General features: G+C 38.4%; 92 protein-coding genes and 1 pseudogene. 50 read left to right on the top strand and 43 right to left on the bottom strand.

Going from position 1 to position 105,509, the window contains the following annotated elements:
- The 4 genes from J582_RS27245 to J582_RS09845 all read left to right on the top strand — a co-directional run.
- Nucleotides 1-65 (top strand): hypothetical protein (locus tag J582_RS27245; protein WP_228131707.1); only part of this gene is annotated, 65 nt, incomplete at its 5' end.
- Nucleotides 66-94: 29 nt separating this feature from the next.
- The gene (locus tag J582_RS09855; protein WP_031983266.1) at nucleotides 95-874 is read left to right on the top strand and encodes a DUF1295 domain-containing protein; all 780 of its coding nucleotides are present in this window, start codon (nucleotides 95-97) and stop codon (nucleotides 872-874) included.
- 8 nt (nucleotides 875-882) lie between these two features.
- Nucleotides 883-1,932: an SAM-dependent methyltransferase gene (locus J582_RS09850; protein WP_022575459.1), complete on the top strand. Its 1,050-nt coding sequence runs from the start codon at nucleotides 883-885 to the stop codon at nucleotides 1,930-1,932.
- Between the two features lie 28 nt (nucleotides 1,933-1,960).
- Complete coding sequence (locus tag J582_RS09845; protein ID WP_031983265.1) at nucleotides 1,961-3,286, top strand: sensor histidine kinase; 1,326 nt, start codon at nucleotides 1,961-1,963, stop codon at nucleotides 3,284-3,286.
- Here J582_RS09845 and J582_RS09840 read toward each other — a convergent pair.
- From J582_RS09840 to yddG, 5 genes are all read right to left on the bottom strand, one after another.
- The gene (locus tag J582_RS09840; RefSeq protein WP_004708019.1) at nucleotides 3,283-3,978 is read right to left on the bottom strand and encodes a response regulator transcription factor; all 696 of its coding nucleotides are present in this window, start codon (nucleotides 3,976-3,978) and stop codon (nucleotides 3,283-3,285) included. The genes J582_RS09845 and J582_RS09840 overlap by 4 nt on opposite strands.
- A gap of 17 nt (nucleotides 3,979-3,995) precedes the next feature.
- Complete coding sequence (locus J582_RS09835) at nucleotides 3,996-4,490, bottom strand: chalcone isomerase family protein (protein ID WP_004708021.1); 495 nt, start codon at nucleotides 4,488-4,490, stop codon at nucleotides 3,996-3,998.
- The gene (locus J582_RS09830) at nucleotides 4,457-5,029 is read right to left on the bottom strand and encodes a nuclear transport factor 2 family protein (protein WP_031983263.1); all 573 of its coding nucleotides are present in this window, start codon (nucleotides 5,027-5,029) and stop codon (nucleotides 4,457-4,459) included. Before J582_RS09830 ends, J582_RS09835 begins: the two co-directional genes overlap by 34 nt.
- A 152-nt stretch (nucleotides 5,030-5,181) precedes the next feature.
- Nucleotides 5,182-5,688: a GNAT family N-acetyltransferase gene (locus J582_RS09825; RefSeq protein WP_031983261.1), complete on the bottom strand. Its 507-nt coding sequence runs from the start codon at nucleotides 5,686-5,688 to the stop codon at nucleotides 5,182-5,184.
- A gap of 153 nt (nucleotides 5,689-5,841) precedes the next feature.
- Nucleotides 5,842-6,753, bottom strand: coding sequence for an aromatic amino acid DMT transporter YddG (gene yddG, locus J582_RS09820; protein WP_031983260.1), 912 nt, complete (start codon nucleotides 6,751-6,753; stop codon nucleotides 5,842-5,844).
- A gap of 334 nt (nucleotides 6,754-7,087) precedes the next feature.
- Between yddG and J582_RS09815 the strand changes: the two genes are divergently transcribed.
- The 7 genes from J582_RS09815 to J582_RS09785 all read left to right on the top strand — a co-directional run bounded on the left by J582_RS09815 (nucleotide 7,088) and on the right by J582_RS09785 (nucleotide 13,493).
- The gene (locus J582_RS09815) at nucleotides 7,088-8,074 is read left to right on the top strand and encodes a quinone oxidoreductase family protein (RefSeq protein WP_022575463.1); all 987 of its coding nucleotides are present in this window, start codon (nucleotides 7,088-7,090) and stop codon (nucleotides 8,072-8,074) included.
- A gap of 11 nt (nucleotides 8,075-8,085) precedes the next feature.
- The gene (locus J582_RS09810; RefSeq protein WP_017385476.1) at nucleotides 8,086-8,934 is read left to right on the top strand and encodes a TauD/TfdA dioxygenase family protein; all 849 of its coding nucleotides are present in this window, start codon (nucleotides 8,086-8,088) and stop codon (nucleotides 8,932-8,934) included.
- Between the two features lie 60 nt (nucleotides 8,935-8,994).
- Nucleotides 8,995-10,047 (top strand): 3-keto-5-aminohexanoate cleavage protein, encoded by a 1,053-nt coding sequence (locus J582_RS09805; RefSeq protein ID WP_032047815.1) that lies wholly within the window; start codon nucleotides 8,995-8,997, stop codon nucleotides 10,045-10,047.
- A gap of 117 nt (nucleotides 10,048-10,164) precedes the next feature.
- The gene (locus tag J582_RS09800) at nucleotides 10,165-11,514 is read left to right on the top strand and encodes an MFS transporter (RefSeq protein ID WP_032047813.1); all 1,350 of its coding nucleotides are present in this window, start codon (nucleotides 10,165-10,167) and stop codon (nucleotides 11,512-11,514) included.
- Complete coding sequence (locus J582_RS09795) at nucleotides 11,511-12,167, top strand: DsbA family oxidoreductase (protein ID WP_031983257.1); 657 nt, start codon at nucleotides 11,511-11,513, stop codon at nucleotides 12,165-12,167. The genes J582_RS09800 and J582_RS09795 overlap by 4 nt, the downstream gene beginning before the upstream one ends.
- Nucleotides 12,168-12,181: 14 nt before the next feature.
- Complete coding sequence (locus J582_RS09790; RefSeq protein ID WP_081404944.1) at nucleotides 12,182-12,490, top strand: Rieske (2Fe-2S) protein; 309 nt, start codon at nucleotides 12,182-12,184, stop codon at nucleotides 12,488-12,490.
- A complete protein-coding gene (locus J582_RS09785; RefSeq protein WP_031983253.1) occupies nucleotides 12,483-13,493 on the top strand; it encodes a YeiH family protein in 1,011 nt (336 codons plus the stop codon). Before J582_RS09790 ends, J582_RS09785 begins: the two co-directional genes overlap by 8 nt.
- Nucleotides 13,494-13,585: 92 nt before the next feature.
- Here J582_RS09785 and J582_RS09780 read toward each other — a convergent pair whose 3' ends face one another.
- Nucleotides 13,586-14,596, bottom strand: coding sequence for an AraC family transcriptional regulator (locus J582_RS09780; RefSeq protein ID WP_031983251.1), 1,011 nt, complete (start codon nucleotides 14,594-14,596; stop codon nucleotides 13,586-13,588).
- A gap of 290 nt (nucleotides 14,597-14,886) precedes the next feature.
- Between J582_RS09780 and J582_RS09775 the strand changes: the two genes are divergently transcribed.
- From J582_RS09775 to J582_RS09755, 5 genes are all read left to right on the top strand, one after another.
- Nucleotides 14,887-15,492, top strand: a complete 606-nt coding sequence (locus J582_RS09775; RefSeq protein WP_080746790.1) for an RBBP9/YdeN family alpha/beta hydrolase — start codon at nucleotides 14,887-14,889, stop codon at nucleotides 15,490-15,492.
- A 101-nt stretch (nucleotides 15,493-15,593) separates the two neighbouring features.
- Complete coding sequence (locus J582_RS09770; protein WP_081404943.1) at nucleotides 15,594-17,423, top strand: DUF1302 domain-containing protein; 1,830 nt, start codon at nucleotides 15,594-15,596, stop codon at nucleotides 17,421-17,423.
- Between the two features lie 66 nt (nucleotides 17,424-17,489).
- On the top strand, nucleotides 17,490-17,909 hold the full coding sequence (locus J582_RS09765; RefSeq protein WP_022575472.1) for a PH domain-containing protein: 420 nt from the start codon (nucleotides 17,490-17,492) through the stop codon (nucleotides 17,907-17,909).
- A 172-nt stretch (nucleotides 17,910-18,081) separates the two neighbouring features.
- Complete coding sequence (locus J582_RS09760) at nucleotides 18,082-19,428, top strand: PQQ-dependent sugar dehydrogenase (RefSeq protein ID WP_032047812.1); 1,347 nt, start codon at nucleotides 18,082-18,084, stop codon at nucleotides 19,426-19,428.
- A gap of 194 nt (nucleotides 19,429-19,622) precedes the next feature.
- A complete protein-coding gene (locus tag J582_RS09755) occupies nucleotides 19,623-20,774 on the top strand; it encodes a sterol desaturase family protein (protein WP_031983686.1) in 1,152 nt (383 codons plus the stop codon).
- Between the two features lie 40 nt (nucleotides 20,775-20,814).
- Here the strand turns inward: J582_RS09755 and J582_RS09750 are convergent, their stop codons facing one another.
- The gene (locus J582_RS09750) at nucleotides 20,815-22,017 is read right to left on the bottom strand and encodes an MFS transporter (protein ID WP_031983687.1); all 1,203 of its coding nucleotides are present in this window, start codon (nucleotides 22,015-22,017) and stop codon (nucleotides 20,815-20,817) included.
- Between the two features lie 137 nt (nucleotides 22,018-22,154).
- Between J582_RS09750 and J582_RS09745 the strand changes: the two genes are divergently transcribed.
- A complete protein-coding gene (locus J582_RS09745) occupies nucleotides 22,155-22,712 on the top strand; it encodes a TetR/AcrR family transcriptional regulator (RefSeq protein WP_002049198.1) in 558 nt (185 codons plus the stop codon).
- A 480-nt stretch (nucleotides 22,713-23,192) separates the two neighbouring features.
- Complete coding sequence (locus tag J582_RS09740) at nucleotides 23,193-24,491, top strand: dicarboxylate/amino acid:cation symporter (RefSeq protein ID WP_032047811.1); 1,299 nt, start codon at nucleotides 23,193-23,195, stop codon at nucleotides 24,489-24,491.
- A 242-nt stretch (nucleotides 24,492-24,733) separates the two neighbouring features.
- Here the strand turns inward: J582_RS09740 and J582_RS09735 are convergent, their stop codons facing one another.
- The 11 genes from J582_RS09735 to J582_RS09685 all read right to left on the bottom strand — a co-directional run bounded on the left by J582_RS09735 (nucleotide 24,734) and on the right by J582_RS09685 (nucleotide 35,250).
- Nucleotides 24,734-24,937 (bottom strand): hypothetical protein, encoded by a 204-nt coding sequence (locus J582_RS09735; RefSeq protein ID WP_000758190.1) that lies wholly within the window; start codon nucleotides 24,935-24,937, stop codon nucleotides 24,734-24,736.
- A 355-nt stretch (nucleotides 24,938-25,292) separates the two neighbouring features.
- A complete protein-coding gene (gene gloB, locus J582_RS09730) occupies nucleotides 25,293-26,024 on the bottom strand; it encodes a hydroxyacylglutathione hydrolase (RefSeq protein ID WP_031983689.1) in 732 nt (243 codons plus the stop codon).
- A gap of 146 nt (nucleotides 26,025-26,170) precedes the next feature.
- The gene (locus J582_RS09725) at nucleotides 26,171-26,866 is read right to left on the bottom strand and encodes a methionine ABC transporter permease (RefSeq protein ID WP_022575478.1); all 696 of its coding nucleotides are present in this window, start codon (nucleotides 26,864-26,866) and stop codon (nucleotides 26,171-26,173) included.
- The gene (locus tag J582_RS09720) at nucleotides 26,863-27,888 is read right to left on the bottom strand and encodes a methionine ABC transporter ATP-binding protein (protein ID WP_004708029.1); all 1,026 of its coding nucleotides are present in this window, start codon (nucleotides 27,886-27,888) and stop codon (nucleotides 26,863-26,865) included. The genes J582_RS09725 and J582_RS09720 overlap by 4 nt, the downstream gene beginning before the upstream one ends.
- Nucleotides 27,889-27,963: 75 nt before the next feature.
- Nucleotides 27,964-28,836: a MetQ/NlpA family ABC transporter substrate-binding protein gene (locus J582_RS09715; RefSeq protein ID WP_004708030.1), complete on the bottom strand. Its 873-nt coding sequence runs from the start codon at nucleotides 28,834-28,836 to the stop codon at nucleotides 27,964-27,966.
- 473 nt (nucleotides 28,837-29,309) lie between these two features.
- Nucleotides 29,310-30,596, bottom strand: a complete 1,287-nt coding sequence (gene purD / locus J582_RS09710; protein ID WP_031983310.1) for a phosphoribosylamine--glycine ligase — start codon at nucleotides 30,594-30,596, stop codon at nucleotides 29,310-29,312.
- 125 nt (nucleotides 30,597-30,721) lie between these two features.
- Nucleotides 30,722-32,296, bottom strand: coding sequence for a bifunctional phosphoribosylaminoimidazolecarboxamide formyltransferase/IMP cyclohydrolase (gene purH / locus J582_RS09705; protein WP_031983312.1), 1,575 nt, complete (start codon nucleotides 32,294-32,296; stop codon nucleotides 30,722-30,724).
- A gap of 88 nt (nucleotides 32,297-32,384) precedes the next feature.
- Nucleotides 32,385-32,654 (bottom strand): DNA-binding transcriptional regulator Fis, encoded by a 270-nt coding sequence (fis, locus tag J582_RS09700; protein WP_001086304.1) that lies wholly within the window; start codon nucleotides 32,652-32,654, stop codon nucleotides 32,385-32,387.
- A gap of 376 nt (nucleotides 32,655-33,030) precedes the next feature.
- Nucleotides 33,031-33,873, bottom strand: coding sequence for a zinc-ribbon and DUF3426 domain-containing protein (locus tag J582_RS09695; protein ID WP_031983314.1), 843 nt, complete (start codon nucleotides 33,871-33,873; stop codon nucleotides 33,031-33,033).
- Between the two features lie 13 nt (nucleotides 33,874-33,886).
- The gene (gene prmA, locus J582_RS09690) at nucleotides 33,887-34,792 is read right to left on the bottom strand and encodes a 50S ribosomal protein L11 methyltransferase (RefSeq protein ID WP_031983316.1); all 906 of its coding nucleotides are present in this window, start codon (nucleotides 34,790-34,792) and stop codon (nucleotides 33,887-33,889) included.
- 155 nt (nucleotides 34,793-34,947) lie between these two features.
- Nucleotides 34,948-35,250, bottom strand: coding sequence for a hypothetical protein (locus tag J582_RS09685; RefSeq protein WP_032047810.1), 303 nt, complete (start codon nucleotides 35,248-35,250; stop codon nucleotides 34,948-34,950).
- 232 nt (nucleotides 35,251-35,482) lie between these two features.
- On the opposite strand from J582_RS09685, the gene mnmG reads away from it, so the two are divergent.
- Both mnmG and J582_RS26955 read left to right on the top strand, forming a co-directional pair.
- Complete coding sequence (gene mnmG, locus J582_RS09680; RefSeq protein ID WP_002049310.1) at nucleotides 35,483-37,363, top strand: tRNA uridine-5-carboxymethylaminomethyl(34) synthesis enzyme MnmG; 1,881 nt, start codon at nucleotides 35,483-35,485, stop codon at nucleotides 37,361-37,363.
- Between the two features lie 198 nt (nucleotides 37,364-37,561).
- Nucleotides 37,562-37,711, top strand: coding sequence for a hypothetical protein (locus J582_RS26955; protein ID WP_002049353.1), 150 nt, complete (start codon nucleotides 37,562-37,564; stop codon nucleotides 37,709-37,711).
- A 33-nt stretch (nucleotides 37,712-37,744) separates the two neighbouring features.
- Here J582_RS26955 and J582_RS27070 read toward each other — a convergent pair whose 3' ends face one another.
- Nucleotides 37,745-38,752: a helix-turn-helix transcriptional regulator gene (locus J582_RS27070; RefSeq protein ID WP_002049181.1), complete on the bottom strand. Its 1,008-nt coding sequence runs from the start codon at nucleotides 38,750-38,752 to the stop codon at nucleotides 37,745-37,747.
- A gap of 225 nt (nucleotides 38,753-38,977) precedes the next feature.
- Between J582_RS27070 and J582_RS09670 the strand changes: the two genes are divergently transcribed.
- Genes J582_RS09670 through J582_RS09655 form a run of 4 tightly spaced genes read left to right on the top strand, consistent with a single transcriptional unit; the run spans nucleotide 38,978 to nucleotide 42,680 of the window.
- Nucleotides 38,978-40,528: a circularly permuted type 2 ATP-grasp protein gene (locus tag J582_RS09670; RefSeq protein WP_032047809.1), complete on the top strand. Its 1,551-nt coding sequence runs from the start codon at nucleotides 38,978-38,980 to the stop codon at nucleotides 40,526-40,528.
- A gap of 22 nt (nucleotides 40,529-40,550) precedes the next feature.
- Complete coding sequence (locus J582_RS09665; RefSeq protein ID WP_002049176.1) at nucleotides 40,551-41,147, top strand: alpha-E domain-containing protein; 597 nt, start codon at nucleotides 40,551-40,553, stop codon at nucleotides 41,145-41,147.
- Between the two features lie 2 nt (nucleotides 41,148-41,149).
- Complete coding sequence (locus J582_RS09660) at nucleotides 41,150-41,929, top strand: transglutaminase family protein (protein ID WP_031983320.1); 780 nt, start codon at nucleotides 41,150-41,152, stop codon at nucleotides 41,927-41,929.
- A gap of 16 nt (nucleotides 41,930-41,945) precedes the next feature.
- Nucleotides 41,946-42,680 (top strand): proteasome-type protease, encoded by a 735-nt coding sequence (locus tag J582_RS09655; RefSeq protein WP_002049189.1) that lies wholly within the window; start codon nucleotides 41,946-41,948, stop codon nucleotides 42,678-42,680.
- Between the two features lie 57 nt (nucleotides 42,681-42,737).
- Here J582_RS09655 and alr read toward each other — a convergent pair whose 3' ends face one another.
- The 12 genes from alr to ppsA all read right to left on the bottom strand — a co-directional run bounded on the left by alr (nucleotide 42,738) and on the right by ppsA (nucleotide 55,163).
- Complete coding sequence (gene alr / locus J582_RS09650) at nucleotides 42,738-43,808, bottom strand: alanine racemase (RefSeq protein WP_031983322.1); 1,071 nt, start codon at nucleotides 43,806-43,808, stop codon at nucleotides 42,738-42,740.
- A gap of 32 nt (nucleotides 43,809-43,840) precedes the next feature.
- Nucleotides 43,841-45,286, bottom strand: a complete 1,446-nt coding sequence (gene dnaB, locus J582_RS09645; RefSeq protein WP_031983324.1) for a replicative DNA helicase — start codon at nucleotides 45,284-45,286, stop codon at nucleotides 43,841-43,843.
- Nucleotides 45,287-45,487: 201 nt separating this feature from the next.
- The gene (gene rplI / locus J582_RS09640) at nucleotides 45,488-45,934 is read right to left on the bottom strand and encodes a 50S ribosomal protein L9 (RefSeq protein ID WP_000382591.1); all 447 of its coding nucleotides are present in this window, start codon (nucleotides 45,932-45,934) and stop codon (nucleotides 45,488-45,490) included.
- A gap of 8 nt (nucleotides 45,935-45,942) precedes the next feature.
- The gene (gene rpsR, locus J582_RS09635; protein WP_000090661.1) at nucleotides 45,943-46,170 is read right to left on the bottom strand and encodes a 30S ribosomal protein S18; all 228 of its coding nucleotides are present in this window, start codon (nucleotides 46,168-46,170) and stop codon (nucleotides 45,943-45,945) included.
- 11 nt (nucleotides 46,171-46,181) lie between these two features.
- A complete protein-coding gene (gene rpsF / locus J582_RS09630; RefSeq protein ID WP_002049107.1) occupies nucleotides 46,182-46,565 on the bottom strand; it encodes a 30S ribosomal protein S6 in 384 nt (127 codons plus the stop codon).
- Between the two features lie 181 nt (nucleotides 46,566-46,746).
- Nucleotides 46,747-47,628, bottom strand: a complete 882-nt coding sequence (gene cyoE, locus J582_RS09625; protein ID WP_032047808.1) for a heme o synthase — start codon at nucleotides 47,626-47,628, stop codon at nucleotides 46,747-46,749.
- Between the two features lie 10 nt (nucleotides 47,629-47,638).
- Nucleotides 47,639-47,968, bottom strand: a complete 330-nt coding sequence (locus J582_RS09620) for a cytochrome o ubiquinol oxidase subunit IV (protein ID WP_000094534.1) — start codon at nucleotides 47,966-47,968, stop codon at nucleotides 47,639-47,641.
- A complete protein-coding gene (gene cyoC, locus J582_RS09615) occupies nucleotides 47,968-48,588 on the bottom strand; it encodes a cytochrome o ubiquinol oxidase subunit III (RefSeq protein ID WP_002049203.1) in 621 nt (206 codons plus the stop codon). Before cyoC ends, J582_RS09620 begins: the two co-directional genes overlap by 1 nt.
- A gap of 4 nt (nucleotides 48,589-48,592) precedes the next feature.
- Nucleotides 48,593-50,584 carry a cytochrome o ubiquinol oxidase subunit I gene (gene cyoB / locus J582_RS09610; protein ID WP_002049358.1) on the bottom strand — a complete coding sequence of 664 codons (1,992 nt, stop codon included), beginning with the start codon at nucleotides 50,582-50,584 and terminating at the stop codon, nucleotides 48,593-48,595.
- Between the two features lie 3 nt (nucleotides 50,585-50,587).
- Nucleotides 50,588-51,640: a ubiquinol oxidase subunit II gene (cyoA, locus tag J582_RS09605; RefSeq protein WP_002049341.1), complete on the bottom strand. Its 1,053-nt coding sequence runs from the start codon at nucleotides 51,638-51,640 to the stop codon at nucleotides 50,588-50,590.
- Between the two features lie 315 nt (nucleotides 51,641-51,955).
- Nucleotides 51,956-52,711: an RDD family protein gene (locus J582_RS09600; protein WP_031983327.1), complete on the bottom strand. Its 756-nt coding sequence runs from the start codon at nucleotides 52,709-52,711 to the stop codon at nucleotides 51,956-51,958.
- 64 nt (nucleotides 52,712-52,775) lie between these two features.
- Nucleotides 52,776-55,163 (bottom strand): phosphoenolpyruvate synthase, encoded by a 2,388-nt coding sequence (gene ppsA / locus J582_RS09595; protein ID WP_170318176.1) that lies wholly within the window; start codon nucleotides 55,161-55,163, stop codon nucleotides 52,776-52,778.
- A 147-nt stretch (nucleotides 55,164-55,310) separates the two neighbouring features.
- On the opposite strand from ppsA, the gene J582_RS09590 reads away from it, so the two are divergent.
- From J582_RS09590 to pgaD, 5 genes are all read left to right on the top strand, one after another.
- The gene (locus J582_RS09590; RefSeq protein WP_000004354.1) at nucleotides 55,311-56,147 is read left to right on the top strand and encodes a pyruvate, water dikinase regulatory protein; all 837 of its coding nucleotides are present in this window, start codon (nucleotides 55,311-55,313) and stop codon (nucleotides 56,145-56,147) included.
- A gap of 387 nt (nucleotides 56,148-56,534) precedes the next feature.
- Entirely contained in the window at nucleotides 56,535-58,973 is a 2,439-nt protein-coding gene (gene pgaA / locus J582_RS09585) for a poly-beta-1,6 N-acetyl-D-glucosamine export porin PgaA (protein ID WP_032047807.1), read from the top strand.
- Complete coding sequence (pgaB, locus tag J582_RS09580) at nucleotides 58,973-60,802, top strand: poly-beta-1,6-N-acetyl-D-glucosamine N-deacetylase PgaB (RefSeq protein ID WP_032047806.1); 1,830 nt, start codon at nucleotides 58,973-58,975, stop codon at nucleotides 60,800-60,802. Before pgaA ends, pgaB begins: the two co-directional genes overlap by 1 nt.
- Entirely contained in the window at nucleotides 60,802-62,049 is a 1,248-nt protein-coding gene (gene pgaC / locus J582_RS09575) for a poly-beta-1,6-N-acetyl-D-glucosamine synthase (protein ID WP_022575485.1), read from the top strand. Before pgaB ends, pgaC begins: the two co-directional genes overlap by 1 nt.
- Nucleotides 62,046-62,510, top strand: coding sequence for a poly-beta-1,6-N-acetyl-D-glucosamine biosynthesis protein PgaD (gene pgaD, locus J582_RS09570; RefSeq protein WP_031983407.1), 465 nt, complete (start codon nucleotides 62,046-62,048; stop codon nucleotides 62,508-62,510). Before pgaC ends, pgaD begins: the two co-directional genes overlap by 4 nt.
- 42 nt (nucleotides 62,511-62,552) lie before the next feature.
- On the opposite strand, the gene J582_RS09565 is transcribed toward pgaD, so the two are convergent.
- The 5 genes from J582_RS09565 to J582_RS09545 form a co-directional block, all read right to left on the bottom strand.
- Nucleotides 62,553-63,116, bottom strand: coding sequence for a hypothetical protein (locus J582_RS09565; RefSeq protein WP_004886460.1), 564 nt, complete (start codon nucleotides 63,114-63,116; stop codon nucleotides 62,553-62,555).
- A 149-nt stretch (nucleotides 63,117-63,265) separates the two neighbouring features.
- Nucleotides 63,266-64,270 (bottom strand): LLM class flavin-dependent oxidoreductase, encoded by a 1,005-nt coding sequence (locus J582_RS09560; protein ID WP_031983409.1) that lies wholly within the window; start codon nucleotides 64,268-64,270, stop codon nucleotides 63,266-63,268.
- A gap of 134 nt (nucleotides 64,271-64,404) precedes the next feature.
- Nucleotides 64,405-64,890 carry a hypothetical protein gene (locus tag J582_RS09555; RefSeq protein WP_031983410.1) on the bottom strand — a complete coding sequence of 162 codons (486 nt, stop codon included), beginning with the start codon at nucleotides 64,888-64,890 and terminating at the stop codon, nucleotides 64,405-64,407.
- Nucleotides 64,891-65,125: 235 nt separating this feature from the next.
- The gene (locus J582_RS09550) at nucleotides 65,126-65,545 is read right to left on the bottom strand and encodes a hypothetical protein (protein WP_004708063.1); all 420 of its coding nucleotides are present in this window, start codon (nucleotides 65,543-65,545) and stop codon (nucleotides 65,126-65,128) included.
- A gap of 187 nt (nucleotides 65,546-65,732) precedes the next feature.
- On the bottom strand, nucleotides 65,733-66,644 hold the full coding sequence (locus J582_RS09545) for a LysR family transcriptional regulator (protein ID WP_031983411.1): 912 nt from the start codon (nucleotides 66,642-66,644) through the stop codon (nucleotides 65,733-65,735).
- A gap of 119 nt (nucleotides 66,645-66,763) precedes the next feature.
- On the opposite strand from J582_RS09545, the gene J582_RS09540 reads away from it, so the two are divergent.
- The 3 genes from J582_RS09540 to prmC all read left to right on the top strand — a co-directional run bounded on the left by J582_RS09540 (nucleotide 66,764) and on the right by prmC (nucleotide 69,792).
- Nucleotides 66,764-67,603 carry a type 1 glutamine amidotransferase domain-containing protein gene (locus J582_RS09540; RefSeq protein WP_031983412.1) on the top strand — a complete coding sequence of 280 codons (840 nt, stop codon included), beginning with the start codon at nucleotides 66,764-66,766 and terminating at the stop codon, nucleotides 67,601-67,603.
- A 285-nt stretch (nucleotides 67,604-67,888) separates the two neighbouring features.
- Nucleotides 67,889-68,977, top strand: coding sequence for a peptide chain release factor 1 (gene prfA / locus J582_RS09535; protein WP_002049300.1), 1,089 nt, complete (start codon nucleotides 67,889-67,891; stop codon nucleotides 68,975-68,977).
- Nucleotides 68,977-69,792, top strand: coding sequence for a peptide chain release factor N(5)-glutamine methyltransferase (gene prmC / locus J582_RS09530; protein ID WP_031983418.1), 816 nt, complete (start codon nucleotides 68,977-68,979; stop codon nucleotides 69,790-69,792). Before prfA ends, prmC begins: the two co-directional genes overlap by 1 nt.
- A gap of 2 nt (nucleotides 69,793-69,794) precedes the next feature.
- On the opposite strand, the gene J582_RS09525 is transcribed toward prmC, so the two are convergent.
- The 3 genes from J582_RS09525 to J582_RS09515 all read right to left on the bottom strand — a co-directional run bounded on the left by J582_RS09525 (nucleotide 69,795) and on the right by J582_RS09515 (nucleotide 72,881).
- Nucleotides 69,795-70,634 carry an ABC transporter permease gene (locus J582_RS09525; RefSeq protein ID WP_031983421.1) on the bottom strand — a complete coding sequence of 280 codons (840 nt, stop codon included), beginning with the start codon at nucleotides 70,632-70,634 and terminating at the stop codon, nucleotides 69,795-69,797.
- A gap of 3 nt (nucleotides 70,635-70,637) precedes the next feature.
- On the bottom strand, nucleotides 70,638-71,612 hold the full coding sequence (locus J582_RS09520) for an aliphatic sulfonate ABC transporter substrate-binding protein (RefSeq protein WP_031983422.1): 975 nt from the start codon (nucleotides 71,610-71,612) through the stop codon (nucleotides 70,638-70,640).
- 240 nt (nucleotides 71,613-71,852) lie between these two features.
- Entirely contained in the window at nucleotides 71,853-72,881 is a 1,029-nt protein-coding gene (locus tag J582_RS09515) for an AraC family transcriptional regulator (RefSeq protein WP_031983423.1), read from the bottom strand.
- A gap of 165 nt (nucleotides 72,882-73,046) precedes the next feature.
- Between J582_RS09515 and J582_RS09510 the strand changes: the two genes are divergently transcribed.
- The 3 genes from J582_RS09510 (at nucleotide 73,047) to J582_RS09500 (ending at nucleotide 76,837) form a co-directional block, all read left to right on the top strand.
- Nucleotides 73,047-73,817: a 3-hydroxyacyl-CoA dehydrogenase gene (locus tag J582_RS09510; protein WP_031983424.1), complete on the top strand. Its 771-nt coding sequence runs from the start codon at nucleotides 73,047-73,049 to the stop codon at nucleotides 73,815-73,817.
- Nucleotides 73,818-73,836: 19 nt separating this feature from the next.
- Nucleotides 73,837-74,973: an acyl-CoA dehydrogenase family protein gene (locus tag J582_RS09505; RefSeq protein ID WP_031983427.1), complete on the top strand. Its 1,137-nt coding sequence runs from the start codon at nucleotides 73,837-73,839 to the stop codon at nucleotides 74,971-74,973.
- 220 nt (nucleotides 74,974-75,193) lie between these two features.
- Entirely contained in the window at nucleotides 75,194-76,837 is a 1,644-nt protein-coding gene (locus J582_RS09500) for an AMP-binding protein (RefSeq protein ID WP_031983429.1), read from the top strand.
- A gap of 45 nt (nucleotides 76,838-76,882) precedes the next feature.
- Here the strand turns inward: J582_RS09500 and J582_RS09495 are convergent, their stop codons facing one another.
- Nucleotides 76,883-77,461 (bottom strand): flavin reductase family protein, encoded by a 579-nt coding sequence (locus J582_RS09495; protein ID WP_031983430.1) that lies wholly within the window; start codon nucleotides 77,459-77,461, stop codon nucleotides 76,883-76,885.
- Between the two features lie 169 nt (nucleotides 77,462-77,630).
- Here J582_RS09495 and J582_RS09490 point away from each other — a divergent pair, with 169 nt between their 5' ends.
- The 9 genes from J582_RS09490 to J582_RS09450 all read left to right on the top strand — a co-directional run bounded on the left by J582_RS09490 (nucleotide 77,631) and on the right by J582_RS09450 (nucleotide 88,610).
- Nucleotides 77,631-78,407 carry a HesA/MoeB/ThiF family protein gene (locus J582_RS09490; protein ID WP_031983431.1) on the top strand — a complete coding sequence of 259 codons (777 nt, stop codon included), beginning with the start codon at nucleotides 77,631-77,633 and terminating at the stop codon, nucleotides 78,405-78,407.
- Nucleotides 78,408-78,465: 58 nt separating this feature from the next.
- Nucleotides 78,466-79,764 (top strand): ABC1 kinase family protein, encoded by a 1,299-nt coding sequence (locus J582_RS09485; protein WP_031983432.1) that lies wholly within the window; start codon nucleotides 78,466-78,468, stop codon nucleotides 79,762-79,764.
- Nucleotides 79,765-79,779: 15 nt separating this feature from the next.
- On the top strand, nucleotides 79,780-80,160 hold the full coding sequence (gene folB / locus J582_RS09480; RefSeq protein WP_004700874.1) for a dihydroneopterin aldolase: 381 nt from the start codon (nucleotides 79,780-79,782) through the stop codon (nucleotides 80,158-80,160).
- Nucleotides 80,117-80,554 carry a 2-amino-4-hydroxy-6-hydroxymethyldihydropteridine diphosphokinase gene (locus J582_RS09475; protein ID WP_019458328.1) on the top strand — a complete coding sequence of 146 codons (438 nt, stop codon included), beginning with the start codon at nucleotides 80,117-80,119 and terminating at the stop codon, nucleotides 80,552-80,554. Before folB ends, J582_RS09475 begins: the two co-directional genes overlap by 44 nt.
- Before the next feature lie 258 nt (nucleotides 80,555-80,812).
- Nucleotides 80,813-82,522 carry a potassium-transporting ATPase subunit KdpA gene (kdpA, locus tag J582_RS09470; protein WP_031983434.1) on the top strand — a complete coding sequence of 570 codons (1,710 nt, stop codon included), beginning with the start codon at nucleotides 80,813-80,815 and terminating at the stop codon, nucleotides 82,520-82,522.
- A gap of 8 nt (nucleotides 82,523-82,530) precedes the next feature.
- On the top strand, nucleotides 82,531-84,570 hold the full coding sequence (gene kdpB / locus J582_RS09465) for a potassium-transporting ATPase subunit KdpB (RefSeq protein ID WP_086223645.1): 2,040 nt from the start codon (nucleotides 82,531-82,533) through the stop codon (nucleotides 84,568-84,570).
- Nucleotides 84,571-84,583: 13 nt separating this feature from the next.
- Nucleotides 84,584-85,189, top strand: a complete 606-nt coding sequence (gene kdpC, locus J582_RS09460) for a potassium-transporting ATPase subunit KdpC (RefSeq protein ID WP_031982576.1) — start codon at nucleotides 84,584-84,586, stop codon at nucleotides 85,187-85,189.
- Nucleotides 85,190-85,227: 38 nt separating this feature from the next.
- Complete coding sequence (locus J582_RS09455; RefSeq protein ID WP_031982577.1) at nucleotides 85,228-87,882, top strand: sensor histidine kinase; 2,655 nt, start codon at nucleotides 85,228-85,230, stop codon at nucleotides 87,880-87,882.
- An 11-nt stretch (nucleotides 87,883-87,893) separates the two neighbouring features.
- Nucleotides 87,894-88,610 carry a response regulator gene (locus J582_RS09450; RefSeq protein WP_000625750.1) on the top strand — a complete coding sequence of 239 codons (717 nt, stop codon included), beginning with the start codon at nucleotides 87,894-87,896 and terminating at the stop codon, nucleotides 88,608-88,610.
- A 76-nt stretch (nucleotides 88,611-88,686) separates the two neighbouring features.
- Here the strand turns inward: J582_RS09450 and J582_RS09445 are convergent, their stop codons facing one another.
- A complete protein-coding gene (locus tag J582_RS09445; protein ID WP_031982578.1) occupies nucleotides 88,687-90,111 on the bottom strand; it encodes a glutamine synthetase family protein in 1,425 nt (474 codons plus the stop codon).
- 398 nt (nucleotides 90,112-90,509) lie between these two features.
- On the opposite strand from J582_RS09445, the gene J582_RS09440 reads away from it, so the two are divergent.
- Complete coding sequence (locus J582_RS09440) at nucleotides 90,510-91,058, top strand: DUF2799 domain-containing protein (protein ID WP_031982580.1); 549 nt, start codon at nucleotides 90,510-90,512, stop codon at nucleotides 91,056-91,058.
- Between the two features lie 46 nt (nucleotides 91,059-91,104).
- Here J582_RS09440 and coq7 read toward each other — a convergent pair whose 3' ends face one another.
- Both coq7 and J582_RS09430 read right to left on the bottom strand, forming a co-directional pair.
- On the bottom strand, nucleotides 91,105-91,740 hold the full coding sequence (coq7, locus tag J582_RS09435; protein WP_002049350.1) for a 2-polyprenyl-3-methyl-6-methoxy-1,4-benzoquinone monooxygenase: 636 nt from the start codon (nucleotides 91,738-91,740) through the stop codon (nucleotides 91,105-91,107).
- A 3-nt stretch (nucleotides 91,741-91,743) separates the two neighbouring features.
- The gene (locus J582_RS09430) at nucleotides 91,744-93,066 is read right to left on the bottom strand and encodes an MFS transporter (protein WP_081404896.1); all 1,323 of its coding nucleotides are present in this window, start codon (nucleotides 93,064-93,066) and stop codon (nucleotides 91,744-91,746) included.
- Between the two features lie 432 nt (nucleotides 93,067-93,498).
- Here J582_RS09430 and J582_RS09425 point away from each other — a divergent pair.
- The 5 genes and pseudogenes from J582_RS09425 to J582_RS09405 form a co-directional block, all read left to right on the top strand.
- Nucleotides 93,499-95,958: pseudogene (locus tag J582_RS09425) on the top strand (autotransporter assembly complex protein TamA); the annotation flags it as partial.
- Between the two features lie 26 nt (nucleotides 95,959-95,984).
- On the top strand, nucleotides 95,985-100,490 hold the full coding sequence (locus J582_RS09420) for a translocation/assembly module TamB domain-containing protein (protein ID WP_031982585.1): 4,506 nt from the start codon (nucleotides 95,985-95,987) through the stop codon (nucleotides 100,488-100,490).
- Between the two features lie 256 nt (nucleotides 100,491-100,746).
- Complete coding sequence (locus J582_RS09415; RefSeq protein WP_002049019.1) at nucleotides 100,747-101,982, top strand: lactonase family protein; 1,236 nt, start codon at nucleotides 100,747-100,749, stop codon at nucleotides 101,980-101,982.
- Nucleotides 101,983-102,115: 133 nt separating this feature from the next.
- A complete protein-coding gene (locus J582_RS09410; protein ID WP_031982586.1) occupies nucleotides 102,116-102,478 on the top strand; it encodes a hypothetical protein in 363 nt (120 codons plus the stop codon).
- A 257-nt stretch (nucleotides 102,479-102,735) separates the two neighbouring features.
- The gene (locus J582_RS09405; RefSeq protein WP_032047803.1) at nucleotides 102,736-105,375 is read left to right on the top strand and encodes a bifunctional aconitate hydratase 2/2-methylisocitrate dehydratase; all 2,640 of its coding nucleotides are present in this window, start codon (nucleotides 102,736-102,738) and stop codon (nucleotides 105,373-105,375) included.
- The last annotated feature ends 134 nt before the right edge of the window (nucleotides 105,376-105,509 follow it).

Raw genomic sequence — 105,509 nt, 5'->3', positions numbered from 1 at the left:
AAGGCGGTTTTAAAGAAGGCGTGATAAGCAATGTTCACTTGTTGTTTGAAAGTACCAGTTACTAGCTCAAACAGCTCAAGTAAGGAGACTGCTGATGTTTTTGAATTTACTGATTCTAGATTTAATGATCATGTTGCTGAGCTGGCTACTTGCCACTCTAAATGGCCGAGCTGGAATTGTAGATGCTGCATGGAGTTTCTGTCTGGCAGTGAACATTATTGTTTCTTCTTTACTCATTTCAGTTGCCCCAGTTGAAGTGCGCCTTTTTATTGGTATTTTTAGCGGCTTATGGTTTTTAAGATTATTTTGGCACCTGTTAAGACGTTATCAATCTGAACAAAAAGAAGATGGCCGTTACGCGAGCATGCGTAAAGCGATGGGTAAGTTTCAGCATATTGGCTTTTTATTCTTTTTTATCTTTCAAACACTTTTAGTGCTTTTGTTCTTTTTGCCGATGTGGATGCTCCTCAATGTAGAGGCAACTGAATGGAGTAGTGGATATAAAGTCGCTTTAGTAATTGCTGCTGTCATCATGGCAATTGCTTTCATTGGAGAGCAGCTCGCTGATCAGCAGTTATACCGATTTAAATTAAATCCAGATCATCATGGCAAAACGATGGATCAGGGTTTATGGCGTTATTCACGTCACCCCAATTATTTTTTTGAATGGTTACACTGGTTTGCCTATCCAATTATTGGTTTAGCGGCAGGCCAATACGTATTGTGGATTTATCCGTTACTCATGTGGCTATTTTTATATTACGTCACGGGTATTCCATTTAGTGAAAAACAGGCAATTAAAAGTCGCGGTCAAAATTATCTTGATTATCAACAAAAAACGTCAATGTTTATACCGCGGAAACCAAAAAAATAGGTGCGCATATGGATTTTATCGTTCATCAGTCTTTGAAAATTGTTGAAAGTGGTGTGATTCCAGACCATGCAATTCGGGCTGCAATTCGAGCTTTAAGCAAAAAGCGTTTAATTCAGGAAGGCCGTTATGACCCTGAACAAGGGGCACAGCGCTATATGGATGTGCTTAATATGCTGAAAAAGAGCGAAATCGCCGTTGAAACTGATAAGGCAAACGAGCAGCACTATGAGTTACCAACCGAGTTTTTTCAGGCGGTGCTTGGAAAAAGACTGAAATATAGTGCATGTTACTTTCCCACCAAAACAACAACTTTAGATCAGGCAGAAGAGCTTGCACTTCAGCTTTATTGTGAAAGAGCACAACTTAAAAATGGTCAACAGATTTTAGAGTTAGGTTGCGGTTGGGGTTCTTTAACTTTGTGGATGGCAGAAAACTATCCACGATCACAGATTACGGCTGTTTCAAATTCTGCAACCCAGAAAAAGCATATTCTCGGGCAAGCAAAGTTAAGAGGTTTAAGCAATATTGAAGTACTGACCTGTGATGTGAATGTTCTCGAATTAGACCAAGCCCGATTTGATCGTGTTGTATCGGTCGAAATGTTTGAACACGTTCGAAACTATCAGCGACTTTTTGAAAAAATTCAGAAGTGGTTAAAGCCGGAAGGATTACTCTGGTGTCATATTTTCTGTCATCGCTTTTTGCATTATCCTTTTGAAGTAAAATCAGACTATGATTGGATGTCCAAGTATTTCTTTACTGGCGGTTTAATGCCTTCGACTTCAACTTTTTTGCATTTTCAAGAGCATTTAGAGTTGGCTCAACATTGGCAATGGTCGGGTGAGCACTATATGAGAACGGCAAACGCTTGGCTTAATAATATGGATAATCAAGAGGAAGAGCTCAAGCCACTGTTTAAAAAGATCTATGGCAAAGATGCCAATATTTGGTGGCAACGCTGGCGTATTTTCTTCATGGCTTGTGCTGAACTTTTTGGTTTTGAACAAGGACAAGAGTGGGTCATTGGTCACTTTTTATTTAAAAAGAGATCATTGTAATTTCGATAGCCTATCTCGGCGATAAAATATGATAAGAACTCGAAACGATGGCAAAGCTCATCCATTAGCCCAAATGTTCAATCGATATTATTGGTTGCAGATTGGTCTAATTGCCTTATCAATTGTGGTCGGGTTGGCTTGTAGTGCTTGGGTGATTAAAGGCTCTTTACTTAAAACCGCTTTAGAACAAGAAATGGAACATTACTGGTTGCGTATAGAACGTAACCCAAATGCAGACCTGCCAGATACTAAAAATTTATATGGATATCGGTGGAATACTCAAGTAGCCCCACAACCTTTTAAAGATATGCATCTAGAAAGTGGGGTACATCGGATATTTGTTGATGGCAAAGAACGTATGACGGTATATGGTGAACGTAATGGTCAGCATGTACTGTTGGTATTTGGCGAAAGTAATGTCAATAAGCTGGTTTGGCTTTTTGGTCTCGCACCACTTATGTTTAGTTTATCTGTTTTATATAGCTTTTTGTGGTGGTCAAATCGAAGAGCAAGACGCTATTTTTCCCCTATTACCCGTTTGGCAAATGCATTAGAAAATATTGATTGGGCACACCAAGATACACAAGCATCACCTTTTAAAGATATCAATACCAATGGCAATATGGAGGCGGAATATCTCAAACAAGCCTTGGAAAAATATCATCAGGTTTTAAGTGAATTTATTCGACGTGAACGAGAATTTACCGGCGATGTCAGCCATGAGTTACGTACGCCGCTCACGATTTTAAAAGGTAATGTACAACTTTGTCAGACTAAATATGGAGAAGATAAATCTTTAACTCGTCTTCACAATACAATTGAAGACATGCAATTGCTCGTCGACACCTTGCTCGCAATTGCCCGTAATACGGTAAAAAATTTACCGTCTGAAAAGAATTTATTATCTGAAATTGTGAGGGATTTAGTCGAAAGTTTAGAAGGGGTAAGTGTGAGTAAAGGTATAAATATTCATATTCACCCAGACTCAGCCGAACAACCACGCTGGTTATATCCCTCTATGACTAAAATGGTTCTAGGCAATATTTTGCGTAATGCTCTGAATTATTCCCAAGGTTCACAAATTGATATTATTCAACAAAAAAACAGCTTAATTATTGCCGATAATGGTATCGGAATTTCTTTACCTAATGATATGAAAGTTCAGGAACTCAGCGACTCGCAACTTTCTTTAAAAGCCAAAGGACACGGCATCGGGTTGCAATTGGTCCAAAAGCTTTGCAAACAATTAGGTTGGCGAGTTGAGTTGTTTGATCGGCAATATTACTTAACGACTCATCCTGAGCTGGATTTAGAGATGACCACAGGTTTAATAGTAGTCGTCTATTTAAATTAATCGGCAGTATCGTCTAAAGCAATTTTTAAACCGACGCCTGCTACTGTATGTAATAGTTTAGGGTCAAAAGGTTTATCTATCATTTTCCGTAGGTTATAAATGTGGCTGCGCAAAGCATCACTTTCAGGTTCTTCATCACCCCATAGCTCCATCATAAGTTCCTGCTTAGTTACTACTTTAGGAGACTGACGCATCAAAATTTTTAATAATTTAAATTGAATAGGGGGTAATTCGATATTGTTTCCGGCACGAATAACAGTTTGAGTTGCGCTGTCGAGAATTAAATCATGAATTTGAATTTTGTGATTTGCGACTTCCCCTGCCGCTCTCTTGATCAGTGCTCGAATACGCATGACCAACTCATTAAAATCAAATGGTTTAACTAAATAATCATCCGTGCCAGCAGTAAATCCTTTAAGTTTATCATCTAAAGTATCTCTAGCAGTGAGCATAAGAATTGGCATATCAATGCCTTGTTCGGTCCGTAACCAGTTACACAAATCATAACCTGAGCCATCGGGTAAGTTGATGTCGAGCAACAAAAGATGATAATGCTGTGACTTAAGAAAAGAACGTGCCGCATCTAAATTACGCGCATGATCGATGACGTAACCATGTACTTCAAGAAATTCACACACGGTCGCCGCCAGCTCAAAATGGTCCTCAACCATGAGGATAAAATGATTACCCATGAGATTTTATTAAGCCATTAATTTAATAGTTGTTGTTTTAATTTAGCATTAAATGGTTCAGTACCAAACCAGATTTTAAAATATTGATTTGCATTCGGATTAATTATAGAACCGAGTAGATTCTGGTTTAATTTTAGCTCTAGTTTTTGATTTTCATGGTGATAAGAAAGACTATATAAATCTCCGCTCTTGATTGGTCTATAAAGCTCATTAATATGATTAAGCGGGGATTTAGCATCAAATCCACTAATATTCTTCTTTAAATAGTGAGTTGCTGCTCGCTTAAATGCCCACTCAGGAATATCTCGGTTATAACTAAAGTCCATTTTTATGCTTTGGTTCTGCCAACTTTTTAGGCAATCTTCGGCAAAGTAGCTAACATTTCCGACTTTTTGACTCGTTACCATTAAAGGAGCTGAACTGCATTTTTTCAGTTCAGCAGCATTTGCATGAGACGCAATTAAAATACCCAGTAGTATTAAGATTCGACTTTTTTGAATGGCAATATCCATTTATAAACTCCTCCAAATACAGGTAAAGAACGGTAGAGACCATTCGCAGGGTCCCAGAAGTCTTGTTGGAAAATAATTTGTTGTTGTTCATTAATTTTGATTTGACTAATGCCATAAGAAGCCATGGTTTTTGTACGGCCTAGCATTTTAAAGTCATAAGCCATATACCAATGAATATAGGCTGTATCTTGATGGTGAGTTGCGCTAATCAGTTTTACAGTGACGTTACTTACTCGTGCGTTCATACCCTCAAAGTGTTTAATTAGATCTTTTTTTTGCGAGAACTGGGAAAGTGTATCGTTGATATAGAGCTGATCCGCATAAAGTTGACTCGCATTACTTACAAAAGATGGAGTACCAAGAGTATTAAATGCAGCAACAAAACGGTGACCAATCTCTTGTGCTTGCTCATCATTTAATGTGACGCCAGTAATTTGTCGTTCGGCTTTACCATAATCACCTGAATAACTAGGCACGCTTTTGCACGCTGTTAGACCTACTAAGGTAATCAGCCCTAGGGCAGTGGTTATAATTTTCATATTTAAATCCTAGCCAACTTTATAAAATTAACTTAAAGAGGCTGTCGTGAAATTTGCGTGAATTCTGAATTTTTTGATTTGAGTTTAATAGTGTTTTCTTTGAAGCAATTAGATCTTCACTAGCTTAAATTTTTTATAGGAATACATTATTTTTATGAAGAAAATAATAGGTCTTTTTTGAAAAAGATAACATCCATATTCATATAACTAGATGAGGTGGTTTTTTCAAAACCAAGCTTATTTAATAGATTGTGAGCAGGTAAATTCTCTTTTTCTGAAAAAGCGATCACATGCTTAAAGTTCCGATTTTTCATGTCTTCTAGTAACTTAAGTGAAGCTTCAAGAACATAGCCTTTATTTCGTTCAGTTTTAATAAGTCTAAAACCTAGTTCGGCTTCGGTTTGGCCATCAACTTCACATATTTCAAAACCGCAATAACCAATAATTTGATGGGTATCTTTTAAGATCACAGCCATTTTGCCAAAATTATAATTTTTATAATGCTCTAATATTTCAAAAAAACGACTCGTTGCAGCTTCAGTTGTTAAGCCACTATAAGGTGAAAAAGCCATAAAATCTTTATCTTGTAACATTTCAATGACTGTAGATAAATTTTCTTGAACAAATGGTTTTAAGATTAAGCGATCTGTTTCTAACATAAAGTTTTTATTAATTGGTTTTAAAAAATATATTTTATAAAACAGTTTATAAATTTAATAAAGAGAGCAATTTCCTTCTAGTCATGCAAAAGAAGCTGTAAATTTTGCTTTAGGGCAAAAAACTAATACTAGTTCTGTTACTCATCACTGCTTTTAATTCTTTTTGAAATAAGAGCGGATTACTGTCCAATTTGTTGAAAGCCAGCAGATGAGTGAACCGGCTGTAACCATAGCGGTTCCTTGCCAAAAGCTGATTGATAACTCGGTTTGTAAAACCAGCATGGCCAGTAAAGATGAAATGATTGGAGTGAAGTAAGAAGCCACCACTAGCATCGTGGTGTTGCCATGAATAATGCCAATATTCCATGCTGCATAACCTAGCCCAATTGCTGTAGAGGCAAAGACGAGAGATAAAGTCGTATTTAAATCGAGTGTAGGTAAAACAGCTTGACCACTAAAGAATAGCTTTAACCACAATGTTAGAGCGACGCCAATAAAGAAAATAGAAATAGGGTTTTGTCCTTTACCTATTTTCTTGGTTAATACACAGTACAAAGCCCAAATAATTGCACCTATAAAAGCCAAAATATAACTTAGAGGATTACTATAAAAATTGTCTATAACTCGACTTAGACTAAAATCGCCATTTCCGGTCTGAATAAAAGTAATGCCGAAAATCGAAATAATTAAACCTAAAATAATAAAGATATTAAATTTTAACTCTCTAAAAATGACAAAAGCTAAAACGGTCAAGCTTGGCCAAAGGTAGTTCACAATGCTTACTTCAATTGCTTGTTGTGCTGTTTTTGAATAGGCAAGTGCAAACGAAAAGCAGAGTTCATAAGCAATAAATAAAATTGCCCCTAAAATTAAATATTTTTTAGAAATTAACTTAAAATTTGGCAGCCTAAAAATAATAAGCAGTAGCAAAGCGCTTAAGGAATAGATCAGTGTAATGCCAACATCTGGTCCAATCACGGTCGTAATATGTTTTACAAAGCCCACCATAGAGGCCCACATCAGGATTGCGCTTAAACCGATCAATGTTGCTAAATTTTTTGACATAAGATAGATGAACTTAATTAAACGCCTGAGCTATCGTAAAAGTTAATAATTAAAGTAAGTCAGGTTAAATGAATTTTAAATTAAAAAATAGTGCATTTAAAAAGCTAACTTAAAAAAACAAATCGTAAAGATTTAAAATTATTTTAATTTTTCATAGGTATGAACATAATCCTTATTTCGTTAGATAAATATAAAACCAACTTTAATAAAGTTCGGCTGTCATTAAACGTTAAGCTTGTGTCGTCAAATGTAAAGTGGCCCATATCCTAACTGTTGTAATTTTGGTTATTGCTTTTATAGGCACTCAATAAAAAACCAAAATATGGAATAGGACATGACGTTGACGAAAGCTATACGTTTCTATGGAACAGGAACGCCAGAAGTAATGCGCTATGAAGATGTAGAAGTAGGAGATCCAAAAGCTGGAGAAGTACGCCTACGTCATGTGGCAGTCGGCCTAAATTATGCCGATACATATTTTCGTAATGGAACCTATCAAATTCCAATGCCTAATGGCATGGGCGTTGAAGCTTCAGGTGTCGTTGAAGCTTTAGGCGAAGGAGTTAATCAGCTTAAAGTAGGTGATCGAGTTACTTATACAGGTTTTTTAAATACCTTAGGTGCATATAGTACCCACCGTCTAATTCCAGCAAATGCTTTAATTAAATTACCCGAAGAAATTTCTTGTGAAACAGCGGCAGCGATGACCATGAGAGGGTTGACCGCTGCTTATCTGATGCGCCGCATTTATGACTTTAAAGCGGGCGATTCAATTTTATTACATGCAGCTGCTGGTGGTGTTGGGCTGATCGTTTCTCAATGGGCTAAATTACTGGGCTTGACTGTTATCGGGACCACATCTTCAGAAGAAAAGGCTGCCGTAGCGCGAGCTCACGGTTGTGATCATGTCATTAACTACAGTCATGAAAATGTTGCTGAGCGCGTACGTGAGTTAACAGGCGGCGTGGGTGTAAATGTCGTTTTCGATAGTGTTGGCCAAGCCACTTTTATGAGTTCATTAGACTCTCTCAAACGCCGTGGTTTGTTGGTCTGCGTAGGGACAGCGTCTGGTCCAATCCCTGCTTTTGATCCGGTATTACTCGCCGTGAAAGGTTCATTGTTTGTCACACGTCCAGCTTTGGCAGATTACATTGCAGATCCTGCCGAGAAGAAAGAACTGGCAAATGAATTATTTGATCATGTTCGACATGGACGAATCAAAATTGAAATTAATCAGCGCTATGAGTTAAAGGATGCCGTACAAGCTCATCGTGATTTGGAAGCACGTAAAACAATAGGTTCATCAATCTTTGTAATTTGAAGGGATTTCTTATGCAAATTGAACAGTTAACTTGCAATATTGGTGCAGAGCTCAGTGGAGTCAAACTCGCTGATGCGATTTATGATGATGGATTATTTGCTGAAATTCGCACACAACTACTTAAACATCGTGTGTTGTTCTTGCGAGATCAGCACTTAACCCGTCAGGATCATGTCGCATTTGCGGAAAAATTTGGACAGTTAGAAGACCATCCTGCGGTAGGCAGCCATCCTGATCATCCGGGTTTGGTGCAGATTTATAAACACCCTGAAAGTCCTGTCGATCGTTATGAAAATGCTTGGCACAGTGATGCAAGCTGGCGCAAGGTTCCGCCGATGGGATGCGTGTTGCATTGTGTTGAATGCCCACCTGTAGGTGGCGATACCATGTGGACCAATATGGTGATGGCCTATGAGTCTTTACCCAACGATATTAAGGATAAGATTGCAGACTTACGTGCTTATCACAGCATAGAAGCGAGTTTTGGTGCGGCTATGCCGCTTGAAAAACGCTTGGACTTAAAAGCAAAGTTTCCCGATGCTGAGCACCCAGTGGTACGTACTCATCCTGAAACGGGCGAGAAAATTTTATACGTCAACGCTTTCACAACTCACTTCAGTAACTATCACACCAAAGAACGCGTCAGATTTGGACAAGATGCCAATCCGGGCGCAGCTGAACTACTACGTTACTTAATTTCTCAAGCCTATATTCCAGAGTTTCAAGTGCGTTGGCGTTGGAAGCCTAACAGCATTGCCATCTGGGATAACCGCAGCACACAACATTATGCAGTCATGGATTACCCACCTTGCCACCGAAAAATGGAACGGGCCGGCATTATTGGTGACGCAACCTATTAAGGTTATTGGCTAAATAATTTTATCTAATTGAAAATTCTAAAAATATATGAGGAGATGCACATGCAATTCTTTGACGACTCATTGTACCCGGAAAATATGGAAAAAGTGGTAATCACGGTTGCGCCGTATGGCCCCGAATGGATGCCGGAAGACTTTCCCGAAGATATTCCAGTGACCATGGATGAGCAAATACAAAAAGCGGTTGAGTGCTATGAAGCGGGCGCGACGGTGCTGCATTTACATGTCCGCGAGCTTGATGGCAAAGGCTCTAAACGCTTGTCAAAGTTTAATGAACTCATTGCAGGGGTTCGTGAAGCTGTGCCTGACATGATTATTCAGGTAGGTGGTTCGATTTCATTTGCACCAGAGAGTGAAGGTGAGGCTGCATTATGGCTAAGTGATGACACCCGACATATGTTGGCTGAACTTACACCAAAGCCCGATCAGGTTACGGTAGCAATTAACACTACCCAAATGAATATTATGGAATTGCTCTATCCTGAATATTTAGAAGGGACTTCATTGGCACATCCAGCGACTCAGGCAGCATATGCAGAGATGACCGTGCCAGCTGGGCCTGCATGGGTAACTGAACACATCAAACGCTTATGCAAAAACAATATTCAACCGCACTTTCAATTAACCGGTATGCATGGGCTTGAGACGCTAGAACGTATGGTGCGTAAAGGGTTGTACATGGGGCCGTTAAACTTAACTTGGATTGGAATCGGTGGCGGTTTCGATGGCCCAAATCCATTTAATTTCTTTAATTTTATTCATCGCGTACCCGATGGATGTACTTTGACATCAGAATCTCTTCTCAAAAATGTATTGCCTTTTAATACCATGTCGATGGCAATGGGTTTACATGCCCGTGTGGGGAACGAAGACACGATCATTGATCATCACGGACGCCGTTTTTCATCTGTAGAGCAAATTAAGCAAACTGTTCGGATTGCCCATGAATTAGGCCGTGAAATTGCCTCAGGAAAAGAAGCCCGTGAAATTTATCGTATTGGGGTGCAATACAACAGTATTGAAGAAACCCTAATCGCAAATGGTATGGCACCTAATCGTAAAACAGGGCAAAAGGGTGTGCCGCAGCGTAACTAATATGACAAGGTCTAACGGAATGTAGACCTCAAATGTAGTGCAGCTTATTCGCTTTGTTTTTAAAAGTGCGCTGCTGCACTAGCAAAATAGAAATTATAAAAAATACAAGGAGGTCGTATGAATGCACATCAGTATTCAGATCAGATGAGCGATGTTGATACGTCAATCAGTATACCTCGTCGTTATGCATGGCTTGTTTTTGCTTTGACATTTGGTTTGCTCATTTCAGATTACATGTCACGACAAGTCTTAAACGCAGTTTTTCCTTTACTTAAAAATGAGTGGTTGCTCAGCGACAGTCAGTTAGGTTTGCTCAGTGGCATTGTCGCTTTAATGGTGGGTTTATTGACTCTGCCGTTGTCTTTAATGGCAGACCGTTTTGGGCGAGTGAAAAGCTTGGCCATTATGGCGACGTTATGGAGTTTGGCGACTTTAGGATGTGCACTGGCTGAAAATTATGAGCAAATGTTTATTGCTCGTTTTATGGTTGGTGTGGGTGAAGCTGCTTATGGCAGCGTTGGAATCGCGGTAGTGGTAGCTGTTTTTCCACGAGAAATGCGTGCAACACTCGCCAGTGCTTTTATGGCGGGCGGCGTATTTGGCTCGTTTTTGGGTGTGGCTTTAGGTGGTGTACTCGCACAGCATTTCGGTTGGCGTTGGGCTTTTGGTGGTATTGCTTTATTTGGTCTCATTTTGGCCTTTCTATATCCAATTTTAGTGAAAGAAAACAGAATAAACACAGCACCTCAAAATAAAATTCGTAGTAAAACCCAGCACATTAAAAGCCCTTTAAAAACTTTATATTCAAGTCGTTCAGTTATTGCCACTTACATTGGTAGTGGTCTGCAATTATTTGTTGGTGGCACAGTGATTGTCTGGATGCCGAGTTATCTCAATCGCTATTACGGCATGAGTACCGACAAGGCAGGTGTAATGGCAGCGGTCATTTTGCTATGTAGTGCAGTAGGCACAATTCTATGCGGCATGTTGTGTGATTATTTGGGCCGTAACTGTCCAGATCGTAAGGTCAGTTTAGCGATTACATACTGCTTGCTCGGTTGTGTTCTTTTATTAATTGCTTTTGCTGTGCCTGCGGGACGTAACCAGTTACTTCTCATCTGCCTCGGAATGTTTATTGCCCTAGGAACCAATGGGCCATCTAGTGCCATGGTGGCCAATCTTACACATAACTCAGTTCATGGCTCTGCATTTGCAACACTCACTTTAGCTAACAATTTTCTTGGTTTAGCGCTTGGTCCTTTAGTCGTTGGCAAAGTATCTGATGTGATTGGTTTACATAGCGCATTTCAACTTATGCCATTGGTCAGTATTGCAGCCGCAGCCGTATTTTTTTATGCCAAACGCCATTATCACAAAGATATCGCACGCTTTGAGCAACAAGGAATAACTGAGCTTAAAAATCATTCAGGTAACCAAATACAAAAATGCGGGATGAATAACAAATGATGATTCGGCAATTACACATTGATGTATTTTTTGACTTTATTTGTCCTTGGTGTTTGATCGGAAAACGTCAATTACTGATCGCTATAAATAGATTTTATCAGCTTCACCCCCAAGTCAAAGTTATCGTGCACTGGCGAGGTGTTCAGCTCATACCCGATTTAGCTGTTGAAGGGGTACCGTTTCAAACATTTTATTTGAAACGGTTAGGTAGCTTAACAGCAGTTCGTATGAGACAAGAGCAGGTCAATAAAGCCGCTAATAAAGTGGGGCTTAAGATCGATTTTGAACAAATTAAACGGATGCCAAATACGGCCAAAGCTCATCGCTTATTTGATAAAGCTTTAAAGATAGGTACTACTGAGCAGTGCAATGCGTTGTTAGAACAACTCTTTGCTGCATATTTTTATGATGGGTTAGACATCGGAAATACCACTACTTTATACAAAATTGCGAAACGCTGTGGTTTTCCGCATGAACTGTTCAAAGATTTACTTATTCATGATCATCAAGATTTTATCTCTGCAAGTACAGGAGGTAATGGCGTGCCTTATTTTATTTTTGATCGGGCTTCAGCCTTGGTGGGCGCGCAATCAGCAGATGTACTTTATCAAGCGATGCAAGAAGCACTTTTGGGGCAAGGAGAGTTGATATGACTAATCGATTTGAAGTGCCTTTTGAAAAAATTCCCAATTCAGGTGAGCGGGCTTTTTTAAAAGTTGGAGATAAAACTCTCGCACTATTTAACGTTGCGACTCAATTTTATGCAATCGATGACAGCTGTCCTCATCAGGGCGCATCGCTATTTAGTGGACGTCTAGAAGGACGAGTGATTCAGTGCTGTGCCCATGGTCTCCGCTTTGATTTAACAAATGGCTGTTTAGTTAATTCTGCTCATCTCAAAGTTGCAACCTATCCCGTAGAAGTGATCGAGGACAAGGTATTTATTGTGATGGGCTGTGGGGAAAATCATGAATAGTTTAGTTTTGAAAAATTTTTCCCAGCGTACAAGAGAATTAGCACCAGGCTTTGTAGTCAGTTCGGTCGTTGCTGCGGCTGCCTGTTTTTTATCAGAGCACTATGGTGCGCCAGTCATGCTATTTGCACTACTGCTCGGCATGAGCGTGAATTTTTTAGCGGCTGAAAGTAAATGTAAGGTAGGTATCGAGTTCACCGCACGTAGTGTGCTGAGGATGGGCATCGCGTTACTCGGCATGCGTATAACTTTAGGACAAATTACCGCACTAGGTTGGCAGCCTGTTGCGTTAGTCGTTACTCTGGTTATTGTCACAATTGCCGTTTCTGTTATTGCCGCTAAAATCTTAGGCTTCCAAAAACTATTTGGCATGCTCACTGGTGGTTCCACGGCAATCTGCGGTGCTTCAGCCGCATTGGCACTATCGGCTGCTTTTCCAAATCATCCGCAAAAAGAAAAAGCGACCTTGTTTACCGTGATTGGTGTGTCAGCACTTTCAACCTTTGCAATGATTGTCTATCCGATGATTGCGAAGTGGCTAGAGTTATCACCACAAGCGGCTGGTGTGTTTCTTGGTGCTACGATTCACGATGTGGCGCAAGTGGTCGGCGCTGGTTATAGCATGTCTACTCAAACAGGTGATACGGCGACTGTAGTTAAACTTATGCGTGTAGCAATGCTGCTTCCAGTAATTGTTTGTGCGGCTATGATTACCCGTATGCAAGGAGCAGATTCAACCGGAGAGCGACCACCATTACTGCCTTGGTTTGCTGTTGGCTTTCTACTACTCGCTTGTATTAACAGTACAGGATGGGTACCAGCGATGGTTCAAAATGGAATTAATGACTTATCACGCTGGTTTTTAGTCATCGCAATTAGTGCTTTAGGGATGAAAACTCAGTTAAAAGAATTAGCATCTGTCGGCATTAAACCAATCCTTTTAATGATCGGCGAAAGCATCTTTTTAGTGGTATTGGTTCTTGGACTTATGCGCTTGTGGTTTTAATTTTAAAAATTAGATTTTTAAGGAAGTTCTGGAGTGGTTCTCCAGCTTCCTTACATTTTAAATGACTTCATTTGGTATCAAACACAAAAGAATTAATTAAGCAGGGCTTTATTGTGATTACGCCACGTATTCGGTGACATACCAAACTGGCTAATGAACCAACGTGTAAAAGAACTCGGCATTGAGTAACCTAAAATATCAGACACTTGAGCAAGTGAATAATTTAGATTTTTTAAATAACGAAATACGAGATCTTTGCGTACTTCATTCATTAAATCACTAAAACTCGTCTGAGCTTCTTCTAATCGACGCTGTAAAGTCCGTACATGAATACCATGTGTTTGAGCGACTTGATCAATCGTAGCGCGTCCCATTGGCAAGAGAAGATAAATACTTTTACGAATATCAAAAATCATGGTCGATTCATTGCTATTTTGCAAAATATCTAAATAACGTTGTGCATGGTTAGCCATAGCCAAATTTGCTTGAGGGTTTGTTGTATCAAGTTCGGCTGCCGTACAAACAATACCATTAAAGTCACTACCAAACTCTAGCGCACAGCCAAAAATCCGTCGATGCAGAGTTAAATCATTGGGTGGGTTATGAGTGAAGTGGACACTTAACGGCCGCCATTTTTGCATCATGAGTGCTGCACAAAAACGATGGGTAATTCCTAAAGCAAGTTCCGTCGCTTGGCGACTATACCCGCAAGTTGTGGTTATAACCTCTTCTCGAATAACAACTGTATCGTCAATTTCTTCTATATATATTTCAAGTGAGTTATTGAGTAAATTCCTATAACGAACAATCGTTTGTAGCGCTTCTCTCAAAGTATATTGGTAACTTAATAATAAGCTTAGTTCACCAAAATCCGCGATTTCACGTTGTTCAGCCATGTGTAAACCGAAAACATCACAATTACTCATCTGGGCTGATTCTTCAAGCAAGGTAATGGCTTTATCTACAGGAATACGTTGTTTAAGATCATTCAATTGAGTTTGGCTAAGCCCAACACGTGATAATAAATGGTAGGGATTTAGATCTAATTGCTGAGCAACTGCCAAATAATTTTTTAAAGAGGCGGTATGCGCAAGAGGCACCATTTTATTATCTCCTGTTCTTAATCAGCCATATTCCTTACAGCTCATATCTAGTTATAACTAAAATATCCACATTACAAAAGCTTTTATTTAAGCGCCTAATCGTGATGTCTACTTAATTTTAAAGCTATTCTTTTGGCTCATTTGTAATTACAAAAACTATTTTAATTAATTTACGAAATTTTAAAAAGATGTGTCGTCAAATGAAAAGTCCGTGACGCCTTATGTACACCATTAACTGAAATGAGCCTTTATTGTGAATGGAGTTTTATAAAAATTCTTAAGCCTCCTAGATGGCAAAATTCACAGGCGTCGAAATGGAAAAAATACAAACCAAAGCAACAATTTTAATTATTCCGGGGTTACGCGATCATGTTCCCGAGCATTGGCAAACGATCTTAGAAACAAAGCTAGCAAAGGTTCGCTCTGTACCACCTGTAGAAACTAATAAACTCAATTGTGAAAATAGAGTTACTGCTATTCAGGCACAACTCGAACAAATACAAGGGCCTGTCATTTTAGTTGCACACAGCGCAGGTGTGCTGATGACAATACACTGGGCTGCAAAATATCAAAGACCAATTCAAGGTGCTTTGCTTGTGGCTCCACCTGACTTAAACGAAAGCTGGCCAGAAAATTATCCAAGCCCAACCGTACTTCATCAAGAAGGATGGAGTCCTTTACCTAATCAAACACTACCTTTCCCCAGCATTTTGGTTGCAAGCACCAATGACCATTTAGCTCGTTATGAAGCTGTAAGTGAAATGGCAGGAAAGTGGGGTAGTCAACTCGTAAATCTGGGGGAAGTGGGACATTTAAACCCTGCATCTGGCTTTGGCTATTGGCCTTTAGCTGAACAATTTATTCAACAGTTAGATCAGGTCGAACAACCAGCCTAGTGCAAAAAATACCTGTTTAGGTAAACCATTTAAAAGCCAATGGATGGCTTTGAGTAATAAGCAATAAATAAGAAAAATCATATTGATAGGGAGATAATATGATGGGTCATTACATCTATTTAAATCAAAGAAATAATCACGTTTTATATATTCAAAAAATAGGTGTTTCATTAAGCCTAATTTTATTTATGTCTAAAGCAAATGCAGCCAGTTTTGATATTGATAAAGACTGGAAGGTCGATACAAAAACGATATTAAGCTTAGGAGCCAGTTGGAGTACCCAAGATCCATCCGTTTCATTACTTTATCGGCCTGATGCAAACAAAATAGGCAAACAAGGCGCTAGCATTGATGTGAATGGTGATGATGGGCGTATGAATTTTAGTAAATATGATGCCATTTCACAGATCATCAGAGGTATAACTGAAGTTAAGCTAAATGGAAAACAGCAGGGTGCGGTCATTAGCACTAAATACTGGTATGACCATGCCTATGAGACAGGGCACGGAGACTTTAAACCCTTTAATGATTCAGCGTGGCCAAGGCTTGCAAAATTCAAAGGTATCGATTTATGGAATGCCTATATATGGAAAGATTTTGAACTGGGCGGTGGAAAAAGCATCAATTTAAAATTAGGCAAACAGACTTTAAATTGGGGGAAATCTCAGTTTTTTCAAAACGGTTTAAATTCAGTGAGTGCATTCGATTTTGCTGCAATTAACCGACCGGGTGGTGATGTAAAAGAAAGAATTATTCCAACCGAAATGTTTTCATTCGACACAAGCATTAATAAAAATTTGAAAATAGAAGGGTTCTATCAATTTAAATTTAGACCTTCAGTTGTTGATGGTAACGGAACTTTCTTTGAGATTTCAGATTTTGTGCCCAAAAATGCAGGTCCAGTTCTGATTGCTGGAGGTGGAGATAAATTATCGGATACCGCAATTCGTTTACGTACCTATATTCCACGTGCAGAAAGTAGAAAAGCAAAGGATAATGGCCAATATGGCATTGCTTTAAAACAGACATTACCCAGTTTAAATAATGCTGAGTTAGGTATTTACTATGCGAACTACCATAGCCGTAATGCAAACTTTGATGGAACGGCTGTAACGGCAGCAGGACCCGAACATTTTAATACCGCAAATTATTTTTCTATCTATCCTGAAAATATCAAAATGTTTGGATTAAGTCTGACTGGTAAAGTTGGCACAACAACCGTTTTTAGTGAATTAACCCACAAACCTAATCAACCTTTACAACTAAACGGCACAGACATTGTCTATGCTCAAGTACTATCGGAAGGAACGCCATTTGCGCCGCCGGGAAAAACTGTTGAATTGGGTCAATATATTCAAGGATATGTACGCTTACCCGTAACACAATTTTCGGTTGGAGCAACTGATAGCATATTCAATATTTGGGGCGCAAATTCGATGACATGGTCTACAGAGTTTGCCTTAAACCATATTGCAGATATTGGTAATCATCGGTTTGGCCGGACAGGCGCATTTGGCCGTAGTGAGCTGTCAACAGAGGCTTATAATCCTGAAACAGGCGATTTTAAATGTACGCCGTATGGTACAGCTCATCTTACTAATACAGAAATAGATAACTTGAATGAACGCTTTTGTAATAAAAATGGTTTTTTTAATGAATGGTCATTTGGCTACCGATTACGTGGCGCATTAAATTATCAAGATATTTTACCCTCTACAGTGATTACGCCAAGTCTTAGTTTTAGACATGATGTTTATGGATATAGCCAAAACTTTCAAGAAGGGCAAATGAGTGTAAGTGCGGCGTTATCTATGACTTATCAGCAAAAATATACAACAGAGATTGCCTATAATAACTTTTTTGGTTCTAATGAGTTTAGCACGGTAGATGATCGAGATTTTGTATCATTAACATTTAAAGCTAATTTTTAGTTCAATTATTTTATAAAAATATAGAAAGACTCGTTATAAATGAGATTTAGATGTAGAGGATAACTTTTGAAATTTAGATCAAAAATTGATTGGTGGCTTTTATTAATATTTGTTGTGATCACTGCCAATATTATTTTTAAAATTTATCAAGAAGTTCATCATTCTTCTATAGGCACCAATTTTTCGCATCTCATGATTTATAGTTTAGTCATTTTGGTTATTTGGCTTCCGGTCTTTAACACGTATTACGTAGTAGAAAACAACACATTAATCATTAAGAGCTTGGTATTTCGATGGAAAATTAATATCAATGATATTACTCAAATAGAACCTACCCATAATCCACTTTCTTCTCCAGCACTATCATTAGATCGGCTCAAAATTAGTTATATGAAAAATGGAAGAATAGCGAAGGTGATGATTTCTCCAAAAGATAAAGAGGGCTTTTTAAATACTTTACGTAAAAATCCTAATGCTAAGTTTTAATTTGTAGTTATGATGAAGGGGATTTAAGTGCTTAGAAAACACTCGGTTATGTATTAAAATTTTTAAAATATAGACTGTACTGCTCAGCACAGTTAAATAAATAAACTATAAGTCTCTCTTCTAAAGCATTACCCTGTGCATATTACGAAAAAATAAGAAATGGAGATAAAAGATGCTCACACGTTTTTTAATGCCGATTTTATGCACGACCGTTGTATTTCTAGTTACAGGGTGTGCTTCATCCTCTCAATATCCAATTACCGAGAGTTACGGTCCAGAACCAAAGTTACCTGAACCAAAAACAAGCTTAATTCCAACCGTAAATATAGCACCAGCGAAGGGCTGGCCTAGTGGTGTTGCACCAACTCCGGCAGAAGGCTTAAAGGTAAAAGCATTTGCTAAAGGACTTGAACATCCACGTTGGCTCTATGTATTACCGAATGGTGATGTACTGGTCGCTGAAACAGATGCTCCGCCTAAACCGGAAGACAGCAAAGGCATTAAAGGTAAAATTATGACTTTTGTGATGAGACGAGCAGGATCATCTCATCCGAGTGCTAACCGTATTACTTTACTTCGTGATACCAATGGAGATGGAATAGCTGACCAGAAAACCGTATTTCTTCAAAATCTAAACTCACCATTTGGTATGGCACTGGTGGGGAACTATTTGTATGTTGCCAATACAGATTCACTTATGCGTTTCCCTTACCAAGAAGGCGCAACCAAAATTACTGCCAGTGGTACTAAAGTACTAGATTTACCGGGTGGTCCTTTAAATCATCATTGGACCAAAAACGTCATTGCCAATCGTGAAGGGACAAAGCTCTACATTACCGTCGGCTCCAATAGTAATGTAGCCGAAAATGGTTTAGATCAAGAAAAAGGCCGTGCACAAATTATGGAGTTTGACATCGCAAGTGGGCAGTCACGTCCATTTGCAACTGGACTGCGTAATCCAAATGGTATGGCTTGGCAACCTCAAAGCGGTAAACTCTGGACGGTGGTTAATGAGCGCGATGAAATTGGTAGTGACCTAGTACCTGACTATATGACCTCAGTTCAAGATGGCGCTTTTTACGGCTGGCCTTATAGCTACTATGGTCAACATGTAGATGTACGTGTAAAACCACAAAATCCTGAAATGGTGGCTCGGGCAATTAAACCTGACTATGCATTAGGTAACCATACTGCTTCTTTAGGTCTCGCATTTTATGCAGCCGAATTGATGCCGCAATTTAGAGGGGGGGCGATCATCGGTCAGCATGGTTCATGGAACCGTAAGCCGCACAGTGGTTATAAAGTCATTTTTGTACCATTTAGAAGTGGTCAGCCCTCAGGTCCACCGCAAGATATTTTAACTGGATTCCTCAGTGATAAAGGGAAGGCTTATGGACGCCCAGTGGGGGTAGCAATTGATTTTTCAGGAGCTGTGTTAGTCGCAGATGATGTCGGTAATACAATTTGGCGTGTTTCACCTGTTGCTGAAACAACCTATGAGACTCCATATAAAAAATAAATAGCCTATTTTCACGTTCTGAAATAGATAAATATTTATAATAACTAACCAATTAATCCTATTTTTGGGTTGATTGGTTAGTTTTATTTATATATCTATTTTTTAGTCTGAGTTAAATAAGGTGCTTTTTACAATTAATAATTAAATTTTGTTAGCATGCGCGGCATAGAGAATAAGAACTGTTGATATGAATTATGACTGATCAATTAAGAGCAAGATTTGAAAATTTAGAGCTTAATGCGGGTTTAGGAAAAATTAGTGCCTTTATATCCATGGCATTAAGCTTACTTTGCTTATTTGGAGCTTTATGTTTTTTGTTTCCCAGTGTGCTGACAACCCCAGAGTTACGTCCACTTTATGCAAAGCACTATAATCTTTTTTATTATGGCCTCATTACAGGCATTATTATTAGCGGAGGTTTTGGAGCATTTAGTGCAATCATCCGACAAAATAGATATGGCTTTTATGGTTTATGCTTTGCACTCATCGCAGCAGTCTTAGGCTGTGGTGTTATTCATGCTCCAGTCATTCCAAGCGTACCATTTTATGCAGGCATTGATTATTTTGTACTTACCCTAGTCATCTTGGCTTTTATTTTTATACCCCTTGAAGGCTTTTTTGCTAAAAACCCTGAACAAAAGATCTTAAGAGTGGGCTGGGTGACCGATATGAAATATTTCATGGTCAGCCATATTGGTATTCAACTATTTAGCTTCTTAACGGTTATGCCAATTCAATATTGGATTACGCATTTACCTGATAACCCAATTGTGCCATATGTTCAAGCTCAGCCGATTTGGCTGCAATTCATTGAATTGCTCATTGTGGTTGATTTTACGGTGTATTGGTTACATCGAGCCATGCATGAAGTGAACTTTTTATGGCGTTTTCATGCGATTCATCATTCGACTGAATATATGGATTGGTTAGCATCTTCCCGTTTACACGTTGTCGAAGTTTTAATGACTCGCTTTATTGCCACTTTACCGATTTTTCTTTTAGGGTTTCATACTTCTGCTGTTTTTGCCTATTTAATTTTTATTTCATTTCACGCTATTTTTATTCATTCCAATGTACGTTTTCGATTTCCATATTTACGTTGGTTTATCGCAACACCAGAATTCCACCATTGGCATCATTCCTCTGAAAAACCTGCGATTGATAAAAATTACGCTGCTTTTATTCCACTTTATGATGTTATTTTTAAAACCGTATATATGCCAAATCACTTGGCGAGCGTGTATGGTACGGTAGGGTATAAAATTCCAAATAGTTTTATAAAACAGTTTACTTGGCCATTTAAAAAGTATGTAAAACGCTTTTTAAAACGCTGGCGTGACCAGTAAATATTAAAAAAAAGCCTCAGTTCGAGGCTTTTTTATATAGTTATTTATTTTTAAAATTTTTAATAATCATCAGAAGGGCAACCAGTGACAATAAGATAATAAAACCGATGTAACTATTTGCCGTACTCATCAGCCCAATTTTTCCTACAAAATACCCAGCTAAAATTGCAGGAATACTAAAAGCCAAATAACTTTCAACAAAAAAAGCAGCCATAAGACCCGCACGTTCTTCAGGAAGCGCCAATGGCATTACACTACGAATGGCCCCCATAAACGCTGTACCAAAACCAACTCCAGTAATAATAGAACCTAAAAATAGAATTACAGCATTAGTCAGATTAATAGCGACAAATAAAACAGCTGCGCCAATAGCAATTGAGAGCGTACCTGTTAATAAAATACGAAAATTTGTCGACTTTCTAAGCGTTAATATCCCTGCTGCACCTGAAAGGGCGAGCGCCATAAACATAATCCCGTTTAACCATGCCGATGACGTGTGGAAAATTTTTGCTAATAACGATGGCATGAGTGACAAGAAGAAACCACTGACCATCCATAGTGCAATATTAATTGGGCTAATAGTCAATAAAGCGCTTTTCGTTTGTGGAGGAATCGCCATCGCAGGTTTTAAAGAGGCAAGAGCGCCGGATCTTTTTTGCGCTGTTTCGGGAGTAAGAAAACTTAAAATGAGTTCCAAAATAAGAAGAAAGCATAAGAACTCAAAAACTACCCGTAAGGGTTGAGTAGAAAACTGTAAAATAGAACAGGTCAGAAAAATCCCAACAGCCATGCCTATCATGGGTGCGATACTATTAATCAGTGAACCATGTAACTTACTAAAATCTAAAATTGCTGCCCCTATAGCAGAAACTGCAAGACCAGTTGCTATACCTTGTAAGCCTCGTGCAATAAATAACATTGAAACATCTGATGCAAATAAGAAAAAACTCATCGAAATAATTTGCAGAGAAATAGCGGCAATGATAACTGGACGACGTCCAATATAATCAGACAGTGACCCAATAATGAGTAATGATCCCAGCAGTGTAAAAGCATAGGTTGCAAAAATTAAAGTCAGTGTGATCGGTGAAAATTGCCAGAGCTGTTGGTATAGGCGGTAGAGTGGGGTTGGTGCACTAGATGCAGCCATAAATGTCATGAGCGTAATTGTATTGAGTGTCAAAGCACTCGCGGCATCTAATTGAAAAACAGCTCTTGACCGTTTTGAACTTGAATTGTTCATAGAACATGAATAACATAAAAGCGAATATTTAGCTTTTATACATTATTTTTACACTAAAGCAAATCCTTAGCTTTAGTGTATTTTGTATATAGATATAAATATTTATAAATTTTTCGTGACCTTTACAGAGTTTATAAATGGCAAAAGTTGTTACTGGATTACGCCCTGGTGGCCGTAGCGAAAGAATACAAACCGCGGTACATAATGCTGTAAAAGAATTACAAAAAGATTTCGAGCAAAGCCAGATTACCATTCCAATGATCGCTTCACAGGCGGGAGTAACACCTTCAACTATTTATCGTCGATGGGGAGACATCAATCAGTTATTTTCAGATGTAGCTTTAAATGAACTTAAACCTGATATGGAACCCAAAGATTTAGGTTCGTTTAAACAAGATATCACAGCATGGGTTGAGCAATATTTTGAAGAATATGCTTCCGAGGTGGGACAAGATTTATTACGAGATGTTCTGTATACATCAAATTCGGATTCTAATGCACGTATGTGCGAAAGTTTAATTATTCAGCAACTCGACATTATTCAAAATCGTGCAAAATTACGAAATGAGTTCACTATACCGAACCAAGAAATTATCGAAACTGTAATTGCACCCATGTTATTTCGGATTCTATTTACTAATCAGGAATTAAATTTAGATTACGTACGTAGTCTTTTAAAACGTCTATTTATTTAAAATCATAGAAATATGTTCGTCTTTTTAGTTAAAAATGGCTCATTTAATTAGCCTAAGCATATAGGTTTTTGTTTTTATTAAATAATTATATATCAATATTTCTTATTATTTAAAAATTAAATTCTCATAATTTAGAATAAATATGAATTTATTTTAATCATTTATTTTTGAAATGATGGTTTTATTCATTATAAAATTAATACTGAAAGCATTTAAGGAAGTTTTAAAGAATATAAATCATATAATAAACATGGAGTTATCTTGAATTTTAATTATTTTTAAGAAATTTAATTTTTTAAAAAATCCGTAAAATAATTGTTTTGTATACAAAAATATACATGATTTTTGAATTTAACATTTTTTAAATTTATGACACAGGGTGTTTTTTATTCTTTACAATGGCTTCACTTCCTTTAAAGCAGCTTGTGGTGCACGCTTTATATTTTATTTTTTTATCCCCATCGAACAGGTATTTAGATAATGGATTTCAATACCCTTGACCAAGAAACGGTACAGAAAAAACAGAAGTTTCACCAAATTTTGTATGTACAGGTCATTTTTGCAATTATTTTAGGCGTTTTAATAGGTCATTTTTACCCTGAACTTGGACAAAGCTTAAAACCTCTTGGTGATGCATTTATCAAGATCGTTAAAATGATTATTGCTCCCGTAATCTTTTTGACCGTGGTTACTGGTATTGCCAGCATGACGAACATGAGTCGAGTTGGGCGTGTGACTGGTAAAGCTATGCTATATTTCATTACTTTCTCAAGTCTTGCACTTGTGGTTGGTATGATTGTGGCAAACATCATTCAACCTGGTAAAGGCCTAAATATTGATCCAGCGACCTTAGTCAGCGATAAAGTAAATACTTACGTTGAGAAGGCTCATGCTACCAATATTACTGACTTCTTCATGAATATTATCCCGCAAACACTGGTAAGTCCGCTTGCTGGTGGTGAAATCTTGCAGGTTCTATTTGTGGCAGTACTATTTGGTATTTCTTTAGCTGCTTTAGGCGATCGTGCACGTCCCATCACTGATTTCCTAAATAACTTAACGGCACCAGTTTTCTACTTGGTTGGCATGTTAATGAAACTTGCGCCAATTGGTGCTTTTGGAGCTATGGCATTTACTATTGGTGCTTATGGAATCGAATCAATTGGTAATTTATTACTATTGATTATGACTTTCTATATTACAGCTGTGCTGTTTGTATTAATTGTTCTAGGTGCTGTGGCACGCTATAACGGCTTTTCAATTATTGCTTTGATTCGTTATATCAAAGACGAGCTTTGGTTGGTTTTAGGTACAAGTTCATCTGAAGCTGCTTTACCTTCCCTCATGGATAAAATGCAAAAAGCAGGTTGTGAAAAATCTGTAGTGGGCTTAGTCATTCCTACAGGTTACTCATTTAACCTTGATGGTACTAATATTTATATGACCATGGCTGCTTTATTTATTGCACAAGCATGTAATGTAGACTTATCCATTAGTGAACAGCTTGCATTACTTTTAGTGGCAATGGTGAGTTCAAAAGGTGCAGCAGGGGTAACGGGCGCAGGCTTTATTACACTGGCCGCTACTTTGTCGGTTTTTCCATCTGTACCAGTGGCAGGTATGGCGCTAATTTTAGGTATTGACCGTTTTATGTCTGAGTGTCGTGCTTTAACTAATTTAATTGGTAATGCATGTGCAACAATTGTTGTTGCCCGTTGGGACAAAGCTCTGGACAAGGACGTTCTAGATAAAGCATTAGGAAAATCTAAAACGAATTAATTATTTAAAATTTTAATTCGAAATAAAAAACCTGTAGCAATTGGCAATTTGGGAGAGGCGCCATGCTACAGGTTTTATTTTATCTAGTCGAAAATTTAATTTAAAAAAACTATCTTCTATGTAAATGCTTAATTATGGGAGGTCAGTATAAAATTTCTCACAAACTCTCATATAGATCTACTTATGAAGTAGAACTTTTGAGGTGCCTATACTGAAAATAGTATATGCAAAACAGCTCAAGCTTACGCCTTTAAGTGATCCTCAAACTCTTCACCTAATTGCATCGCTAAAGCGTTACCAGCCAAATCACACGTGACTAAGCCATACTCTTTTTTAAAACTGAAGGTGAAACCTTTTCCATCGGCCAAGTTTTTAACCGAATACCCTAATTTTTCTAACCAAATACGGAACGCAATTAAATTTTTAGCTTTAACAACCTTTTTCACGTGAGAACTCCTTCTATCCGTGTCTTACACCTTATTTATTAATAGGGATTTACTAGGATTTTTTAAAGGGGGAAAACTTTGTTTTATTTTGCAACTTGTAAAAAAAGTAATAGAGATAAACCAATCTTCTTCATTTTATGAATTTATTCAGTTTTTGTGTAATCATTTTTATCACTAATAAAATTTAACTATTTAATTTTTATAATTATTTTAAAATACAAGAATTAGAGTAAATTTTAATCAAAACAAATTAATTTAAAATCAATAAATGTAAAAAATAATTTCACGAAACATGCCTTATTCAAAAAGATACAGTTCTTAAAATTAAACTGTATCTTTATATAAAGCCAAAAAATTAGAAATTATCTTTTAAACTACGTAATTGAGCGAACTCATCTACACTTTCAGCACGTAAAAATGGATTGGTTGCCAACTCAAGTTCAATACTACTTGGTAGGGTAATTTTACCTTCCGTGCGAAGCTTACGAACTTGTTCTGCACGTTCTTGTAAGGCATGATTTTCAGGTTCTACGCTTAAAGCAAACTCAGCATTAGAAAGCGTATATTCATGTGTGCAATAGACTTCAGTTGTGGTTGGAAGGGCAGCAAGTCGATTTAAAGAGTGATACATCTGTTCTGCCGTACCTTCAAATAGTCGGCCACATCCCATTGCAAACAAAGTATCTCCACAAAAGAGCGTATTCAACTCTTCAATAAAATAAACAATGTGTCCTAAGGTATGACCAGGTGTCGCAATAATCTCTGCTTTTAAATCATTAAACTTTAGATGGTCATCATGTTGAAGAGGATGGGTAATACCAGGAATTTTACTTAATTCATCTCTTGGACCATATACAGCTAGAGTGGAATTTGCCATTAAATCTGCAACGCCACCAATATGATCTTTATGCCAATGTGTAAGCCAAATTTGCTTTAAAGTTAAATGATGCTCATCACAAAATTGAGTGACTAACTCAGCTTCTGTTGGATCAACTGCAACAGCTTCATGAGTTTCAGTATCTTCTAAAATCCAGATATAGTTTTGTAGGGCATTTTGCACATCAATAAAATGAATTCTATAACGCATTGTTTTATCCTGAAACCAAATCCAAAGAGTAACCACTAATTTTGATGATAACAGAAAATGGCATTAAGCCATGTACTCAACTTTTTAATAACAGGAGACTATAAAAACAAAAAGCCCCCGATTAGGGAGCTTTCTATATAAATGAGTTAGCGTATCTTAGAGAGCCAGTTGCCTAAAGTCTGTACAATCTGTACCAAAAGCAAGAGGATAATCACTGTTAAAATCACAACGCTTGTATCAAAACGTTGGTAACCATAAGAAATGGCTAAGTCACCAATACCACCAGCACCAACTGCGCCAGCCATAGCGGTCGCACCAATAAGGCTAATCGTAGCAGTCGTCAAGTTCAAAATAAGAGAACTGCGAGCTTCAGGTAAAATAAAGCGTGAAATAATCTGCCAAGGTGTTGCACCCATTGCTTGAGCAGATTCGATAATTCCTTCATTTACTTCAAGTAGGGAAGTTTCAATAAGTCGGCCCATATATGGTCCAACATAAATTGTTAAAGGAACGATTGCCGCCCATGTACCAATCGAAGTACCTACCAAGAACTTTGTAAGTGGAATAACTGCAATAAGCAAAATAATAAATGGCAGAGAACGCAGAGCATTTACAATTGGGTTAAGTAAATGATAAATGAATCTGTTTGGTAAGATCCCTTCTGGGCGAGTTACAAGCAGAATAATGCCTTGGATGAAGCCCCAAATACCACCAAATATAAGCGCAAAGAACACCATATTAAAGGTTTCTTGTAAGGCAGTTACAAACTGGTCCATAGAAAGGGAACTGTGCCAGAAAGGCTGAGTAAGTTCAGTTAACCATTGTACGATTAAATCTCTCATACTTGATCTCCTGATTGAACTACGCTCACTTCATTTTTCTCTAAAAACTCAATCGCTTGACTGATCAACTGCGGGTCACCTAAAAGCTGTACAAACATTTGACCAATCACTGTGCCATTAATTTCAGTCATATTGGCAAATAAGATATTTAAACTAATATCATATTGTTTAATAAGTGACTGAATCACAGGTTCTTGAGCCGAACGTCCTAAGAATTGTAGGCAATAAATGCTGTGGTGATGTTGATTTTCTAATTGATTTAGAATGTTAACTGGCAACTGTTGATGTAAAACAGTTTGTATAAAGTTTTTAGTTGTTGGATGCTGAGGATTACTAAAAATATCAATAGTTGAGCCTTGCTCAATCACTTTACCAGCTTCCATAACTGCAACATGGTCACAAATAGATTCAATGACATCCATTTCATGAGTAACCATAACGATAGTAATTTTCTGTTCTTGATTGATTTTCTTTAAAAGCTCTAGAACTGATTGAGTAGTTTGCGGATCTAGTGCAGATGTGGCTTCATCGCATAATAAAATTTTAGGATGATTTGCCAAAGCACGAGCAATACCAACACGTTGCTTTTGACCGCCAGAGAGTTCATCTGGATAGGCATCTTTTTTATGCTTAAGATCAATAAACTCTAATAATTCATTTAAACGCTTTTCACGTTCTGCTTTTTTATAATTTAGCAGACGCATTGGCATTTCGATATTTTCAGCAACTGTTTTGGTTTGAAGCAAATTGAAATGCTGAAAAATCATACCAATATTTGCACGCTCCTGACGTAATGAACGTGCATCTAAAGCAGTGAAGTCCTTTTGATTAATAATAATCTGACCTTCATTTGGTCGTTCGAGTAAATTAATCAGGCGAATTAAAGTACTTTTACCTGCACCACTATAGCCAATAATGCCGAAAATACTGCCCTCGGGAATCTCTAAATTGATTTGATCGAGTGCGCGTATGGTTTGGCTTTTGAGCTGATAGTGCTTTGAAATGTTTTTAAATTGAATCATATCGTCAGAAACTATGCTTGAAAGAAAAAACAGGCAAAGATAATTTGCCTGTTTCACGTTTGGGCTATTATATTACTATTTAGCTTCTGAGAGATAGCTGATTGGTTTGTCTACGTCAACTTTTGTTCCACCAAAGTGTTCTTCAATGTATTTTTTAACAGCTGCAGTGTGGTAAAGCTTACCAACTTTTTGCAAGACAGGATCATTTTTACGTGATTCAGCAGTTGCTAGAACGTTTACACTAATTTTTGAGATTTGATCAATAGGTTCATAGAACATAGAATCTTTGAGTACGTTTAAACCTCCCTCGAGTGCTATGGTATTATTTAATACAACTGCATCAAATTCATTTTTAAGACGTAATGCAGTTTCCATTTTGATTGGTTTGATGTTGATCTTTTTGGGATTTTCGATAACATCAATTGGACTGCCCTGAACAGGATTATAGTCAGCTTTAAGCTTGATTAAGCCAGCAGTTTGTAACAAGAGTAGCGCACGAGATTCGCTGGCAGCATCATCCGGGATTGAAATAATTGCACCTTCAGGAAGTTCTTCAATTTTTTTGTATTTACTTGAATAAATCCCCATTGGCTCAATATAAGTGGTAGAAACCGCTGCAATCTTATCCGGGTTTGAATTATTAAATACAGTAAGATAAGAATAAGCTTGGAATGCGTTCAAATCTACTTCTTTATTTGCAACTGCTGTATTCATTGAAACGGAGTCTGAGAAGTTTTTTACTTCTAACTTCAGTCCAGCAGCTTGGGTTTCAGGTAAAGATGCGATATAACGCCAAATGTCAGCATCCGAACCTGTAGAGGCAATTACTACCTTTTGTACTTTGGAACTATCATTGTTTTGTTCGGCTTGTTGAGCATTTTCTTGTTTGCTACATGCTGTCAATAATACTACTGACATGCTTAAAAAAAGGCTGATCAGCTTTTTCATTTAAAAAAGTCCTGATTAAGATATAGAACAATAACGATTGATCTATATCAATATGAAAAGAGAGGAGTTGGAATTACAACTAGTCTAAACTCTGTGATCTTTTTCTGGGGTTCCATAATTTGCTTGCATATTTTGGCTATAACAGAGGGTAATTGTTTAATAAACAAAAACTGTTTCCCCAAACAGTTCATCCCCAACAGTAGCCAAACGAGCATTCATAAATTTAGAATATTAAAAAACTCTCTACAGGCATAATTTGTAGAGCAAGTCTTTATGGAAATTATTAAAACAGCAGTGTCTGATGACAGTTACAACTATGTACTAATGATAGCAATAAAAATGTAGTTGATATAGAGGGCTTTTTTCTATTTGTTGATATCTTAATAAATCTTCTAAAAAATTTATATCATTTTCTTCTATTGGTGCACAAAATAAAAAAAGCTTCCTAAATAGGAAGCTTTTTTTGCTAAATTTTATTCAGCTTTTTCACGTGCAATCGCGCGGTAACCGATGTCACTACGGTATTGCATACCTGTGAAAGTTACTTGGCCGCATACTTCTAAAGCATTAATTTGTGCTTCAAGAACGCTGTCACCTAAAGCAGTTACGCAAAGTACACGTCCACCAGAAGTCACAATGTGACCATCTTCACGAGTTGCAGTACCTGCGTGGAAGATTTTAGTATCTTCAGGTGATTGGCCGATACCAGAAATCACATCACCTTTACGTACGCTATCTGGGTATCCTTCTGCTGCAAGTACAATACCGATTGACTTACGCTCATCCCACTCAGCTTCTTTTGGTAAATTACCTGCAATACCTGCTTCAACCAAATCAACAAGAGATGACTTTAAGCGCATCATGATTGGTTGAGTTTCAGGGTCACCAAAACGGCAGTTAAATTCAATTACGCGTGGTTGACCTTGTTCATCAATCATTAAACCCGCATATAAGAATCCAGTGTAAACATGTCCGTCAGCAGCCATACCATCAACAGTTGGACGCATAATTTCAGTCATTACACGTTCAAAAACATCTGGAGTTACAACTGGAGCAGGAGAGTAAGCACCCATACCGCCAGTGTTTGGACCTTGATCACCTTCAAAAATACGTTTGTGATCTTGTGAAGTTGCCATTGGTAAAATATTTGTACCATCAATCATACAAATGAAAGAAGCTTCTTCACCAGCAAGGAACTGTTCAATTACAACGCGTGAACCAGCATCACCAAATTTGTTACCTGCAAGCATGTCATCAATCGCTGCAAAAGCTTCTTCGTTGGTCATTGCAACGATTACACCTTTACCAGCAGCAAGGCCGTCAGCTTTAATAACGATTGGTGCACCATTTTTTTCAACGTAAGCTTTCGCTGCATCAACTTCAGTAAATACTTCGTAAAAAGCAGTTGGAATGTTATGGCGTTTTAAAAAATGTTTAGCAAACGCTTTTGAGCCTTCAAGCTGCGCTGCATATTGAGTAGGACCCCAAATTTTTAAACCAGCTTCACGTGCAGCATCTACTACACCATTTACTAATGGTGCTTCTGGACCAACAACAATCAGCTCAACATTATTTTCTTTAGCAAAAGCAATAATTGCAGGGTTGTCCAAAATATCAAGTTGGACGTTAACGCATTTTGCTTCTGTTGCAGTACCAGCATTACCAGGTGCAACAAAAACTTGAGTAACTTTGGTATCTTGCGCGATTTTCCATGCTAAAGCATGCTCACGACCACCACTACCTAAAACTAAAATATTCATTTTTAATTTGTTCCTTAACTTTAATCCTTTTTCATCCCCCTCTATTTCTCGAAGTGGAGAGATAGTTCCATTATTGTGGAAAACCCTCCTGAATAAAAGGAGGGTTAGGGAGGACTAAATTTAAATTAGTGGCGGAAATGGCGCATACCAGTGAAGACCATTGCAATACCAGCTTCATCAGCTGCCGCAATAACTTCTTCATCACGCATAGAACCACCCGGTTGAATGATACATTTAATGCCAGCTTTAGCTGCATTATCAATACCGTCACGGAATGGGAAGAATGCATCAGATGCCATAACAGCGCCTTCAACAACCAAACCAGCATGCTCTGCTTTAATTGCAGCAATACGTGCTGAGTTAACACGGCTCATTTGACCCGCGCCTACACCAATAGTTTGACGGTTTTTTGCATAAACAATAGCGTTTGATTTTACATATTTCGCAACTTTCCACGCGAAAATAAGGTCATCAATTTCTTGTTCAGTAGGAGCACGTTTAGTAACTACTTTAAGATCATCTTTAGTGATCATGCCCAAGTCCTGGTCTTGAACAAGTAAGCCGCCGTTGACGCGTTTATAGTCAAGTTGCGGAGCACGTGCATCAATTGCAGGTAATTCGCCACATACTAAAACACGAACATTTTTCTTCGCACCAGTTACCTCAAGTACGCCATCAGCAATGCTTGGAGCAATAATAACTTCAACGAATTGACGGTCAACAATTGCTTGAGCAGTTGCAACATCTAACTCACGGTTAAATGCAATAATGCCACCGAAAGCAGATTCTGGATCTGTTGCATAAGCTAAATCATAAGCAGCTTTAATGCCGTCTAAAGAAACCGCAACACCACAAGGGTTAGCATGTTTTACGATGACACAAGCTGGTTTAGCAAATGATTTAACACATTCAAGTGCAGCATCTGTGTCAGCAATATTGTTATAAGACAATTCTTTGCCTTGTAATTGTTTTGCTGTAGAAACAGAAGCTTCTTTGGCGTTTGCTTCAACATAGAAAGCAGCAGATTGATGTGGGTTTTCACCGTAACGTAAATCTTGTGCTTTATTTAATTGAGTGTTGAACGTACGAGGGAATAAATCAGCTTCACCTTCGGTCTTACCAACGCGAGCGCCTAAGTAAGAAGCGATCATACCGTCGTATTGAGCTGTATGTTCAAATGCTTTAACCGCTAAATCGAAGCGTGTTTCATAAGAAAGTGAACCTGTAGCTTTTAATTCGCTAATCACTGTATCGTAATCTGAAGCATTTACAACAATACCTACAGAGGCATGGTTCTTAGCAGCAGCACGTACCATTGTCGGACCACCGATGTCGATATTTTCGATAGCATCAGCAAGAGAGCAGTTAGGTTTAGCAACTGTAGCTGCAAATGGATAAAGGTTGACAACAACTAGATCGATTGGATCAATGTTGTGTTCTTGCATAACTGCTTCGTCTAGACCACGACGAGCTAAAATGCCGCCATGAATTTTTGGATGTAGTGTTTTTACACGGCCATCCATCATTTCTGGGAAACCAGTATGTTCAGATACTTCAACAACAGCAATGTTATTATCTTTAAGCAACTTGTATGTGCCGCCTGTAGATAATAATTCTACCCCTAAAGCTGTAAGGTTTTGAGCAAATTCGACAATTCCTGTTTTGTCTGATACAGAAATCAAAGCACGTTTAATAGTCATGATGTTCAAGTCAACAATTTCAAGTCTACGGATTAAAACCAATTAGAAGCATAAAAAAATGCCCACGACGTCGTGAGCATTTTATCATTTATTCACTCATTAAACCGTGAGCTTTTAACTTTTTGCGTAAAGTGCCGCGGTTTAGTCCAAGAATCTCTGCGGCACGTGTTTGGTTGCCACGAGTATATTCAAGAACTACAGATAAAAGAGGTTTCTCCATTTCTGCTAGCACCATGTCATATACCTGAGATGGTTGCTCACCTTGCAATTGTGCAAAATAATGACGAACTGCGCGATCCACGTGGATGCGAAGAGCAACATCAGATTGTGCAGTAAAAATAGGAGATTTGCTATTCATGCGAGTTAATCCGAAAATCAAATACTAGCTTGGGTAAAGTAGTATATAAATGTGGTCTAAAAATACGGAGTCCTGTTTTAGATCCTAAAACAGTGACTCTAAAACATAAGAACAATTAGCTTGCCATAAATCTTCGTATTGAGTAAAAAATAAGCGTAACAATAGTTAAATATTTGTTACAGCCCCCTCAAAAACAAAAAAAGTTAGGCTATGCGCTTAATTTAGAAAAGCACACATGCTTAACAGTATATTTTTTGAATTGAGAGCGAGGAGTATATGAGTCAAAGCTTTCGTGGCGCGTATCATACCATTGTCTAGGAAAAAGTGAGCAAATTAACTGCATTTTTTTTTATTTTTTTTTCACTTTTTTTACAAATTAGGGGTGGACAATTTCTAATCGATAATTTACTAGGCTTTTTTTGCTTTTATTTAAATCAAATTGAAATTTAAACGGTGTATTAGTTGGGATACGTTGAATGCCTCGTAAATTTTCAACCAAGTATTGTTGAGGAGTAAAAATGATCTCTTCTTGATTGCCTTCTCGACCAAAACTTAATTTTAGGTTTGGTAACTCAATACTTTTATTATTTTGATTGACTAGAACGCCAGAAAATCGAGTATGTTCTATATCTATTCTACGTAGCTTTACCTTTTCTATATAAAGAAGTTGATATTGTTCAGCTGACTTACTGCAGTGCAGTATTTGACAGACATAATTAAATGCATGGCTAATAGCAGGGCTTTGCTGCATAAGTTTTGGATTGAACCAGAGAATCTGAAAAGTAAAAACTAAAATCAGAATCAGATTCGCAGAACTCCAAAGTGTATAGTACAACCAGCTATGCTTTTTACCATTATCCTGTTCAGGTGAAGTTGCTTGTTCAGCTAAGTTGAGGTTGGGGAGCGCATTGATTGGCTCGTTATGGAAGTAATTTAAATTATTTAAATACGTCAAAAGATCAATATTAGAATTTTCAACTTTTTGATCAAAGATATCTAACACATGTGAATGAGTCATATATCGTGTTTGAATCGAGCCGTCAGCTAAAACAGATGAGTTTGTTGCTTCTGGAAGTTCAACATTAACTAAGTTGGTTAGAGCATTAAAATTTAAATTACATTTAGGGCAACAAACCATGCCCTGAGCAACAGTTAACTGGGTTAGAGAAACTTTATAAACTGTTAAACATTTAGGGCAGCGGGTTTGCTTTTCATTCATGAGTTAAATAGTCTCAATTTATTGTTTTGCGTTTTCCTGATATGCGACACCAGTTTTCTTCGCGCTTTTCGACGTCTAATATATCAAAAAATTCAGAATAAACACCTGAAACATCAGCTACTTGCTCTTCAATTACACCAGCAAGTGCGAACTCACCATCAGATTTCAGTAATTGTGCAAACTCTGGCGCAAGTGCCATTAATGGTCCCGCTAAAATATTTGCCACCAAAACGTCTGCTTGTTGAGGTTTGAATTCTTGATCGAACTCTTCAGGAAGACCCACATATAGACGGTCTAAAACCCCATTGAGTTCTGCATTTTGTTTTGTCGCAAGAACAGCTTGAGGGTCAATATCTGTCGCATAGACTTTTTTAGCACCTAATAATAAAGCTGCAACGCCTAAAATGCCCGAACCACAACCATAATCAATAACGATTTTATCTTTTACATCGGTTTTACCTAACCATTGTAAACATAAAAATGTACTTGCATGGTTACCTGTACCAAAAGCAAGGCCTGGATCAAGTTTAATATTAGTCGCATCTGCTTCTGGTGGTTCTAACCACTCAGGTACGATCCAGAATTTTTCCCCAATTTGAATCGGTTCATAATAATCCATCCATGCACGTTCCCAAACTTGGTCTTCAAGTTCTTCATGACGCATAGGTACATCTGGAAGTTGAGCTTTTAAGAAAGCTTCTAAAGTGTCAACATCAATTGGGTCTTGTTCGTCTTGTTGATAAATACCTGTAACAATAACTTTATTCCATAAAGGTGTTTCGCCTGGTAATGGTTCAAGCAAAGCCTGATCTTCAGCATCATCCAGCGTTACGCTTACCGCACCTAGAGACATTAAAAGTGTTTCTGTGAATTCAACTTGTTCTTGATCAACGGTAATGTGTATTTGTAACCACTTCACGAAAAGGACCTAAAAATTTTATTTAAAGGTGTATTGTAGCCGACTAGAATGGTTTAAAAAAGAAAACGGCCCATCTTTAATGGACCGCTTTTTGAAAATTTCGCTGTGTTATAGAAAAATTAAAACTTTTTTCTATACCTTAGGTTCAAACTATATTAGGGAGCAGGGGCCTTAAATTGTAGTTTGCCATTTTCGTTTGGTTGGCAAGTACCATTGAAGGTTGCACCATTATGGCTGTAAGAAACCCAATCACCCTGACGTTTTTTAGCACAAGCTCTCAGTTCTTTTTGTGTTACTGATGTACCTGACTCTGCAGCATGCTTGCTTGTTTTAGCAGTATGACTCGATTTAGTAGTGTGAGTCGATTTGGCATTATGATTAGTCGCAGCGTGGGTCAACGTTACGCCTGAAAAACAAAGGAGAAATGCAGTTAAGATTTTTAACATGGTCGTTTTCATTTTGTGTTCCTTCTCGTTGCGTTAATTTTAAAGTCGTAGAAGTGCTGTACGTTTTTTATTCTAGAATGAAAAATTTTTAAAAACATTCACTTTGTATTGAATTCCTGAAACAAAATGTCAAAACATGTGGTGTAGCGTAAATCATGTGATGACAATTTTGTAATTATGTACATCAATAAGCAGATAATTTTGCTATAATGTTCCGTCTTTTTTTTCTGGTGTTTTTGTACTCATGCACTATCCTAAAGTTTATGATGTTATCGTTATCGGTGGCGGTCACGCAGGTACGGAAGCGGCACTTGCTGCGGCGCGTATGGGACGACAGACTTTGCTTTTGACCCATAACATTGAGACTTTGGGTCAGATGAGCTGTAACCCAGCAATTGGTGGTATTGGTAAATCACACTTAGTACGTGAAATTGATGCACTCGGTGGTGCAATGGCATTAGCTGCCGATAAAGGCGGTATTCAATTCCGTATTTTAAACTCGCGTAAAGGTGCTGCAGTACGTGCAACACGTGCTCAGGCTGACCGTGTTCGTTATAAAGCTGCTATTCGCGAGACATTAGAAAACCAAGCAAATCTTGATATTTTCCAACAAGCGGCTGATGACCTGATTGTGGAAGGCGATACCGTTAAGGGTGTTGTGACCCAAATGGGTATTCGCTTCGACGCAAAAACTGTTGTGTTGACTACAGGTACATTCTTGGGTGGTGTTATTCACGTTGGTTTAGAAAAATCAAGCGGTGGTCGTGCAGGAGATCCTCCTTCTATTGCTCTTGCTCAGCGTCTGCGTGAATTAAAACTACCAGTAGGTCGTTTAAAAACAGGTACTCCACCGCGTATTGATGCCCGTTCAGTTGACTTCTCTGTTATGACACCACAACCAGGTGACTTCCCATCTCCAGTGATGTCATTTATGGGGGATGCTTCAATGCATCCTGAACAAGTGAACTGCTATATCACACATACCAATGAAAAAACCCATGACATTATCCGTGGTGGTTTAGATCGTTCACCAATGTATACCGGGGTTATTGAGGGTGTAGGTCCACGTTACTGCCCATCAATTGAAGACAAAATTCATCGTTTTTCTGATAAAGACTCACATCAGGTGTTTTTAGAGCCAGAAGGTCTTGATACACATGAGCTTTATCCAAATGGTATTTCGACTTCATTACCATTTGATGTTCAGTTTGAACTTGTACGCTCAATTCGTGGTATGGAAAATGCCCACATTTTGCGTCCGGGCTACGCAATTGAATATGACTATTTTAATCCGCAAGCATTGAAATTTACCCTTGAAACCAAAGCTATTAACGGCTTGTATTTTGCTGGTCAAATTAATGGTACTACCGGTTATGAAGAAGCTGGTGCCCAAGGTTTACTTGCAGGTCTAAATGCTGCTCGCCGTGCCTGGGAGCAAGAAGAATGGACACCGAAACGTGACCAAGCTTATATGGGTGTATTGGTTGACGATTTGATTACCTTGGGTACGAAAGAACCATACCGCATGTTCACTTCACGTGCGGAATATCGTTTGATGTTACGTGAAGATAATGCCGATCAACGTTTAACAACTATTGGTCGTGAGCTTGGTTTAGTTGATGATGTTCGTTGGGCTGCTTATTGTGAAAAAATGGAAGCAGTTGAACGTGAAACATCTCGATTACAGCATTTATGGGCAGCGCCTAATAACCCAATGGGTAAAAAGTTTGTCGAAATGACTGGTGCTGACTTGAGTAAAGAATGTAGTGCGATTGATTTACTCAAACGTCCTAATATTAGTTTTGCTCAAATCGCAGAACTTACGGGTTCAGAAGTTTCAGAACAAGTGGGTGAGCAAATCGAGATCGCGGTTAAATATGAAGGTTATATTAACCGTCAGCATGAAGATGTAGCTCAGTTAAAGCGTCTTGAAGAAACCAAGATTCCTGCCGATTTTGATTATGATGTTGTTTCAGGTTTATCTCGTGAAATTACTCAGAAGTTAAAAACTGTGCGTCCAGAAACATTGGCTCAAGCAAGTCGTATTCCTGGTGTTACCCCAGCTGCTGTTCAACTTGTAATGATCACGATTCGTAAAAATAACATGATCAAAAAAACAGCTTAATCATTTAAGTCATTAAAAAAGCCCAGTTAAGACTGGGCTTTTTATTTTCTTATCAAAAAATATATGGAAACTTCCTAAGGAAGAAAATAGATTTCACTTCCTTTTTTTCTTATTTCACATGTTTTAAAACGAACGTTATATTGAATTCACGTTCAAACAAGAGGGCTTTAAACATGACAATGAAATCAATTCGCTATAATGGATATGATTTGGCATGCCAATGCTCATGTTCAACATAGCGCAAAAGAAGAAGCAGATCATTTTGGTGGAGGAGAACAGAATGATCTGAAAATAAATAAAACTATAAATACCAATATAAAATTAAGAAAATTATTATTCAAAATCTAAAGAGAACCTGACGGTTCTCTTTTTTATATCTAGTCATTTGTTATCAGGTTCAATTTCTCGTACTGCATTGTGTACTTGAACTGGTTCAATATGGAGCAACTTTTTACCGAAACTTCGTAACCACCAGACGAGTTGAGATGTAAAAGGAACAGTCGCCGTAACTTCGACAATGTTTTCTTCAATTGGAGTAATTGTCTGATCTTTACTTAACTGACTTTCATAAAAAGTTTTGGCAGTTTGTTCAGTCATGGTTAAGGTGAGCTGTATCAATTCAGTAGGTTGGTTGTAGTCTACCCTGAAACCTAAAGCACCCGAGTCAATATAATGATCAATATCAAAATTAACGGGGTGGAGCGCACGACTTTCTAAAACCTTAGCGGATTTGAAGCGGTGTAGGGCAAAGGTTTGTACTTCGGTTTTATCATGGCGGGTGCAAATTAAATAAATAACAGCACCTTTTTGGACCAATGCAAGCGGATTTAAAATATAAGTTTTATCTTCGCCTTGATTTACACGGGCTTGATAAACACACTCAATTTGTTTGTCTTGCAGTAAGCCTTCGTAAATTGCTTGTTGAGCAGCACGGTCGACTACAGGTGGAATCAGTGGTTGGCTTGCTGGCACAATACGGACACGATTAATCCATTGTCTTACATTATTTTGTGTAGACAGACTACGTTTTGCTAAGTCAAACCAAGGACCCATCTCATCAAGTAGACTTGGTGGGAGCAAATGTTTGAGATGTTCTTCAACCATCATAAAGGTTACTGCTTGAGAGCTTGTCATATGCGGTAAGCTTTGAATTGGTGCATCTGATTGCCATCGCCAGCCTTGAGGCACAGCTTTATTACTTTCAATTGGAAAACGCTGAGCAATTTGATTTAAATCACGCTGAATTGTTCTTAAACTGATTTCGATACCTTCACGCTCAAGCATTTCTTGCAATTCTCGAGTCCCGATCCATTTACCGGTAGGAAGGCGAGATAGAATCTGCCACTGGCGATATAAACTATTTGAAGTTTCTTTTTCTATTACAGACATAAGCGTAATACATCTATATCCAATTGCTTTGGTGTCAACACAATAAAAAAACTTTACACATTTAGCAAGTTTGTCAGATTCGGTTTATGGCACCTTTTACAATCAATGCTAAAATTTAAAAGAAAGTTATAACAACGAAAGCCAATAAGCATTATAGATATATAAGTGGCACTGAAATTGCTTATTTAAAAATGAAATATAGATAAATGATAAGACGAGGTTGCTATGTCAGAACAAGAGAAAGACCTACAAGCCGATATTGATTATTTTTTACAAGAGCAGGCGACCACCGCATTACTTAACCAGACTTCGTTTATGGACAATCTTTCGGTACAAACGAACTTATTTGAACAGTTAAAATCGCAGTTTTTTAACGAAATGCTAGACGATGTGACATCTAACGGTGCTGCTTCTAAAAAAATTGAGCAATGGTTGAGCATTCGAACTTTAGATGAGCTTAAGCAGTTAAATGCGGAGGCCAAACAACATTTTCTCTATCACGGTATTACATTTAATGTTTACGGCGATAAAGAGGGTGCAGAGCGAACCATTCCTTTTGATTTAATCCCGAGAGTAATTGAAAAAAAACAGTGGGAGAAAATAGCAGCTGGATGTGCACAGCGAGTTAAAGCTTTAAACTATTTTTTAGATGATATTTATCATGGACAACATATTTTAAAGGAACAGTTAATTCCAGAAAATCATATTATTTGTCATGAGGCTTTTCAGCCACACATGCTCAAGCACAAGCTTAAAGGTAAAATTTATTCTCAAATTAGCGGTATAGATATTATACGAGATGGCGAAGGTGAATTTTTTGTACTAGAAGATAATTTAAGAACACCTTCTGGCGTCTCTTATATGATTGAATGTAGAAATATTAGCCAGCAACTCATGCCTGAACTTTGTGCTGCTAATAATTTGCAAGGCATTGAACATTACCCAAGCTTATTAAAAGAAATACTTCAAGAAAACTCAGAGGTTGATTGTCCTTTTATCGTAGTTTTAACGCCAGGGCGTTTTAATAGTGCTTATTACGAACATGCCTTTTTGGCACGTGAAATGGATGTGCCACTGGTTACTAACCGAGATTTATTTGTAGAAAATGATCAAGTTTTTGTAAAAACAATTCGTGGACGTCAAAAGGTTGATGTGATTTATCGTCGGTTAGATGATGATTTTTTAGATCCGCTTGCCTTTAGACCTGATAGTGCCCTAGGGGTAGCAGGTCTTATGTCCGCTTATTTACAAAAAAATGTAGTGATTGCAAATGCACCTGGTACTGGCGTAGCCGATGATAAATCGATTTATCCGTATGTTGATCAGATGATTCAATATTATTTAGGTGAAACACCAATTCTGAAAAATGTCCCTACTTATCAATGCCGCGAAAAGGAACATTTAGACTATGTATTGTCTCATCTAGATCAATTAGTGATTAAGGAAGCTCAAGGGTCTGGTGGTTATGGCATGTTAATTGGTCCTAAGGCGAGTGCATGTGAAATTGATGAATTTAGAAAAAAATTGATTGCTACACCACACGAATATATTGCACAGCCAACATTAGCTTTATCTGTTGCACCGACTTTAACGACATCAGGAGTGGCTGAGCACCACATCGACTTACGTCCGTTTGTATTGAGTTCCCCATATCGCACTGAAATTGTACCGGGAGGCTTAACACGAGTGGCCATGCAAGCAGGATCTTTAGTCGTAAATTCCTCACAAGGAGGAGGCATTAAAGATACATGGGTCGTTGAAACGCTACATTCCTAATAGTCGGTTAAAGAGGAAATTTATGGTTTTACTCAATTCGAGTGCACACCACATTTATTGGTTGGGCCGTTATTTAATGCGGATTAAATTTGCTGTATCACATTTACCATTTACCGATGATGAAAAAGCAACTCAATTTGCAGCGGCATTTGGACTGGTCATTGAGCAAGCAGAATTACTGAACTGCTATATGTTGGATACGAAACAAACATATTCATTACTGAACCAGTTCATGATTGCTAAAGATAATATTCAAGAATTAAGAGGGATACTATCTTCTAGCGCTTATGCCGAACTGAATCATGCGATTAAGTCACTTCAAGCTCATCCTGATTCATTAAATAAAGCTTTAGCTCAATGTAATCAAATACTTGATTCTGAAAATGAAGATATAGCCTTATTTCTGAATTTAGGAAAGAAAGTAGAGCAATTAGATATACAACTACGTTTTCAGCAAGACCTTACGGGACTTTTACAGGAGCTAGAAAAATTGCTTCAACAGCTGAATGACTTAGGATGGGAGAAGCTAAATCAATCTTGGCAATTATTAAAAGATCATCCGTCTTGGGATGCTTATTATAATTTTACTCAGCAGCTGGAATATATGTTCGAGGCATGATTATGAAATTGATGATTAATCATCAAACGCATTATAAATATACTGAAACTGCTAAAAACAGTATTCAGTATATTAAGATGATGCCTCAAACATCGCTGCATCAACATGTTGTGAATTGGGCAATCAGTGTGCCAGGTGATAAGACACTCAAAAGAGATATTTTTAATAATATTTGGTTAACCGCTACGCAGCGTTATGAATACCAACATCTTACTTTTATGGCGCAGGGTATTGTTGAGCTTTTAAATAAAGAGATAGGTGGAGTAGATGTACCTATACCATCAAAAATATTTCTTCAAAGTACAGCGGCCACTCAATATGATTCTGAAATGTTGGATTTTGCCCAGAAAATTGTAACCGTCAAAGATCGACAACACATTGCTTTGCTCAGTGAAAATATTCTGCAAAAGATGCCATATCAACCAGATAGTACATCTGTTCATACGACTGCCACGCAAGCCTTTCATGCAGCTCAAGGAGTATGTCAAGATCATGCACATGTTTTAATCGCCATGTGTCGTGCGTTACAATTACCAGCACGTTATGTCTCTGGTTATTTATTTGATCAAAATTATCCGCACCTTGCCAGTCACGCTTGGGCGGAGGTATTTTTAGATAATCAGTGGTATTGTTTTGATGTAAGCAATCAATTGTTTACGCCAAAGCATCATATTTATCTCGCAGTTGGACGGGACTATCTTGATGTTGCCCCAATTAGAGGTGTGCGAGAACAGGGTGGTATTGAAAATATGATGTCTGTGGTTCAAGTGTTGGCTTGTTGAATGTAAAGAGAACGAAATGACCTATTGTTGTGCGCTGAGATTAGAACAGGGTTTGGTGTTTATAAGTGACACTCGAACTAATGCAGGGGTCGATCATATTTCTGTATTTCGTAAGCTTCATACTTTCGGTGTAACGGGAGAGCGTTTTATTGCCTTGCAAACAGCAGGTAATTTAGCAACGACACAAGCGGTTATCGGGCATTTGCAAAATGCGCTTACTTTGCAGCAAGAGCCTAATTTATATAGTATTAATACAATGTTTGAAGTGGCTGATTTAGTCGGTAAAACTTTAAAAAATGTTTTAGAAGATATTAGCTCAGATACTCAAGAACAAATGAATTATGCTTGTAGTATTTTGGTGGGTGGACAAATTAAAGGCGGTGATATGCAGCTTTATAATGTTTATCCGCAAGGTAATTTTATTTGTGCTACAACCGACACGCCTTACTTTCAAATTGGTGAAAGTAAATATGGTAAACCTATTTTAGATCGTGCTTTATATTATGCAATGCCGTTAGATGATGCTCTACGCTGTAGTTTAATCTCGTTTGACTCAACACTGCGTTCTAATGTGTCGGTAGGTTTACCATTAGATGCCTTGGTCTATAGCAGAGATAGTTTTGTGATTCCTATGGGTAAACGAATTAGTGAAGATGATCCGTATTTTTCACAAATTAGTCGTCAGTGGTCGGATACTTTACGTCGTGGTTTACAGGAAATGCCTAAACCTACAGATGATTATTGGCGTTAAAAGGTATTTCAAATAAAAAAATCCAAGCAAGCTTGGATTTTTTTATTTACTAAATTATTAAGTACTTTGACGGACTGGACGAGTGCTTAAGCGGCAAAGTAATTCATAACCAATTGTGCCGTTAGCTTCAGCAACGTCATCAACTAAACGATGATTACCCCAAAGTTCCACTTGGGTACCAAGTTTTACCTGAGTATTTGTGACATCAATCGCTATCATATCCATACTTACACGTCCTACAACTGGACAAAGTTTGCCATCAATAGCGACAAAATTTTGCTTAACATAAGCTCTTGGATAACCATCACCATAGCCAATAGAAACTATGGCAATATCCATAGCCTGTTGGGCGCAAAAAGTTGAACCATAACCCACATGTTCACCAGCTTGAATATGGTTTAACGCGATAACTTCTGCTGTGAAAGTCATAACTGGTTTTAAATCAAGCTCATGTACTGTTTTATCTGCAAAAGGTGAAGCACCGTAGAGCATAATACCTGGTCGTACATAGTCAAAATTCAGTTCTGGCCATTTAAAAATAGCCGCTGAATTACAGCAAGACGCTAAAACTGGTTCACAAACTTGTTTTACTTGCAAAAATTGCTGTTTTTGTTGTTCATTTAAAGGATGGTCTACATCTGCATTGGCAAAATGCATAGCAAGTACACAGGTAAATCCTTCAGATTTTAAAGTTTTAATGACTTCAATAATTTCTGGGTTTTTAAAACCTAAACGATTCATACCGCTATTTAATTTAACCCATACTTTTAAGCCTTGGGCAATGTATGCTTGTTTGTGTTTAATTAACCATTCAAACTGTTGTTGATGATGAATAACACATTCAAATTTTTGCTCAATTGCGACGGGCATTTCATCTTCAGAAAATACGCCTTCAATTAAAGTAACTGGTTGTTCGAAACCAAGTTCACGGATTTCTAATCCTTCTTGTAGGCAGGCGACACCAAAGGCATCTGAGGCATTTAAGGCTGCTAAACAGTCTTTGACTCCATGTCCGTAAGCATTGGCTTTTACCATACTTACGATTTTTGAATTTGCTGCGAGTTGTTTGACACGGTTTAAATTATATTGAAGCGCTTGGCGATCAATATAAACTGTTGCTTGACGCACCCTCATTTACTCCTTTGGGCTAGAGATAGAGTTTATTCTTCATCATCATATTGGCTGTAATACTCAGGAGAGAGATTACTAAAACGAGTATATTGGCCTTCAAAGGCAAGGCGAACGGTACCAATAGGGCCGTTACGCTGTTTACCAATGATAATTTCTGCGGTGCCTGCTTCTTTAGATTCTTTGTTATAGACTTCATCACGGTAAATGAACATGATTAAGTCGGCATCCTGTTCAATCGCACCCGATTCACGTAAGTCGGACATTACTGGGCGTTTATTTGGGCGGTTTTCCAGACTTCGGTTAAGCTGAGAAAGTGCAATCACAGGGCAGTGCATTTCTTTTGCCAAGGCTTTTAAGCTTCGTGAAATTTCCGAGATCTCGCCAACACGGTTATCGCCCATACCCGGAACTTTCATTAATTGTAAATAATCGACCATGATACAGCCGATTTTACCATCATGCATTTTTGCAATACGTCTAGCTCGGGCACGAACCTCGGTTGGTGGTAAAGCTGACGAATCATCAATGTATAAATGCATTTGTTGAAGCTGCAAAATAGTACCAGTAACTTTAGTCCACTCATCTGCATCTAAATTACCTGAACGTAAATGTCCTTGGTGAACTTTACCCATTGCGGATATTAGACGCATTGCAATTGAGTCAGCTGGCATCTCCATAGAGAATACGAGAGCAGGAAGTTTATTGTATTGCAAAACACTTTCAACCAAGTTCATGGCAAAGGTAGTTTTACCCATAGACGGACGTGCCGCGACAATAATTAAATCTCCAGGTTGCATACCGGAAGTTTTATTATCGAGCTCTAAGAAGCCAGTAGTTAAACCAGTAATATTGCCATCGAGTTTTGAAAGTTCATCAAGTTTACTAATAACATCGGCTGTTACAGAGCTTATTGCTTTAGGACCAGAATCTTTTTTATTGTTATTGTGCTGTTCAGCTAAAGAGAAAATACTGGTTTCGGCCAAATCTAAAATTTCACTAACACCACGCCCTTTTGTGTCATAAGCATTTTGTAAAATTTCAGTACTTACCTTGATCATACTTCTTAGTGTAGAGAATTCTTTAATTTTGGTTGCATAGGTTTCAAGGTTATAGAAACTTGAAGGTGAATCAGCCATAAGCTGCATTAAATATTCTTCACCACCAATAGCATCAAGTAAGTTTTGTTTTAAAAGCCAGTCATTCACTAATACCGCATCGTACGGTGAATTTTCCTGCGCTAATTTTTCAATTGCACGGTAAATATATTTATGACGAGTGGCATAAAAATCATTTTCTTTGAGTAGGTCACTGATTTGTTCAAAAGATTCAGCAACGGTCATCAATGCAGCAAGCACTGCTTGTTCAATGGCTAAATTGTGTGGGGGAGTGCGAAACTCTTTAAGTTGGCCTGATTCACTCGTCTTATTTTCTGTTAGAGATGAAAGCGTTAAAGAAGTGGCATTCGCCTGAGACATAATTAGACCTGATGATAAAATGTGTGCACAAAAAAGGGTTTTAAGCCGAGAACTATCTTAAAACAAAAATAAATAAACTACCTAATTAAAAAACCAATTAAACTGAAGAACTGATCAGGAATTAATATATCTAATTTTATTTCATAAATTTAAGAGATAAAAAAAGAGCATGCGTGAGCATGCTCTTTTTTTGATGAGAAATTACTCAGATACGATAGTAACGAGAACTTCTGCAACAACATCATGATGCAATTGGATTGCGATGTTGAATTCACCAGTGTGACGAAGCGCACCGTTTGGTAAACGAACTTCTGCACGGTCAACTGTAAGACCAGCATTCGTTAACGCGTCAGCGATGTCACGAGTACCGATAGAACCGAAGAGTTTACCTTCGTCACCAGCTTTAGCAGTGATAACGATGTTAACTTCATTCAATTGTTCAGCACGTGCTTGAGCAGCAGCTAATACTTCAGCTTCTTGCTTCTCAAGTTCAGCACGACGAGCTTCAAAAGCAGCAGTGTTAGCTTCAGTAGCTGCAACTGCTTTACCTTGAGGGATAAGGAAGTTACGGCCATAACCAGCTTTAACTGATACTTTATCGCCTAATTTACCAAGGTTCTTAATGCGTTGTAATAAGATAACGTCCACAGATCACCTCACTTATGGTTGTCAGTGTACGGAATCAAAGACAAATAGCGAGCTTGTTTGATAGCAAGTGCTAATTGACGTTGATAACGAGCTTTAGTACCAGTGATACGGCTAGGAACAATCTTGCCGTTTTCAGTGATGTACTGTTTTAAAGTGTCGATATCTTTGTAGTCGATGTACGCAACATTCTCAGCTGTAAAGCGGCAGAACTTGCGACGACGGTAAAAACGTGCCATTGATGTTCTCCTTATTCAGCTTCTTGAGCAACTTGCTGTGCTTCTTCGCGTTGAGCTTTACGCGCACGCTTTTCTTCAGCACTCTTAGCAAGCAATGACTCTTCAGTGATTGCGTGTTCACGACGGATGATAAGGTTACGAATGATCGCGTCGTTATAACGGAATAATTCTTCTAACTCATCAAGCGTAGTTTGACCACATTCAACATTCATAAGAATGTAGTGCGCTTTGTGAATTTTGTTAATTGGGTAAGCCAATTGACGACGGCCCCAATCTTCTAAACGGTGAATTTGACCATCAGCTTCTTTGATCTGAGAGATATAGCGTTCAACCATACCTACAACTTGATCGCTTTGGTCTGGATGTACCAAAAGTACGATTTCGTAATGACGCATTGTCAGCTCCTTACGGTTTAAACAGCCCCTAAAAAATTAGAAGCAAGGAGTCATAGCTAAAATATAAATAGCTACGTCGCAAAAAATGCGAAGGCTGAATTATAGGTAAAAATTAGACTAAAAACAAATCTTTTGATAAGAAATATGAAAAGTTGTTTTTGAGGAGGAAATCCTCCCTTAATTAAAAGAGAGGAAGATTTGGAGCAGGGGATTGATAGGTAAAGCTAAAGCTCAAACTTAACAGGGTAATTAATATGACCGAGTAGAGGAAAAAACGTTTAGCCCAAAGTTGATCGTTTTCGGCTTTGAATCCAATAATCGATAAATAGAACCAGTATGCGGTTAAAGCATTAAAGGTAATTAAAAAGAATACATTGGTATAACCAAAACAATATAACCCGTTCAAAACAGCTGCAAATAACAGGATATATATTACACATTCAATTTTCGTACGATAAATAGAACGTGCTACAGGCAAAATTGGAATTCCTGCATTTTTGTAATCATCAAAACGATAAATTGCAATTGCCCAAGAGTGAGGCATTTGCCATAAACCGTATGCTAAAAACAAAAGCAAGGCTGCCACATCAAATTGATGAGTTACCGCTGTATAACCAATAACAGGAGGACTCGCTCCGGAGATACTACCAATAACGGTTTGATGGATTGAGGTACGTTTGGTCCACAAGCTATAAAAACCGACATAGACAACAAAACCAATTACTGCAAACAAAAATGCGTAACCATTTACACCAAACCACAAAATGCTAAAACCAATTATCCCAAGTAGAAACGCATATATAAGCGCAACAGTAGGAGAGATGGTTTTTTTAACAAGTGCGCGGTTTTGAGTGCGCTGCATCTTTGTATCAATATCTTGATCAATAACATTATTGACAACACAACCTGAGGCAACGACTAACGTTGTTCCAATGAGAGTGAGCAATAATAATAATAAGATGTCTATAGAGCCTTGGGCGGCTAAGAAGAAGCCGCCCAAGGTGGTAACGAAATTACCGAAGAGAATTCCTGGTTTAGTCAGGAATAAATACTTTTTCAACATGACAATCAGTTTAGATCATCATATTGTAGTGAAGATAATTCATAATCCACACAGAACCGATTAACAGTACAGCGATACATAGGATCGTGTAGATAAATGCAATCATATTCCAGCGTTGTTCAGATGATGTATTCATGTGTAAGAAGTACACAAGTTGTACAAGAACCTGAGCAACGGCAGTAATTGCAATCACTGTAACTAAAAGACCGCGGCTGAAACCACCTGCCATCACCATCCCGAATGGGATGATAGTAAGGATAACAGATAGAATAAAACCTACAGTGTATTGCTTAAAGTTACCGTGTGACGCACCAGCAGCATTATGCTCATGACTACTCATTAGAGAACTCCCAGTAAGTAAACGACGCTGAATACACAGATCCAAACGATGTCAAGGAAGTGCCAGAACAAGCTTAAGCAAGCAAGACGACGTGTATTCGGTAAAGTCAAACCTTTAGTTTTGATTTGATACATCAATACCAACATCCACACTAAACCAGAAGTTACGTGGATACCGTGCGTACCAACCAAAGTAAAGAACGATGACAAGAATGCACTATGAGTTGGACCATGACCTTCCTCTACAAGGTGATGGAATTCATAGAGCTCCATACCGATGAAGGTTGCACCAAAAAGGAATGTAATAAATAACCAAGTAATAACTTGATTTACATTCTTTTTATAAGAGGCAAGTACAGCAAAACCGAAAGTTACCGATGAAATCAATAAGGCAAATGTTTCAGTTAACACGTAGCCTAATGAATTATGGAACAGGTCATATGCACTTGGAGTCCCTGCTGGAACATGACTGCTTAATACAGCGAACGCAATGAAGAGTGATCCGAAAAGAATCAAGTCACTCATCAAGTATGTCCAGAAACCAAAGACCGTTAAATCTGTATCATCATGTTCATGATGACCATCGTGGCCATGGTTGTCGTGATGAAGTACTTCAGCCATTTCCTTAGTCCTTCTTCAAGTGTTTTTCAAGTAAAGCATAGCGTTCGTTTTCAATACGCTCAACTTCAGCAGCTGGAACATAGTAATCAACATTCTTAGTGAATGAGCTTACGATCAAGCTAATAACAGCTGAAACGAATGAAACAACAACGAGCCACCAAATATGCCAGATAAGTGCAAAGCCAAGAAGTGTAATGAACATTGCAATGACAAAACCAGCAGCACGATCAGTCGGCATGTGGATGTCTTCATATTTAGTATTACGTGCGTATGCTACACCGTTTTCTTTGTCAGTCCAGAAACGGTCAATACCGCTACCATCTGGTTCATGCGCAAAGTTATAGAATGGAGCAGGGGAAGAAGTAGCCCATTCAAGTGTACGAGCATCCCATGGATCGCCTGTGTGGTCCATGTTTTGGTGACGTTGTAAGAAACCAACGATGATTTGCATTAAGAAACATGCAATACCAATCGCAACAAGAACAGCACCAAATAATGCAATCGCAAGGTATGGATCCCATTCAGGGTTGTCATATGTATTCAAACGACGAGTCATACCCATGAAACCAAGGATATAAAGTGGCATGAATGCAAAATAGAAACCAAAGAACCAGAACCAGAATGCAGCTTTACCCCATGCTTCATTGAGCTTCCAACCAAACATTTTTGGCCAGTAGTAAATGATGCCGGCAAACATACCAAACACCACACCACCAATAATTACGTTATGGAAGTGAGCGATCAAGAATAATGAGTTGTGTACCAAGAAGTCCGCAGGCGGAACAGCCATAAGTACACCAGTTAAACCACCGATACCGAATGTTACAAGGAAGCCGAGCGTCCATAACATTGGAGTAGTAAAGGTGATGCGACCTTTGTACATGGTGAATAACCAAGAGAAGATTTTCACACCAGTAGGAATCGCAATAACCATGGTCATGATACCGAAGAACGCGTTAACGTTCGCACCAGCACCCATGGTAAAGAAGTGGTGAAGCCATACAACAAACGCAAGAACAGTAATCGCGATAGTTGCATACACCATAGACTTGTAACCGAACAACGCTTTACGAGAGAAGGTTGCAACGATTTCTGAGTATAGACCAAATGCTGGTAATACCAAGATATATACTTCAGGGTGACCCCATGTCCAGATCAAGTTCACATAAAGCATTGGGCTACCGCCAAGCTCATTTGTGAAGAAATGGAAGCCAAAGTAACGGTCTAATGTAAGCATTGCAAGCGTACCTGTTAATACAGGGAATGATGCAATGATTAATACTGCCGTACAAAGTGAAGTCCACGTGAAAATAGGCATGTCCATTAATTTCATGCCAGGTGCACGCATCTTGATGATGGTAACGAAGAAGTTAACACCGGATAAAAGCGTACCTAGACCAGAAACCTGAAGTGCCCAGATATAGTAGTCAACACCTACACCAGGAGAATATTGAATACCAGACAGAGGAGGGTAAGCCATCCAACCAGTCGCAGCAAATTCACCTAATACAAGTGAAAGCATCATTAAACCAGCAGCACCAGCGAATAACCAGAAGCTTAAAGAGTTCAATAATGGGAAAGCAACGTCACGAGCACCAATCTGTAAAGGAACAGAGATGTTCATCATACCTACAACGAGACCCATTGCTACGAAGAAGATCATGATTACACCGTGTGCGGTGAAGATCTGGTCGTAATGGTCAGGATGTAAATAACCTTCACCACCGCCTTTAGCGAGGAAAAGTTGTAAACGCATCATGATCGCATCGGCGAAACCACGCAAAAGCATGACGACAGATACGATGATATACATGATACCAATTTTTTTATGGTCTACAGTTGTAAACCATTCTTTCCACAAATATCCCCATTTTTTGAAATAGGTGATACCGCCAAGCACAGCAATTGCACCAAGTGCCATAAAGACCATGGTGACAAGTACGATTGGCTCTGTCGGGATAGAGTCCCAACCCAATTTACCAAAAATCATATCCATGTCTTATTCCCCTTGAGCAGCGTGTTCAGCTGCAGCATGAGTTTCTGCTGTTGCATGCCCAGCAGAGTGGTCAGCACCATGATAGTTACTCATATAATGGTTGATAACTGTTTCAAACAGTTTTGGTTCAACTGAAGAGTAATAAGTCACAGGGTGTGGCTTAGTCGGGAACGGTTTCATCGCTTCTGCTTTAGCAAGCGCTTCTTGATCACCAGCAGCTTTAGCACGATTGACTAAATGCTCGATTTGGTGCTTAGAACGATCGCCATCACGTAAGGTTGCCAATTCAGCTTGGTCAAGCGTAGCTTTTTGCACTGCTTCTGGATTAATAGTTGAACCATTACCAGCTTTAACTGCTGCTACCCATTCGTTGAATTGTTGCTCTGTAACGCTATGCGCTTTGAAACGCATTTGAGAGAAACCATAGCCTGAGTAGTTAGAAGAGAAACCACGATATACACCAGTTTCATTTGCTAACAAATGAAGGTGAGTTTGCATACCTGCCATTGCGTAAATCTGGCCACCTAACTGCGGAATGAAGAATGAGTTCATTGTGAAGTTAGACGTGATTTTGAAACTTAACGGAGTTTTTTCTGGGAAACGTACTTCGTTAACAGTCGCAATGTTTTGTTCAGGATAAATAAAAATCCACTTGAACTGTTCAGCAATAACCTGAATAGTTAAAGGTGCTTTATCTGATTCTAAAGGACGGTATGGGTCATACTTGTGGGAACCCCACCAAGTTAACCAAGCTAAAATACCAATAATAATGACAGGGATACCCCATACTACAACTTCAATTGCAGTTGAGTGTGCCCATGTAGGTTTATAGTCTGCATCTTTATTTGACGCACGATATTTCCAACCAAACCATAATGCCATGATGATTGAAGGAATCACCACGAGTAACATTAAATAGATCGCAGTCATCATAAGGTCACTTTGACCTTGACCAACTGGACCTTTAGAGTTTAGAAGTACCATATCACCACCACACCCAGTCAAAAGTGCGGCAAGCGTTGATAAAGACAATACAGCTAAAATCGTTTGTCTCATTTTACAACCTCGGTGAAGAGTCCCATTCCCTAATTAAATATGGGATAGCGATTAAAGTGTCGCATGATTGAGAACGCTAGTCTTAAAATTTAGACTTCTCAATGATGCGACACCGCTACGTTGTAGGGCATTATGCCTCATATCGACAAACTAAGCTACATGTAAAGCAGCTTGAAATAATTGTTTTAAAACCCGATTTTTTTTGTAGGGTATCGAATTATGATGGAGCTTTTATTTAAATATCAACTCTCTATAGAAAAAAGGAGGCGGGGCGCCTCCTTTTTTTTAGACATTAAATGAATCAGTCATTCACTGTCATTTGATCACTTTTGTTCTTGCAATTTTGTCATGTAAAGCCTGTCGCTTTTGTCCTAATGCAAAAGCATAGTCAATAATTGTACTAATTGGCATAAATAGTAAGTTTAATATAATGAAAACGATACTTCTGAGTAAGAAGATACGTGTTAGATTAACTTTACCATTAGTTTCAGCATCGACAATTTTAATTCCGACAATTTTTTTACCAATACTTTGCCCAAACTTGGTCAACAAAAATGCTTGAATAGCGAGCATTATTACTACATAAAGTAACATTGTATGCCACGCTTCCACTGGAATTAGTGTAAAAAGCTGCTGCTGAAGTTCAGCTGCTTTGGTTGATGCAACTTCAGCAGACTGCATCTGTTTTTGTAACTCAAAAAGTTGTTTATATTGAGTTTCGTTAAAGAAAAAAGATGGAATGGCTGCAATAGGTAGCCAAAGTAATAAGTCAATAATTTTTGCAAGCGCACGAGATGAAATTGAAGCAAGTTCATGTGTCTTAGTCTCGACTCGAATTTGCTGGATAGTCTCGTTATAAGGCGTATTTGTATTTGCTGAAAAAGCAGAATAACCCGTAGGTTGATATACAAGTTTACCTTGGGTTAATTCTCCTAAAGCTTTCCATTCTGTCATGCCTTCATGCCAAGCTAAATCAGTAAGTAAAACTTGTTGGCTTGCCAACATCTGATTTAGTTGCTCTAAGGTATAAGGCCCAGCTTGTTGATTATTACGTGCCAAGTAAATTTGCATAAGTAAAAATTCTCTATTCTAAAGATGAAAAAAGACCCACGGATGGGTCTTTTTCTATAACAAATTAGATTTGCTTGATTTTTTCTTCAGCAAGGAAGAACCATGTATCTAAAACTGAGTCAGGGTTTAAAGATACTGATTCAATACCTTGTTCCATTAGCCATTTTGCAAGGTCAGGGTGGTCAGATGGTCCTTGACCGCAAATACCGACATATTTACCGGCTTTACGACAAGCATGAATTGCCATAGAAAGAAGAGCTTTTACAGCAGCATCGCGCTCATCGAATAAGTGAGAAACAATACCAGAGTCACGATCAAGACCAAGTGTTAATTGAGTTAAATCGTTAGAGCCGATAGAGAAACCATCGAAGTGTTCAAGGAATTGTTCAGCTAATAATGCGTTAGTTGGTAATTCACACATCATGATGACTTTTAAGCCATTCTCGCCGCGCTTCAAGCCATTTTGAGCCAGCAACTCAATCACGCGTTTTGCTTCAGATACTGTACGCACAAATGGAATCATGATTTGGATATTGGTTAAACCCATTTCATCACGAACTTTTTTAAGCGCGCGGCATTCAAGTTCGAAACAATCACGGAAGTTGTCCGAAACATAACGGCTTGCACCACGGAAACCAAGCATTGGGTTTTCTTCTTCCGGCTCGTATAACTTACCGCCAATAAGGTTTGCATATTCGTTTGACTTAAAGTCAGACATACGAACAATGACTGGTTTATCAGCAAAAGCAGCTGCAAGTGTTGCAATGCCTTCCACTAGTTTTTCAACATAGAATTCTACAGGTGATGCATAGCCAGCTGTACGTGTCATTACAGCAGCACGAGTTTCACGAGGTAAGCTTTCAATGTTAAGAAGGGCTTTAGGATGGACCCCAATCATTCGGTTAATAATGAACTCTAAACGAGCAAGCCCAATTCCTTCGTTTGGAATTTGAGCAAAGTCAAAGGCACGGTCAGGGTTGCCTACGTTCATCATGATTTTGAATGAAAGTTTAGGCATAGATTCAATAGAGTTACGTTGAACTTCAAAATCTAATGCACCTTCATAGATGAAACCAGTGTCACCCTCAGCACAAGAAACAGTAACTTCTTGACCATCAGTTAATACTTCAGTTGCGTTACCACAACCTACAATTGCTGGTACACCAAGTTCACGAGCAATAATTGCAGCATGACACGTACGACCACCACGGTTAGTGATGATAGCCGCAGCACGTTTCATTACTGGTTCCCAATCTGGGTCAGTCATGTCTGATACAAGTACGTCACCGTCTTGTACTTTGTCCATTTCTTTAATTGAGTTAACAATACGGACTTTACCAGAACCGATACGCTGCCCAATTGAACGGCCTTCACAAAGTACAGTACCTTTTTGCTTGAGTAGGTAACGTTCCATTGTGCCAACATTTTGGCGGCTTTTTACGGTTTCAGGACGAGCTTGAACAATATAGATTTGACCATCGTCACCATCTTTTGCCCATTCAATATCCATCGGAGCGCCATAATGTTGCTCAATAATAAGCGCTTGTTTAGCTAACTCTTGTAATTCATGATCATTTAATGCGAACTGTTGACGTTCTTGTTTTTCAACGTCGACAACAACCACAGACTTACCTGCTGAGCCTTCTTCACCATAAATCATTTTCTGGTGCTTAGAGCCAAGATTACGGCGTAATACCGCATGTTTTCCAGCATTTAATAATGGTTTAGAAAGGTAGAATTCATCAGGGTTAACCGCACCTTGCACAACCATTTCACCTAAACCGTAAGATGCAGTAATGAATACGACATCACGGAAACCAGACTCGGTATCTAGGGTAAACATTACACCCGCAGCGCCAGTTTCAGAGCGCACCATGCGCTGAACACCCGCAGATAATGCGACAACATCATGATCGAAGCCTTGGTGTACACGATAAGAAATAGCACGGTCATTATATAAAGAAGCAAATACTTCTTTGATGGCGATAAGTACGTTATCAATACCGCGAATATTCAAGAAAGTTTCTTGTTGACCCGCGAAAGATGCATCTGGTAAATCTTCAGCAGTTGCAGATGAACGAACGGCAACCGCGATATCAGGGTTGCCGTTAGAAAGTTCTGTAAAAGCGGCGCGAATTTCTTGTTCTAAGGTTGCAGTGAGTGGAGTCTCTACAATCCATTGACGAATTTTAGCGCCTGTTTCTGCAAGTGCATTTACGTCATCAACGTTAAGCTGTGCAAGTTCTGCTTGAATTCGAGCGTTAAGACCGCTTTGGTCTAAGAACTCACGATAGGCCTGTGCAGTTGTTGCAAAACCACCAGGTACCGATACACCAGCATTTGATAAATGGCTGATCATTTCACCCAAAGATGAGTTTTTCCCACCTACGAGTTCGACATCGTGTTTCCCTAATTTTTCTAGACCGATTACGCGCGCTTCCAAAGTTTTCACTCCACTTTTGCAGTATTAATGTCTATCTTGGCATGAAATTAAAAAAATAAAGTGCTTAGTTGAGAATTTTACTAAGCGACAGTCATGTAAGATCAGTTTACTATAAAGATTATATAGCACTAAGACAAATGTTTAAGGAGAATTTTAATGTCAGAAAGTAAACAATTTAAGCGGAGTGTTTTTTTTATTTCTGATGGAACTGCGATTACTGCCGAGACCCTTGGACATTCGTTATTAGCCCAATTTCCCAATGTAGATTTTGATATTCACATCATGCCTTATATTACAACTGAAGAGGCAGCAATGGCAGTTGTGGTTGAGATTAATAAATGTCAAACCAGAGATGGATGCTTACCATTAGTATTTGATACTTTAGTTGATCCGCATGTACGAGAAATTATTAATACGGCTAAAGCAGTTAATCTAGATGTGTTTGAAGGATTAATTAGTAAACTAGAGCAGGAGCTCGGTACACCACCAACCACACTGGTTGGGCAAACACATGCGGTAACCGACTCTGAATATTATAAAGCCCGTATTGATGCTGTTCACTTTGCACTTGATAACGATGATGGGGCACGCACCCGACACTATGACAAAGCTGATTTAATTTTAATTGGTGTGTCTCGTTCCGGAAAAACTCCGACTTCTATTTATCTATCTTTACAGTTTGGTATTCGTGTTGCTAACTATCCTTTAACCGAAGAAGATTTAGATGATAACCGTTTACCAGCAGTATTAAGAGAACACCGTAGTAAGCTCTTTGGTTTAATGATTGACGCAGAACGTTTAGTGGCGATTCGAAGTGAGCGTAAAGCGAATAGTCGATACGCAAGTTTTAGCCAGTGCCAAATGGAATTAAGAGCGATTGAAGGTATTTATATTTCAGAAGGTATTAAATATTTAAATGTAACTGAAATGTCGATTGAAGAAATCTCTACTCGTATTTTACAAATGACTGGTTTAAAACGACGTATCGGTTAATTAAATCAAATATTTATTTAAACCATTCAATTTGAATAATATTAATATATTGGAATTGAATGGTTTTTTATTTTCAATACATATTAAAAATAAAAGTTTTAAATATAAAACGCTAAGTTAATAAATAGTTTCTGATTAGTTATCAACGTGTAAATTTTTTATGGGGAGTTTGTGAGATAAAATAAGCTTTTTGAAAAGAAATGTATATAAAATAATAATCTATATTTTAATAAATAGTTGTTTTTAATTATTTTTTAAATAAACAAATACTTTTTTCTACACATTTTCCATTTATTAACTCTATCGCTTGTTATTTTATTATTGTGATGCATTTCACATTTTTAACTATAATTTCCCATCTCGATATGGGACTATCCGATTATCAAAATGCTAAAAAAATGTGTTTTTTCATTGGTATATCTCTTACCAATTCATTTATACGCAGCTCAAGTTGATGTACTGCGTGAGCAAGCTGTTCAAAATTATAGAGCAGGCCAAACTCAACAGGCTGTTTCTCAACTCGATCAATTGTTAAAACATTATCCGTATGATCAAAAATTGCTTGCTGATTATTTAATTGTTATGTCAAGTGAAAAAAAGGATCTGACGAATTTTTCCAATTTTTTAGAAAATATTAATTATGTGAATTTTCCTGAATATGCAAAGTTACCTTTAATTCGAAATTTTCGTGATTTTAAACATTTTCAAACAGCAATTGATTGGTCAAATAAACTTAATATTCAAAAATCAGTCGATGGGCGTATCTTACTATCGGTTTTATATGCTGAAGCTCAGGACTCAACGAATGCTAAAACTCAGTTATCAAATATCAACATTAAAGGTTTAAATACTGATCAGTTGGTACAGGTTGCATATGCTTACCGTTTAATAAATTTGCCCGTAGAGGCCTTAGCTACAATTGAACAAGCTTATCAGCAAAATTCTAAGTCTTCAGCTGTTTTGCAAGAGTATGTTTATGACTTGGCTGCTATTGGGGTATATAAAAAAGCCCAGCAATTACTTCAAGTTAACGAAAAAAATCAGCAAACTCAGCAGTTACAGCAAACTTTACAAGTCAGTGAGTTTTCTCAGCATGTCAATAATGCAATTGCCCGCTATAAATACTTAAATCGCCAAGGCTTATCAGATGCAGAAAGCTATGCCGAATTAGATGCTGTGTTAGAACAAGGGCAAAAAATACAACAGCAAATGTCACCAAACAACCCTAACTATTTAAGGTTTCACTACGATTATTTGTATGCGCTAGATTTTAGAGGGCGTTCAAAAGCGGTTATAGAGAATTTCACCCAGTTGAATATTCCACTCGAAAAATTACCGGCATATGTACGTCATGCAATTGCTGATAGTTATTTGGCGGAGCAGAAGCCGAAGCAAGCTGAACTTGCTTATAAGACTCTTCTAAACGAAAAAAATTATCCGGATATGATCGTCTATACCGGATTGTATTATTCCTATATTGAACAGGAAAAATATAAGGAAGCTGAACAGCTTTTGGCAAAAGTTGATCACCTTATTCCGACTTATAAATATAGTCAGGCGAAGGGTGTAGATAAAACAAGCCATCCTGATCGTGATGATTATATTGCTTTAAAAGGGATGCATTTAGCCTACGCTAATCACCTGGATCAAGCTGAACAGCACTTTCAAAAAACAGTCGAGCAAGCACCTGCGAATGAGAGCCTGATTAATAATCTTGCGCGTGTAGAACGGTGGAGAGAAAAACCGCTAGAGGCAAAAAAAACAATTTCCCGGTTAAATGGTATAGATCCGATTGCTAAAGACACTCGCATTAATGAAATGCAGAATGCTCAAGCTTTAGGTGATATTCCGACATGGCGGAAAACCACTCAAAACTTAGTGCAATATTATCCTGATGATAGTGGTGTCATAAAAAGCCGCAAAGAGTTGGATGATCGTAATAGAGCCACAATTTCACACTCAACTACTTGGGGCCAAAATAAGGCCGACAATAGTGATACTGTAAGTGGGCAGAATGGTTTAAAAGACCGTGAAATGGAAACACGTCTTAATAGCCCTTGGATTAAGGATAATTATCGTTTATTTGCTTGGCATCAAGATCGTTATGGTGAATACAATTTTGGTGACGTGCATAACCAGCGCTATGGTGTGGGGGCCGAATGGCAAGCTAATCGTAAGGCATTGTCTGCGATCTTGTCGCAAAGTACAGATGGCGGACAAGCAGGTGTTCGTCTTGATTGGTCTCAGTGGTTAAACGATCACTGGCAGTATCAATTGCAATATAACAGCCAGGCTGACATCCCTCTACAGGCAATTGATGCGGGAGAAGATGGCCAGTCTTACCGAGCTGCTTTGACATGGCAAAAAGATGAATCACGTCAAATTGGCGCAAGTTACGGTCTGACTGATATCAATGATGGTAATAAACAACAAGAATTTTCAACTTTTTGGCGTGAAAGACTATTTGCGGCGCCGCATCACATTACTTATGGCACTGTTCGTGGTTTTTATGGCAGTAATAGCCAAGATCAAACTACTTATTTTAGCCCAAGTTCGCATTACAGCGCGGAGTTGAACTTAAGCCATGACTGGGTGACTTGGCGTGAATATGAGCGTTCATTTAAACAGCATTTCGAGGCTGGAGTGGGGCTTTATAAACAAGCCGATTATTCCACTAAGCCAACCTATTCTTTGCAATATCAACATCAATGGCAGCTATCACGTACATGGCAACTCAATTATGGAATTGGTTGGCAATACCATCCTTACGATGGACATGATGAACAGCATACCTATGGTATTTTCGGATTTGAAGGGCGTTTTTAATGAATAATTTATTTTCGAAAATGTTGAGCTGTGCTTTAGCTTCAACGTTGTTACCTCTGCAATTTACATATGCCCAAATAGAAAAAGATTTACCAAAAAATCATACAGTTTCTTTAACTTTTCATGATGTCAGAGATGATGTTTTAAAAGAGGGCGATCGGGATATTTATGCAATTCAAACTAAAAATTTAGCGCAATTCTTTGACTGGTTGAGTCAATCTGACTGGAAGCCAATTCGCCTGAAAGATATTGAAGAGGCTCGTAAGCAAGGTAAAGAACTACCTCATAATGCTATTTTGTTAACCTTTGATGATGGTGCTTTAAGTAGCTACAGTCGTATATTTCCATTGCTCAAGCAATATCGGATTCCGGCAGTTTTTGCACTCCCAACCAGTTGGCTTAACGGTAATACAAAAGCTGGCTATGAAGCCTATGGACAAGGGAACTTAGTCAATTGGAAGCAAGTACGAGAAATGCAGGCTTCTGGCTTAGCTGAGTTTGCGAGTCATAGTGATGATTTGCATCATGGTGTGCTTGCTAACCCTCAAGGGAATGAACAACCCGCAGCAACTTCTTATATGTATTTAAAATCACAAGCGCGTTATGAAACGGATGTGGAATATCAGCAACGTATTTTAAAAGATTTAAAAAAATCTCATGATGTTTTAAAAAAGGAATTGGGTGTAGAACCAAAAGCAATTGTATGGCCGTATGGTGCGGTCAATCAGCAGTTAGAAAAACTAGCTCAACAGGCAGGTTTCACTTTTTCTTTTAGTTTAGGACGTGATGGGGTAAATCAGATTAATGACGTTACCTTTAAACGTAGTCTTATGGTGGATAACTCTACAGCTGAACAGTTGTCTGAGACCTTACTCAATATCTTGAACTCGGCAGAGAAAGATTTATATAAACAGCCAAAACATTTTGTGAGTATGGATTTAAAACAATTAGCTGCTTCAACCAATATTCAGTCAGATGAAAAATTAGGGGCATTGTTATCCAAACTTTATAGCTTAAAAAACAATACGCTGATATTGAAGCCTTTAGATGATCAAGATGGAGATGGGCAATATGACATTGCTTATTTCCCAACAACTCAAATGCCAGTTAAACAAGATATCTTAAACCGTAGTCTATGGCAGGCACAGACTCGTGCAGGACAAGCGGTCATTTTAGAGTTACCTGTATATCCTCAAAAAAATAAACCGTTTTTGGTGGCAGATTTAGCTAAAGATATCGCACGTTTTAATAGCAATTTAAGTGGTATTCAACTTAATGCCGGAACTGCTTTAAATTGTGCTATGCAAAGTGCAACGATAAAAGAAAGTAACTGTGTTGAACAAGTAAAGCAATTATCACAACTGAGTCAACTGACTCAAAAAGCTGCAAGGCCTTATTTGAATATGAGTAATCAGGCCCAGTTTAGTCTGCTGCTTACACCTGACTTAGAGCATATCGATCAATTGCCAGCGCTTTTAAAATCACTGTTAACCCAACATGATTTAGTGAATCTAAAATTTAATGTTGTGGGTAAGCAGAAACAATTTAAACATGTCTTAGAACTTTTAAATACACTTGATGCGAAATACAAGCAACGAATTATGCTGACTTTAACATTACCAGAAAATGATCAGAAAAATGCTTGGCAAGAGGTGAAACAAAGTCTTTTCGATATTCAGCGAACAGGTATTCAGAAATTTGGGGTTGAAGGTTATACCTTTGAAAATTCAAAAAATGTTCATGAGTATTTATATAACCCAATGAGCTTGAATTCGAGTTCGGTGATGTATCAACCCTTCGCTGGTTTAGCAACTGAGGGGAAAAAGTAATGAGAGTATTACTCGATATTCTATTTGCTTTTGCCTTTTTATATCCTTTGCTTATGGCGTGGACATGGATGGTAGGTGGCCTCTGGTTTTTCTTTAAAAGAGAATACCATGAACAACAGTTACCTGAGCCTTCAAATGAAGGGTGCAGTATTATTATTCCTTGTTTTAATGAAGAAGCTCAGGTAAGGCAAACGATTCGTTATGCCTTACAAACAAAATATCCAAATTTTGAAGTGATTGCTGTCAATGATGGTAGTAGTGACAGAACTGCAGAAATTCTTGATGAGTTGGCAGCTAAGGATACTCGATTAAGGGTCGTGCACTTAGCGGAAAACCAAGGTAAGGCAGTGGCTTTAAGATCGGGAGTTTTAGTAAGTAAATACGAATATTTAGTTTGTATTGATGGAGATGCTTTACTACATCCTCATGCTGTACTTTGGCTTATGCAGCCATTTCTAAAATTTCCTCGTATTGGAGCCGTCACTGGAAATCCTAGAATTCTCAACCGTTCAAGTATATTAGGGAAATTACAGGTTGGTGAGTTTTCTTCAATTATTGGATTGATTAAGCGGGCGCAGCGTACGTATGGTCGTATTTTTACAGTATCGGGTGTAATTGTTGCATTTAGAAAAACTGCTTTAGTCCGTGTTGGATTTTGGTCTGATGACAAAATTACTGAAGATATTGATATCTCTTGGAAGCTTCAGATGGACCATTGGGATATTCAATATATTCCTCAAGCACTTTGTTATATCTATATGCCTGAAACTTTTAAAGGCCTTTGGAAGCAGCGTTTACGCTGGGCACAAGGTGGGGTAGAAGTCTTATTGGAATATATTCCAAAAATGTTCAAAATCCGTTTACGCCGTATGTGGCCAGTTATGCTTGAAGCTTTAGTCAGTATTGTCTGGTCGTATGTAATGATATTTATTTTCTTGCTTTTCTTAATCGGACTTTTTATTGATTTACCTCAGCAGTGGCAGATTAATTCACTCATGCCCCAATGGTATGGCGTGATATTGGGTGGAACATGCCTCATCCAATTTTTAGTAAGTTTATGGATAGATCATCGTTATGACCGTGGACGTCTTTTTAGAAATTATTTTTGGGTAATTTGGTATCCATTATTTTTCTGGTTACTGACGTTATTTACTAGTGTAGTTGCAGTCCCTAAAACTATATTTAATACCAAAAAGCGTGCTCGTTGGGTAAGTCCTGACCGAGGCTTTCGAGGAGATAACTCATGAAAAATAAAGAAAATAATGACATAGAAATTTTAGATATTCCAGAATATATTGATCAGCCTAAATATGTAAAAAATAAAACCGCAAACTATACTTTGCAAACAGTAGGTTGGTTTTGTTTAATGTGGCTGTTTTTCCCACTGGTTTCATTATTTTTATGGTTTTATGAAGGGCATCTCATCTATGACTATGTATGGGTAGATCATATTTCTGAGGTCAATACAGTCCTCCATTTACTTCTTTTAATATCCGTAAGTGCTTTGGTCTTGATTTTATGGGCGAGTTATAACTGGCTTAGATTTCATGGTGATGATCGCCGCAGCAAAGCTCCGAATAGTCCTGTTGAGTTATTGGCTTCACAATTTATGGTCAGTACCGAGTCATTATCAGAGTTACAAAAGTCTCAGCGCATCATCTTACATTATGATGATCAGGGGTATTTAACTCGATATGATTTGAAATGAGTAAAAAAAGCATGGTCTATCAACCATGCTTTTTTTTTATTTTTAAGGTGTAGTTCTAATAATGATATCTACAGGGCGTTGAGTACCATCCATACTATAAATGGCTGTAGCGGTAACTTTTACAATTGGCCAAGTTTGTAGTTTGCAATTTGGTCTTTGCAGCGCAGCATAGTAGCTATCAGATTTAAAAAATGTTTTATTGGCTTTTGCCGTATTAGGTGTCAAAAGACGTTTGAGCCATGTTTCATTGACTTGAGTTTCAAGAAAACGTAGAGCTAAGATACTTTTTACACGATTGTTAAATAACCTCCTATTTTTAGCAATAAGCGGGTGGGTAATGAGACGGTGTATGCCGATCTGACTATGAGGCAAAATAAAATGCGGCGTAATTTGAAATACAGTTACAAATTTTGCTTGTTGGCAGATTTTTTCTAAGTGCGTTACCGTTTCCTGATCTGTTCCAATAATCGCTACATTTAAATTTGAAAAATCATTTTCTTTAATTGTATTTGATAAAAGAATTTGACCAGTAAAGGCGTCAAAATCCTGAACTGCATTTTGAAAAGTAGTTGATTTGGCAACATTATTTTTAAGTTCAATACTCATTTTCCAAAAGTCCTTTTGGTTTTCATTTATGATGATTTTTTATCGTTTTAATATAAATAACCAAGCAAGAGGGCTGGGTAAAGTATTTTCAGATAGGTGGCTATCTCATGCCTGCTATAGACTCAAGCATGAGATATTCAGAGTATGTTCTAGTTGGCTGATTTTAGTTGCATTAATCGAGTAAAGCTCTCTAAACGTTTATTAGTATCATAGACATCACAAGTAAAAATAAACTCATCGACTTCATAAGTAGCTAAAAGCTTTTCTAAGCCTGAGCGTACTGTTTCAGTTGAGCCGATTTGGGCCATCGTATAGAAATTTTCAACAGAAAGCTGTTCTGCTGTGTTCCATAGACCCTGCATCGATGTAACTGGCGGTTTAAGTTTTAAACTTTCACCACGGATTAATCCTAATACACGTTGATAGGCACTTGTTGCCAAGAACTGAGCTTCTTCATCTGTATTTGCAACCACAACAGGTACACCCATTGAAACATAAGGCTTGTCTAAATATTCAGAAGGTTCGAAATTTTCACGATAAAGCTCAATCGCTTGACCAAGCATACGTGGTGCAAAATGCGATGCAAATGAGTAGGGCAATCCTAGTCTCGCAGCCAACTGGGCACTAAATAAGCTTGAACCTAATAACCAGACTGGTACATGAGTATTTTGTCCAGGAGTTGCAACAATTCTTTGGCCGGGTTGAGGCGCTTTAAAATATTGCAAAATCTCAACAACATCTCTAGGAAACTGATCTTCCGTTTCCTGATGCCCGCGACGTAAGGCACGCATAGTGACCTGATCTGTGCCGGGGGCACGGCCTAAACCTAACTCAATACGATTTGGATATAAGGTTGCTAACGTACCGAATTGTTCTGCTACTACTAAGGGTGCATGGTTTGGTAGCATGATACCACCTGAACCTAAACGAATGCGCTGGGTATGAGCCGCGATAAAACCAAGTAAAACAGCTGTTGCTGAACTCGCAATTCCATCCATATTATGATGTTCTGCAAGCCAAAAACGGTCATAACCTAATTTTTCTGCATGTTGGGCGAGCTCTAATGCATGACGTAATGAAAACTCGATTGTTTTATCATCACGTATGGGAGCAAGTTCCAAAATTGAAAATTTGGTGTCTTGAAGTGATCGCATGCGATATTCTCAAAAAACGTTATATCGAAATAATACGATATAAATGGGGTGATGTATATCGGTTTTTTTCGATATAAATTTCACTCCCAAATAAAAAAGCACCGCCAGGGTGCTTTTTAATATCTGTGTACCAATTAGTGGTGTTTATACCAACCACGGTGTAAGCCATTATCATGACGATAGTAAGCGCGATCATTGTAATAGCGGCGGTCATCACGATCATAACGACGATCATAACGTTCATCATAGTTACGATCTTGGCCAACTTTACGACCTAAAGCAGAACCACCAGCTGCACCCACTGCTGCACCGATGTATCCACCATTTGTACCACCCATGTTTTTACCAACGGTATAACCAGCGCCGCCACCTAAAGCACCACCAATTGCCGCTTCTGTACGGTTACGACGGTCACTTGCAGCAGCTGCACCACCAGCACCACCTAAAGCAGCACCAATTGTTGCGCCCGATGTACCACCGATACTTTTACCAATTGCAGTACCTACTACACTACCTAGAGCAGAAGTTGCCGCTACACGGGTACCATTATCTGCATGTGCAACTGACACCATAGAGGTTGTTGCGATTAATGCACTTGCTAACCAAATATTCATTTTCATTTTGGAACTCCATGCTCATTTTGCTAAAGAGCAATCTTTATATCTTGAGCTAAATGTAATTAAAAATTTCGTGAAAATTATGGAGAAGGCTCATGCTGATACGATAGTTTTGTGTCTGCTTTGTATTGTTTCTATTAAGATGTGAATAAATCATGAGCACGGCATATGCGTTTGGCAAAAGGGTAATCATAAAAAAACACCCGAAGGTGTTTTTAAATTAATTACATCACTAAAATTAGTGGTGATGACGGTGTTTTTTCTTCCAGTGTTTAGAAGATCGATCATAATCACGGTCTTTAGCAATTTTATTACCTAAAGCACCACCACCTGCAGCACCTAACGCAGCACCGATATAACCGCCATTTGTACCACCCATGCTTTTACCAACAGTATAGCCAGCACCACCGCCTAAACCACCGCCAATTGCAGATTCTGTACGGTGACGACGATCACTTGCAACTGCTGCACCACCAGCACCACCTAAAGCAGCACCAATTGTTGCACCAGATGTACCACCCATGCTTTTACCAATAGCAGTACCAGCAACACTACCTAAAGCAGAAGCAGCTGCTACATGAGTTGTATTGTCTGCATGTGCTACAGTCATCATAGAAGTAGCCAAAACAGCACTACATAATAAAGCATTTAATTTCATCATTTACTCCATGTCCCAAGTTACAGGACCTTATATCTTTCGTTACAGCAAATGTAACAAAACACTTCTCTTCAAATGTGGAGAACCATCATCCTATTATTAGAGTTTAGTGTCTTCTTTGTATGTTTTCTATTAAAATAGAATATCTAATATCCATATAGAAAAAAGTGATTCTCATTTCACATTCTTAAGTATATTTACAATGAGTTGAACATAAAAAATCAATAAAAGCTCTTGTGGCAGAAGACATATGTTTATGTTGCGCATACAGTAAAGAAAAGGGACGGGTATGACCTGCGTATGTTTCAAGTAGAGGTTCTAATTTTCCTTGTTGAATTTTTTCATTAACGATAAATTCGTAACTCTGGCATATTCCTAAACCATTTTCAGCAAGAGATACTACTCCTAGAATATCTTCTTTTACTAAAATTCGATTTGTCGGTATCCACTGAATTTCCTGATCTATATCTTTAAAGAACCACGGAGTGACCTTACCATTACTCGGTAGCTCAAAGGCGATGCATTGATGATGATTTAATTCATCCAAGTTTTTGGGAATACCCATGCGTTTCAAATAAGAAGGTGAGGCAACAAGTTTTAAAGGTGCGTGCTCTAAAGGCCTAGCAATAAGGGTGCTGTTAGGTAGTTGTCCTTGACGAATAGCTAAGTCAAAACCTTCAGCAATTAAATCAACGTTACGATTAGAAATACTGACTTCAATTTGAATATCAGGATATTGCAGAAGAAATTTTTCTAATAAAGGGGGTAAACGATAATGCCCATAAGTGGTAGGAACACTTATTTTAATTTTTCCAGAAATTTGTAGTTGTTCACCTTGAACCAAGCGTTCTGCATGGTCAATTAACTGAAAAGCATGTTGCATTTTTTCATAGTAAAGTTGACCAGCTTCAGTCAGGCTTAAATGGCGTGTGGTTCTTCTAAAAAGCTGTATACCGAGTTTTTTCTCGAGTCTTGTAATTGTTCTACTAACGACCGAAGGTGTAGTAGATAAATCAATTGCAGCAGCACTAATTGAAAGCTTCTCAGCCACAATTAAAAAGATTTCGACATCGGCAAGATGATCAAATTGACGAGACATTTTGTCCTCAAACGCAAAAAAGATTTGCAAACTTAGTTGTTTTTCTACCTTTGGGGTAAAAATAGAATATATACATCCTAGTTATAAATCCAGCAAATGCTTGGAATGAAGGTTAAATAATGAAGATGTTGAATCAAATAATGTTTGCAGTGATTACAGCTTCGGCAGCATTAAGTGTAAATGCAGCTCATGTACTCGTTGTATTGTCAGATGAAGATCAGCTAGAGCTAAAAAATAATCATGTTTTTAAAACGGGATTTTATCTTAATGAATTGATGCAGCCTACAAAAATGCTTTTAGATGCGGGGCACACCGTAACGTTTGCCACCCCAAAAGGGAAAGCTCCAACGTTAGATGAATCTTCAAATAGTGCAATGTACTTTAACCAAGATGAAAAAGTATTAAAACAATATGCTGGTTTATTACATGATCTAAAGTTAACTTCACCTAAAGACTCTCCAGTTGTAAGTCTGGCGCGTATTGAGCAAATTGGTATAGATCAATTTGATGCCATATATATTCCGGGTGGGCATGCGCCTATGCAAGACCTGTTAAAAGATAAACAGCTTGGTAAAGTTCTTAACGCTTTTCATAATGCAGGAAAGCCTACAGCCTTGGTTTGTCATGGGCCTATAGCTCTGATGTCAACTTTACCTCATGCTGCGGAAGCTATTAAGCAACTTGAACAAGGTAGAGCAGTCAAAACTGGAGAATGGATTTATAAAAACTACCGGATGACGGTAATTAGCAATCAAGAAGAAGAGCAAGCGAAGGGCTTATTAAAAGGCGGTGAAATGAAGTTCTATCCGCAAACTGCTTTAGAGTCACTGGGTGCGAAATATCAAAGCAATACGAAAGCTTGGTCGCCAAATGTAGTGGTGGATCGTGAGCTTATTACTGGACAAAATCCAGCTTCGGCTGTTCTTGTCGGTAAAACTTTATTAGAAAAATTAAAATAACTATAAACGATAAAGAGGCTTTATAAATAAAGTCTCTTTTATTATATGGATTTAAAAAAGCGAGTTATTTGTTTTCAATAAAAGAAAATCTTAGATTGATGAATAAATCTCCTCTGGAATCATTAGATTTATTCATCCTTATGGCTTTGGAAAGTTAACGATTTAAAGGATTACATATGTCATTTAATCGGCATAAACTGTAAACTATGCGCTATTTTTATGATTTGGCTTATCTTCTTATATTTATCTAGATAAGTTTTTTGGACTTTTGAGATATTTCCTCTTATGAAAGCGTCACTCCGTTTACGTCTTGATCAACTCTGTGATCGTCATGAAGAACTTACCGCATTGCTTGCAGATGCAGAAGTGATTTCCGATAACAAACGTTTCCGTAAACTGTCTCGTGAACATAGTGATTTAACTGAAATTACCGAAGTTTGGGGCAAATACCGTCAAGCAGAAGAAGATATTGAAACTGCTGAAATGATGAAGTCGGACCCCGACTTTAAAGATATGGCAGAAGAAGAAATTCAAGCAAATAAAGCATTGCTTGAAGAATTAGAAAGCCAGCTCAATATTTTGATGATTCCAAAAGATCCAAATGACTCTAATGCTGCGTATTTAGAAATTCGTGCAGGGACAGGCGGTGATGAAGCTGCAATTTTCTCAGGCGATTTGTTCCGCATGTACAGCAAGTATGCAGAGACACAAGGTTGGCGTATTGAAGTCCTTTCTGAAAATGAAGGCGAGCATGGCGGCTTTAAAGAAGTCATTTGCCGTGTAGATGGTGATGGCGTGTATGGCCGCTTAAAGTTTGAAAGTGGCGCGCATCGTGTACAACGTGTGCCAGCAACTGAATCACAAGGTCGTGTGCATACATCGGCTTGTACAGTGGCAATTCTGCCCGAAATTGACGTTGATACTAATGTTGAAATTAATCCGGCAGATTTACGTATTGATACTTACCGTGCGTCAGGTGCGGGTGGTCAGCACATTAACAAAACCGATTCGGCAGTACGTATTACTCACATTCCAACGGGTACAGTCGTTGAGTGCCAAGAAGAACGTTCACAGCATAAGAACAAAGCTAAAGCGATGGCATTGTTAGTATCACGTTTAGAAAATGCTAAACGTGCAGCGGCTGATGCAGCGACTTCTGAAATGCGCCGTGATTTGGTCGGTTCTGGCGACCGTTCTGAACGTATCCGTACTTATAACTACCCACAAGGGCGTATGACGGATCACCGTATTAACCTAACTTTATATAAGTTAGATGCCATTATGGAAGGTGATTTAACTGAATTGCTCGATAGCTTACATCGTGAATATCAGGCAGATCAGCTCGCGATGCTTGCACAGGAAAATGGCGGCTAATGAATATTGCTCAAGCGCTTGCAATTCGTGGTGAGCCTGACAGTTATGAACGACAAGAAAATGCTTGGTTGCTTGAGCATTTTCTAAAAATCAATTCACTCGAATTAAAGTTCAGACTTGAGCAAGAGTTAACGGCTCAGCAAGAGCAAGACTACTTGGCTGGTCTTGAGCGTATTCAAAATGGTGAACCTTTAGCCTATGTGACAGGTTCACAGCCATTTTGGACGCTTGATTTAAAAGTAACGTCAGATACTTTAGTACCACGACCTGATACTGAGGTTTTAGTTGAAACTATTTTAAATCTAAATTTGCCAAAGAATGCAAACATTGTTGATTTGGGAACGGGGACAGGTGCAATTGCACTTGCATTAGCGAGTGAGCGCCCAGATTGGCAGATAACAGCAACCGATATTTATGCGCCTACTTTAGATGTCGCAAAAGAAAATGCACAAGCTCATAATTTGCAACGTGTAAAATTCGCTTGCGGTGCTTGGTTTGAAGCACTAGAGCCACAAAAATTTGATTTAATCGTTTCTAATCCGCCGTATATCGACCCTGAAGATGAACACATGCGAGCTTTGGCTACAGAACCACGCCGTGCATTGGTTGCAGACCATCAGGGACTAGCTGATATTGAAATTATTATTGCTCAAGGGAAAAACTGGTTAAAACCACAAGGCTGGATTGCATTAGAGCATGGTTATGACCAAGGGCAAGCTGTTCGAGATATTTTCACAGAGCATGGTTTTAGCCAAATTAAAACTATTCAAGACTATGGCCAAAATGATCGAGTCACTTTGGCATGCTGGATTTAAAATTACTTTTGTAGTGTATCCCGCCAACGTAATAACCAATTTTCGATAAATTTCATTAAGGTATCGGTTACTTTACCCAGTAGGGCTAATAAAATAATTGCAATGATAACAATATCAGGTCGAGATGTTTCTCGGCCATCACTGAGTAAATAGCCAATTCCTTGAGTGGCTGCAATCAGTTCAGCTGCAATCATAAACATCCACGATAAGCTTAAGCTGTTACGTAAACCCGTTAAAATGCCCGGAGATGCTGCCGGTAAAACAATAGATAAAACACGTTGAAAAGCATTGAGCCGATAAACTTTTCCAACTTCAATGAGCTTTTTATCTACATTATGAATTGCTGCAACTGTGTTGGTATAGGTTGGAAAAAATGCTCCGATTGCAATAAGCGTAATTTTTGACCCTTCGTCAATTCCTAACCAAAGCAATAACAGTGGAATCCAAGCAAGACTTGGGATCGACTTAATTGCTGAAAAGGTCGGTTCTAAATATGCTTCTGCCTCTTTACTTAATCCAACCCAAATCGCAAAAATTAAACCTAAACCACTTCCTATGATAAAGCCGAATAGAACACGCCATGTACTAATATAAATATGGGCAAATAGGTCGCTATGAGCTAAATCTAAAAAAGATTGCCATAAACTCGAAGGTGCAGGGAGCAGATAAGCATTGATATAGCCATTTCTGACTAAAAACTCACAACCCACTAAAAAAATGAGTGGAATGAGTAGCGCTTTAAACCACCGTGTAAATTTATGGTTTAGATGCTTTTTCTGAGATTTTAAAGCCTGCTGAGCTAAGAAATGATTTAGCTCAGCTTTGTTAAATGAATCACTCATAAACTATTTCACGACTTTTTGAGCAAAACGTGGGTCTAACAACTGATCAACCACTTGATTGACATTCGTACCTTTTCTGACTAAGTCTTCTTCAGTCAAAATTTTCCCAGAACGTTTTAGTGCTTGTGCTTGAGTTGCTGATGGGATGCTTTGATCAAATTTGGTTCGGCTCAGTTGTAGTTTAGCCACAGGTAGAGGGAGTTTTGATTCTTGAGCTAAAAGTGCTGCTACTTTATCTGGATTGGCTTTTGCCCATTTTCGGGCTTGTTCGTAGGCTTTAATAACGGCTGCTACCGCTTCAGGGCTTTGCTTTGCAAAGTCTTCTTTCACGCTAAGCACGCTATAACTATTAAATGCTACATTACGATAAAGTAATTTCGCGCCCGATTGAATTTGAGCTGAAGCCATTAATGGATCAAGCCCCGCCCAAGCATCTACTTGGCCACGTTCTAATGCGGTTTTACCATCTGGATGTTGTAAATGGACCAGTTGTACATCGCGTTTACTCAAACCGACAGTATCTAGTGCTTGTAGTGTAAATAAGAAAGGATCTGTTCCTTTGGTAGCTGCAATTTTCTTACCTTTTAAATCTTTTAGGCTTTTAATTGGTGAATTTTTTGCGACAACAAGCGCGGTCCATTCCGGTTGGCTTTGTACATAAACCGTTTTAATTGGACTACCATTTGCTCGACTTAATACAGCAGCTAATCCAGCAGTAGAAGCAAAATCGATACTATTACTGTTGAGATATTCTAATGAGCGGTTACTACCTTGACTAAAAACCCATTTAATTTGGGTATTGGGTAGTGCTTTTTCGAGAAGTTTTTGATCTTTGACCACTAAACTAGTTGGTGCGTAGTAAGCGTAATCAAGTTTAAGTGTAGTCGGAATTGCTGCAAAAGTAGATGAAGCAAATACGAACCCCAATGTTGATGCCAACAAAGTCTTCGGTAGAGAAAATTTTGATTTTAAAGACATGATAAAAATAGAACCGAAATAAAATAATGGATCATCCTTTCATGTGTTTAGTGGCTTACAAACTTAGTTATTTTGATTTGTAAATCAGTTTGAAAGATAAAAGTTTAGATAAAATTATAAGTTAATGTTTTATAGGCATTATTAAGTTTTAAATAATGCGTTATATGAAATATTCAATTTAAAAGACATAAATATCATAAGCTTAAGTTTTAAAACTTAAAGCTTCGTTGGATGCATATGCTATTGCTTGTGCGTAGTTAAATTATCTCGATACGCACCTGGGCTAACACCTGTCCATTTTTTAAAGGCACGGTGAAAAGCACTTGGGTCGTGGAAATTTAAGTCTTCACTAATGTCTTGTATTGAATCATTACTTTTGCTTAAGCGTTCAATCGCAATATCACAACGAATTTCATTTTTAATTTGTTGATAACTTACCCCTTCATGTTTGAGGCGACGTTGAACAGTAGCTTCCGAAATATTGAGTTGCTGTGCTACATCTTTGAGTTCGGGCCATTGGGCTGGGTGAAGCTTTAATAAATGACGACGAATAAGAACGCTCAAGGCATTTTCATTTTTAAAGCGAACTAACAGATTTTGCGGAGTTTGTTTTAAAAAATCATAAAGCGATTTTTTATCTTTTTTAATTTTAATATCTAAGTAGTGGGCATCAAACTCAACCTGATTTACTTCGGCATTAAATTTTATATCTTCACAAAAACGGACGAGATAATCTTGAATATCATTCGGTTTTGGACAACGTACTGCAATACTGTTTAAGCCAATTCGCTGATCTATCAGCCAACACATGAGTCCATGTACTAACATTAAAAAGGTTGCGTAGGTAAACATACGTTTGGGTTGGTCATGATCACGAATGACCAAATAAGCTTTTTCTTGTTCTCGAATTAACTCTCCACGCATATCATCTAAAACAAAGTTAAAAAACTTCAAAATATCATAGAGAGCCTTTTCTAAAGTTTCAGCCGTACTGACGAGTTTTGTAAGTAATTTATAGCTACCACGACGCATAGGGTGGCTATCCATACCAAAAAATTCATCATTCATGGCATTGGCAAGTTCAATCCATAATTTTGCATACGTTGCTACCGGAACACGCGCTTTAGGTGTCATGAGTAATTCTGTAGGAATACCTGCTTTATTCAGAATAATTTGAATATTTAGCCCTTTGGCATAAGCCGCACTTAATGCTTCATGTACCAGTGCAATCGAAATTGTTCCTTTACTTAAAGAAGATTGGACAACCATGTCAAAGACTCATTTTTTACGTATTTCAAGTGAAATATTTCATATTCAAAATTTGGATTGATCAAAAGCTGCAAGCATTTTGAGGTTTTTTGAAATTGTATCGGAAAAAAACAACTTTTACTCTCACTACTAAGGTTAAAGAACATTTCTATAGGGCATTACATAATGAAAATTCAAGGAAAACATTTCGTGATTACAGGTGGCGGCTCTGGTTTAGGAGCTGCAACTGCTGAGTATTTGGTAAAGCAAGGCGCCTCAGTCACGTTGGTTGACATGAATGTAGAAGCAGGTGAGCAGCAGGCGAAACAGTTAGGGCCAAAAGCTGACTTTGTAAAACTTGATGTAACCGATGAAGTTGCTGCTGAACAGTTCTTTAAAGATGTGTTGGTTAAACATGGATATTTGCATGGTTTGGTGAACTGTGCAGGTATTGGCCCTTCTGCGAAAGTAGTTGGCCGTGAGGGCGTTCATGACTTAGGGTTATTTGCAAAGACTTTAAATATTAATGTCACAGGTACATTTAACATGCTGCGTTTTGCAGCAGATGCAATGAGTAAAAATACAGTTGAAGCAGGTGAAGAGGACCGCGGTGTCATTGTGAACACTGCTTCTGTTGCGGCATTTGACGGACAAATTGGACAAGCAGCTTATTCTGCATCAAAAGGCGCTATTGTGGCGATGACTTTACCAATTGCTCGTGAGCTTGCGCGACATGCCATTCGTATTATGACTATTGCACCGGGAATCATGGAAACTCCAATGCTTAAGGGTATGCCACAAAATGTACAAGATGCTTTGGGCCAAATGGTGCCGTATCCATCGCGTTTAGGAAAGCCAGAAGAGTTTGCTCGTTTGGTTGCTCATATTGCTGAAAATTCCTATTTAAATGGTGAAGTTATTCGTTTAGATGGTGCAATTCGTATGGCAGCAAAATAATAAAAATAAGGATGTTGAAATGATTCTAAATGCTGAACAAAGCATGGTTCAGGAGATGATGCGTAACTATGCGCAAAATCAGTTAAAACCAACAGCTGCACATCGCGATAAGACCCATGAATTTCCGGCTCAGGAGTTAAAAGATTTAGGTGCACTAGGCGCTATGGGAATGACTGTGCCCGATGAGTGGGGCGGTGCCGGAATGGACTATGTTTCTTTGGTGCTTGCGATTGAAGAAATTGCCGCAGGCGATGGTGCTATTTCGACAATCGTAAGTGTTCAAAACTCTTTGATTTGCGGTATTACATTGGCATACGGTTCAGAGCAGCAAAAACAAACCTATTTGCCAAAATTTGCCTCTGGCGAATGGCTGGGATGCTTTTGTTTAACTGAGCCACATGTCGGTTCCGATGCAAGCGCGATTTTATGTAAAGCCGAGCGAGATGGCGACCATTGGGTACTCAATGGCGTAAAGCAATTTATTACCAGTGGTAAAAATGCTCAAGTAGCTTTGGTATTTGCGGTTACAGATAAACAGGCTGGCAAAAAAGGCATTTCGTGCTTTCTTGTACCGACCAATACACAAGGCTACTTGGTGACTCGTATTGAAGACAAAATGGGTCAACATGCTTCGGACACCGCAACCATTACGTTAGAGGACTGCCGGATTCCTTTAGAAAATTTGGTGGGCCAAGAGGGAGAGGGTTATAAAATTGCGCTATCTAATTTAGCGGCCGGTCGTATTGGTATTGCGGCTCAGTCTGTCGGTATGGCAAGAGCTGCTTTTGATGCAGCCGTGCAATACGCAAATGAACGTAAGGCCTTTGGTGTAGAGCTGGTTCAGCATCAGGCGGTTGGTTTTCGCTTAGCAGATATGGCAACCCAGATTGAAGCGGCACATCAGCTGGTTTTACATGCTGCGACTTTAAAAGATGCAGAGCTACCTTGTTTAAAAGAAGCCTCAATGGCGAAACTCTTTGCATCAACTATGGCTGAGCGAGTGTGTTCGGATGCAATCCAGATTCATGGCGGTTATGGATACGTCAGTGATTTCCCTGTTGAGAGAATTTATCGGGATGTTCGTGTAAGCCAGATTTATGAAGGTGCTTCTGATATTCAACGTTTAGTGATTGCTCGTGAGGTGGCTCAAGTTTAGATCATAAAGTATTGAGTTTTTAAACATAAAACTGCAAGAAGCCGCACACTATGTGCGGTTTCTTGCAATTGAAATGATGCATTTTTGCTATTAGTTTTGTTTGAAATAGATGGAAAAGTTGAAGAAATATTCTTCGAGCTTTAGCTAAAACAATAACAGTCAGGACAGATTTTGTGACCTTACACAAAATTAAACATCAAACGGAATGAAGGTGAGCATCATGAAAACTTTGGCAGAAGCTTATCAGCAATTTGATCTTGCACAACTCATTGAAGAGCAACTTGTTGGGCACCCCCAAGCAATAAATGCTTATGTTGAGTGCTGTGAGCGTTATGTAGGAAAAAATAAAACAGCGCTCATTTGGGAAGGAAAAAACGGACAGGCAGAGCACTATACGTTTGAACAACTTGCTGAGCTTTCTGGAAAACTTGCTAATTTCTTTAAAGCACAAGGAGTTCAAGCTGGAGATTGTATTGCAGGGCTTTTACCAAGAACGCCTGAGTTATTAATTACAATTTTGGCAGCGTGGCGTATAGGTGCTATTTATCAGCCTTTATTTACTGCCTTTGAAGCAAAATCAATTGATCACCGTATTACGAGTGCTCAAACTAAATTGATTGTGACCAATGATGAACAACGACCTAAACTGAATACTTTAAATATTCCGGTTATTGTCACTGTTCATCAGACTGGTCCTTTGTCTGAACATGACTTCGATTTTTGGAAATCCTTACAACGCTATTCTGAGCAATGTGAATCAGTTAGTCGTAGCTTTGATGATGACTTTTTAATGATGTTCACCTCAGGCACAACTGGACTTGCTAAGTCTGTACCCGTTCCACTAAAAGCAATTTTGGCATTTAAAGGTTATATGACTCATGCTGTCGATTTGCGTGAAGAGGATATGTTCTGGAATTTGGCAGATCCGGGCTGGGCGTATGGTTTGTATTATGGCATTACCGGGCCTTTAAGCTTGGGTCATGGCATTATTATGGATGAGCGTTCATTTAATGTAGATCAGGCAATAAAATTAATTAAAAAATATAAAGTAAGTAATTTAACTGGTTCGCCTACAGCATTTCGTATGTTCTTTGGGTTTAAGGAAAAATTTGACCCTTCAATTAAACAACATTTACGCGTAGTGAGTAGTGCGGGTGAGCCATTAACACCTGAGGTTGTGAACTGGTTTAAACAGGATTTAGAGGTCAATATTTTTGATCAATATGGACAAACTGAACTCGGCATGGTGATTGCGAACCATCATGCGCTTGAGCACCCATTAAAAGTAGGTTCAGCCGGTTTTGCAATTCCTGGGCATCGTTTTGCGGTGTTAGACCAAAATTATCAAGAATTACCAACAGGTGGTGTTGGTATTTTGGCGATGGACTCGGAGCAATCGCCATTAATGTGGTTTAAAGGCTATGGTGGCAATAATCGCAAAGCCTTTGTCGGCAAATATTATTTAACTGGTGACACGGTCACTTTAAACGAACATGGCGGCATTAATTTTGTTGGTCGTGCTGACGATGTCATTACAACATCGGGCTATAGAGTTGGACCATTCGATGTTGAAAGTACTTTATTAGAGTGTGAGGCGGTATTAGAGTCAGCAGTAATTGGTAAGCCAGATCCGGAACGAACCGAAATAGTCAAAGCTTTTGTGGTACTTAAGCCTGCTTATCAAGCGTGTGAAACATTAAAAGATAAGTTACAGCAATATGTTCGTAACCGTTTATCTCGTCATGCTTATCCAAAAGAAATTGAGTTTGTGGACAGCCTACCGAAAACCACGAGCGGAAAAATTCAAAGAGGATTGTTGAAGCAGCAAGAAATTGCAAAAATGCAGCAAGCCTACGCGAGCTAAATTGAGCAAAGGGAAATATTTAAATATTTCCCTTTAATTTTTATATTAGAGGTCGGCTTTCACTTCTTCACCAATTAAATAAAACGTTCCACCAGCAATATAGTGCAGGCTACGAAGTTCTTTTGGTGCATCCTGAAAATGCCAGTGCCCATCTCTAAAAACGCGACTATCTGCCCACGCACCCACAACAGAGCCAATAAATAAATCATGAGCTGACTGATTATGCGGTTCAGGAATAAGTTTACAAACCAGCCATGCGATACAACCTGATACAAGCGGACTGGTCACATCTTTTTGATAAAATAGTTCAACTCCGCAGTGCTCAAGTTTTTGTGGGTCATCCAACTTACTAATGGTACCAAGTTGTTTGGTCATATTGAGCTGGGCATAGCAAGGAACTTGTAGTGTGAAATAACCACTTTGCTCGACAAGCTGTCGGGTTTTAGTGCTTTTATCTAAAACTACAGACACTTTGGCAGGTTTAAACTCTAATGCACATGCCCATGCGGCAGCCATTACATTGCGGTCGTCACCATGTTGTGCAGAAACCAGCACAGTTGGACCATGATTTAATAAACGATAAGCTTTTTCTAACTCTACTGGTGCAATATATGATTGGGACATATTTAGCCTAAGTAATACAGAAAATGGATTGTTCTATTGTTGCAGAAAGCGTGTGAGAAGTAATGTAATGGGGAGTTAACTGAATAAAAAAGTTGTTTCCATTTTATAGCTTTCCTAATGACGAACTTAGTCATAAAATCACTTGGCTTCTAAATGAAAGGATTAACGTGTGACCGAGCTTCAAGATATCGATTTTGTAGAGTTAAGTGATGAAGAAATGCATCTCTATAGCCGTCAGATTTTACTTGATGGATGGGATATTGAAGCTCAGGAAAAACTCAAACTTGCCAATGTACTGATTGTTGGTGCTGGTGGTATAGGTTGTAGCAGTGCAGAGCTACTCGCACGAGCAGGGGTTGGAAAAATTACACTCATTGATGCCGATACCATTGAGATAAGTAATTTACAGCGTCAAATTGCATTTGGTCATGAAGATATTGGTCGTTATAAAGCTGAAGTTTTAGCAAAACGGTTACAGAAAATTAACCCTTATATCTGTGTTGAATACTTTAATGAACGTTTAGACGAAAATAACATTGATAGACTTGTTGAACACCAAGATGTAGTGCTGGATGGTTGTGATAACTTTACAACTCGCTATTTAGTGAATAGTGCTTGTAAAAAGCATCAGGTCGCATTAATTAGTGCTTCTGCAATTGGCTTTCAGGCGCAAATGTTTATGGTTGAAGGTGATTCAGCTTGTTATGAATGTTTATTTCCAAAAGAACAGCATGACAACGAAGGCCTTCGTTGTGCAGAGTCAGGAGTGCTTGCAACTACTCCTGTGATGATAGCGTCATTACAAGCACATCACACTTTGTTATATTTAGGGCTTAATCGCACTCCTCTGAAACAAAAATTGTTACTTTGGGATGGATTAAATATGACACAACGTATTGTTAATTTTGATAAAGATATAAATTGTCCACTTTGTCAGGCAAGCTAATCAGCAAACAAAGCAAAATTTGCTACACTTGAGACGAATATTCTGGTTCTAAAGAAATATGAAAAAAAATATTTTATTTGATGGATTGCGCTCAGTTGCCCGTATCGGTGAAACCGCAGTGGTTGCGGCTAAAGCTGGTATTAAGTACGCAACTGATAAGCCAAGTAATGCCAAACTCATGCGTGAGACTTTTGAGTCGCTTGGCTCAACATATATTAAGCTTGGTCAGTTTATCGCGAGTACACCATCGCTATTCCCACGTGAATATGTAGAAGAATTTCAAGGTTGTTTAGATCAGACACCAACTCTGCCATTTAGTTATATTCAAGGCGTACTTGCTTCTGAATTTGAAGGACGAGATTTAAGCCAGATTTTTAGCTATATCGATAAAAAGCCTTTAGCTTCTGCATCAATTGCTCAGGTTCATGCAGCTAAACTGACTACAGGTGAAGATGTCGTTATAAAAGTTCAAAAACCTGGTGTAGAAACTATTTTATACACTGACTTAAACGTGGTGCATTGGGCAGCCAAACTACTTGAACGTGCAGTACCTAAAATCAAGTTTGCTGCTCTTTCTGACATTGTTGATGAAATTAAAACTCGTATGGTGCGTGAAGTCGATTTCATTGAGGAAGCCCAGAACTTAGATGACTTTGTGGAATATTTAAATATTTCACAAAACCACGCTGCGACAGCACCTAAAGTTTATCATCAGTTTTCTACGCGCCGTGTTTTGACCATGCAGCGTTTATACGGTGTGTCTTTAACAGACTTTAGTGTCGTGAAACAATATGCTAAAGATCCGTCACAAGTACTGATTACTGCCATGAATACATGGTTTGGCAGTCTTATGCTCTGTAAGAGTTTCCACGCTGACTTACATGCTGGAAACCTAATGTTGCTTGAAGATGGCCGAATTGGTTTTATCGATTTCGGTATTGTGGGTCAGTTAAAGCCAGAAGTCTGGACAGCATGTATCGCGTTTATGGATGCTTTGCAAAAGACTGATTATCAGGCTATGGCTGAAAATATGCTGAAAATGGGCATGACCCATAATAAGGTCGATGTTCAGGTTTTAGCCCAAGATTTAGAGCGTTTGTTTAATGGCGTCTTAATGGCCGATCCACAGCAAATTCTGTCTACCAATCCAGCCGATTTAAACGACATTATGATGGATATGGTGGGTGTAGGTGAGCGCCACGGTATTAAATTCCCTCGAGATTTTGCCTTGTTATTTAAGCAAATGCTTTATTTCGATCGTTTTATGCGCGTACTCGCACCATATACTGATATTTATGCAGACCAACGTTTGAAAATGGTTCAAAATATGGAACCTGCTTCGTTGTTAAAGCACTAAGGTCAGTTTAAATTTATGGATGCCATTATTATTGAAGGCTTGAAGGTTGAGACAGTGATTGGCTGTTTCAACTGGGAAAGACAAATCATTCAACCTTTAATGTTGGATTTAACCATCCATAATGATTTGAGCCGAGCTGCAGCATCTGACAAACTTGAGGACACACTCAACTATGCCCAGATTTGTGAGTTATCGGCTCAAACTATTCAGCAAGCCAAACCTGAGTTAATCGAGCACGCAGCTCATCTAGTTTTGCAATGTTTATTTGAAACCTTTCCAACAATTGAAAAAATTACCATAACCATCCGTAAGCCAGCCATCATTGCAGAAGCTAATGCTGTAGGAATTCGTCTTGAACGCACCAGAAACAATTTTTGCACTCGCCCTAGCGAGTAATTTAGACGCAGATCAGCACTTTACTTTTGCTTATACGCAATTAGCAACTTTGGGGAAAGTGCAGTTTTCATCTGTTTATCAAATTCCATGCCGAGATGGTATTGGAGATGATTACTGGAATTCAGCGTGTCTATTACGAAGCACCTTATCATCTGAACAAGTTGAATCTTTTTTAAAGAAACTTGAGTCAGATTCTGGACGTGTTCGACCATCGCATCATATTTCTTTAGATGTAGATTTGATTGCATGGGGAAGTGATCTGGACCATATGCAATTTAATTCTAAAAAATTACCTTTGGCGCTCGATGTAAAAATTCCTTTATATGAACTTTGGCATTGTGAAAAACTAAAGGCTGATAGTACGCTTTACCCAGTTGTTAATTTTAAATTTTAAGGTCTTTCAAACTAAAATTTACGCAAAATTTACGCGGCCTTTGAGTTCCTCAATAGAGAATTTACGAGCATTTTATCCATACTGAAATCCACTAAATTAGTGTTACTTCAGGACAATAAAGATGCTTATAAATTCTCAAATGCGCATCTTGCATCAGTCTGGCATAGCCTTATGCGGACTCAAAAAAAGTGATATTTCTTCATCTCTCCTTATTTCCATTTTGGCAAATCAAGCCAAGGGGTATAGAGGAGAATAGCCATGTTAGAACTTATCCTTGTTTTATTTATTGCTATTTTTTTAGCATGGTGCCTTAGCAAATATCTATCCCAAGTAATGGCAAATCAGCCGATGGTTGGTGATGGATTATTTCGTTGGATTGAAAATCCTGTATATCGCTTGTTAGGTATATCTCCACAACAACAAATGAACTGGAAACAATATTCTTTAGCATTTGTTGTTAGCTGTATTTTTTTAGCTGTAGCCGTTTTTGCTATTTTTATGACGCAAGCATGGCTGCCATTAAACCCAAATCATGCACCAAATATGAGTTGGGATTTAGCATTACACACAGTTATTTCATTTTTAACCAACACCAACCAACAGCATTATTCTGGTCAAGCTCAACTGTCTTATTTGTCGCAAATGACAGGTATTGTAGGTTTGCAAGTCATCACACCAATGATGGGATTAGCTTTAGTTGTTGCGACCTTAAGAGCTTTCTTTTATCAACGTCCAAGCCATATTGCAGCGGATGTTGCTGAACAGCCAGATCAAATTTTAATTGGTAACTATTGGGCAGATGTAATACGCCCTACAGTCCGTTTCTTGCTTCCTCTTTGTTTTGTTTGGTCATTGTTGCTTAACAGCCAAGGCGTGCCAGCAACTTTTCAGGGTGGACCCGAAGTACAGCTTATTGATAAAGCAAATACCGTACAAACCCAAAAAATTCCATTAGGTCCAGTTGCACCCATGGTTGCTGTTAAGCAATTGGGTAGTAACGGTGGTGGCTGGTATGGTCCAAATAGTTCTGTACCTTTAGAAAATCCAACGCCGCTATCTAATTTATTAGAAATGATTGCGATTCTACTCATTCCAATTACAGTCGTTTTTATGGTGGGACACTTTACTCGACGTAAAAAATTTGCCTACTTTGTGTTTGGTAGCATGCTTTTAATGTCAGTTATTTCAGGTGCAGCAGCTGTCTGGTCTGAAAGTATGTCATCGACCGCATCTCAAATTGCAGTAATGGAAGGTAAAGAGCAACGATTTGGACCCGCAGCATCGGCAGTATGGGCTGCGCTGACTACACAAGTGAATAATGGTTCGGTCAATATGATGCACGATTCTTCTGCGCCACTTACGGGGCTGGTTGAACTCATTAACATGTTGATTAATGCTATTTGGGGTGGTGTGGGCTGTGGTCTGCAACAGTTTATGATTTATCTGTTACTTGCAGTATTTATTGCAGGCTTAATGACAGGTCGTACACCTGAATTGTTTGGACGCAAAATTGAAGCAGCAGAGATCAAGTTACTTGCGATTATTATCTTAATTCAGCCTCTTATTATTCTGGCTTTTACAGCCTTGAGTCTTAGTATTCCGGGATTATCAGGTATCACAAACCCTGGACCACACGGTATTAGCCAAGTGTTTTATGAATATGTTTCTGCTTTTGCAAACAATGGTTCAGGTTTTGAAGGCCTTGGAGACAATACGGTATGGTGGAATGTCACTTGTAGCATTGCACTTCTTTTAGGACGTTTCCCGACATTAATTTTGCCATTAATGATTGCGACACGTTTAGCAGCAAAAAGAAAAGCACCCGAAACAACAGGTAGCCTTCAGGTTGAAACGCCAACCTTTGCCTTAACGCTGATTACGATTGTTGTATTGCTTACCTTATTACAATTTATGCCAGTTCTTGTCCTTGGGCCAATTGCCGATCAACTTTTGTTGGTTAAAGGCTAAGGAGGCGAGTGAAAATGAATACACAAACTCATGTAAATAGCCATAAAACGACTGTGGCAGTACCAAGTTTTGAAGTTTGGAAAAATGCTTTTGTAAAATTGCTACCACAGCATGCAATTAAAAACCCTGTCATGGCAATTGTATGGCTTGGAACCGTAATCACTGCTCTAAGTACCTTAATGGGATATGCCACACTGGTGTTTGGTTTGGTTGTCACAGCAATTTTGTTTATTACGATTTTATTTGCTAACTATGCTGAAGCGGTTGCAGAGGCTAGAGGTCGTGGACAGGCATCTTCATTACGTGCAGCAAGAGAAAACTTGACTGCTCGAAAACTTAATTCTTTGACAGACCGTCAAACCACTCAAATTGCAGCCACCGAACTTCATTTAAATGATTTTATTGAAGTACATGCAGGTGAGCTTGTTCCAGCCGACGGTGAGATTGTAGAAGGCTTTGCCACCATTAATGAATCGGCTGTTACAGGTGAGTCAGCACCTGTGCTACGTGAAGCTGGAACAGACCGTTCTGGTGTTATTGGCGGTACTAAAGTTCTTACAGATCGTATTGTTGTGCAAGTGACTGCGGAATCTGGTCAAAGCTTCTTGGACCGTATGATTGCTTTGGTTGAAGGTTCAAATCGTCAAAAAACACCGAATGAGATTGCACTTGGCTTCTTGTTAATGGTGATGACACTTACATTTTTAATTGTGGTGATTAGCCTACCATTTATTGCTCATTATTTGCATATTGAACTTGATCCGGTTGTACTCGTAGCATTGTTAGTCTGCTTAATTCCAACAACCATTGGTGGCTTGTTACCTGCGATTGGTATTGCAGGTATGAACCGCGCACTCAAAGCCAATGTTTTGGCAAAATCAGGTAAAGCGGTAGAAGTTGCGGGTGACATTGATGTACTTTTACTCGATAAAACAGGAACCATTACATATGGTGACCGTCAAGCGACTTCTTTTTATCCTTTAACCTCGGTAACCGAGTCTGAATTAAGAGCTGCTGCTTGGGTAAGCTCACTTGCTGACCCGACACCAGAAGGCAAGTCGATTGTTAAGTTAGCAAAAGAACAGGGTTTAAAACAGCAAGAACCTGAGCAAGCCGAATTTATCTCTTTTAGTGCTTCGACTCGAATTTCTGGTGTGAATTTACCGAATGGTGAGCAAATTCGTAAAGGTGCTTTAGATGCAATCTTGAAATTTGTAGATGAAGATTATTCTCAAGATCTAGAATTAAAAGCACGTGTTGAACAAGTTGCTAAAAAAGGTGCAACACCATTGGTTGTCGCAAATCAACATCATGTATTAGGTGTGATTGAACTCTCAGATGTGATTAAACACGGTATTAAAGAACGTTTTGCACGCTTAAGAGAAATGGGTATTAAAACTGTCATGGTTACAGGTGATAACCCATTAACTGCTGCCGCGATTGCTGCTGAAGCGGGTGTAGATGACTATATTGCCGAAGCAAAACCAGAAGACAAATTGGCTTGTATTCGCACCGAACAACAACAAGGTCGTTTAGTTGCAATGGTTGGTGACGGAACCAACGATGCGCCAGCATTGGCACAAGCCGATATTGGTTTGGCTATGAACTCAGGTACACAAGCTGCTAAAGAGGCCGGCAATATGGTTGATTTAGACTCTGACCCAACCAAACTACTCGCTGTGGTCGAGATTGGGAAACAGCAGTTGATTACCCGCGGTGCTTTAACAACATTTTCGTTAGCAAACGACGTCTCTAAATACTTTGCCATCTTGCCTGCATTGTTCGCTGCTGCGATTCCACAAATGCAAGTATTGAATGTAATGCACTTAGCAAGTCCAAGCAGCGCGATTTTATCGGCATTAATTTTTAACGCGATTATTATTCCGTTATTAATTCCAATCGCACTCCGAGGCGTGAAATTTAAACCTTCAACTGCAACTCAGTTACTACGCCGAAATATGTTGATTTATGGCGTGGGTGGTGTGGTTCTACCATTCATTGCCATCAAAGCGATTGATGTTGTGATTGTTCAATTATTTGGTTTGTAATCTGGAGTTTGAAATGAAAACTTATGCACAAAATTCAGAAGCAAATTTGGATCAGACCTTAAGAGCATCTTTCGGACTTCTAATTTTTACCCTTGTCGGTTGTGGTGCTGTGTATAGTGCGATCGCTACAGGTGCGGGACAGGTGTTATTTAACAATCAAGCAAATGGTAGTTTGATCGAAATAAACCATAAGGTTCTAGGGTCAAAATTAGTCGCTCAGCCATTTGTTGGAGAGGCTTATTTTCATCCACGTCCTTCAGCGGTTGCTTATGACCCAATGTCTATGGGGGCCACAAACTTAGCCCTTACCAATCCAGAGCTTCAAAAACAAATTGATGCTCAGATTCTTGCGGTTAAACAACAAGACCACACAGGTAATGTCCCTATTCCAAGTGATTTAGTGACTAAATCGGGTAGTGGTATCGACCCGCATATTAGCCCAGAATCTGCTCAAATACAGGTTGCTCGAGTGGCTCAAGCGCGTCATTTAGACCCTAAAGTTGTAGAAGAGTTACTTCAAAAGCATATTGAACCAGTTCAGTTTGGTGTACTAGGGCAAGCTCGTGTTAATGTATTAGAACTCAATATCGCTTTAGATCAATTACAATCTACACATTAACTTGAAAATAAAATTGTTAGTTTACCGGATGATATCAAGTGCAAAGCAATCGCGAAAATCAGGCTGAAGCCTTATTAAATCATGTCAACAGATATCAAGCCGGTCGACTAACGGTCTTTCTCGGTGCAGCGCCCGGTGTCGGCAAAACCTATGCTATGCTTGCCCGCGCTAAAGAGTTATATCAACAGGGCACAGATGTTGTTGTGGGTATTGTTGAAACCCACGGAAGAATAGAAACTCTAAAAATTTTGGAAGGCTTGCCTCAAATTGCTAGAAAGGAAATGCAATATCAGGGGCATACTTTAGAAGAAATGGACTTGGATGCTATTTTACTCAGGCATCCGGAAATTGTTTTAGTTGATGAGTTGGCTCATCGCAATATACCAAATAGTCGCCATGAACGACGGTGGCAAGATGTCAATGAATTGCTAGACGCTGGTATTGATGTATTTACCACCATGAATATTCAGCATTTAGAAAGCTTAAATGATGTGGTGCATCAGATTACGGGCATTCGAGTAAATGAAACTGTGCCAGATCGTGTATTTGATCGTATTCGAGATATTCGTTTAATTGATTTACCTGTTAGTGAACTCATTGAAAGGCTCCATCAAGGAAAAGTTTATGTGCCAGAGCAAGCGAATCTGGCATTACAAGGCTTTTTTAGCATTTCAAATTTAACTGCATTGCGTGAACTGGCAATGCAATGCGTTGCTGAGCATGTCGATTTAGATTTAAAACAGAGTTATACCTCTAAAGGCTTGAAGTCTATCTCGCTACAAAATGAATTAATGATTGCGATAGATGGGCAAGGCTCTTCTGAATATTTAGTACGGGCAGGTTGTCGATTAGCTGAACGCAATGGAGCAACATGGACTGTAGTGAATGTTGCTAAAAGTTTGGATTCTGGGCAGAGTTCAGCAAATTCATATAAAAAAGAATATATTGAAATCGACCGCGCATTTGAATTGGCTCGACAACTTGGTGGTCGAACCGAAGTTTTATATGGGCCACGAGTTGCTTCGGTGTTAATGGATGCTGCGCTTGATCGAGGTATTTCCAATCTGGTCATTGGCAAAAGTATTTCACCGTGGTGGTTAAAGTTATTTAAGAAAAATTTAGCTCAGCAATTATTAAATCAAGAAAACTCGATTGCTTTAACGATTTTACACCCAGAACAGGGCACTAAAAAGACAGCTCAACTTGAGAAGCCATCATTTTTATCATTAAAAGAAAGTGTTTTTGTTTTAGCGGTAACATGCGCAAGTATTTTTATAGCTCACTTTGCCGAAGTTCTATTAGGTATTGAAGACTTCTCTGTTATTTTTATTATTTCAGTTTTAATTGTAGCAACTAAAACCCGAATGCTTGCTGCAGTAGTAGCTGCTCTTATTTGTTTCTTAGCCTATAACTTTTTCTTTATAGCACCACGTTTTACATTTCAAATTTCAGCACACCAAGGTGTGGTTACCGTTGTTGCTTTTTTTGCAGCAGCTTTAATTGCTGGGCGATTGGCTTCTCAGTTACGCCAGCAAGTTTTATCTTTAAAAGCTGCCAATGCCTACACCACAGTAATGCAAGACTTGGCACGTAAGCTTTCTAGTGCAGTAAATCTTGAAGAAGTCATGCAAACCGGTCGTATGACTTTAGAAACCCAGCTTCAAACTAAAGTGTGGATTTCTATCCAAAATAGAGTTATTTCATCTGACATAGAACTAAATGATAAAGAAAAAGTAGCTGCAGAATGGTGTTTAAAACATCAACAACCGTGCGGGCGTTTTACTGATACCCTTAGTCAGTCGAACTGGTGGTTTTTACCACTTTTAGAGCAAAAAAATAGCCTAGGTATAGTGGGAATTTACTTTAAAGATGAAGTGGTTTCTCTAAATTTTGAGCAGAAAAAACTAACTGAAAGTGTAATTGAGTATATTGCACAGGCAGTACTTCGAACCCAATTGGTCAATGAACTTGAACAAGCAAAAGTCACCAGTGAAACAGAGCGTTTACGTTCTGCTTTATTATCTTCGGTATCGCATGATTTACGTTCACCACTTGCTTCTATTATTGGAGCCGCAGATACGCTTGCCAATTTTAAAGCTGATATGTCAGAACAAGACCAGCAAGATTTACTTGAAACAATTCATTTAGAAGGTGAGCGTTTAGACCGTTATATTCAAAACTTGCTTGATATGACACGCTTAGGCCACGAAGGCTTAACTTTAAAAAGAGACTGGATTGGGGTAGATGAATTAATTGGTTCGGCAACCCGCCGTTTAAAACGCTATAAACCAGATACGCAAGTGGTCGTTCAGTTACCTGAGCAACAAATTAGTTTATATGTTCACCCTGCACTGGTAGAGCAAGCTTTTTTTAATGTTTTAGAAAATGCTGCAAACTTTTCACCCCCAGATGAACCAGTCATGATTCGTGCTCAACTTTCATCAGAAGATGAAGTAAAAATTGAAATTGAAGATAGAGGTGCGGGAATTCCTGAAGATGAAAGACATCGCATTTTTGATATGTTTTACACGATGGAAAGAGGAGACCGTGGAAAATTTGGTACTGGTTTAGGGCTTACAATCGTAAAAGCGATTATTGGTGCTCATATGGGTACAATAGAAGCATTTTCAGGGCGCCAAAATAAAGGTACTTTAATTCAAATCAGATTACCCATTCACCCAGTAAAAGAATAAGTTGTAAATTCATGATAAGTTCCGAAACATCACCTGTAGAAACACGTATTGTGATTATTGATGATGAGCCTCAAATTCGTAAATTTTTAGACATTGCTTTAAGAACTCAAAAATATAAAACCACGCTCTGCGAAACGGGTTACAAAGGCCTAGAAGCTTTAGCAACGCAAGGTGCCGACTTAGTTATTCTAGATCTGGGCTTACCCGATTTAGACGGAAAAGAAGTCCTTCAAGAGTTACGTAGCTGGTCGAATGTACCAGTTATTGTGCTATCTGTACGTGCTGATGAATACGAAAAAGTTGCTTTGCTAGATGCTGGTGCAAACGATTACATGACCAAGCCGTTTAGTGTGCAAGAGCTTTTGGCACGTATCCGTGTCATTTTAAGAAACCAACCGATTCAGCAAGAAGCGCATGTCTATGACGATGGTTATCTTAAAGTTGATGTTACGCAACGTTTGGTTTGGGTCGAGCAACAACCAATTACGTTAACTCGAAAAGAATTTCAACTTTTAACGCTATTAATGCGCTATCAAGGACAGCTTTTAACCCAGCCACAACTTTTAAAAGAACTATGGGGCCCAACCCATCAGGAAGATACGCACTATTTACGTATTTTAGTGGGCAAGTTACGCAGTAAACTGGGGGATAACGCGATTCAGCCACGTTATATTGCAACTGAACCTGGTGTTGGATTGCGTTTTCTAGCTAAACAGAAAAATCATTAATTAGATATAAAAAAACCTTAGGGTATTTCTCCCTAAGGGTTTGCAAAGTAGTTTATAGTTTTTTTGCTTTTTTTATTTATATATCCCAATGTTGTTCTGCTTCAGTCATTTGACTATAAATGTTTTGATATTCAGCCTGCTTAACCGTGTACCAATGTTTGACAAAGTCAGTGCCTAAATATCCTTTTAAAATAAGACTTCCTTTAAATATTTTTAAGGCTTCTGGTTGATTGTTAGCTAATAAAATATGCTCGTCTGGAAATTTTAAAAGATGAGCAGGTTTTGGTAGTGGTAATTTATGAGATAAGCCGTAAGATACACCTGCTAAAATAGTGGCTGTAACGAGATAGGGGTTACAGTCAGCTCCAGCAACACGATATTCTAAACGTTGATTTTGTACATCCGAGCATGGAATACGAATTGCGACATTACGATTATTGGTATCCCAATTGGCTTCTAATGGCACATGATGCCCAATTTTAAAACGTCTATAAGAATTAATATTAGGCGCTAAAATCGCCATAGATGCAGGCATTAGCTCAATAAGTCCGCTAATTGCATTGAGTAAGTTGGTAGAAAGCTCATCTTTTTCTTCTTCTGAACTAAATATATTTTCATGGTATTGATTCAGCATGCTCATATGAAAATGCATGCCACTACCAGCTTTTGCCAAGTTGGGTTTCGCCATGAAACAAGCTGTTAAGTCATGCTTTCTTGCGACTTGTTTTACAATTCTTTTTAAAGCATTAATTTGATCGCATAGCTTCAAAATGTCATAGCTGTGCTGAAGATTTAGTTCATATTGTCCAGGAGATGATTCCGCAACAATTGCCGTAATTTCAATAGATTGTAGTAGAGCAGCTTTTTCAACTTCATCTAGGACTTGTTGATAGTTATTGGGTGCATCTATATCAAAACATTGGTTTTCTATACAGGTTTCAGCCTGATGCTGAGGTGAGAAAAGATAAAATTCTAATTCGGCAGCCATGACAGGAAAGTAATTATGGGCATGTAGCTGATTTAATATTTTTTTTAATATATTGCGTGGTTCATAGCGGCAGTCTGTACCATCTTCTTCTTGCATTGATAGGTAAAGCTGAGCATTTAATTCTGGGGATAAGGCACTTGGTTGCAAGCTGCCTAAAATGGGCAGGCAAAGTCTATCTGGTTCACCAATATATTTTCCTAATCCTGTCTCTTCAATTACTTTTCCATCAAGGCTCATGGCGTAAACAGAAAGTGGAAAATAACATCCATGAGAGAGATTTTTCAGACTCTTAACGTCAATACGTTTACCACGAATATGTCCGTTTAAGTCATGTAGACAAATATCAATGTGCTGAGTCTGAGGATATAAACTTAAATATTCATCAACTTCTTTTAAAAAAAGTTCTGAGTTAAAGGTATCGATTTTCGTTTGTGGAATAAAATCATCTGATATTTTAAATGCCTTAAAGTGAGAATCTTTTAAGTTTAAATTTGGGTAAATAAGCGTACTCATTATAAAAAACCTTGGTGGTTATTTAGCTAAAATCCTACCTTAGCCCTTGAAGTAAATCGCGTAAAAAAAGAGTAAAATGATTAAAGATAGTTTTATAAATAATTTTTATTTTTTGTATTCATAATCAGTGGCTTGAGTTTTGTTTTAATAATAAATTTTTAAAGTAAAATTAACGTATAAGAGCCACTTGATAGTCCATGATTTCGCTTTTAAAAATTAAACATAATTAGAATTTGTGATCCTTAAATTTGGTGAGATGGTCAAACTGCTTTAAACTTAAACGCTTATCCAGTTAAACATTTATATATAAGTCTTGAATAAAGTAGGACTTACATAGTGTATGTACTGGAATTTTATTTTTTGCGTTTTTTTAAATTTTATTTTTGAGTTCTCTTAATATGAAAAATATCGGTTTAGCCATTTTGGCAATCAGCCTTTCAGGTTGTGCTGCAATGAGCGTAGAAGAATGTAAGACTGCGAATTGGTCATTAGTGGGTGAGAAAGACGGTTCAAAAGGTTCTTCGCCGCGTTTAGATCAATATTATAAAGCGTGTGGGAAAGCTAATATTGTTCCAGATCAAAAGTCATATGAACGTGGATATAAAGAAGGTCTAGGGTATTATTGCCAGCCAGCAAACATTTTTTATAACGCTTTAGAAGGGAACGGGAATATTAATGTCTGTCCAATCGAGCAGCGTGATCGGTTAAGACCTTATTATCGTGCAGCTTCCGATTACTACAATGCAAAAAATGAATATGACCGTTATGACGAAAAGTTTAAGCAGTATTCTGATAATGCTTACAACGAAAAATTAAAGCCGGAGGAGCGTGAACGTTATCGTAAGCTTTTAAGAGAATTACAAATTGATCGTGACCGTATTAACAGAAACTATTGGAACTCAATTCGAGATATCGAACGTTTCAAATATGATCATGGTTTAAAATAATATTTGAAAAAGGATTGATCTGAATGAGATCAATCCTTTGTTTTTTTTAAAGGTAATAACTGGTTTTAGTCATTAACTTTGAAATAGCAGTCATTGTGATTTTTACTGCATAAGGTAATTCAACACCACCTGCTTCAAGCGCTGTATGGCGATGATGTAATTCATCTTCATTCATTTGCTCTAAAATTTTACGAGAGCGTTCATCTTGAGCAGGTAACTGGTTTAAGTGATCTTGCAAATGTAGACTAACTTGACGTTCAGTTTCAGCAACAAAACCTAAACTATATTTATCACCTGCAATACCGGCAAGAGCACCCATACCATATGAAAGGCCATACCAAATCGGGTTCAATAAACTTGTATGACTATTTAGCTCTTTTAAACGGTCTTCACACCAAGCTAAATGGTCTTGTTCTTCAATTGCTGCCTGTTGCATTTCGCGGCGTACATTTGGTAATTTTGCCGTTAATGCTTGCCCATGATAAAGCGCTTGAGCACATACTTCACCACTATGGTTAACACGCATTAAGCCTGCAACATGGCGAGCATCTTCAACTCCAAGTTTTGTTTCAGCCGTTTCAGCCGGATTTTGTCGCTGTGCTGCTGTTGCACCTGGAACAAGACTACGTAATGCCTGATCAAAGGAGTTAATAAGTTGATCAATTCCCGTATAGTGGCGCATAAATTAGTCCTCCAAAGAAAGATGTGCTGTGGCAAGCATTGGTTTTAGTCGGGCAAGAAGCCAGATACTAAAGATTGCACTAAGTACAGCTGTAATAATAAATAGTATTTTAATATCAATTTTTAAAACACTTAAGATTAAGATTGAGAAAATTGCTGAAGAAACCATGAATACAGCATTTAAAATGTTATTTGCTGCGACCACTCGGGCACGATGTGAGCGCGGTGAGTAAGCCTGCATCATGGCATACAAAGGAACAATATAAAAACCACCACTAATACCCAATAAAGTCACGGCAATCATGACATGGTAGTAAACCCAGCCTTGAGTGAAAATATCTTTTAATGTTAGTAATGCTCCAGTTTTCTCCGGTACAAAGGCTAGACTCGCTGCAAGGTAAAGCGCAAAAACAGTAAGGCCAATTGCACCAATCGGCACCATTTTAATATTAATTTCCGAACCACCAATTTTACGGCAGAGAAGAGAACCTACCCCAATACCGACTGAGAAGAATGTGAGTAACAGGCTAACCACATTTTCCGATGCATGGAGATTTTGTTGAGTCAACTGCGGAATTTGCGTTAAATAAGTTGCTCCATAAAACCAGTACCACGAATTACCTAATAAAATGGTGAACACTAACGGTAAACTTTTGGCATATGTAATGGTTTGGAAGCTTGTACGAATAAAGTTCCAATCAACATCTAAATCGGGTGCAGCAACTTTTTGGGGTAAAATGAAGCGACTAAATAAATAGCCTATGCAAGCAATAGCGACTACAGTCAGACTAATCCATAGTAAATTACCTTCGGATGATGCAATTACGGCACCACCTAAGATCATGCCGAATAAAATTGCCATCGATGTACCGGATTGAAATAAGGCATTGCCCGACATAAGTTCGTTTGGTTTTAAAATTTCAGGCAAAATTGCATATTTAATAGGTCCGAAAAAAGTGGAATGTGTTCCCATTAAGAATAAAGCCAGAAGCAGTAGCCATAAATGCCCCAATAAGAAACCAGCAGACCCAATAAGCATGATTATGATTTCTAATATTTTTATGCCACGCACAAGTTGTGAGCGCTCGTATTTGTCAGCAATTTGTCCTGCTGTTGCTGAAAAAAAGAAATATGGCAAAATAAACAATAATGCTGCTAAATTATTGAGTGTACTTACAGGGGCAGATTGTTGTTGAATCCAACCATATGTAATGACTAACAATAAAGCTTGCTTAAAAACATTGTCATTTAATGCGCCAAAAAACTGTGTAAAAAACATCGGTACAAACCGACGTGATGTCATCAGGGATTCATCTTGTTTCATCATATACAAGCTTCATTGAGTTTTATTAAAAAATGTGACGGAGTGTTAATTTGCATCGAAAACCATGTATGATATTTTTAACGCTTGATTAAATGAAAAATCAATGGTTTCGAGTGAGTTTTATCCTCATATTGGTGCGTTTATTAAAAAATAAGTTTAGAGTTTTCCATGCCTTCTAAAATTAAGTTTAAACAGTCAACTCTTTCTCACTCTATGCATTTAATCCTAAAAATGCAGAGTATACCTAAACTTATTTGTAGCAGCCTATTGTTAAGTTTATGTGTTAATCCTTGTTATGCTCAAAGTTCAGCTGAGACCGTAACGCCAGTAGCAAACCAGTCAGTAACTGATCCATCATTACAACAAACAAATACAAATAACCAAAATGATGTTCCGATTACTGATGTTGCTACTCTGGTAACTCAAGCACAGCAGCAACAAGATAGCTTGGCTATATTGCAACAACAAGAACAATTTCCAAATCAGATTGAAGAATTTAAGCCAATTACGCTCGATAACCTCGAAGATTTACCCGTGATGCCTGTTGACCAGAATATGGCAAATGAGATTTATCGGGTAGCAGAAGAGGCAAAAACTGAAGCTCAGAACTTCCAAAATGGCACGCAAAAACATCCAGAAATGGTAGTGAATGATGCATCACAAGCAGAATTACATGAAATTAATCAGGCGCCTGTAAATATTGACCAACTCATGCATGAGATTCAATCTGACAGTAAGATTGTAGTCGAAGCTAATGAAACTGGAAAAACTTTACCTGAACTTACAGCTGTTACTGAAGAGCCGCCGGAAGAAAAAGGTTTCTTTAAACGGATATTTAATAAAATTCGTCCACCGCGTGTGATTCCGATGGAGCAAATACCTCGTATTACTGCTGAGGTTACGGGTGCTCCAGACGATTTGGCTAAAAATATCAAAGGTAAATTATCTACATTTACTCAAGAATCATTTGAAGATTTTAATTCAGCATTGCCTCAACTTAGGAGCCTAAGCAATCAGGCCGCTCAAGCGGTGGGGTATTACAATGCTGAGTTTCGTTTTGAAAAATTAAGTGCAAGCCGTGTTCGAGTTAAAGTTACTCCAAATGAGCCGGTACGAATTAATGAACAAAATATTGAATTCAGTGGAGCTGGTGCAAAACAACCACAGTTTCAAGTTATTCGTTTAGTTCCAGACCAAGATGTTGGTGATATCTTTAATCATGGTCTGTATGAAACAACTAAAAGTCGAATTGTCGATGCCGCAACAAATAATGGATATTTTGATGCCTACTGGCGTTTACACGATGTAAAAGTAAGCCAACCTGAAAACAAAGCAGATATTAACCTCAAATATGAAACGGGTGAGCGATATAAGCTAGGTAAGGTTGAGTTTCGTATGAGTGATCCTTCAAAACCCTTGCCAATCAAATTAAATATTCTTGAGAGTATGGCACCTTGGAAAGAGGGCGATGACTACACATTCTGGCGTGTAAATGCTTTAGCCAACAACCTGACGAATTCTCGCTATTTTAACTACACTTTGGTCGATTCAATTAAACCTGATCCAATTGAGAAGCCGCTTGAGTTACCCCCAGATTTACAAGCATTAGTCGATCAGCAAAATGTCACTATTGATGAATCAAAATTGCTTTCTCCAGAACAACAACAGCTTGCTAAAGCACGACAATTAGCCTCATCTAGTAAAGAGGTTAGTCAAAATGTGGTAGACGAAAAACAATTTGCCGGAACTGAAAATGTACAATTAGCTGCAGCTCCAGCTTCTTTGAAAACTGCAGCAGCAGATCATGCAGAGCAAGAGTCGGAACAAGACCGTTTACAAGCCCAAGCACGTGAAGAAAAACGGATTCCGGTTATTGTGACTTTAAATGCGGATAAATTGAATAGTCTGGAAACTGGTGTGGGTTATGGTACTGATACGGGAGCTCGTTTACGTAGTCAATATCGTCGTTCGATTGTGAACGAATATGGCCACTCCTTTGATGCCAACTTTGAACTTTCACAAATTCGTCAGTCTATAGATGGCCGTTATAGTATTCCTTATAAGCATCCATTAAATGATTACTTTAACATTGTAGGTGGTTATGAGCGCGAGACTAGAGATAATATCGGTCCTGATGTGAGTTTATTAACTGAATCTGCCGTATTGGGTGGTGAGCGAGTTATTAAAAAACCTTTAGGCAATTGGCAACATACTATTGGGGTTCGTTACCGTCTGGACCGACTGACTCAAAAAGGAAATGTCGATATTTCTGAATTGCCAGATGCATTTAAAACAGCTGCATCAGAGCAAGAAGCGTTATTATTTGGTTATGAAACTTCTAAAACCTCAAGTAATACAAGGTTAAATCCAACGAAAGCATTTAAACAAAGCTATAAGTTAGAACTGGGAAGTAGCAGTTTACTTTCCGATGCCAATATGGCGATTGCTACGGCGGGTTGGAGATTTATTTATTCTCTAGGTGAAAATGATAACCATCAGTTTGTGGGACGATCTGATCTTAGTTATATTTTTACCGATGAATTTGATAAAGTTCCCTATAATTTAAGATTCTTTACTGGTGGTGACCAGACAATTCGCGGTTTTGATTATAAAAGTCTTTCACCCGAAGAAAATGGATATAAGATTGGTGGACAGGCTCTAGCAGTAGGCTCTTTAGAATATAACTATCAATTCAAAGAGGGTTGGCGAGCAGCTGTTTTTTCTGATTTTGGTAATGCTTACGATAAGAATTTTAGTAACCCGACTGCCTACAGTGTTGGTGTCGGTATTCGTTGGAAGTCCCCAATTGGACCAATTCGTTTAGATGTGGCTTCAGGTATTTCTGATGATAATCATCCGATTCGTTTGCATTTCTTTATTGGTCCACAACTTTAAAAATAAAATTTTATTAGGTTTATTTTATGGCGGAAGTAGAACAGCAGCCCACTTCGGCACCTAGCTCTCCTAAGAAGCGACGCATTTTGCGTAGCTTTTTGCTGACAATATTAATCATACTTTTATTACTTGTTGCTTCCATCATTATTATGATGTCGACTGACCGTGGAAGCCGTTTTTTATTAGACCGTGTTTTACAAGCTCAGCAAGTCATTAAATATGAATATGAAGGGGGTAATTTACTTCGGGGAATTATTCTTAAAAATATTATTGTTCAGTTAAAAGAAGTTGACGTTACTTTAGATAGAGCGGATGTACGGTTAGGGTGGCGTTCTTTAATATTAGAAAAAGAAGTGCATTTGAGCAATGCAGATGTCCGTAACCTAGTTATTATTAACAAAGCTCCGCCATCGGATAAACCATTTGAGTTTAAACCCATTAAATTACCATTTGTGCTTCGTGTAGATGTGGGAGATGTCGATCATTTAGAAATTAAAAATTCAGGTTCTGTCGTAAATTTCCATGATGTTCATCTAAATGATGCTTTGTGGTCAGAGACAAAACTGAAATTTGAAAATTCAAGTATGGATATGGGGTATCTTTCTATTCATAACGCAACAGGAAATATGGACTTTAGTGGCAAATATCCACTGAATGCGACAGCAGATTTAAGAATTCCTTCTTTAAAAAGTTTAAACATCCAAAATATTAAAGTGGCAGCTCGAGGAAGTTTAGATACATTGCAAGCCGGTGTAGCAACGACAACACCAGATTTATTAACAGGTTGGGTCGTTTTACATCCTGTTCGCCATGAAGTACCAATGAAAGGTGCATTGTTACTTAAAAATTATCACTTGCCTTTACTGGTTGAACAAAAATTATTTGCTAAAAATGGTGTGATCAAGTTTCAGGGGGATGTTAAGCAACTTAACTTAGCGCTTGAGACAGATTTAAAAGGGGAAAATTTACCAGAAGGCCAATACAACGCCTTAATGAATACTGATTTGGTTCATCAGCTGAATATTACAGACTTTAATGGTCAGGTCATGAAAGGTGCAGTTAACCTTAAAGGCTTGGTGAACTGGAAAGATCATGTCACTTGGGATGTAAAAGGTCGTTTAGATCATGTTAATCCTAAAGATAAAGCTATCCCTCAAGTCGTTCAGGACTTCTTACCGCCAAGTTTAGATGCTGCAGTTGCTTCAACTGGCTCTTTAGAAAAAGGCATGGAAGTATTTGCTAATGTCGACTTTGACCGCTATGAGTCTTGGAAACTTAAATTAAATCAAGCACCTGAAAAGAATAAAAAACCACAGCCAATGTTTATGAATGTGGCTTGGTCCAAAATAGATCGTGCTATGCCATATATAGGTTGGTTAAGCAGTGATAGTGGTCAAGTAGATTTGACTTTGCGGGATGGTCAGCAAGATATTAAAGTGGCAACTAAAGTATATCAGCATGAACAAACCTTATTGCCAGCTGGACAATATTTAGCAACATTGAATGTTAAAGATAATATTCTTAATGTTCCTAGTTTTAATTTTGCGGCTCAAAAAGGGAGCCTCACAGGTCAGGCTAAAGTTTTATTACCTACCGAAAAACGTCAGTTGGCATGGAATGCGTTATTAAATGCTAAAGACTTTAATCCACAAAGTATTCATGCAGCTGCACCGGTAAACTTACTTAATGGATCAATCAAAGCAAGTGGTTTTGCCAAGCCAAATCAACAAATCATTCAACTTGAAAAAATTGATTTAAAAGGCCAGTTGGCTCAAGCAAACCAAGAAACGGTTGCGTTAGCTGGGAAAAGTACGGCAGCTTTATTATTTAATGATGTTAAAGCCGGTGGTGGTTTTAAAGGTTTTGCAGTGAATTATGATGGATCTTTAAAAGCACTTAATCAGGCTAATGGGTTATTAAAGTTCTCTCTTGCGGGTACTCCAGAGTTTATTCGAATTAGTCAGTTACAACATGATGGTGTGGCTGGAAAAATCTACGCGACTGGCTCATTAAACTTAAAAGATCGTATTGCTTGGGATATCAATAGTTCGCTTGTGCGTTTTAAACCTCAATATTTTGTTTCTAGTATAAAAGGCGAAATTTCAGGAAATGTAAAAACGCAAGGTGTTTGGTCTGATAAGTTAAAGCGTATTGATATTCAGCAATTGAACCTTGCAGGATTTTTGAATAATAAGCCAGTGAGAGGTAAAGGTAACTTATCTGTGCTTATGGATTCGAACCAAAAGGGCTTTTTACCTCAGCAATTTGAAGCGAATAATCTATTTTTAGTGTATGCACAAAACCAGTTACAGGCGACTGGTAATGCGCAGAATTTAAAAATCAAGCTCAATGCGCCTGCGCTTTATGAGTTGTATCCGGGTCTAAGTGGCCGTGCTTATGGAGATTTAAGTGTTCAATCTCAGCCGCGCTTGAAGGCTACAGCTAATATTGCAGTTGATAACTTCGCTTTCAATAATTTAGTGAGCGTTAAAAAACTGCGTGTACAGGGTGAACTACCAACTTCCGAAACAACTCCAACTCAGCTCACAGCAAAGCTTGATAATTTACGTAGTGGTAGCCGTCTAATCCAGTCTGCTGAAGTCAATTTAACTGGAACACGAAAAGCACACTTATTAAAAGTTCAGGCAAATAATAATATTTCTAAATTTTATGTGCAGTTAGCAGGCGGTTTTAACCAAAATAATGATTGGTTGGGCCAAATTCAAAAAGGTAGTTTTGATTCGCGTCGAATTCGTTTAGCACAAAATCAAAATGCGCCTGTTGTGTTTTCATCAGCACGTTCTGAGCTATATGTTGGGCAGCATTGCTGGCAAAGTAGAAATAGTCAGTTATGCCTTGACCAACCTGTACGTGTGAGTAAAGCACAAGGCAATATTTCATTTATTACCCAAAATCTGGATTTAGGAGATTTTGCCGCATTTATGCCGGAAGGTTTGGCTATGACGGGTCAACTCAATGGTTATGCTAAAGCGTCTTGGGTAAATGGTGGACATCCTAAACTTGATGCACGCTTAGTAACCAGAAAAGGTGAACTAGGTTTAGCAGCAGAAGACCCTCAAGATCCGCCAACCACGTTGACTTATGATGAGCTGAGTGTAATTGCGAAAAGCATTTCAGATGGTCTATTGTTCCGTGTTGATGTAAAAACACCAGATATTGGTACCGGATACGCGAATGTCATTATTAATCCATACCAACCATCTATGCCAATGCATGGTGAGGTCGCCTTTAATGATGTACAGTTAAAAGTTTTAAAACCATTTATTCAAGATGTGCGTTCAATGAGTGGTACTTTAGCCTTGGCAGGTAAAGTAAATGGTACATTAACCCAACCGCAATTTACGGGTGAGATGCGTTTGAAAAATGGGGCAATCAGTATGATTTCCCTGCCAGTGAACTTAACCAATGTACAAGTGTATTCATCTATTCGTCAGGATATGGCAACAATTGATGGCGCATTTAACAGTGGACAAGGGGTAGGTTTACTTAAAGGTAGTTTCGATTGGAAAGATTCTCCACGTCTACAGTTGAACTTAAAAGGTGATAACTTACTCGTACGTCAAGCACCATTAATTACAGCTATTGCAAATCCGAATTTGACACTCGATATGTATCCTTTCGACAAACGTTTAAGTTTGAAAGGGTCGGTAGATGTTCCTCGTGCACGTATTTCAATGCCTGAAACAACAGCACCTGTCATTAATACATCTTCAGATGTTCGTATTGTCCGTCAAGGCCAAGATCCACTTGCAATTTTACGTGCAGCAAAACCTTGGGATATCCGTGCCGATATTTCGGTAAATATTGGTAATCAAGTTATCTTCCAAGGCTTTAACAGTAATATTCCTTTAGTAGGTCGTTTGAACTTAACTCAGCGTGGTTATGAAACGGCAATGCGCGCGATGGGTGCTATTGGTGTAAGTCAAAAGGTGAAAATTGAAGCTTATGGTCAAAGCTTAGATTTAAACCGTGCTATTGCCCGTTTCAATGGCCCATTGGCAAACCCAACTTTAGATATAGATGCAAATAAAAATGTTCAGGGTAGTATGGTTGGCGTTCGTGTTACAGGTACTGCATCATCACCAAACATTCAAGTTTATAACGATGCGGGCTTATCTGAACAAGAAGCATTAAATGCATTAGTGACAGGTCGTATTAATGAAGGCTCAAGCGGTTTAAGTAATGCGGAAGGTTTTAAATCTGATGTAAACAATACAATCGCTGCTGCTGGTATTAGTATGGGCTTGGGCGGTACACGCGCTTTCACGAATCAAATTGGACGTACTTTCGGCTTAAGTGGTCTTGCATTAGATGCACAAGGTACGGGTGATGATACTCAGGTAAGCTTAACTGGATATATTACGCCTGATTTGTTTATTCGTTATGGTGTCGGAGTATTTACGCCAGTCAATAAACTTACGCTGCGTTATCAAATGAATCGCCGTTTATATTTAGAAGCAAGTCAGTCTTTAGAACGAGCAATCGATTTATTCTACAACTGGCGTTTCTAGATGTATAAATTAAGAGCTCACTTTAAGTGGGCTCTTAATTTATTAACGCTATACTATTTTAAAAAATTAAATATTAATCATGTTGATCATCAATTCTTTTAGCAGGAATCCTACTTTAAAAAGGATTTTGATTAAAGAAAATTCACTTGAAAATTGCGGTTTTATAAATTAATTTTCAGAATCATTAAATGAAATTAGATTGATAATGCCTTGTTGTTAATTGCAAATAAGGTAAATTTTTCAAGGAAAAATGCCAGTGGAAAAAGATACTTGTGTTGAAATTAGAGATAGCAAGGTTAACGATACAAATATTAAATATCGTGGACTCATTCAGAAATTAACAGCAACATTATCATTGTCCTTTTTGTCACTTGGGTGGGGCTCCACAGTGAATGCAGCAGAACAACAAATCGCTTTAGTCGGAACTTGGACATCGATTCCTGATGCACCACTTGTTCAAAAACCGGAAAAGGCCAGTGAAGGTTTATATCAATTGCAAGTTAATGCTGACGGGACTCTAACTCCGGTTAAAGTGTTAAAAATGAAAAGTCCATCTTGGATTGTGAAATCTAAAGATGGTCGTTTTGCATATACAACAAATGAAGAAAATTTAGGAGAAGTCACTGCACTATCGGTTCAAAACGGAAAGGTAGAGGTTTTGAACACGGTGAATAGTCATGGTGGACATCCAACTCATGCCTCAATTAGTTTAGATGGTAAATTCCTGTTTGTGTCGAATTATTCGGCATTTGATAAAGGTCGTGGTGGTGTGGCTGTTTTTCCAATTTTGCCGAATGGGCATTTGGGTGAAATGGTACAAAATATTGTTTTTTCGGAAGGTTCTGGTCATGTTAAGGGCCGTCAAGAGAGTGGACATGCTCATTCGACAACTTTTAGTCCGGATGGTAAGTATTTATATGCAAGTGATCTTGGGAATGACAAAGTCTATGTCTTTCGTTATAACCCAAACAAAACGCAACCACTCGAAGCGGATAACGGTCGAGATGTGACGTTTAACCATGGCTCTGGTCCGCGTCATATGGTCTTTTCATCAGATGGTAAGCATGCATATGTTACCGCCGAAATGCGAAGTGAAATTGTGACCTTTAATGTGCAAGATGGCTATTTGAAGAAAACTGCTGAGCTAAAGCTAGTTCATGAAGACAAAACGCCCGAATTTAAGAGTGCAAGCGGAATTATTCTTAGTCCAGATGGCAAATATGTGATCGCTGCTAATCGTGGCTCAGACAACAAACTCCTCGTATTTAAAATTCAAGAGGATGGATTGCTGGCTCAACCGACTGTTTATAAAGCTAATGGCATTGAACCACGTGCTTTCTCATTCGATGCAACTGGTAAATATCTGTATGTAACAAATGTTTTTACTAATAATATTAGTTTGTTCCGCTTTGATGCCAAAAACGGTACCTTAAAATCGGTTGGAGATGCTGCAAAAATATCAACGCCTACTGATATTAAGTTTTTTAATTAATTTAAATTAAGAAATGTGTATTTCTCACACTACATATAAAGGACCGAGAGTTTATATCTCGGTTTTTTTATAGCAGTTTTTGCAAACTCTGTCAGATTCAGTATGATGTTGGCAGCATAGTCTGTGTAGAGTAATGATGAAAAAATTTTTATTTGTTTTGATGGGAATGTTGTTAGTCGGCTGTACAGAGAAAAAACCTTTAACACCTGAAGAACAATGGCATGGCTTCTGTACCAGTGTTGGGAATGCGGCTAGAAGTATTGTATTTGACCGTCAGCAAGCAATTGAAAAGTCTCAAGCGATTGAACATGCAAATAAAATCGAAGATGAGATCACCAAAAAATTCATCTTGAATATTATTGAAAAAGTTTATGCTATTCCACAAGATGAATTAAAAACTAATCCAGAAGCCCTGCAAGAAAAAATTAGAAAACAAATGGCAGATGAGTGCTTGGTTACACCACACGACAAAATGCCAAACTATAAAAAGTTCTAAGTGATTAATACATCGTCAACACTCCACTAAGGTGGAGTGTTCTTTAAATTCAAAATACCGCATCATAAACCAGTCATTAAGATCATTATTTATACAGGGGTATTTAGTTACAAAATAATGGGCATCACGGAGAAACACCCCGCGCTCATTAACTTTTGGCTTGAACTCTAGTAAAATTTTGTAGTCCATATTACTTGTGAAGCTTTGTGAAAGCTGGAATTTACAAGTAATTTTTTAAAAAAAGAGGAATGAACACCGTGCTAGAAGCTTACCGCCAACACGTTGCTGAACGTGCCGCACTCGGAGTCCCACCGAAGCCACTTGATGATGCTCAAACTGCTCAACTTGTTGAGTTATTAAAAAACCCACCGGCAGGTGAAGAAGCATTCTTGGTTGATTTGCTTGAAAACCGTGTTCCTGCAGGTGTTGACCAAGCAGCTTACGTAAAAGCAGCTTTCTTGGCAGCGATTGCAAAAGGCGAAGCGACATCTCCGCTAGTTTCTAAAGAACGTGCAGTTTATTTACTAGGTACGATGCTTGGTGGCTATAACGTAGCGCCTTTAGTTGAGCTTCTAGATGATGCTGAATTAGCAAGCTTAGCTGCTGAAGCATTGAAAAAAACATTACTTGTATTTGATGCGTTCCATGACGTAGCTGATAAAGCTAAAGCTGGCAATGCTAATGCAAAAGCTGTTTTACAGTCTTGGGCTGATGCTGAATGGTTCACTAGTCGTAAAGATGTACCAGAAGAAATCAAAATCACTGTGTTCAAAGTAACAGGTGAAACAAACACTGATGACTTGTCTCCAGCTCAAGATGCATGGAGCCGTCCAGACATCCCATTGCATGCAAATGCAATGTTGAAAAACGAGCGTGATGGTATCAACCCTGAAAAACCAGGTGAAGTTGGTCCATTAAGCCAAATTAAAGAACTTATTGCTAAAGGCAACCAAGTTGCTTATGTAGGTGACGTTGTTGGTACAGGTTCATCTCGTAAATCTGCAACAAACTCTGTTCTTTGGTTCTTTGGTGATGAAATCGCTCACATTCCAAACAAAAAAGACGGTGGTGTGTGTTTAGGCGGTAAAATTGCTCCGATCTTCTTTAACACAATGGAAGATGCTGGTGCATTACCAGTAGAGATCGATGTTTCTAACATGAACATGGGTGACGAAGTTACTCTTAAAATCGATCATGCTGCTGCAAAAGTTACTGCGTTCAAAAATGGCGAACAAATCGCTGAGTCTGAACTTAAAACTCCAGTACTTTTAGATGAAGTACGTGCTGGTGGTCGTATTAACTTGATCATTGGTCGTGGCTTAACTGCTAAAGCACGTGAAGCTTTAGGTTTAGCTCCATCTACATTATTCCGTACTCCAGTACAACCAGCTGACACTGGCAAAGGTTTCACTTTAGCTCAGAAGATGGTTGGTCGCGCATGTGGTCTTCCAGAAGGTCAAGGTATCCGTCCAGGTACTTACTGTGAACCTAAGATGACTACAGTGGGTTCTCAAGATACAACTGGTCCTATGACTCGTGACGAGTTAAAAGACTTAGCTTGCTTGGGCTTTTCTGCTGACTTGGTAATGCAGTCTTTCTGTCACACTGCTGCTTATCCAAAGCCAGTTGACGTACAAATGCAACATACACTTCCAGACTTCATCATGAACCGCGGTGGTGTATCTTTACGTCCAGGTGACGGTATTATCCACTCTTGGTTAAACCGTATGCTTCTTCCAGATACAGTAGGTACTGGTGGTGACTCGCATACTCGTTTCCCAATTGGTATTTCGTTCCCAGCAGGTTCAGGTCTTGTAGCTTTCGCTGCTGCAACTGGTGTAATGCCACTTGATATGCCTGAATCAGTTCTTGTTAAGTTCAAAGGTAAAATGCAGCCTGGTATTACTTTACGTGACCTTGTACATGCGATTCCTTACTATGCAATCAAAGAAGGCGATCTTACTGTTGAGAAAAAAGGTAAGAAGAATATCTTCTCTGGTCGTATCTTAGAAATCGACTTAACAGAAATGGAAACTGACTTAACAGTTGAGCAAGCATTCGAACTTTCTGATGCTTCTGCTGAACGTTCAGCTGCTGGTTGTGCAATCACACTTTCTGAAGAGAAAGTTGCTGAATACTTACGTTCTAACATCACAATGCTTAAGTGGATGATTTCACAAGGTTATGGTGATGCACGTACGATGGCTCGTCGTGTTGAAAACATGGAAAAATGGTTAGCAAACCCAAGCTTACTTAAAGCTGATGCAGATGCTGAATACACTAAATTGTATGAAATTGACTTGTCAGAAATCAAAGAACCTATCCTTTGCTGCCCGAACGATCCAGATGATGCAAAACTTCTTTCTGACGTTCAAGGCGACAAAATTGATGAAGTATTCATCGGTTCTTGTATGACTAACATTGGTCACTTCCGTGCTGCTGGTCAGTTACTTGAGAAAGTACCAAGCGGTTCATTAACAACTCGTTTATGGTTGGCTCCACCAACACGTATGGACGAACATCAGTTAATGGAAGAAGGCTTCTATAACACTTATGGCCGTGCTGGTGCGCGTACAGAAATGCCTGGTTGTTCATTATGTATGGGTAACCAAGCACGTGTTGCGCCGAACACAACTGTTGTTTCGACTTCTACACGTAACTTCCCTAACCGTTTAGGTCAAGGTTCTAACGTTTACTTAGCATCTGCTGAGCTTGCATCTGTTGCTGCTGTACTTGGTAAGTTACCAACTCCAGAAGAATACCAACAATACGCAGCTCAAATTGACAGTATGTCTGCTGACATCTACAAATATTTGAATTTCGACCAAATGGGCGAATATACAAATGCTGCTGATAAAGTAGATACTAAGAAAATTGCTGCTGCTCAATTGACTTAATAAGTCGATTTAGTACAAAAAAGGAGCTGATTATTCAGCTCCTTTTTTATTTTAATGAGAATTAGTGCATATTTTAAATATTAAAGTAATGAATTAATCAAGTTTTATTCCTATAAAATGTAAAAATAAATATA

Origin of the sequence: Acinetobacter sp. 1566109, from assembly GCF_000582255.1 — a bacterium.
Taxonomy (GTDB): Bacteria; Pseudomonadota; Gammaproteobacteria; order Pseudomonadales; family Moraxellaceae; genus Acinetobacter; species Acinetobacter nosocomialis.
Note: the sequence above shows the minus strand (reverse complement) of the source record. Positions and strands in the feature narration are given on the sequence as shown.

Coding starts and splice junctions, on each gene's coding strand:
- J582_RS09805 (WP_032047815.1), top strand. CDS start 8,995: ATGCAATTCTTTGACGACTCATTGTACCCGGAAAATATGGAAAAAGTG.
- prfA (WP_002049300.1), top strand. CDS start 67,889: ATGAAAGCGTCACTCCGTTTACGTCTTGATCAACTCTGTGATCGTCAT.
- J582_RS09775 (WP_080746790.1), top strand. CDS start 14,887: ATGGCAAAATTCACAGGCGTCGAAATGGAAAAAATACAAACCAAAGCA.
- J582_RS09450 (WP_000625750.1), top strand. CDS start 87,894: ATGATAAGTTCCGAAACATCACCTGTAGAAACACGTATTGTGATTATT.
- pgaC (WP_022575485.1), top strand. CDS start 60,802: ATGAGAGTATTACTCGATATTCTATTTGCTTTTGCCTTTTTATATCCT.
- J582_RS09505 (WP_031983427.1), top strand. CDS start 73,837: ATGATTCTAAATGCTGAACAAAGCATGGTTCAGGAGATGATGCGTAAC.
- J582_RS09515 (WP_031983423.1), bottom strand. CDS start 72,881: ATGGTTGTCCAATCTTCTTTAAGTAAAGGAACAATTTCGATTGCACTG.
- J582_RS09740 (WP_032047811.1), top strand. CDS start 23,193: ATGGATTTCAATACCCTTGACCAAGAAACGGTACAGAAAAAACAGAAG.
- J582_RS09670 (WP_032047809.1), top strand. CDS start 38,978: ATGTCAGAACAAGAGAAAGACCTACAAGCCGATATTGATTATTTTTTA.
- J582_RS09555 (WP_031983410.1), bottom strand. CDS start 64,890: ATGAAAATGAATATTTGGTTAGCAAGTGCATTAATCGCAACAACCTCT.
- J582_RS09440 (WP_031982580.1), top strand. CDS start 90,510: ATGAAAAATATCGGTTTAGCCATTTTGGCAATCAGCCTTTCAGGTTGT.
- J582_RS09660 (WP_031983320.1), top strand. CDS start 41,150: ATGAAATTGATGATTAATCATCAAACGCATTATAAATATACTGAAACT.
- J582_RS09545 (WP_031983411.1), bottom strand. CDS start 66,644: ATGTCTCGTCAATTTGATCATCTTGCCGATGTCGAAATCTTTTTAATT.
- J582_RS27070 (WP_002049181.1), bottom strand. CDS start 38,752: ATGTCTGTAATAGAAAAAGAAACTTCAAATAGTTTATATCGCCAGTGG.
- dnaB (WP_031983324.1), bottom strand. CDS start 45,286: ATGTCTCAGGCGAATGCCACTTCTTTAACGCTTTCATCTCTAACAGAA.
- cyoE (WP_032047808.1), bottom strand. CDS start 47,628: ATGTTGAAAAAGTATTTATTCCTGACTAAACCAGGAATTCTCTTCGGT.
- rpsR (WP_000090661.1), bottom strand. CDS start 46,170: ATGGCACGTTTTTACCGTCGTCGCAAGTTCTGCCGCTTTACAGCTGAG.
- J582_RS09780 (WP_031983251.1), bottom strand. CDS start 14,596: ATGGTGCCTCTTGCGCATACCGCCTCTTTAAAAAATTATTTGGCAGTT.
- J582_RS09695 (WP_031983314.1), bottom strand. CDS start 33,873: ATGAATGAAAAGCAAACCCGCTGCCCTAAATGTTTAACAGTTTATAAA.
- rpsF (WP_002049107.1), bottom strand. CDS start 46,565: ATGCGTCATTACGAAATCGTACTTTTGGTACATCCAGACCAAAGCGAT.
- J582_RS09430 (WP_081404896.1), bottom strand. CDS start 93,066: ATGATGAAACAAGATGAATCCCTGATGACATCACGTCGGTTTGTACCG.
- J582_RS09420 (WP_031982585.1), top strand. CDS start 95,985: ATGGCGGAAGTAGAACAGCAGCCCACTTCGGCACCTAGCTCTCCTAAG.
- J582_RS09620 (WP_000094534.1), bottom strand. CDS start 47,968: ATGAGTAGTCATGAGCATAATGCTGCTGGTGCGTCACACGGTAACTTT.
- kdpC (WP_031982576.1), top strand. CDS start 84,584: ATGAAAACTTATGCACAAAATTCAGAAGCAAATTTGGATCAGACCTTA.
- J582_RS09600 (WP_031983327.1), bottom strand. CDS start 52,711: ATGCAAATTTACTTGGCACGTAATAATCAACAAGCTGGGCCTTATACC.
- J582_RS09720 (WP_004708029.1), bottom strand. CDS start 27,888: ATGATTCAATTTAAAAACATTTCAAAGCACTATCAGCTCAAAAGCCAA.
- J582_RS09500 (WP_031983429.1), top strand. CDS start 75,194: ATGAAAACTTTGGCAGAAGCTTATCAGCAATTTGATCTTGCACAACTC.
- J582_RS09725 (WP_022575478.1), bottom strand. CDS start 26,866: ATGAGAGATTTAATCGTACAATGGTTAACTGAACTTACTCAGCCTTTC.
- gloB (WP_031983689.1), bottom strand. CDS start 26,024: ATGCGTTATAGAATTCATTTTATTGATGTGCAAAATGCCCTACAAAAC.
- J582_RS09830 (WP_031983263.1), bottom strand. CDS start 5,029: ATGAAAATTATAACCACTGCCCTAGGGCTGATTACCTTAGTAGGTCTA.
- J582_RS09565 (WP_004886460.1), bottom strand. CDS start 63,116: ATGAGTATTGAACTTAAAAATAATGTTGCCAAATCAACTACTTTTCAA.
- cyoA (WP_002049341.1), bottom strand. CDS start 51,640: ATGAGACAAACGATTTTAGCTGTATTGTCTTTATCAACGCTTGCCGCA.
- J582_RS09745 (WP_002049198.1), top strand. CDS start 22,155: ATGGCAAAAGTTGTTACTGGATTACGCCCTGGTGGCCGTAGCGAAAGA.
- J582_RS09770 (WP_081404943.1), top strand. CDS start 15,594: ATGGGTCATTACATCTATTTAAATCAAAGAAATAATCACGTTTTATAT.
- J582_RS09825 (WP_031983261.1), bottom strand. CDS start 5,688: ATGTTAGAAACAGATCGCTTAATCTTAAAACCATTTGTTCAAGAAAAT.
- mnmG (WP_002049310.1), top strand. CDS start 35,483: ATGCACTATCCTAAAGTTTATGATGTTATCGTTATCGGTGGCGGTCAC.
- J582_RS09715 (WP_004708030.1), bottom strand. CDS start 28,836: ATGAAAAAGCTGATCAGCCTTTTTTTAAGCATGTCAGTAGTATTATTG.
- pgaD (WP_031983407.1), top strand. CDS start 62,046: ATGAAAAATAAAGAAAATAATGACATAGAAATTTTAGATATTCCAGAA.
- J582_RS09815 (WP_022575463.1), top strand. CDS start 7,088: ATGACGTTGACGAAAGCTATACGTTTCTATGGAACAGGAACGCCAGAA.
- J582_RS09800 (WP_032047813.1), top strand. CDS start 10,165: ATGAATGCACATCAGTATTCAGATCAGATGAGCGATGTTGATACGTCA.
- J582_RS09495 (WP_031983430.1), bottom strand. CDS start 77,461: ATGTCCCAATCATATATTGCACCAGTAGAGTTAGAAAAAGCTTATCGT.
- J582_RS09840 (WP_004708019.1), bottom strand. CDS start 3,978: ATGGGTAATCATTTTATCCTCATGGTTGAGGACCATTTTGAGCTGGCG.
- purD (WP_031983310.1), bottom strand. CDS start 30,596: ATGAATATTTTAGTTTTAGGTAGTGGTGGTCGTGAGCATGCTTTAGCA.
- J582_RS09750 (WP_031983687.1), bottom strand. CDS start 22,017: ATGAACAATTCAAGTTCAAAACGGTCAAGAGCTGTTTTTCAATTAGAT.
- J582_RS09655 (WP_002049189.1), top strand. CDS start 41,946: ATGACCTATTGTTGTGCGCTGAGATTAGAACAGGGTTTGGTGTTTATA.
- J582_RS09485 (WP_031983432.1), top strand. CDS start 78,466: ATGAAAAAAAATATTTTATTTGATGGATTGCGCTCAGTTGCCCGTATC.
- J582_RS09810 (WP_017385476.1), top strand. CDS start 8,086: ATGCAAATTGAACAGTTAACTTGCAATATTGGTGCAGAGCTCAGTGGA.
- J582_RS09665 (WP_002049176.1), top strand. CDS start 40,551: ATGGTTTTACTCAATTCGAGTGCACACCACATTTATTGGTTGGGCCGT.
- J582_RS09685 (WP_032047810.1), bottom strand. CDS start 35,250: ATGAAAACGACCATGTTAAAAATCTTAACTGCATTTCTCCTTTGTTTT.
- J582_RS09550 (WP_004708063.1), bottom strand. CDS start 65,545: ATGAAATTAAATGCTTTATTATGTAGTGCTGTTTTGGCTACTTCTATG.
- J582_RS09520 (WP_031983422.1), bottom strand. CDS start 71,612: ATGTCTTTAAAATCAAAATTTTCTCTACCGAAGACTTTGTTGGCATCA.
- J582_RS09510 (WP_031983424.1), top strand. CDS start 73,047: ATGAAAATTCAAGGAAAACATTTCGTGATTACAGGTGGCGGCTCTGGT.
- J582_RS09590 (WP_000004354.1), top strand. CDS start 55,311: ATGTCAGAAAGTAAACAATTTAAGCGGAGTGTTTTTTTTATTTCTGAT.
- J582_RS09525 (WP_031983421.1), bottom strand. CDS start 70,634: ATGAGTGATTCATTTAACAAAGCTGAGCTAAATCATTTCTTAGCTCAG.
- J582_RS26955 (WP_002049353.1), top strand. CDS start 37,562: ATGGATATGATTTGGCATGCCAATGCTCATGTTCAACATAGCGCAAAA.
- cyoB (WP_002049358.1), bottom strand. CDS start 50,584: ATGGATATGATTTTTGGTAAATTGGGTTGGGACTCTATCCCGACAGAG.
- J582_RS09755 (WP_031983686.1), top strand. CDS start 19,623: ATGACTGATCAATTAAGAGCAAGATTTGAAAATTTAGAGCTTAATGCG.
- J582_RS09540 (WP_031983412.1), top strand. CDS start 66,764: ATGAAGATGTTGAATCAAATAATGTTTGCAGTGATTACAGCTTCGGCA.
- cyoC (WP_002049203.1), bottom strand. CDS start 48,588: ATGGCTGAAGTACTTCATCACGACAACCATGGCCACGATGGTCATCAT.
- folB (WP_004700874.1), top strand. CDS start 79,780: ATGGATGCCATTATTATTGAAGGCTTGAAGGTTGAGACAGTGATTGGC.
- kdpA (WP_031983434.1), top strand. CDS start 80,813: ATGTTAGAACTTATCCTTGTTTTATTTATTGCTATTTTTTTAGCATGG.
- J582_RS09855 (WP_031983266.1), top strand. CDS start 95: ATGTTTTTGAATTTACTGATTCTAGATTTAATGATCATGTTGCTGAGC.
- J582_RS09785 (WP_031983253.1), top strand. CDS start 12,483: ATGAATAGTTTAGTTTTGAAAAATTTTTCCCAGCGTACAAGAGAATTA.
- J582_RS09835 (WP_004708021.1), bottom strand. CDS start 4,490: ATGGATATTGCCATTCAAAAAAGTCGAATCTTAATACTACTGGGTATT.
- J582_RS09560 (WP_031983409.1), bottom strand. CDS start 64,270: ATGCGATCACTTCAAGACACCAAATTTTCAATTTTGGAACTTGCTCCC.
- yddG (WP_031983260.1), bottom strand. CDS start 6,753: ATGTCAAAAAATTTAGCAACATTGATCGGTTTAAGCGCAATCCTGATG.
- J582_RS09445 (WP_031982578.1), bottom strand. CDS start 90,111: ATGAGTACGCTTATTTACCCAAATTTAAACTTAAAAGATTCTCACTTT.
- J582_RS09845 (WP_031983265.1), top strand. CDS start 1,961: ATGATAAGAACTCGAAACGATGGCAAAGCTCATCCATTAGCCCAAATG.
- pgaB (WP_032047806.1), top strand. CDS start 58,973: ATGAATAATTTATTTTCGAAAATGTTGAGCTGTGCTTTAGCTTCAACG.
- prmC (WP_031983418.1), top strand. CDS start 68,977: ATGAATATTGCTCAAGCGCTTGCAATTCGTGGTGAGCCTGACAGTTAT.
- J582_RS09760 (WP_032047812.1), top strand. CDS start 18,082: ATGCTCACACGTTTTTTAATGCCGATTTTATGCACGACCGTTGTATTT.
- J582_RS09850 (WP_022575459.1), top strand. CDS start 883: ATGGATTTTATCGTTCATCAGTCTTTGAAAATTGTTGAAAGTGGTGTG.
- J582_RS09410 (WP_031982586.1), top strand. CDS start 102,116: ATGATGAAAAAATTTTTATTTGTTTTGATGGGAATGTTGTTAGTCGGC.
- J582_RS09795 (WP_031983257.1), top strand. CDS start 11,511: ATGATGATTCGGCAATTACACATTGATGTATTTTTTGACTTTATTTGT.
- fis (WP_001086304.1), bottom strand. CDS start 32,654: ATGAATAGCAAATCTCCTATTTTTACTGCACAATCTGATGTTGCTCTT.
- pgaA (WP_032047807.1), top strand. CDS start 56,535: ATGCTAAAAAAATGTGTTTTTTCATTGGTATATCTCTTACCAATTCAT.
- coq7 (WP_002049350.1), bottom strand. CDS start 91,740: ATGCGCCACTATACGGGAATTGATCAACTTATTAACTCCTTTGATCAG.
- purH (WP_031983312.1), bottom strand. CDS start 32,296: ATGACTATTAAACGTGCTTTGATTTCTGTATCAGACAAAACAGGAATT.